Origin of the sequence: Streptomyces sp. SID13031 (assembly GCF_010548305.1) — a bacterium.
In the GTDB taxonomy this organism is placed as follows: domain Bacteria; phylum Actinomycetota; class Actinomycetes; order Propionibacteriales; family Kribbellaceae; genus Kribbella.
The window spans coordinates 230,686-346,028 of record NZ_JAAGLV010000008.1 but is presented as its reverse complement, the minus strand read 5'-3'; the positions used below and the strand labels follow the sequence as shown (position 1 = coordinate 346,028).

General features: G+C 68.0%; 99 protein-coding genes (1 of these 99 running past the window's edge). 42 read left to right on the top strand and 57 right to left on the bottom strand.

All coding sequences use genetic code 11. From position 1 onward, the window contains the following. From G3I17_RS18625 to G3I17_RS18600, 6 genes are all read right to left on the bottom strand, one after another. On the bottom strand, nt 1–334 hold the 5' end (the start) of the coding sequence (locus tag G3I17_RS18625; protein ID WP_164597894.1) for a WecB/TagA/CpsF family glycosyltransferase. Its footprint begins 437 nt before the window's first position; 334 of the gene's 771 nt are visible here — the first part of the coding sequence; it begins with the start codon at nt 332–334; its stop codon lies beyond the left edge, outside the window. Between the two features lie 3 nt (nt 335–337). Next, nucleotides 338–1,366, bottom strand: coding sequence for a GDP-mannose 4,6-dehydratase (gene gmd, locus G3I17_RS18620; protein WP_164597892.1), 1,029 nt, complete (start codon nt 1,364–1,366; stop codon nt 338–340). Beyond that, nucleotides 1,363–2,340 (bottom strand): GDP-L-fucose synthase, encoded by a 978-nt coding sequence (locus G3I17_RS18615; protein WP_164597889.1) that lies wholly within the window; start codon nt 2,338–2,340, stop codon nt 1,363–1,365. Before G3I17_RS18615 ends, gmd begins: the two co-directional genes overlap by 4 nt. Continuing rightward, the gene (locus G3I17_RS18610) at nt 2,340–3,848 is read right to left on the bottom strand and encodes a sugar transferase (RefSeq protein ID WP_203590397.1); all 1,509 of its coding nucleotides are present in this window, start codon (nt 3,846–3,848) and stop codon (nt 2,340–2,342) included. The genes G3I17_RS18615 and G3I17_RS18610 overlap by 1 nt, the downstream gene beginning before the upstream one ends. A gap of 343 nt (nt 3,849–4,191) precedes the next feature. Further along, a complete protein-coding gene (locus G3I17_RS18605) occupies nt 4,192–4,467 on the bottom strand; it encodes a hypothetical protein (RefSeq protein WP_164597885.1) in 276 nt (91 codons plus the stop codon). After that, entirely contained in the window at nt 4,468–5,277 is an 810-nt protein-coding gene (locus G3I17_RS18600) for a PspA/IM30 family protein (protein ID WP_164597883.1), read from the bottom strand. It abuts the gene before it with no gap. A gap of 166 nt (nt 5,278–5,443) precedes the next feature. Between G3I17_RS18600 and G3I17_RS18595 the strand changes: the two genes are divergently transcribed. The 14 genes from G3I17_RS18595 to G3I17_RS18530 all read left to right on the top strand — a co-directional run bounded on the left by G3I17_RS18595 (nt 5,444) and on the right by G3I17_RS18530 (nt 18,893). Further along, on the top strand, nt 5,444–6,034 hold the full coding sequence (locus tag G3I17_RS18595) for a DUF3043 domain-containing protein (RefSeq protein WP_164597880.1): 591 nt from the start codon (nt 5,444–5,446) through the stop codon (nt 6,032–6,034). An 82-nt stretch (nt 6,035–6,116) separates the two neighbouring features. After that, nucleotides 6,117–7,073 (top strand): hypothetical protein, encoded by a 957-nt coding sequence (locus tag G3I17_RS18590; protein ID WP_203590396.1) that lies wholly within the window; start codon nt 6,117–6,119, stop codon nt 7,071–7,073. A gap of 42 nt (nt 7,074–7,115) precedes the next feature. Continuing rightward, nucleotides 7,116–8,129, top strand: a complete 1,014-nt coding sequence (locus G3I17_RS18585) for an aldo/keto reductase family protein (RefSeq protein WP_164597878.1) — start codon at nt 7,116–7,118, stop codon at nt 8,127–8,129. Further along, nucleotides 8,126–8,341: a hypothetical protein gene (locus tag G3I17_RS18580; RefSeq protein WP_164597875.1), complete on the top strand. Its 216-nt coding sequence runs from the start codon at nt 8,126–8,128 to the stop codon at nt 8,339–8,341. Before G3I17_RS18585 ends, G3I17_RS18580 begins: the two co-directional genes overlap by 4 nt. Nucleotides 8,342–8,432: 91 nt before the next feature. Next, nucleotides 8,433–9,152, top strand: coding sequence for an SCO2322 family protein (locus G3I17_RS18575; RefSeq protein WP_164597873.1), 720 nt, complete (start codon nt 8,433–8,435; stop codon nt 9,150–9,152). After that, a complete protein-coding gene (locus G3I17_RS18570; protein WP_164597871.1) occupies nt 9,153–10,250 on the top strand; it encodes a CbiQ family ECF transporter T component in 1,098 nt (365 codons plus the stop codon). Further along, on the top strand, nt 10,247–11,857 hold the full coding sequence (locus tag G3I17_RS18565) for an ABC transporter ATP-binding protein (RefSeq protein WP_164597869.1): 1,611 nt from the start codon (nt 10,247–10,249) through the stop codon (nt 11,855–11,857). The genes G3I17_RS18570 and G3I17_RS18565 overlap by 4 nt, the downstream gene beginning before the upstream one ends. Continuing rightward, entirely contained in the window at nt 11,854–12,660 is an 807-nt protein-coding gene (locus G3I17_RS18560) for an ECF transporter S component (protein ID WP_164597867.1), read from the top strand. Before G3I17_RS18565 ends, G3I17_RS18560 begins: the two co-directional genes overlap by 4 nt. Then, complete coding sequence (locus G3I17_RS18555) at nt 12,653–13,354, top strand: bifunctional adenosylcobinamide kinase/adenosylcobinamide-phosphate guanylyltransferase (protein ID WP_164597866.1); 702 nt, start codon at nt 12,653–12,655, stop codon at nt 13,352–13,354. Before G3I17_RS18560 ends, G3I17_RS18555 begins: the two co-directional genes overlap by 8 nt. A gap of 19 nt (nt 13,355–13,373) precedes the next feature. Continuing rightward, entirely contained in the window at nt 13,374–14,153 is a 780-nt protein-coding gene (cobS, locus tag G3I17_RS18550; protein WP_164597864.1) for an adenosylcobinamide-GDP ribazoletransferase, read from the top strand. A 139-nt stretch (nt 14,154–14,292) separates the two neighbouring features. Beyond that, the gene (locus G3I17_RS18545; protein WP_164597862.1) at nt 14,293–15,483 is read left to right on the top strand and encodes an ROK family transcriptional regulator; all 1,191 of its coding nucleotides are present in this window, start codon (nt 14,293–14,295) and stop codon (nt 15,481–15,483) included. Between the two features lie 103 nt (nt 15,484–15,586). Beyond that, nucleotides 15,587–16,663, top strand: coding sequence for a sugar ABC transporter substrate-binding protein (locus G3I17_RS18540; RefSeq protein ID WP_164597860.1), 1,077 nt, complete (start codon nt 15,587–15,589; stop codon nt 16,661–16,663). 122 nt (nt 16,664–16,785) lie between these two features. Beyond that, a complete protein-coding gene (locus tag G3I17_RS18535; protein ID WP_203590395.1) occupies nt 16,786–17,601 on the top strand; it encodes an ATP-binding cassette domain-containing protein in 816 nt (271 codons plus the stop codon). Then, nucleotides 17,598–18,893: a sugar ABC transporter permease gene (locus G3I17_RS18530; RefSeq protein ID WP_164597858.1), complete on the top strand. Its 1,296-nt coding sequence runs from the start codon at nt 17,598–17,600 to the stop codon at nt 18,891–18,893. The genes G3I17_RS18535 and G3I17_RS18530 overlap by 4 nt, the downstream gene beginning before the upstream one ends. A gap of 161 nt (nt 18,894–19,054) precedes the next feature. Here the strand turns inward: G3I17_RS18530 and G3I17_RS18525 are convergent, their stop codons facing one another. From G3I17_RS18525 to G3I17_RS18510, 4 genes are all read right to left on the bottom strand, one after another. Then, nucleotides 19,055–19,879 carry an IclR family transcriptional regulator gene (locus G3I17_RS18525; RefSeq protein ID WP_203590394.1) on the bottom strand — a complete coding sequence of 275 codons (825 nt, stop codon included), beginning with the start codon at nt 19,877–19,879 and terminating at the stop codon, nt 19,055–19,057. 119 nt (nt 19,880–19,998) lie between these two features. Further along, nucleotides 19,999–20,769, bottom strand: coding sequence for an iron-sulfur cluster assembly protein (locus tag G3I17_RS18520; protein ID WP_164597855.1), 771 nt, complete (start codon nt 20,767–20,769; stop codon nt 19,999–20,001). After that, nucleotides 20,769–21,797 (bottom strand): amidohydrolase family protein, encoded by a 1,029-nt coding sequence (locus tag G3I17_RS18515; protein ID WP_164597853.1) that lies wholly within the window; start codon nt 21,795–21,797, stop codon nt 20,769–20,771. Before G3I17_RS18515 ends, G3I17_RS18520 begins: the two co-directional genes overlap by 1 nt. Before the next feature lie 12 nt (nt 21,798–21,809). Next, nucleotides 21,810–22,838 (bottom strand): NAD(P)-dependent alcohol dehydrogenase, encoded by a 1,029-nt coding sequence (locus G3I17_RS18510; RefSeq protein ID WP_164597851.1) that lies wholly within the window; start codon nt 22,836–22,838, stop codon nt 21,810–21,812. Nucleotides 22,839–22,964: 126 nt separating this feature from the next. Here G3I17_RS18510 and G3I17_RS18505 point away from each other — a divergent pair, with 126 nt between their 5' ends. After that, nucleotides 22,965–24,179 (top strand): low temperature requirement protein A, encoded by a 1,215-nt coding sequence (locus tag G3I17_RS18505; protein WP_164597850.1) that lies wholly within the window; start codon nt 22,965–22,967, stop codon nt 24,177–24,179. Between the two features lie 3 nt (nt 24,180–24,182). On the opposite strand, the gene G3I17_RS18500 is transcribed toward G3I17_RS18505, so the two are convergent. The 6 genes from G3I17_RS18500 to gcvT form a co-directional block, all read right to left on the bottom strand. Beyond that, nucleotides 24,183–25,199, bottom strand: coding sequence for a dipeptide ABC transporter ATP-binding protein (locus G3I17_RS18500; RefSeq protein ID WP_164597848.1), 1,017 nt, complete (start codon nt 25,197–25,199; stop codon nt 24,183–24,185). Between the two features lie 8 nt (nt 25,200–25,207). Next, nucleotides 25,208–26,275 (bottom strand): ABC transporter ATP-binding protein, encoded by a 1,068-nt coding sequence (locus G3I17_RS18495; RefSeq protein WP_164597949.1) that lies wholly within the window; start codon nt 26,273–26,275, stop codon nt 25,208–25,210. A 29-nt stretch (nt 26,276–26,304) separates the two neighbouring features. Then, nucleotides 26,305–27,297, bottom strand: coding sequence for an ABC transporter permease (locus tag G3I17_RS18490; RefSeq protein WP_164597846.1), 993 nt, complete (start codon nt 27,295–27,297; stop codon nt 26,305–26,307). A gap of 95 nt (nt 27,298–27,392) precedes the next feature. Then, nucleotides 27,393–29,150 (bottom strand): ABC transporter substrate-binding protein, encoded by a 1,758-nt coding sequence (locus tag G3I17_RS18485; RefSeq protein ID WP_164597844.1) that lies wholly within the window; start codon nt 29,148–29,150, stop codon nt 27,393–27,395. A gap of 40 nt (nt 29,151–29,190) precedes the next feature. Next, nucleotides 29,191–30,198 carry an ABC transporter permease gene (locus G3I17_RS18480; protein ID WP_164597842.1) on the bottom strand — a complete coding sequence of 336 codons (1,008 nt, stop codon included), beginning with the start codon at nt 30,196–30,198 and terminating at the stop codon, nt 29,191–29,193. A gap of 362 nt (nt 30,199–30,560) precedes the next feature. After that, the gene (gene gcvT / locus G3I17_RS18475) at nt 30,561–31,667 is read right to left on the bottom strand and encodes a glycine cleavage system aminomethyltransferase GcvT (RefSeq protein WP_164597840.1); all 1,107 of its coding nucleotides are present in this window, start codon (nt 31,665–31,667) and stop codon (nt 30,561–30,563) included. 169 nt (nt 31,668–31,836) lie between these two features. On the opposite strand from gcvT, the gene G3I17_RS18470 reads away from it, so the two are divergent. Continuing rightward, a complete protein-coding gene (locus G3I17_RS18470; RefSeq protein ID WP_164597838.1) occupies nt 31,837–33,330 on the top strand; it encodes a leucyl aminopeptidase in 1,494 nt (497 codons plus the stop codon). On the opposite strand, the gene G3I17_RS18465 is transcribed toward G3I17_RS18470, so the two are convergent. Both G3I17_RS18465 and G3I17_RS18460 read right to left on the bottom strand, forming a co-directional pair. Then, the gene (locus G3I17_RS18465) at nt 33,331–33,654 is read right to left on the bottom strand and encodes a cupin domain-containing protein (protein ID WP_164597836.1); all 324 of its coding nucleotides are present in this window, start codon (nt 33,652–33,654) and stop codon (nt 33,331–33,333) included. After that, complete coding sequence (locus G3I17_RS18460; protein WP_164597834.1) at nt 33,651–34,334, bottom strand: DUF2848 family protein; 684 nt, start codon at nt 34,332–34,334, stop codon at nt 33,651–33,653. Before G3I17_RS18460 ends, G3I17_RS18465 begins: the two co-directional genes overlap by 4 nt. 88 nt (nt 34,335–34,422) lie before the next feature. On the opposite strand from G3I17_RS18460, the gene G3I17_RS18455 reads away from it, so the two are divergent. After that, entirely contained in the window at nt 34,423–35,751 is a 1,329-nt protein-coding gene (locus G3I17_RS18455; protein ID WP_164597832.1) for an MFS transporter, read from the top strand. Here the strand turns inward: G3I17_RS18455 and G3I17_RS18450 are convergent. Continuing rightward, nucleotides 35,738–36,379 (bottom strand): GntR family transcriptional regulator, encoded by a 642-nt coding sequence (locus tag G3I17_RS18450; RefSeq protein WP_164597830.1) that lies wholly within the window; start codon nt 36,377–36,379, stop codon nt 35,738–35,740. The genes G3I17_RS18455 and G3I17_RS18450 overlap by 14 nt on opposite strands. 28 nt (nt 36,380–36,407) lie before the next feature. Here G3I17_RS18450 and G3I17_RS18445 point away from each other — a divergent pair, with 28 nt between their 5' ends. After that, complete coding sequence (locus G3I17_RS18445) at nt 36,408–37,178, top strand: nitrilase-related carbon-nitrogen hydrolase (protein ID WP_164597828.1); 771 nt, start codon at nt 36,408–36,410, stop codon at nt 37,176–37,178. A gap of 13 nt (nt 37,179–37,191) precedes the next feature. Here G3I17_RS18445 and G3I17_RS18440 read toward each other — a convergent pair whose 3' ends face one another. Next, entirely contained in the window at nt 37,192–37,509 is a 318-nt protein-coding gene (locus tag G3I17_RS18440; RefSeq protein ID WP_164597826.1) for a hypothetical protein, read from the bottom strand. Nucleotides 37,510–37,645: 136 nt separating this feature from the next. On the opposite strand from G3I17_RS18440, the gene lpdA reads away from it, so the two are divergent. The 3 genes from lpdA to G3I17_RS18425 all read left to right on the top strand — a co-directional run bounded on the left by lpdA (nt 37,646) and on the right by G3I17_RS18425 (nt 42,128). Beyond that, nucleotides 37,646–39,034: a dihydrolipoyl dehydrogenase gene (lpdA, locus tag G3I17_RS18435; protein WP_164597824.1), complete on the top strand. Its 1,389-nt coding sequence runs from the start codon at nt 37,646–37,648 to the stop codon at nt 39,032–39,034. A 103-nt stretch (nt 39,035–39,137) separates the two neighbouring features. Further along, nucleotides 39,138–41,102, top strand: a complete 1,965-nt coding sequence (gene sucB, locus G3I17_RS18430) for a 2-oxoglutarate dehydrogenase, E2 component, dihydrolipoamide succinyltransferase (RefSeq protein WP_164597822.1) — start codon at nt 39,138–39,140, stop codon at nt 41,100–41,102. Nucleotides 41,103–41,240: 138 nt separating this feature from the next. After that, complete coding sequence (locus tag G3I17_RS18425; RefSeq protein WP_164597820.1) at nt 41,241–42,128, top strand: TIGR01777 family oxidoreductase; 888 nt, start codon at nt 41,241–41,243, stop codon at nt 42,126–42,128. Nucleotides 42,129–42,762: 634 nt separating this feature from the next. Here G3I17_RS18425 and G3I17_RS41670 read toward each other — a convergent pair. Then, entirely contained in the window at nt 42,763–44,400 is a 1,638-nt protein-coding gene (locus G3I17_RS41670; protein WP_164597818.1) for a protein kinase, read from the bottom strand. Nucleotides 44,401–44,520: 120 nt separating this feature from the next. On the opposite strand from G3I17_RS41670, the gene lipB reads away from it, so the two are divergent. Together lipB and G3I17_RS18410 are read left to right on the top strand one after the other, a co-directional pair. Further along, complete coding sequence (gene lipB / locus G3I17_RS18415) at nt 44,521–45,240, top strand: lipoyl(octanoyl) transferase LipB (RefSeq protein ID WP_164597816.1); 720 nt, start codon at nt 44,521–44,523, stop codon at nt 45,238–45,240. 73 nt (nt 45,241–45,313) lie between these two features. Next, complete coding sequence (locus G3I17_RS18410; protein WP_164597814.1) at nt 45,314–46,762, top strand: hypothetical protein; 1,449 nt, start codon at nt 45,314–45,316, stop codon at nt 46,760–46,762. Between the two features lie 54 nt (nt 46,763–46,816). Here G3I17_RS18410 and G3I17_RS18405 read toward each other — a convergent pair whose 3' ends face one another. The 3 genes from G3I17_RS18405 to G3I17_RS18395 all read right to left on the bottom strand — a co-directional run bounded on the left by G3I17_RS18405 (nt 46,817) and on the right by G3I17_RS18395 (nt 49,950). Beyond that, nucleotides 46,817–47,782, bottom strand: a complete 966-nt coding sequence (locus G3I17_RS18405; protein ID WP_164597812.1) for a LysR family transcriptional regulator — start codon at nt 47,780–47,782, stop codon at nt 46,817–46,819. Between the two features lie 108 nt (nt 47,783–47,890). Further along, the gene (locus G3I17_RS18400; protein WP_164597810.1) at nt 47,891–49,063 is read right to left on the bottom strand and encodes an ABC transporter permease; all 1,173 of its coding nucleotides are present in this window, start codon (nt 49,061–49,063) and stop codon (nt 47,891–47,893) included. Further along, the gene (locus G3I17_RS18395) at nt 49,060–49,950 is read right to left on the bottom strand and encodes an ATP-binding cassette domain-containing protein (RefSeq protein WP_164597947.1); all 891 of its coding nucleotides are present in this window, start codon (nt 49,948–49,950) and stop codon (nt 49,060–49,062) included. Before G3I17_RS18395 ends, G3I17_RS18400 begins: the two co-directional genes overlap by 4 nt. Before the next feature lie 289 nt (nt 49,951–50,239). Between G3I17_RS18395 and G3I17_RS18390 the strand changes: the two genes are divergently transcribed. The 4 genes from G3I17_RS18390 to G3I17_RS18375 all read left to right on the top strand — a co-directional run bounded on the left by G3I17_RS18390 (nt 50,240) and on the right by G3I17_RS18375 (nt 53,398). Continuing rightward, complete coding sequence (locus G3I17_RS18390; RefSeq protein ID WP_164597808.1) at nt 50,240–50,848, top strand: response regulator transcription factor; 609 nt, start codon at nt 50,240–50,242, stop codon at nt 50,846–50,848. Between the two features lie 116 nt (nt 50,849–50,964). Next, a complete protein-coding gene (locus G3I17_RS18385) occupies nt 50,965–51,438 on the top strand; it encodes an acyl-CoA thioesterase (protein WP_164597806.1) in 474 nt (157 codons plus the stop codon). After that, nucleotides 51,435–52,004: a flavin reductase family protein gene (locus G3I17_RS18380; RefSeq protein ID WP_164597804.1), complete on the top strand. Its 570-nt coding sequence runs from the start codon at nt 51,435–51,437 to the stop codon at nt 52,002–52,004. Before G3I17_RS18385 ends, G3I17_RS18380 begins: the two co-directional genes overlap by 4 nt. Then, on the top strand, nt 52,001–53,398 hold the full coding sequence (locus G3I17_RS18375) for a cytochrome P450 (RefSeq protein WP_164597802.1): 1,398 nt from the start codon (nt 52,001–52,003) through the stop codon (nt 53,396–53,398). The genes G3I17_RS18380 and G3I17_RS18375 overlap by 4 nt, the downstream gene beginning before the upstream one ends. Nucleotides 53,399–53,424: 26 nt before the next feature. Here G3I17_RS18375 and G3I17_RS18370 read toward each other — a convergent pair whose 3' ends face one another. After that, nucleotides 53,425–54,267 carry an AfsR/SARP family transcriptional regulator gene (locus tag G3I17_RS18370; RefSeq protein WP_164597800.1) on the bottom strand — a complete coding sequence of 281 codons (843 nt, stop codon included), beginning with the start codon at nt 54,265–54,267 and terminating at the stop codon, nt 53,425–53,427. A gap of 220 nt (nt 54,268–54,487) precedes the next feature. On the opposite strand from G3I17_RS18370, the gene G3I17_RS18365 reads away from it, so the two are divergent. The 4 genes from G3I17_RS18365 (at nt 54,488) to G3I17_RS18350 (ending at nt 59,547) form a co-directional block, all read left to right on the top strand. Next, nucleotides 54,488–55,453 (top strand): DUF1702 family protein, encoded by a 966-nt coding sequence (locus G3I17_RS18365; protein WP_164597798.1) that lies wholly within the window; start codon nt 54,488–54,490, stop codon nt 55,451–55,453. Between the two features lie 114 nt (nt 55,454–55,567). Further along, nucleotides 55,568–57,148, top strand: a complete 1,581-nt coding sequence (locus G3I17_RS18360; RefSeq protein WP_164597796.1) for a GMC family oxidoreductase N-terminal domain-containing protein — start codon at nt 55,568–55,570, stop codon at nt 57,146–57,148. A 66-nt stretch (nt 57,149–57,214) separates the two neighbouring features. Further along, on the top strand, nt 57,215–58,591 hold the full coding sequence (locus tag G3I17_RS18355) for an aspartate aminotransferase family protein (RefSeq protein WP_203590390.1): 1,377 nt from the start codon (nt 57,215–57,217) through the stop codon (nt 58,589–58,591). Nucleotides 58,592–58,668: 77 nt separating this feature from the next. Further along, nucleotides 58,669–59,547, top strand: coding sequence for an alpha/beta hydrolase (locus G3I17_RS18350; RefSeq protein ID WP_164597794.1), 879 nt, complete (start codon nt 58,669–58,671; stop codon nt 59,545–59,547). On the opposite strand, the gene G3I17_RS18345 is transcribed toward G3I17_RS18350, so the two are convergent. From G3I17_RS18345 to G3I17_RS18310, 8 genes are read right to left on the bottom strand one after another with little or no spacing between them, the layout of a single operon-like run. Beyond that, a complete protein-coding gene (locus tag G3I17_RS18345; protein WP_164597792.1) occupies nt 59,533–60,687 on the bottom strand; it encodes a pyridoxal-phosphate dependent enzyme in 1,155 nt (384 codons plus the stop codon). The genes G3I17_RS18350 and G3I17_RS18345 overlap by 15 nt on opposite strands. 11 nt (nt 60,688–60,698) lie before the next feature. Then, nucleotides 60,699–61,682, bottom strand: coding sequence for a 2,3-diaminopropionate biosynthesis protein SbnB (sbnB, locus tag G3I17_RS18340; RefSeq protein WP_164597790.1), 984 nt, complete (start codon nt 61,680–61,682; stop codon nt 60,699–60,701). Nucleotides 61,683–61,691: 9 nt separating this feature from the next. Further along, nucleotides 61,692–62,657, bottom strand: coding sequence for a 2,3-diaminopropionate biosynthesis protein SbnA (gene sbnA, locus G3I17_RS18335; protein ID WP_164597788.1), 966 nt, complete (start codon nt 62,655–62,657; stop codon nt 61,692–61,694). A 6-nt stretch (nt 62,658–62,663) separates the two neighbouring features. Then, the gene (locus tag G3I17_RS18330) at nt 62,664–62,873 is read right to left on the bottom strand and encodes an MbtH family protein (protein WP_164597786.1); all 210 of its coding nucleotides are present in this window, start codon (nt 62,871–62,873) and stop codon (nt 62,664–62,666) included. 26 nt (nt 62,874–62,899) lie between these two features. Further along, entirely contained in the window at nt 62,900–63,190 is a 291-nt protein-coding gene (locus G3I17_RS18325) for a phosphopantetheine-binding protein (RefSeq protein WP_164597784.1), read from the bottom strand. 3 nt (nt 63,191–63,193) lie between these two features. After that, nucleotides 63,194–63,970 (bottom strand): hypothetical protein, encoded by a 777-nt coding sequence (locus tag G3I17_RS18320; protein ID WP_164597782.1) that lies wholly within the window; start codon nt 63,968–63,970, stop codon nt 63,194–63,196. Beyond that, nucleotides 63,967–65,532 carry an AMP-binding protein gene (locus G3I17_RS18315; RefSeq protein WP_164597780.1) on the bottom strand — a complete coding sequence of 522 codons (1,566 nt, stop codon included), beginning with the start codon at nt 65,530–65,532 and terminating at the stop codon, nt 63,967–63,969. The genes G3I17_RS18320 and G3I17_RS18315 overlap by 4 nt, the downstream gene beginning before the upstream one ends. Beyond that, nucleotides 65,529–67,421 (bottom strand): FAD/NAD(P)-binding protein, encoded by a 1,893-nt coding sequence (locus tag G3I17_RS18310; protein WP_164597778.1) that lies wholly within the window; start codon nt 67,419–67,421, stop codon nt 65,529–65,531. Before G3I17_RS18310 ends, G3I17_RS18315 begins: the two co-directional genes overlap by 4 nt. A gap of 301 nt (nt 67,422–67,722) precedes the next feature. Here G3I17_RS18310 and G3I17_RS18305 point away from each other — a divergent pair, with 301 nt between their 5' ends. From G3I17_RS18305 to G3I17_RS18295, 3 genes are read left to right on the top strand one after another with little or no spacing between them, the layout of a single operon-like run. Further along, on the top strand, nt 67,723–73,539 hold the full coding sequence (locus tag G3I17_RS18305; protein WP_164597776.1) for a type I polyketide synthase: 5,817 nt from the start codon (nt 67,723–67,725) through the stop codon (nt 73,537–73,539). Further along, nucleotides 73,536–73,964 (top strand): acyl-CoA thioesterase, encoded by a 429-nt coding sequence (locus tag G3I17_RS18300; RefSeq protein ID WP_164597774.1) that lies wholly within the window; start codon nt 73,536–73,538, stop codon nt 73,962–73,964. The genes G3I17_RS18305 and G3I17_RS18300 overlap by 4 nt, the downstream gene beginning before the upstream one ends. Beyond that, nucleotides 73,961–75,394, top strand: coding sequence for a carboxyl transferase domain-containing protein (locus tag G3I17_RS18295; protein ID WP_164597772.1), 1,434 nt, complete (start codon nt 73,961–73,963; stop codon nt 75,392–75,394). Before G3I17_RS18300 ends, G3I17_RS18295 begins: the two co-directional genes overlap by 4 nt. Nucleotides 75,395–75,412: 18 nt before the next feature. Here the strand turns inward: G3I17_RS18295 and G3I17_RS18290 are convergent, their stop codons facing one another. The 3 genes from G3I17_RS18290 to G3I17_RS18280 are packed head-to-tail and all read right to left on the bottom strand — an operon-like array spanning nt 75,413 to nt 78,604. Continuing rightward, nucleotides 75,413–76,738 (bottom strand): condensation domain-containing protein, encoded by a 1,326-nt coding sequence (locus tag G3I17_RS18290; protein ID WP_164597770.1) that lies wholly within the window; start codon nt 76,736–76,738, stop codon nt 75,413–75,415. Next, a complete protein-coding gene (locus tag G3I17_RS18285; RefSeq protein WP_164597768.1) occupies nt 76,735–78,315 on the bottom strand; it encodes an amino acid adenylation domain-containing protein in 1,581 nt (526 codons plus the stop codon). The genes G3I17_RS18290 and G3I17_RS18285 overlap by 4 nt, the downstream gene beginning before the upstream one ends. Next, on the bottom strand, nt 78,308–78,604 hold the full coding sequence (locus G3I17_RS18280; protein WP_164597767.1) for a phosphopantetheine-binding protein: 297 nt from the start codon (nt 78,602–78,604) through the stop codon (nt 78,308–78,310). Before G3I17_RS18280 ends, G3I17_RS18285 begins: the two co-directional genes overlap by 8 nt. Nucleotides 78,605–78,862: 258 nt before the next feature. Between G3I17_RS18280 and G3I17_RS18275 the strand changes: the two genes are divergently transcribed. Next, nucleotides 78,863–80,044 carry an acyl-CoA dehydrogenase family protein gene (locus G3I17_RS18275; protein WP_164597765.1) on the top strand — a complete coding sequence of 394 codons (1,182 nt, stop codon included), beginning with the start codon at nt 78,863–78,865 and terminating at the stop codon, nt 80,042–80,044. 36 nt (nt 80,045–80,080) lie between these two features. On the opposite strand, the gene G3I17_RS18270 is transcribed toward G3I17_RS18275, so the two are convergent. The 5 genes from G3I17_RS18270 to G3I17_RS18250 form a co-directional block, all read right to left on the bottom strand. After that, nucleotides 80,081–81,271: a serine hydrolase domain-containing protein gene (locus G3I17_RS18270; protein WP_164597763.1), complete on the bottom strand. Its 1,191-nt coding sequence runs from the start codon at nt 81,269–81,271 to the stop codon at nt 80,081–80,083. Between the two features lie 72 nt (nt 81,272–81,343). After that, on the bottom strand, nt 81,344–85,210 hold the full coding sequence (locus tag G3I17_RS18265; protein WP_164597761.1) for a non-ribosomal peptide synthetase: 3,867 nt from the start codon (nt 85,208–85,210) through the stop codon (nt 81,344–81,346). A gap of 17 nt (nt 85,211–85,227) precedes the next feature. Next, nucleotides 85,228–86,184 carry a TauD/TfdA family dioxygenase gene (locus G3I17_RS18260; RefSeq protein ID WP_164597759.1) on the bottom strand — a complete coding sequence of 319 codons (957 nt, stop codon included), beginning with the start codon at nt 86,182–86,184 and terminating at the stop codon, nt 85,228–85,230. A 59-nt stretch (nt 86,185–86,243) separates the two neighbouring features. Further along, nucleotides 86,244–87,485, bottom strand: coding sequence for a condensation domain-containing protein (locus G3I17_RS18255; RefSeq protein ID WP_239062679.1), 1,242 nt, complete (start codon nt 87,483–87,485; stop codon nt 86,244–86,246). Between the two features lie 136 nt (nt 87,486–87,621). Next, nucleotides 87,622–88,815, bottom strand: a complete 1,194-nt coding sequence (locus G3I17_RS18250; protein ID WP_164597755.1) for a cytochrome P450 — start codon at nt 88,813–88,815, stop codon at nt 87,622–87,624. A gap of 189 nt (nt 88,816–89,004) precedes the next feature. Here G3I17_RS18250 and G3I17_RS18245 point away from each other — a divergent pair, with 189 nt between their 5' ends. The 4 genes from G3I17_RS18245 (at nt 89,005) to G3I17_RS18230 (ending at nt 95,366) form a co-directional block, all read left to right on the top strand. Beyond that, nucleotides 89,005–90,360, top strand: a complete 1,356-nt coding sequence (locus tag G3I17_RS18245; RefSeq protein WP_164597753.1) for an extracellular solute-binding protein — start codon at nt 89,005–89,007, stop codon at nt 90,358–90,360. 150 nt (nt 90,361–90,510) lie between these two features. Continuing rightward, on the top strand, nt 90,511–92,202 hold the full coding sequence (locus tag G3I17_RS18240) for a condensation domain-containing protein (protein ID WP_164597751.1): 1,692 nt from the start codon (nt 90,511–90,513) through the stop codon (nt 92,200–92,202). After that, on the top strand, nt 92,114–93,970 hold the full coding sequence (locus G3I17_RS18235; protein ID WP_343238344.1) for a non-ribosomal peptide synthetase: 1,857 nt from the start codon (nt 92,114–92,116) through the stop codon (nt 93,968–93,970). Before G3I17_RS18240 ends, G3I17_RS18235 begins: the two co-directional genes overlap by 89 nt. A gap of 130 nt (nt 93,971–94,100) precedes the next feature. Next, nucleotides 94,101–95,366, top strand: coding sequence for an MFS transporter (locus G3I17_RS18230; RefSeq protein WP_164597738.1), 1,266 nt, complete (start codon nt 94,101–94,103; stop codon nt 95,364–95,366). 366 nt (nt 95,367–95,732) lie between these two features. On the opposite strand, the gene G3I17_RS18225 is transcribed toward G3I17_RS18230, so the two are convergent. From G3I17_RS18225 to G3I17_RS18210, 4 genes are all read right to left on the bottom strand, one after another. Beyond that, complete coding sequence (locus G3I17_RS18225) at nt 95,733–96,158, bottom strand: SgcJ/EcaC family oxidoreductase (protein WP_164597736.1); 426 nt, start codon at nt 96,156–96,158, stop codon at nt 95,733–95,735. A 42-nt stretch (nt 96,159–96,200) separates the two neighbouring features. Further along, complete coding sequence (locus G3I17_RS18220) at nt 96,201–97,181, bottom strand: cytochrome P450 (protein ID WP_239062648.1); 981 nt, start codon at nt 97,179–97,181, stop codon at nt 96,201–96,203. 291 nt (nt 97,182–97,472) lie between these two features. Continuing rightward, nucleotides 97,473–98,633 (bottom strand): epoxide hydrolase family protein, encoded by a 1,161-nt coding sequence (locus G3I17_RS18215; RefSeq protein ID WP_164597724.1) that lies wholly within the window; start codon nt 98,631–98,633, stop codon nt 97,473–97,475. Nucleotides 98,634–98,646: 13 nt separating this feature from the next. After that, complete coding sequence (locus G3I17_RS18210; RefSeq protein ID WP_164597722.1) at nt 98,647–100,020, bottom strand: FAD-dependent monooxygenase; 1,374 nt, start codon at nt 100,018–100,020, stop codon at nt 98,647–98,649. Between the two features lie 190 nt (nt 100,021–100,210). Between G3I17_RS18210 and G3I17_RS18205 the strand changes: the two genes are divergently transcribed. Next, nucleotides 100,211–101,002: an alpha/beta fold hydrolase gene (locus G3I17_RS18205; RefSeq protein ID WP_164597720.1), complete on the top strand. Its 792-nt coding sequence runs from the start codon at nt 100,211–100,213 to the stop codon at nt 101,000–101,002. Nucleotides 101,003–101,151: 149 nt separating this feature from the next. Further along, nucleotides 101,152–101,967, top strand: a complete 816-nt coding sequence (locus G3I17_RS18200; RefSeq protein WP_164597718.1) for a helix-turn-helix transcriptional regulator — start codon at nt 101,152–101,154, stop codon at nt 101,965–101,967. Nucleotides 101,968–102,040: 73 nt separating this feature from the next. Here G3I17_RS18200 and G3I17_RS18195 read toward each other — a convergent pair whose 3' ends face one another. The 5 genes from G3I17_RS18195 to G3I17_RS18175 are packed head-to-tail and all read right to left on the bottom strand — an operon-like array spanning nt 102,041 to nt 106,089. Beyond that, on the bottom strand, nt 102,041–102,838 hold the full coding sequence (locus G3I17_RS18195) for a TIGR03084 family metal-binding protein (protein WP_164597715.1): 798 nt from the start codon (nt 102,836–102,838) through the stop codon (nt 102,041–102,043). Between the two features lie 20 nt (nt 102,839–102,858). Next, the gene (locus G3I17_RS18190; RefSeq protein ID WP_164597713.1) at nt 102,859–104,487 is read right to left on the bottom strand and encodes a GMC family oxidoreductase N-terminal domain-containing protein; all 1,629 of its coding nucleotides are present in this window, start codon (nt 104,485–104,487) and stop codon (nt 102,859–102,861) included. Further along, nucleotides 104,484–105,014, bottom strand: a complete 531-nt coding sequence (locus G3I17_RS18185; RefSeq protein WP_164597943.1) for a DUF5987 family protein — start codon at nt 105,012–105,014, stop codon at nt 104,484–104,486. Before G3I17_RS18185 ends, G3I17_RS18190 begins: the two co-directional genes overlap by 4 nt. Nucleotides 105,015–105,060: 46 nt before the next feature. Further along, nucleotides 105,061–105,507, bottom strand: a complete 447-nt coding sequence (locus G3I17_RS18180) for an SCP2 sterol-binding domain-containing protein (protein ID WP_164597711.1) — start codon at nt 105,505–105,507, stop codon at nt 105,061–105,063. A gap of 15 nt (nt 105,508–105,522) precedes the next feature. Then, entirely contained in the window at nt 105,523–106,089 is a 567-nt protein-coding gene (locus G3I17_RS18175) for a peroxidase-related enzyme (protein ID WP_164597709.1), read from the bottom strand. Between the two features lie 350 nt (nt 106,090–106,439). On the opposite strand from G3I17_RS18175, the gene G3I17_RS18170 reads away from it, so the two are divergent. Continuing rightward, nucleotides 106,440–107,654 (top strand): ATP-grasp domain-containing protein, encoded by a 1,215-nt coding sequence (locus tag G3I17_RS18170; RefSeq protein ID WP_164597707.1) that lies wholly within the window; start codon nt 106,440–106,442, stop codon nt 107,652–107,654. 257 nt (nt 107,655–107,911) lie between these two features. On the opposite strand, the gene G3I17_RS18165 is transcribed toward G3I17_RS18170, so the two are convergent. The 7 genes from G3I17_RS18165 to G3I17_RS18135 all read right to left on the bottom strand — a co-directional run bounded on the left by G3I17_RS18165 (nt 107,912) and on the right by G3I17_RS18135 (nt 115,317). Further along, entirely contained in the window at nt 107,912–108,940 is a 1,029-nt protein-coding gene (locus G3I17_RS18165; protein WP_203590386.1) for an enediyne biosynthesis protein, read from the bottom strand. Further along, complete coding sequence (locus tag G3I17_RS18160) at nt 108,937–110,877, bottom strand: CRTAC1 family protein (RefSeq protein ID WP_203590385.1); 1,941 nt, start codon at nt 110,875–110,877, stop codon at nt 108,937–108,939. Before G3I17_RS18160 ends, G3I17_RS18165 begins: the two co-directional genes overlap by 4 nt. 131 nt (nt 110,878–111,008) lie before the next feature. Next, on the bottom strand, nt 111,009–111,992 hold the full coding sequence (locus tag G3I17_RS18155) for a DUF1702 family protein (RefSeq protein ID WP_164597703.1): 984 nt from the start codon (nt 111,990–111,992) through the stop codon (nt 111,009–111,011). Nucleotides 111,993–112,015: 23 nt separating this feature from the next. Next, complete coding sequence (locus G3I17_RS18150; RefSeq protein WP_164597702.1) at nt 112,016–112,570, bottom strand: copper resistance CopC family protein; 555 nt, start codon at nt 112,568–112,570, stop codon at nt 112,016–112,018. Nucleotides 112,571–112,575: 5 nt separating this feature from the next. Then, complete coding sequence (locus G3I17_RS18145; protein WP_203590384.1) at nt 112,576–113,136, bottom strand: hypothetical protein; 561 nt, start codon at nt 113,134–113,136, stop codon at nt 112,576–112,578. 121 nt (nt 113,137–113,257) lie between these two features. Further along, nucleotides 113,258–113,932 (bottom strand): response regulator transcription factor, encoded by a 675-nt coding sequence (locus tag G3I17_RS18140; RefSeq protein ID WP_164597700.1) that lies wholly within the window; start codon nt 113,930–113,932, stop codon nt 113,258–113,260. Continuing rightward, the gene (locus tag G3I17_RS18135; RefSeq protein WP_164597697.1) at nt 113,929–115,317 is read right to left on the bottom strand and encodes a sensor histidine kinase; all 1,389 of its coding nucleotides are present in this window, start codon (nt 115,315–115,317) and stop codon (nt 113,929–113,931) included. Before G3I17_RS18135 ends, G3I17_RS18140 begins: the two co-directional genes overlap by 4 nt. Between the last annotated feature and the right edge of the window lie 26 nt (nt 115,318–115,343).

Here is a 115,343-nt window from a genome sequence, read left to right as displayed (position 1 = left end):
AGTACTGCGACCAGCCGCGGTGCTCGGCCTCCGCCATCACGCGCTCGATCAGGTCGGGCCCGCAGACCCGGGCCATCCGGTCGAACCCGGCCTTCTTACCCGCCCAGACGAGCGGCATACCGTCGGGCAGTGTCATCCCGGACGTGTTGTAGACCTTCGTGAGCTGGTCGTCCGCGCGGGCGTGCAGCAGCGCGTTCATGTCCGAGACGCAGACCAGGTGCCGCTCGCCATCATCAATCCAGCGAGCGAACGTGCCGACCGTGTGCTCCATGTCGGTGACGCTGACATGGATGCCCAGTACGTCGACGCGGTCCTGTGTCGTCTCAGCGGTCATCGGTCATTCCTCGCGGGTCAGGGCGGCGAGATCGGCGTCCACCATGATGCGGACGAGCTCCGGCACGTGCACCTGGGCCTTCCAGCCCAGCTCGGCGTGCGCCTTCGACGCGTCGCCGATCAACGAGTCGACCTCGGTCGGCCGCTCGTAGCGCTGGTCGTAGTCGACGAAGTCGTTCCAGTCCATCCCCGCGTGCTCGAAGGCCAGCTGGACGAAGTCACGGACCGAGTACGACGTACCGGTGGCGACCACGTAGTCGTTCGGCTGGTCGTGCTGCAGCATCCGCCACATGCCCTCGACGTACTCCGGTGCGTAGCCCCAGTCGCGGCAGGCGTCCAGGTTGCCCAGGTACAGCCGCTTCTCCTGGCCGAGCTTGATCCGCGCGACCGCCCGGGTGATCTTGCGCGTCACGAACGTCTCGCCCCGGCGCGGGCTCTCGTGGTTGAACAGGATCCCGTTCACCGCGAACAGGTCGTACGCCTCGCGGTAGTTGCGGGTCATCCAGTAGCTGTAAAGCTTCGCCGCGCCGTACGGCGAGCGCGGGTAGAACGGGGTCTCCTCGTTCTGCGGCGGCGGCGTCGCGCCGAACATCTCCGAGCTGCTCGCCTGGTAGAAGCGGCAGTTCAGCCCGATCATCCGGATCGCCTCGAGCAACCGGGTGGTGCCCATCCCGGTGGTGTCACCGGTGTACTCCGGCTCGTCGAAACTGACCCGGACGTGGCTCTGCGCGGCCAGGTGGTAGACCTCGTCGGGCTGGATCGAGGCGAGCAGCGTGACGAGGCGCGAGCCGTCGGTCAGGTCGCCGTAGTGCAGGAACAGGCGCTTGTCCTGCTCGTGCGGATCCGTGTAGAGGTGGTCGATCCGGTGTGTGTTGAACGTGCTCGCACGACGGATCAGGCCGTGCACCTCGTAGCCCTTGCTGAGCAGCAACTCGGCCAGGTACGAACCGTCCTGACCGGTGATTCCGGTGATCAGAGCCTTCTTCGCAGTACCTTCGGCTGCGTGCTCCGGCTGATGGCCCCCAGTGGTCATCGGTCTTCCCTCCCGTTGGCGAGGTACCAGGCGTAGACACTGGCCACGCCCTCCTCGAGGTCGATACCGGGCTTCCAGCCCAGGGCGCCCAGCTTGCTCACGTCGAGCAGCTTGCGCGGTGTGCCGTCCGGTTTCGACGGATCGGTGCCGATCGCACCTTCATAACCGACCACCTTGGCGATGATCCCGGCGAGCTCGCGGATCGTCACGTCGGTGCCGACGCCGACGTTGATCGGGCCCGGCTCGTCGTAGTGCTCCAGCAGGTGCAGGCTAGCGTCGGCCAGGTCGTCCACATGCAGGAACTCCCGCTTGGGCGTCCCCGTCCCCCACAGGACGACCTCTTCGGCGTTGCCCTGCTGCGCGTCATGGAACCGGCGGATGAGCGCCGGCATCACGTGTGAGCTGGTCAGGTCGAAGTTGTCGTTCGGCCCGTACAGGTTGGTGGGCATCGCCGAGATCCAGCGCAGCCCGTGCTGGCGGCGGACCGCCTGGACCTGCATGATGCCGGCGATCTTGGCGATCGCGTACGCGTCGTTGGTCGGCTCCAGCTCACCGGTGAGCAGGCTCGACTCCTTGATCGGCTGCTCGGCGAACTTCGGGTAGATGCAGGACGACCCGAGGAACAGCAACCGCGGCACCCGTACTTCGAGGGCCGCGTCCATCAGGTTGACCTGGATCCGCAGGTTGTCGCTGAGGAACTCGGTCGGGTGGTCGCGGTTGGCCAGGATCCCGCCGACCTTGGCCGCCGCGTCGATCACCACCTGCGGGCGGTGCTCGGCGAAGTACGCGAAGGTCTGGTCGCGGTCGCGCAGGTCAACCTCCGAGGAGGTCGCACCGATCAGATCGGTGAAGCCCTCGGACTCGAGCTTGCGCCAGATGGCCGAGCCGACCAGGCCGCGATGTCCCGCGACGTACACGCGGGCGTTCCGGTCGAGCCGGCCTCCTTGGTCGGCACCCGTCACTCTGTCCCCCATCAGTAGGCACCAGACCCGCGGATCACCGCGCGGGCCGTCTTCCACAGGATCAGCAGGTCCAGCGTCATCGACCAGTTGTCCACGTAGCGCAGGTCGAGCACGACCGACTCTTCCCAGGACAGGTCGCTGCGGCCGCTCACCTGCCAGAGCCCGGTCAGTCCGGGCTTCACCAGCATCCGGCGGGTGTCGTCGGCGGCGTACAGGGCGACTTCCTGCGGCAGCGGCGGGCGCGGGCCGACCAGGGACATCTCACCCCGCAGCACGTTGAACAGCTGCGGCAGCTCGTCCAGCGAGAACCTGCGCAGCACCCGGCCGAGGCTGGTGACGCGCGGATCGTCGCGCATCTTGAACAGCATCCCGTTGCCGTCGCTGAGCGCGTGCAGGTCACCCAGCCGCTGCTCGGCGTCGACGAACATGCTGCGGAACTTCAGCATCGAGAAGTCTTCACCCGAGCGGCCGACCCGGCGCTGCTTGAACAGCACCGGTCCCTTGCTGCTCAACCGGACCGCGACGGCCAGGCCGAGCAGCAGCGGCGACAGCACCGTCACCAGGATCAGCGCGACGACCCGGTCGAAGACACCCTTCAGCAGGTGCGGGCCGCCGCTGACCGACGGGCGCTCCAGGTGCAGCAGGGACAGGCCGGCGACCGGACGGACCGAGATCCGCGGACCCGCGACCTCGATGATGCCCGGCGACACGATCAGCTCGACGCCGCGCTGCTCCAGCGCCCAGGACAGCCGCCGCAGCGACTGACCGGCGAGATCCGGGTCGGACGCGACGGCCACGACGTCCACGGCGTGCCGGTCGACGGCGGCCATGATGTCCGCCTCGTCCAGCTCGTCCGGGCCGAGCAGCAAGGCGTCGTGCTCGCGGTGCGGCCGGCCGTCGCCACGGGGGCGACAGGTCGCGACCACGCGGAAGCCGTCCGAGGGACGCTTCTCGAGGTGTTCGCTCAAGGTCGATGCCTGGCCGTTGCGGCCGACGACCAGCACGCGACGCATGCAGCGGCCGCGGTACCGGTGGCGGCTCAGGTCACGGCGCAGGCCGTACCTGAGCAGTAGCGCGAGCAGCACCGTGGCCGGGATCGCCAGCACGACGAAACCGCGCGCGATCTCGCTCTTGGTCGCGTACGACACGATCGCGACGACGGCGGTCAGCCCGGCGCCCGAGCGCAGGATCGAGCGGAACTCGTCCGGTCCGGCGCCGAAGAAGCGTGGCTCGTAGCCCTTCGACATCGCCACCGCGGCGACCCAGGCCAGTGGCAGCAGGCTGCCGAAGACCAGATAGGCACCGCCGACCTGGTAACCGAACCTGGTCAGCAGGGCGATCGAGACGCCGATCACGGCCGCGAGCAGGTCGCCCCCGAGCGCTGCCCAGCGATAGACCGCGACCCATTGCGGCTCGGTCAGCCGCGCCGACCGCGGCACGATCGCGGGCACCGAATCCGGTACCACCCAGACCGGCCGGCGGCGATCGAAGTACTCGGCCGGCGCGACCGTCGTCTGCAATGTCGCTGATGGCAGGCCTGTCGACGACAGGCCTGTAGCTATGATCGCGCCTGTTTCAGACGCGGATTCCCCCATGACGGCATGATCCGTCACCCTAGTCACCCCCCGGTGAACCGGCCGCGGTTTGAGTCACACTCTTCACAATCTCCAGTGGACCCAGTCGCGTTACGCCGTGAAGTACACCGTCCCGTCGACGGCAGTTCACCGAGGGTACTACGCGCAAAGCAGGTCCGACAGTAGTAACTACGGAGTGTTGGGAAGCGTTACGCAGAGGGTATTCACAGCAGTTCCGCGGGACCGCCGAAGCGGCCCCGCGGAACCTGAAGGGGTGAGCAAGCAGAGGTCAGCCGGCGATCAGGCCGTCTCCGCTGATCAGTTCGCGCATCTCGGCGAAGGTGCTGTCGCTCGGCGGCAGGATCGCGTCCGAGTCGTGTAGCTCGTCGTTCGGCACCTGGTCGCCGGCCCGGACGAAGTCCAGCAGCGCGGCGAAGGCGGCCTTGAAACCGTCCTCGTCGTTGGCCGAGACGGCCTTCTCCAGGTCGGTGTCGACCGCATTCAGCTCGTCGAGCTTCTCGTCGGCCAGCTTGTACTGACCTTCGCCCATGATCCGGACGATCATCTACGCGTCTCCGTCCTGCGGTCGGACCGGCTGCTGCACGGGTTGCTGCGCCGGCTGCTGGGGCTGGGCCGCGCCGGGCGCGTCCTGAGCGATCTGCTTGGGTGCCTCGGTCGGCGCGATCTGCGCCTTCAGCGCGGCGAGCTCGGACTCCACGTCCGACCCCGTCGACATCCGCTCGAGCTCGAGCGTGATGCTGTCCTTGGACGACCCGGAGGCGTCGTCGAGCGCGCCGGAGGCGAGCAGCTCGTCGATCGCACCGGCTCGGGCCTGCATCTGCAGGGTCTTGTCCTCGGCGCGCTGGACCGCGAGGCCGACGTCGCTCATCTCCTCGGAGATACCGGAGAAGGCCTCGTTGATCCTGGTCTGCGCCTCGGCCGCCGTGTAGGTGGCCTTGATCGTCTCCTTCTTGGTGCGGAAGGACTCGACCTTCGCCTGCAGCCGCTGCGACGCGAGGGTGAGCTTCTCCTCCTCGCCCTGCAGCTGGGCGTGCTGGGTGGTCAGGTCGTCGATCTGGCCCTGCAGCCCGGACTTGCGGGTCAGCGCCTCGCGAGCGAGGTCCTCCCGACCCATCGAGAGCGCCTTCTGTGCCTGGTCCTGCAGCTTCTGCGACTGCGACTGCAGCTGCGAGGCCTGCAGCTCGACCCGCTTCCGGCTGGTGGCCACGTCAGCCACGCCACGGCGTACCTTCTGCAGCAGTTCGAGCTGCTTTTGATACGAGTAGTCAAGGGTTTCGCGAGGATCTTCGGCCTTGTCCAAGGCCGTGTTGGCCTTGGCCTTGAAGATCGTCGACATCCGCCTGAAGATGCTCATCGATATCCGTACCCCTTCTGTGCCGGAGGTGACCCGGCGTGCGTGTCATCCACCCTATGTCCCTGCGGGTCACCACACCATCAGGACCGGCCCGGATAAAGTAGTGCAAAGGTCCGGGGACCACCCCGAGACCGGCGTCGCCAGTCCCGAATGAGGTTCAGTCCCCGTGTTCCGTCGTACCAAGTCTGAGACATCGTCCCAAACGCAGGCCGCCGCCCCCCAGCCGAAGGTCGGTGGCAAGGGGCGTCCGACCCCGACCCGCCGCGAGGCGGAGGCCACCCGCAAGGCCGCGCTGAAGAAGCCGCGCAACCGCAAGGAGGCGGCGGCGTACCGGCGGGAGAAGGTCCGGACCGAGCGCGGCAAGATGCAGGACGCGATGAAGACCGGCGACGACCGGTACCTGCCGGCGGCCGACAAGGGCCCGGTCCGCCGGTTCGCCCGCGACTATGTCGACTCCCGCTGGTCGGTGATGGAGTTCGCGCTGCCGGTGCTACTGGTGATCTCCCTGGTCGGCGTCGTCTTCTCCCAGGCCTTCCCCTGGTTGCCGGGCCTGGTCAACATCCTCTTCCTGGTGATGATCGTTGCGATCGCCGGCGACTGGTTCATCGTGACCGGCGGGCTGAAGCGCGCGGTCAAGGCCAAGTTCCCGGACGACTCCGCCAAGGGCATCGGCTTCTACGCCGTCCGCCGGACGATGCAGATGCGCCGCTGGCGCCTGCCCAAGCCGATGGTCGCCCGCGGCGAACGGCCCTCCTAGCTAGGCGGCATAACTTTCCAGCCCCCAGCGGTATCGAAGTAATCAGAAGCATTACTTCGTACTACGGATCCAGGGGCTGCTCATGTCCGGTCGACCGATCGCAGCGGCTGTCGCCGCGTTGCTGGTACTGACGATTACGCCCGGGGCCGCGCGGGCCTCGGGTACGGAGGCGTCGGGGCAGGCAGCGGCCACCGCCGCCTGCATGATGGTGCTCGGGTCGGTGACCGCCGGTGGCGATCACACGGCCAGGGTGATCACTGCCGGCTCGCCGGCAACGGTGCGGGAGAGCAGGGGCTTCACCGACATCTACCCCGACGGCCAGGTCCGGCTGAGCTCGATGATCGCGAACGATCCGGACATCACCAGCACCGGTGGGCTGTTCTGGGGCTACGTGGTCATGGGCTCTGTCATGTACGACTCCAGCTACTACCTCACGGAGGACGGCCAGGTCGACCGGTCGAGGCAGGCAGTTTCCCGGGTCGGTGGCGGCTGGGGTGACATGACCTTCTTCGAGACCAGCAGGTTCTGGGACTATCCCCAGCTACCGAACCTCACCACCCAGTACGCCCTGCGCGCCGACGGGACGCTGACGCGCTGGGAGATGCACTACTACAACAACAAGCCCGCCGTGCTCTGGGCCGACAGGCAGTCCGCGACCGGGTTCGCGGCGGTCAAGACGATGGCGTTGATCAGCCAGACCGCGACGTACGAGACCTTCCTGGCGAACACCCGGGGAGGTGCGCTCTACACGATCAGGCTGCCCCGGACGTCGCCGCTGAAGCCAGTGGTGAAGAAGGTGCGCGCCGCCACCTGGCAGGGCTTCGAGACGATAGTGATCGAGAAGTGCGGCCAGTACGGCACGATGCTGCTCGGCATCGACAAGGACACCCACTCCGGCTACTTGTACGCCGTCGGCCACGCGAACGGCGCCGCCACCGTGATCAAGGGCCTCGGCAAGGTGCCGGCGACCTTTGCCGACCCCGTCTACTTCCGCCACGCCCTCCGGCCTGGTGACGCCCCGATGCTGTTCGGCGAGTGACCTCGATCGGCGGGCGCCGGTTTCTCGCAGTAGGGTCGGGGCATGGACTTTCGGTATCTCGGAAACAGTGGGTTGAAGGTCAGCGAGATCTCGTACGGGAACTGGCTCACGCACGGCTCGCAGGTGGAGAACGAGCAGGCCAAGGCCTGTGTGAAGGCGGCCCTGGAGGCCGGGATCACCACGTTCGACACCGCGGACGTCTATGCGAACACCAAGGCGGAGACCGTCCTGGGTGAGGCGCTGGACGGGGTCCGGCGGGAGTCCCTGGAGATCCTCACCAAGGTGTACTGGCCGACCGGGCCGGGCGGACCGAACGACGCCGGGTTGTCGCGCAAGCACATCCACGAGTCGATCAACGCCTCGCTCAAGCGGCTGAGGACGGACTACGTGGACGTCTACCAGGCGCATCGGTACGACACCGAGACGCCGCTCGAGGAGACGATGGAGGCCTTCGCCGACGTCGTCCGGGCCGGCAAGGCGCTCTACATCGGGACGTCGGAGTGGACGTCCGAGCAGCTCCAGGAGGGCCACCGGCTGGCCCGTGAGCTGCACGTCCCGCTGGTCTCCAACCAGCCGCAGTACAGCATGCTCTGGCGCACGATCGAGGCCGAGGTGGTGCCGACGTCGGAGGAGCTCGGTATCGGCCAGGTGGTCTTCTCGCCGATCGCGCAGGGCGTGCTGACCGGCAAGTACAAGCCGGGCGCCGAGCTGCCGGCAGGGTCGCGGGCGACCGACGACAAGGGCGGCTCGAACATGATCAGCCGGTTCCTGAACGACGACGTGCTGACCCGGGTGCAGGAGCTCAAGCCGATCGCGGACGAGGTCGGCCTGTCGCTGTCCCAGCTCGCGATCGCGTGGGTGCTGCAGAACCCGAACGTCTCCTCGGCGATCACCGGCGCCTCCCGGCCCGAGCAGGTCACCGAGAACGTGAAGGCGGCCGGCGTGAAGCTCGAGGACAGCCTGCTGAAGCGGATCGACGAGACGCTCGGCGGCATCGTCGAGCGCGATCCGGCCAAGACCGCGCAGAACTCCCCGCAGACCCGGCCGGGCCGATGAGCTGGACGTGGCGGTTCGAGACCGCCGCCGGCGAAGCGGCCGACCCGGGTGATCTGACGGGTGCGGAGTTCTCGGCCCAGGGCGACGCGGAGAGCTGGCTTGGCGAGATCTGGCGCGAGCTGGCCGAGAAGGGCGTCGCTCAGGTCTATCTGCTCGAGGACACCCGCGAGGTCTACGGCCCGATGAGCCTGGCGGCCCAGGAAGAAAAGTAGTCAGCGACGCCCGTACGCCGGAATGTGCCCTGCCGCACGTCCCCCGTACGGGCTCCCGCAGTGTCCGCATACTGGGCGATAGGCTCCGGCCATGACTGCAAAGCGACTGGTCCTCACGCTGCTGACCGGCTTCTTGCTTGCGGGGACGGTCACCACCACGGCGCAGGCCGAGGACGGCTACCGCTTCTGGGGCTACTTCCAGTACTCCGGTGGGCAGTGGGCCTTCGCGCAGAAGGGCTCTGAGGGCGTAGTCCCCGCCGACGGCTCCGTGGAAGGCTGGCGGTACGCCGTCGGCGGCGCCAAGCCCCGGGTGCCGCGGGCGGCCGGCGACTTCGCCACGATCTGTGGAGCGACTCCTACCGAGACCGGCAAGAAGCGGGTCGCACTGGTGATCGACCCCGGTACTCCGGCCGACTCGGCCTCGGGTGAGGCTCCTCCCCCGGCCACCGGGACCTGCGTCGTCACCGACCTCAAGGCGACCGGCGCGAAGATCCTGGCCGCAGTGAAGCCGGTCCGGATCGAGAAGGGCCTCACCTGTGGCATCGGCGGCTACCCGGCGACGGGCTGCGGCGACCCGGTCAAGAACATCACCGTGCCGGCCACGGACGAGCCGGTGAAGCTGGAGATCGGCCCTGCGGTCGGCTCGACCGCCACGCCGACTGCGGCTGCCGTACCGACGAACTCCAACCAGGCCCCGACTTCCTCAGACAGCGGCACGCCTTGGACCGGGATCATCATCGCCGCGTTCGTAGTGCTCTTGCTGGCCGGTGGCGGCCTCGCGCTCAGCCGCCGGCGTTCTGGCCAGCACTAGGTGCGCGCTGTCAATCAATTGACGCTGCCCCGGGCGCTGCATCCCGGGGCGTGGTGGCTTTGGTCGCTGGGGCTCGCGGTGGCGGCCAGTAGGACTCGTAATCCCGTTCTGCTGGTCCTCATCCTGGCCGTGGCCGGCTTCGTGGTGGCAGCGCGCCGTAGTGACGCTCCCTGGGCCAACAGCTACGTGGCCTTCCTCAAGCTCGGCCTGGTCGTGATCGGCATCCGTGTGGTCTTGCAAGCGCTGCTGTCGACCCGGTCGCAGGGCAACACCATCCTGTTCACGCTGCCGCAGCTCCCGGTGCCCGAGTGGGCCAACGGCGTCAAGCTCGGCGGCGAGGTCAGCGCCGAGGCGGTGCTGACCGCCCTGTACGACGGCGGCCAGCTCGCCGTGATGCTGTGTTGCATCGGCGCCGCCAATGCGCTGGCGAGCCCGCGCAGGCTGCTCAAGTCGCTACCGGGCGCTCTCTACGAGATGGGCGTGGCCTGTGTGGTCGCACTGACGTTCGCGCCGCAACTGGTCACCGACGCTCGCCGCATCCGCGCTGCGCGACGCCTGCGCGGCCGCACCCGCGGTTCCTTCCGTACTACGGCCATGCCCGTCCTCGAAGGTGCTCTGGACAGGTCGGTCGAGTTGGCGGCCGCAATGGACTCCCGCGGCTACGGCCGGACTGCGCAGGTCCCCCGACGCCAGCGGCGAATCACCGGCGGCGCAGTGCTCCTCGGGCTGCTCGGGATCGCCCTAGGCATCTACGCCCTACTGACTGACGCCATGGCGTTCCCTGTCGCCGCTGGTGCGCTAGCGATCGGTTTGCTGCTCGCAGTCGGCGCCATGGCCGTCGGGCGCCAGCGGGTCACTCGCACTCGCTACCGGCCGGATCCGTGGGCCTTGCCCGAGTGGCTGGTGACCTTGTCCGGTGCCTTGGCGGCTGCGGTGATGATCGTCGCTGCGGCTCGCGGAGCCTCCGGTTTGGTGCTGGCGGGTCCCTTGGTGGTTCCGCCGGTGCCGGTGGTGCCAGTGATCGGCTTGCTGCTCGGGCTCGCGCCGGCTGTGGCCGCACCGCCGCTGACCCGGCGACGCGAGCTGGTGGCGGCATGATCGAGTTCGACCGCGTGACGGTCACCTACGACGGCGCCACCGAACCAGCCATCCGCGAGGTGAGCTTCACCATCCCGGAGGGTGAGCTCGCGCTCGTGATCGGCCGGACCGGCTCCGGCAAGTCCACGCTGCTGCGGACCATCAACGGGCTCGTGCCGCATTTCACCGGCGGGACGCTGGCCGGCCGGGTGATCGTCAACGGCCGGGACACCCGCGAGTACCGGCCGCGCGATCTGGCCGACGTGGTCGGCATCGTCGGGCAGGACCCGATGGCCGGGTTCGTCACCGACACGGTCGAGGACGAACTCGCTTACAGCATGGAGTCGCTCGGGATCGCACCGGACGTGATGCGGCGGCGAGTAGAGGAAACACTCGATCTGCTGGGGCTTGCCGACGTACGGGACCGGGCGCTGACCTCTCTGTCGGGAGGGCAGCGGCAGCGGACGGCGATCGGGGCTGCGCTCACCTCCCACCCGGCAGTACTCGTCCTGGACGAGCCGACGTCGGCGTTGGACCCACAGGCTGCCGAGGAGGTCCTGGCAGCGCTACAGCGGCTCGTGCATGACCTGGGCGTCACTGTGGTGATGGCCGAGCACCGGCTGGAGCGGGTCATCCAGTACGCCGACCGGGTGATCGAGGTGCCCGGCGGCTCTGCAGCAGTCACTACCGGGCTACCGGTCGACCAGATGGTCACTGCACCCGTAGCGCCGCCAGTGGTCGAGCTAGGCCGCCTTGCCGGCTGGTCACCGCTGCCACTGTCAGTGCGGGACGCGCGTAGAGCTGCAGTGGCTCTGCGCAGCCGCCTGACCAACTTGGCTCCGCTGAGGCCAGTCGCTGTCGAGGGGCGCGAGTTGGCTCAGTGCAAGGACCTAGTGGTGGCCTATGGCAACACGCCTGCGCTGCGTGGGGTCTCGCTGAGCATCAGGTCTGGCGAGGTAGTCGCACTGATGGGCCGCAACGGCGCGGGCAAGTCCACTCTGCTCAATGCGCTCGTCGGGCTCGTCCAGCCCCGCTCTGGCAGCGCCACCGCGGCCGGCGCCGACCCACGGCGTACGAAGCCGTCGCGGTTGGTCAAAGTCGTCGGTTTGGTGCCGCAGGAGCCGGCAGACCTCCTGTACGCCGCGACGGTGGCTGACGAGTGCGCCGGAGCCGACAGCGACTTCCGGGTGGCACCCGGGAGTTGCCGGGCAGTGCTGGACCGGCTTGCACCCGGGATCGATGACCAACTACACCCGCGCGACCTGTCCGAGGGACAGCGGCTCTGCCTGGCGCTGGCCGTCGTACTGTGCAGTGCTCCTCCCCTGTTGCTGCTCGACGAGCCCACTCGCGGGTTGGACTACGGCGCGAAGCATCGGTTGGTCGAGATCCTGCGAGAGCTGGCACTGGCCGGGCATGCGGTCGTGCTGTCGACCCATGACGTGGAGATGGTGGCCGAGGTCGCCACCCGGGTCCTGGTACTGGCTGACGGTGAGCTGGTGAGCGACGGCGAGACTGCGACCGTCATCGCGGGCTCCCCGGCCTTCGCCCCGCAGGTGGCGAAGATCCTGGCGCCACTGCCCTTCCTGACCGTCGGCGAGGTCGCGAGCGCGTTGGAACGGGCCTCATGAGACTCGTCCAGCTCAAGCCCCGCAGTACGGCGACGCTGGTACTCACCTCTGTCGTCGGCATCCTCGCCTTCGGCTGGCCGCTGTTCTGGTCCACCTCGCAAGCGGGCGAGTCGGCCATCGGGCACACCACTGACGCGCCGTGGCTCTTCGTCTTGCTGCTGCCGCTGCTGGTGGCCGTAGTACTGGCTGAGCTGTCCGAGGACGGCATTGACGCCAAGGTGATCTCCCTGCTCGGCATGCTCGCCGCAGTGGGTGCTGCGCTGCGCGCACTCGGGCCTGGTACTGCCGGACTCGAGCCTGGGTTCTTCCTGCTGATCCTGGCCGGGCGAGCCTTCGGGGCCGGGTTCGGGTTCGTGCTGGGGGCGGTGTCGCTGCTGGCCGGTGCGCTGGTCAGTGGCGGGGTCGGGCCGTGGATGCCGTTCCAGATGTTCGCCTGCGCCTGGGTGGGCTGCCTTGCCGGGCTGCTGCCCAAAGTGGGCGGCCGGCTGGAGCTGCTGTTGCTGGCGGCGTACTCGCTGGTCGCCGGGGTGCTCTACGGCCTGGTGATGAACCTGTGGTTCTGGCCCTACGCTACCTTCGGCAGCGACTTCTCGTTCATCCCCGGCGACTCGCTGGTGGACAACCTGCATCGGTACGGGCTATTCGTCGTGGCCACCTCGCTCGGCTGGGACATCCCGCGCGGCGTGCTCTGCGCAGTCCTGGTGCTGGCGCTCGGCCGACCGATCCTCAACGCCTTCCGACGGACCGCCAGGAAAGCTGCATTCGACGTACCGGTGGTGTTCGATAGGGGGCCTAATGGCTGAGTTGATCACCGGTCCTGACGGTGCTGTGGTCGACGGCGTGCTGCGGCTCGGAGCCGACGGCATCGTCACCGCCGCCGGGTACGAGGTGACGACAACCAGGACCAACCGCGGACTCCGGTACGACGTACTGACGCCCACCGGCGAGCAGTTGTCGTGGACAGCCCCACTGGCGGCGCAGCGGACCCTGGTGCTCGGTGGCGCCCGCTCCGGCAAGTCCACCGAGGCCGAGCGGCTGCTGGCCGACTACCCCGACACGCTGTACGTCGCCACGGGAGGTGACGGGTCCGCTGACCCCGAGTGGGCCGAGCGGATCGCCCTCCACCGCGCCCGCAGACCCGCTTCCTGGGGACTCGCCGAGACCGTCGACCTCGTACCGCTGCTGGAGACGCCAGGCCCGCCGCTGCTGATCGACTGCCTCACCCTGTGGCTCTCGCGCACGATGGACGCCTGCGAGGTCTGGGCTGACCACAGCCGCGCGGTCGAGGTGGAGAAACGGATCGAGCTGCTCGCGGAGGCGTGGTCCCGGACAACCAGACTAGTGGTTGCCGTGAGCAATGAAGTCGGCTCCGGAGTGGTCCCCGCCGACGCCGGCACCCGGCTCTACCGCGACCTGATGGGCCGGGTGAACGCTACCGTCGCCAGGCGATCGGAGACGGTGCTGTGGTGCGTCGCGGGGCGGACTGTCGCGCTCTGAGCACCGGGGAGGGTTAGAGATGGTTGATGCGCTGAAGCTGGCGTTCGGGACGTTGTCGGTACTGCCCGTGGGAGCCCCCGGGACGGTCGACCGGCGGGTGGCCGGGCGGGCGATGGTGCTGGCCCCGCTGGTCGGGCTGGTCATCGGTGGGATCGCCGCGGCGGTGGCCTACGGTGCCGACCGCCTCAAACCCGACGCCCCGCTGCTGTCCGCGGCGCTCGGGGTCGTCACCTTGATGGCCTTGTCGGGAGGCTTGCATCTCGACGGACTCGCGGACACCGCCGACGGTTTCGGCAGCCGGCGGGACCGCGAGACCAAGCTGCGGATCATGAAGCAGAGCGACATCGGCCCGTTCGGGGTGGTCTCGATCACCGCCGTCCTGCTGATCGACGTCGCCGCACTCGAGGCCTGCATCCAGAACGCGTTCGGCTGGCAGGCGCTGCTGATCGCCGGCGTCGCGAGCCGCCTCACCCTCCCCTGGTCCTGCCGCACCTCGGTCCCGTCCGCCCGCCCCAACGGCCTCGGCGCCATGGTCGCCGGCACCGTCCGCCCATACGCCGCCGCCCTGGTCACCCTGGTCACCGTCACCGGCGCCGCACTACTCGGCTGGCTCGGAGCGCCCACACTCTGGGGCACAGTGCTCGGCACGGCCGCCGCCGTCCTGGTCGCCGTACTCCTCGCGTTCGCCGCCACCCGGCATACCAAGAAATCGCTCGGCGGCGTCACCGGCGACACCCTCGGCGCCACCGTAGAACTCGCGCTTCCGTTGACGCTCCTGGTGCTCGCCTTCACCACCTGAAGTGCAGGCGTGCATTAGTGTCCTTTCGGGCTCGCCACGGACAGCACTACGCGTAACTGTGAGGACACATGACCGTCACCTGCACAATCGATATCTTCGCGTCGGGAGCGAAAGCCCCGCGATCCGTTATCTTTATGTAATGAACGCAAGCCGCCCGGCGCCTGGTTCGCAGGCTTCGCTCCGCGAAGCCAACCGCGAACGCGTCCTGGGGGTTGTCCGGCAGCACGGTCCGCTCACGCAGGTCGAGATCGCCGCGGCCTCCGGACTGTCCGCCGCGACCGTGTCGAACATGGTCAAGGAGCTCGACCAGGCCGGCATGGTCGGGCTGTCCCGCAGCATCCGCAACGGGCGCCGCGCAGTACTGGTCTCGCTGGCCTCCGGCGGCGGCCTGCTGGCGGGGGTCGCGTTCGGCGAACGCGACGTCCGGGTCGCGATCGCGACCGAGAGCCGCGAGATCCTCGCCCAGCAGTCGATGCCCCTGCAGGCCGACCACGTCGCCGACGACGGGATGGAACGCGCCGCGCGGCTGCTCGCCGACCTGTGCGAGTCGGTCGGCGCGAGCGTCGAGGACATCGGCGCGATCGGCTTCGGCCTGCCCGCGCCGGTCGACTCGGTCAGCGGCGAGGCGGGCTCCGACGCCGTCCTGCCCGGCTGGCGCGGCGTCAACGTCGCCGAAGCGATGGCCGGCCACCTGCGCAGCCCCGTCGCCCTCGACAACACCGCCAACCTGGCCGCGCTCGGCGAGCTGCGCGAAGGCGCCCTGCGCGGCGTCCAGCACGGTTGCTACATCAAGTTCTCGTACGGCGTCGGCGCGGGCATCGTGCTCGGCGGCGAGGTCTTCCGTGGTTCCGCCGGTACTGCGGGCGAGATCGGCCACTTGACCATCGACGAGAACGGCCCCATCTGCCGTTGCGGCAACCGTGGCTGCCTGGACACCTTCGTCGGCTCTCGCGCGCTGCTCAGCTCGCTGCAGGCGTCCCACGGAGCACTGAGGCTCAGGGACGTCGTCACCCGGGCGCTGGCCGGTGACCTCGGTTGCCGACGAGTGATCGAGGACGCGGGCCGCCGGGTCGGAGTCGCCGTGGCCGGTCTGGTGAACCTCTTCAACCCCGAGGTGATCGTCGTCGGCGGCAAGATGGCCGAGGCCGGCGACCTGATCATGGTGCCCCTTCGGGAGGCCCTGGACCGGTGCGCGATCCCGAGTGCCGCGGCGACGGTTGAGTTACGGCCGGCTGAACTCGGTGACGAAGCGGATGTGCTCGGTGCCATTCAGTTGGCATCCATTCTGAGCCACGCACGGACGGCGGCACCTGTGAAGACAACCGTGTAACAACGATATGTCTATTTCTTGAATTCAAGCCTTGACGTCAACCGGGTTCTGGGTTTTGACTCTGCTCAGGCCTACTCGGGCCCTCACGTCAAGGAGTCGCTCTATGTCCGTCTCACCAACCCGTCTTGTCGGCCTCGGCATCGCCGTCTCGGCCCTTGCCCTCTCCCTCGTGGCTTGTGGGTCGGACGATTCCGACACCCCGGCCGGCGGTGACGCCAAGGGCGGCAAGGTCGCCCTGCTGCTCCCCGAGTCGAAGACGACCCGCTACGAGGCGCTCGACCGTCCGCTGTTCACCGAGGCGCTCAAGACCGCCTGTGCGAGCTGTGAGCTCATCTACAGCAACGCCGACCAGGACGCCGCGAAGCAGCAGACCCAGGCCGAGGCCGCGCTGACCCAGGGCGCCAAGGTGCTCGTCCTCGACCCGGTCGACGGCAAGGCCGCCGCCGCGGTCGTCGCCGCCGCCAAGGCGCAGAACGTACCCGTCATCGCCTACGACCGCTTCATCGAGGGCGCGAACTACTACGTCTCCTTCGAGAACGAGGCCGTCGGCAAGCTCCAGGCCCAGACCCTGGTCGACACCCTGAAGGCGGCCGGCAAGACCTCCGGCAACCTCGCCGTGATCAACGGCTCGCCGACCGACCCGAACGCGGCCGACTTCAAGAAGGGCGCGCACAGCGTGCTCGACAGCTCCGGCTTCAAGATCGCGGCCGAGTTCGACACCCCGGACTGGAGCCCGGACAAGGCCCAGGCGTGGATGGAAGGCCAGCTGAGCGCGATCAAGTCCGGCCTGGTCGGCGTGTACGCCGCCAACGACGGCACCGCCGGTGGCGCCATCGCAGCCCTCAAGGGTGGTGGCGTGAAGCCGCTCCCGCCGGTCACCGGTCAGGACTCCGAGCTCGCCGCGATCCAGCGGATCGTCGCCGGCGACCAGACGATGACCATCTACAAGGCCGTCAAGCCGCAGGCCGAGGCCGCCGCCAAGGCCGCCGTCGCGCTGGCCAACGGTGGCAAGGCCGAGTCGACCGGTGACTTCAAGAGCGTGCCGTCGACAATTCTGGACCCGATCGCCGTCACCAAGGCCAACATCAACGACACTGTGGTCAAGGACGGCATCTACAAGGTGACCGACATCTGCACCGCGTCTTTCGCGGCCGCCTGCGCAGCCGCCGGCCTCAAGTAACTCCCGGCCGCACGGATACCGGCCCGTCCCTGGGCCGGTATCAAGCACCGCCGAGGTCCGGGTGGACACCACAGGGTCCGCCCGGACCGAGGCCGGATAGCAAGCCCTCAGGAGGCTGATCGATGACTGTCACTCCCACCCCCGCGCCGGCCACGACCGGCACGGTGCTCGCGCTTCGAGGCGTCTCGAAGCGCTTCGGCGCTGTCCAGGCGCTGAAGAACATCGAACTGGACGTGCGCGCTGGTGAAGTGCTCGCGCTGGTCGGTGACAACGGCGCCGGCAAGTCGACGCTGGTCAAGACCATCGCCGGCGTCTACACCGCCGACGACGGCGTGATGATGTTCGACGGACGGGAGGTCCGGGTCGGCAGCCCGGCCGAGGCACAGCAGCTCGGCATCGCGACCGTGTTCCAGGACCTCGCCCTGTGCGACAACCTCGACGTCGTCGCGAACCTGTACCTGGGCCGCGAACTGCGCAAGGGCAAGGTGCTCGACGAGGTCGAGATGGAACGCTCCTCCTGGGAGCTGCTCCGGCAGCTGTCCGCCAAGATCCCCAGCGTCCGGATCCCGGTCGCCAGCCTGTCCGGCGGTCAGCGCCAGACGGTGGCGATCGCGCGCAGCCTGCTCGGCCAGCCGAAGGTCGTGATGCTGGACGAGCCGACCGCCGCCCTGGGCGTGGCCCAGACGGCCGAAGTGCTGAACCTGGTCGAGCGACTCCGCGAGCGTGGTCTCGCGGTGATCCTGATCAGCCACAACATGGCCGACGTGATGGCGGTCGCCGACCGGGTCGCGGTACTGCGGCTGGGCCGCAACAACGGGGTCTTCAACGTCAACGAGACGAAGTCCCAGGACATCATCGCCGCGATCACCGGTGCCACGGACAACGCAGTCTCCGAGCGCGCGGCGCGCCGGACCCAGCAGGAAGGTTCCGCATCATGACCACCCCGGTCGACGGATCGACGGCCCCCGTACAGGACGCCGTGCCGGAGGCGCATGACCCGGCCGCGCTGCCCGCCGACCTGCAGGACGAGCGCCTGATCGCCAGTCACGGTGTCAGCGGCGCGCTCTCCGCGTTCACCTCCCGGCTGCGCTCGGGCGACCTCGGCTCGGTCCCGGTGGTGGTCGGTCTGGTGATCATCTGGGCGGTCTTCCAGGTCGCCAACAACTCGTTCCTGACCAGCCGGAACCTGGTCAACCTGACCCAGCAGACGACCTCGATCGGCGTCATCGCCCTGGGCATCGTGCTGGTCCTGCTGCTCGGCGAGATCGACCTGTCGGTCGGCTCGGTCAGCGGCCTGGCGGCCGCGGTGATGGGCGTGACGTTCGTCAACAAGGGCTGGCCGCTGGTCATCTCGCTGCTCGCCGCCGCCGCGCTCGGCCTGCTGATCGGCTTGTTCTACGGCGCGCTCTACACCCGCTTCGGCGTCCCCAGCTTCGTCATCACGCTGGCCGGCCTGCTCGGCTTCCTCGGACTGCAACTGCTGGTCCTGGGCAAGGAAGGCACCCTGAACATCCCGTTCGACTCGGGCATCGTCAAGTTCGCCACCGCGAGCTTCCTGCCGCCCGCCCTGGCCTACGGGCTGATCGTCGTGGTGGTCGCGGCGTACGTGCTCAGCCGGCTGCGCAACCGAGGCGCCCGCGCCAAGGCCGGCCTGTCCGCCGCACCCACCACGATCATCGCGATCAAGGCCGCCGCACTCGCCGTGGTCCTGCTCATCCCGGTCGTCGTGCTGAACGGCGACCGCGGCGTCTCGTCGATGTTCCTGCTGCTCGTCGTGCTGGTGGTGGCGACCGAGTTCATGATCACCAAGACCCGCTGGGGCCGCTCGGTGATGGCGGTCGGCGGCAACGTCGAGGCGGCTCGCCGCGCCGGTATCAACGTCCGGATGATCTATCTGTCGATCTTCGCGGCCTGCGCCACCTTCGCCGCCGTCGGTGGCATCCTGGCCGCGGCCCGGCTGGTGGCAGTGGGTCAGAGCAGCGGTGGTACCGACACCAACCTGAACGCGATCGCCGCCGCCGTCATCGGTGGTACCAGCCTCTTCGGCGGTCGTGGTTCGGCGTACTCCGCACTGCTCGGCGCGCTGGTGATCATGTCGATCGCCAACGGCCTGGCGCTGCTCAGCCTCGACTCCAGCATTCGCTACATGGTGACTGCCGGCGTCCTGCTGATCGCCGTCACGATCGACTCCCTCAGCCGCCGCAGCCGTCAGGCGCACGGCCGCGCATGAGTGCCCTGGACCGGGAGTTGTTCGAGTGCTTGCGGTGTCCAGGGCACTAGAGCCCGGTGGGCTGCTACCTGACCCCTGCCTCGGTAGCAGCCCGCCGTTCCAACGAACGGATCGCCACTCCCCGCCCGGGGTGGCGATCCGTTTCTTTTCGGCCGACGCGCTTAGCGCGAGTTGACCGCGCGGGTGGCGACCAGGGCGCCTCGGCGTACTGCGCGTTCCAGGTCCCAGCGGCGGGTGGCGAAGTCGGCTGACGGCAGGGAGATGGCGACCGAGGCCAGTACTGCGCCCGCGCTCGACCTGACCGGGGCTGCCAGGCAGGACAGGCCGTCCTGGAACTCGCCGATCTCCAGCGCGACGCCGGAGCGACGGACCTGCTCCAGATGGGTTTCCAGCTGGCGGCGGTCCGTCATCGTGTTGGTGGTGCACTGCCGCAGGCCGACCCGGTCGAGGTAGGCGTTGCGGTCCTCGCCCGTCATCGCCGCGAGCATCACCTTGCCGAAGGCGGTCGCGTGGGTCGCCTCGTGGAAGCCGATGTCGAGCAACTGCACGCGCGGCCGGCGTTCCGAGTCGACGACGTGCGCGATCACCACATCCACCTCGCGGTAGACCGCGTAGTACGCCGCTGCGTCAGCCTCCAGATGCAACCGCCGGACGGCAGCCGCGATCAACGGCGGCACCTCCAGCTGCCGCTCCAGCCCTTGCTCGAGCAGCCGGACCCGGTAGCCCAGCCCGTACCGGTGGTCCTGCGCGAGGTGCACCAGATACCCGGACTCGGTCAGGGTCGCCAGCAGGTGGTACGCCGACGGCAGCGCCAACTCCAGATGAGCCGCGATCTCCTTCGCCGTGACCCCGTCCTTGCTGGCCGCCACGAACTCCATCGCCCGCAATGCCCGCGACACCGACTGCACAGTCCCCGAGACAGGCTGCACAGCCGACACAGGCTGCACGAAGGCAGCTGGGTCGAGGTTGGGCGCCGAGGTGCTCACAGTCACAGCCTGCCCCGAAACCAACCCCACTGCACGCCTTCGGCGACGCAGACTCGTCTCAACTTGAGACGGTGGTGAGTGCGCCGGCGCCTCTGCTCGCGGAGCGTCTGGCTGCCGGGTCACCCGGTGATCACCTGATCCACGTCGGCCGGGCGAGGCAGGTTGTAGCGGACGCTCAGCAGACCGCGACACAGCCCCGAGTTGCCTTCGATGCTGATCCGGGTGGTTTTGGCCATCCTCAGTTGGAGTGGGAGGTCCAGCCGGCTGATCGGGGTGCCGTCGTCCTGGAGTAGCAGCGGGGCGTCGGGGCCGGCCGGCAGGTTCAGCTCGTTGCGGCGGCGGGTCAGGCGGTCGAGGTCCTGGCCGGCGCAGGCATCTGCGAGAGTCGCACCAGCTAGATCCGCAACGGACCAACCCGTCTTGACCAGGTGCGATGCGACCTGTTCCTGGCAGGCGCGGTGCGCCTTGCGCTGGAAGGTGACGCGCAGTTCCTCCAGCTCGTCGTCCGCCAGCCCCGGGAAGGACCCGGCGAAACCGCGTCCACCTGCGACGCCCGCGTTGATCTCGTCCGAGGCGAAGTGCTCCAGCAGGCGGACCACCACCGCCCGCTCCCCCGCCTGGGCCGCCGCCGCGTCGTACGCGTCGGCGACCATCAGATAGGCGAAGTTCGGGGCGCAGAAATACGTCGGCAACCGCAGCTCGACGGTCAGGACGTCCACGCTGGTTTCCACGCCCACGACGAAGCCGAGCTCCGTGATCGGCGAATCCAGCTCGGGGTCCCGTACCGTCCCGAGCGCGGCCCAGATCGAGTCGTCGATGCCATCCGGGCGCGGGTTGAACTCACCGCCCGGTCCCGCGGCGAGCGCCGCCGCGGAGGTACCGGCACTCATCACGCCACCGGGACCGGCTCGGAACCGACCGCGCCGTCGGCCGACTCGGGGAGCCGCAGGTGCGCCGGTACTTCGATGTCGTACAGCTTGGCCGCGTTGAGTCCGAGGATCTTCTTCTTCACCTCGACGGTGAGCTCGGGGTACTCGGTGAGCTCGGCCGGATACGAGAAGTCCACGAAGCGCTCGATCAGCCAGGCCGGCGTCCAGATCGCGTAGTCGCTGGCGAAGGTGATCCGGTCCGGGCCGATCCAGTAGAGCAGCTCGCCGATGATCTGCGCGAAGTACTTGGGCCGGCTGTGGATGAACGGCATCGCGACCGCCAGGCCGCCGTACACGTTGGGCTCCTGGGTCGCGATCCAGCAGAAGTCCTCCAGCCGGGGCAGGCCGACGTGTTCGACGATGAAGTTGAGCCCCGGGAAGGCGGAGGCGACGTCGTCCACGTCGGCCACGTCGAAGGCGTCCCGGTTCAGCGGGTAGATCGTCGGGCCCTTGTGGATGTGGATGTTGCGGATCCCCAGCTCCTCGCACTTCTCCAGGTACCGGTACGACCACGGGTCGGTCAGCTTCCAGCCCTTCGAGTTGCCCTTCCACTCGGCCGTGTAGAGCTTCACGCCCTGCAGGTTCCAGCGCTCGGACAGCTCGGCCAGCTTATCCAGGCCCGCCTCGCCGTCGCGCGGGTCCCAGGCGCCGTTCACGATGAACTTGTCCGGGTGCTTCTCCGCGATCTGGCCGTCCTGCTCGGTGGTGTTGAAGCCGTTCACGTAGAAGTCGGTCAGGTACGTCGGCTGGAAGATCGCCTTGTCCACATAGCCATCGGTGAAAAGGTCCTTGATGATGCGTTCCTCGGACTGCTTGTGGAACTCGTCCAGCGTCCACACCTTGTCGGCCGGCGACAGGTTGCGGTGGTAGTCGTAGAAGCAGTTGATGAAACCCTCGCCGTACCGGTTGGCCTGGTTGGCCGGGGTCGCGTCCCACGCGTGTACGTGGCTGTCGACGATGAAGTAGTCGTTGCCGTCCTTGCTGTACATGAGTGCGGCCCTTCAGCTCGTGAGGATGGCGCGGCCACCAGGCACCCGGCCGCCGTCGAGGTCGTCGAGCGCGGTCAGCGCCTCGTCGAGGGAGTACTGCTTGGTCGCCAGGGTGACCCGGCCCTGCGCGGCCAGCGTCATCAGGTCGGCGAGGTCGTTGTACGAGCCGACCAGGTTGCCGATCACGTTGATCTCGCGGGAGATGATGTCGATCGTCGGTACGTCGACCTTGCCGCCGTACCCGATCACGAAGTACGAGCCCGAGTTGCGCGTCATCGCGATCCCGTCGGCCTCGGTGCCGTGCTCGCCGACGAAGTCGAGCACCACCTGGGCGCCCTCGCCGCCGGTCTGGTCGAGCACCGCGGCCACCTGGTCGCCGTCGCTCAGGATGGTGTCGTGGGCGCCGAGCTTCGAGGCCTTCTCCAGTACTTCGGCCGCGCGATCGACCACGGTGATCCGCGCGGGCGTCAGGGCGAGCAGGCACTGCAACCCGATGTGCCCCAGTCCCCCGGCGCCGATCATCACGACGCGATCGCCCGGATGCAGCAGCGGTACCGCCTTGCGCACCGCGTGGTACGCCGTCAGCCCCGCGTCAGCCAGGGCCGCGACGTCAGCCGGGGCGAGACCGTCGTCGAGCCTCACCACCGAGCGGATCGAAGTACGGAGGTACTCCGCCATGCCACCGTCCCGGTTGATTCCGGGGAACTCGGAGTTCGTGCAATGCACGTCGTCACCGGCCCGGCAGGCGCGGCACAGTCCACACGTCACCAGCGGGTGGAGGATCACCTTGTCGCCCGCGCTCACCCCGGTCACCGCCTGGCCGACCTCGACGATCGTGCCGGCGTTCTCGTGGCCGATCACGTACGGCAGCTCGACGCCGGACTTCTCCTCCCACTGCCCCTCGATGATGTGCAGATCGGTCCGGCAGACCCCGGCGGCGTCCACCTTCACGATCACGTCGAGCGGTCCCTGCAGACTCGGGTCGGGGATCTCGTCGAGGGTCGGAGGCTTCCCGTACTCATGAACTCTGACAGCTTTCACCGTGGCCACTCCCTTTCAGTTGGGGGGAAAGTCCTTGGTCGTCGGGGATCGGTGGTCCGATGCTGTCGATCCGCCGCGAGCAGCGATAGAGGCGTTATCGCCTTCCGATAACGCAGAATGTGCGGCATGACGACACGCAAGACGCCGATCCGGGCCCAGGCCACCTCGGAGGACCAGTCGGTCACCACGCTGGAGCTGTTCTTCGACCTGGTCTTCGTGTTCGCGCTGACCCAGATCACCGCCTTGATGGCGCACGAGCTGAGCTGGTCCGGGGTGATCCGCGGGGTGCTGCTGATCGGGCTGCTCTGGTGGAGCTGGATCGGGTTCTCCTGGGTTTGCAACCTGGTCAAGGCCGACGAAGGCTCGGTCCGCGGCGTGATGCTGGCCGCGATGGGGGCGATGTTCGTGATCGCGCTGGCCATCCCGGAGGCGTTCCACGACCTGCCCGGCGGGCTGCCCGGGCCGGTGGTGATCGCGATCGCGTACTTCGTCTTCCGCGCCATGCACCTGTGGCTGTTCTGGCTGATCGCCGACGGCGACAAGGTCCTGCGCCGGACGCTCGCCCGGTTCGCCCCGTCGATGGTGGCCGGTACTGCGCTGCTGCTGGTCGCTTCGCAGTTCCACGGCACCACCCAGACGCTGATCTGGGGCGCCGCGCTGGCCGCGGACTACGGCGGCACCTACCTGGTCGACGCGCGCGGCTGGCGGTTGCGCTCGGCCGCCCACTTCGCCGAGCGGCACGGGCTGATCGTCATCATCGCGCTGGGCGAGTCGATCGTCGCGATCGGCGTCGGCGTGACCGACCTGCCGATCTCCTGGCCGATCCTGGTCGCCTCGGTGCTCGGTCTGGCCGTCGCGGCGGTGCTGTGGTGGATCTACTTCGACGCGACCGTCCACTATGGCGAGCAGGCGCTGGCCTCCGAACCGGCCGAGACCCGGCCGAAGCTCGCCCGCGACGCCTACACCTTCCTGCACTTCCCGATGGTGGCCGGCATCGTCCTGCTCGCACTGGGCCTCAAGAAGGTCCTCGAGTACGTCGGCGACACCAAGCACCACCACCTCGAGGACCCGCTGAAGGGCATCGGCCTGTACGCCCTGTTCTTCGGCATCGTGCTCTACCTACTGGGCCACGTCGGCTTCAAATGGCGTACCACCCACCGCCTCGGCATCAGCCGGCTGATCACCGCCGCGCTCTGCGTGATCGCCGTGCCGCTGCTCGGGCACGCGCCCGCGCTGGCGCAGCTCGCAGTACTGGCTGCCCTGCTGACCGGACTGGTCGCCTTCGAATCAGTCCGGTTCTCCAAGGAACGCGAGGCGCTCAGGCACAGCGATCACGCTTGAGGTTCAGGCCGTGGCGGCCGTGAGGTCGAGCTTGGGTTCGGCGAAGTGGCAGGCGGCCGCGTGGCCGGGAGCGGAGCTGGTCTTCGGGATGAGCATGGGCTCGTGGCTGGCGCAGATGTCCTCGGCCTTCCAGCAGCGGGTGCGGAACCGGCAGCCGCTGGGTGGGTCGATCGGCGACGGGACATCCCCGACCAGGCGGATGCGCTCCTTCGGCGGGATACCGCGGATAGTGCCCAGGTCGGGCGCGGCCGAGAGCAACGCCTGCGTGTAGGGGTGCTGCGGGGCGGTGTAGATCTGCTCCCGCGGGCCCTGCTCGACGATCTTGCCCAGGTACATCACCGCGACCTCGTCACAGAAGTGCCGGACCACGCCGAGGTCGTGCGCGATGAAGACGAAGGCGATGCCCAGGTCGCGGCGCAGATCCTCCAGCAGGTTCATCACCTGGGCCTGGATGGACACGTCCAGCGCGGACACCGGCTCGTCGGCGATGATCACCTCGGGCTCGACCGCGAGCGCCCGGGCGATCCCGATCCGCTGGCGCTGACCGCCGGAGAACTCGTTCGGGTAGCGGTTGTGGTGCTCGGGGTTCAGCCCGACGCGCTCCAGCAACTCCTGGACCCGGGCCAGCTCCCTGCCCTTGCGGACCAGATTGTGCACCCGCAACGGGGTGGTGAGGATGTTGCTGACCGTCTGGCGCGGGTTCAGCGAGCTGTACGGATCCTGGAAGACGATCTGCAACTGCCGCCGGAACGGGCGCAGCTCCTTCTCCTTCAGCTGGGCGATATCGGTGCCCTTGAACAGGATCTGGCCCGCCGTCGGGTTCAGCAGCCGGGTGATCGCCCGGCCCGTCGTCGACTTGCCACAACCGGACTCACCGACCAGACCGAGGGTCCCGCCCGCCTTCAGGTCGAAACTGACGCCGTCGACGGCCTGGACGAGCTTCCGCGTCCGGACGAAACCGGCGGCTTCCTTGATCGGGAAGTGCATCTTGAGGTCGCGGACCTGCAGCAACTCAGTCATCTCTCTCCTCAGCCCAGTCTCGGCGCGACCTCGGCCTCGTAGATCGAGGCCTTGTCGTGCAGGTGGCAACGGGACGTGTGCGCTCCGGCACCGTCGACCGGAAGCAGGTCGGGCAGGTCGGTGGTACAGCGTTCGCCCTTCACTCGTTCCTGGTAAGGGCACCGCGGGTTGAACGAACAGCCGTCCGGCAACGCCAGCAGCGACGGCGGCAGACCCTTGATCGGGCGCAGCCGCTCGTTGGCCGCCGACACCGTCGGGATCGACTCCAGCAGACCCCACGTGTACGGCATCCGCGGCCGGGCCAGTACGTCCTCGGCGGTGCCGTACTCGACGCAGCGGCCGGCGTACATCACCAAGACGTCGTCGGCCATCTCGGCCACCACACCCAGGTCATGGGTGATCAGCACGATCGCCGACCCGAACTCCTTCTGCAGGGTGTTCAGCAGATCCAGGATCTGCGCCTGCACGGTGACATCGAGCGCGGTGGTCGGCTCGTCGGCGATCACCAGCTTCGGGTCGTTGACCAGACCCATCGCGATCATCGCGCGCTGCCGCATCCCGCCGGAGAACTCGTGCGGGTACTGCTTGTACCGGCGGAGCGGGTTCGGGATGCCGACCAGGTCGAGCATCTCCAGGGCGCGCTTCTTCGCCACGTCCTTGGACACCTTGTGGTGCACCCGGTACGCCTCGGAGATCTGCGCGCCGACCGTGTAGAGCGGGTGCAGCGACGACTGCGGGTCCTGGAAGACCATCGCCATGGCGTCACCGCGGACCTTCATCAGCTCGGCCTCCGGAAGTCCGACGAGCTCGTCGCCGCCCAGCCGGATCGACCCGGTGATCCTGGTCCGCTTCGGGTCGTGCAGTCCCATCACGGCCATACTCGACACCGACTTGCCCGACCCGGACTCGCCCACGATCGCGAGCGTCCGGCGCAGCGGTACGGCGTAACTGAGCCCGTTCACCGCGCTGACCACACCGTCGGAGGTGGGGAACTGCACGGACAGGTCCTCGACCACCAGGTATGGCGTCTCGCCGCTGGGGGTCAGCGCCGTCGAGCGCCGTTCGCGGGTCGCGATCGACGGACTGCGGGGTGCGTCCTGGGTGGTCACGCGATCCTCACTCTCGGGTCGATCACGCTGTACGCCACGTCGACCAGGAAGTTCATCGTGACCAGGATGGCGGAGGCGACCAGTACCGTGCCCATGATGACGGGCAGGTCGTAGGTGGACAGGCTCTGCAGCACCAGGTTGCCCAGCCCCGGCAGGTCGAAGATCCGCTCGGTGAAGATGGCGCCGGTCATGCTGGTCGCGATGTCCAGCCCGAAGATCGTGACGACCGGGATCAGGCCCGATCGCAACGCATGCTTGTACGTGACCACGCGATCCGAGAGCCCCTTGGCGCGCGCGGTGCGGATGTAGTCCTCGCTGAGCGACTCCACCATCGAGCCCCGCGAGTACCGGGCGTACTGCGTACAGCCGTAGACCCCGAGCACGAGCCACGGAGTCAGCAGCCCGGTGAACCACTGCAACGGGTTCTCCGTGAACGGCGTGTAGCCGCCTCTGGGCAGGATCTGGTACTGGATCGTCAGGTAGAGCGAGATCATCAGCGCGACGATGTAGTACGGGATCGAGCTGAGGATCAGCGTGCTGCTCATCAGCACCCGGTCCCCCGTCGTCCCGCGGCGCTTCGCCGCCATCGACCCGATCGCGACGCCCAGGGCCAGCACGATGACGGCGTACCCGAGCACCAGCGAGAGGGTGACCGGGAGCCGGGTCTTCAGCATCTCGGTGACCGGCTGGTTGTTCTTGAAGGAGAAACCCAGGCAGGGCACGTTGCACCGCTGCTCGAGGCCGGAGGTGGTGAAGGTCCGGCCGACGAAGATGCCGCCGGTGTACTCGGCGAACTGCTGCACCACGGGCCGATCGAGGTGCAGGTTCTCCTTGATGTCGTTGTAGCGCTGCGGTGTGCAGTTGCGGTCACCACAGATCGCCGCGGCCGGATCGGTCGGGGCGATGAAGAACAGCGCGAAGGTCGCGATCAAGGTGACCAGCACGACGCTGAGCGCGCTCACCAGCCGGCGCGCCAGGAAGTACAACACGAGATTTCTCCTCACCGATGGCGGTGGCGCCCGGAACTGTGGGTCCGGGTCACCACCGCCTACTTCGGATCAGTGACTGCTTTGGGCAGTACCGATCAGGGCTGCTTCAGGTACAACGAGGTGAACTCGGGGATGCCCTGGGTCATGTCGTTGATGGCGTGCCCGATGTTCTTGCCGACCGGGACCGCGCTGGCCGCGTAGTACAGCGGGATCGACGGCAGGAAGTCCTGCATGATCTTCTTGTCGAGCGGGCCCCACGCCTTCAGCTGCTGCTCTGGCGGGAGCGCGGAGACCTTGTCGATCTCGGCGTCCAGTCCCTTGTCCTCCAGCTGCCCCTGGCTGTTGCCGGAGGCGATCGCGTCGGACTTGTAGAGCACCGGGAGCCAGCTGGTCCCCGACGGCCAGTCGGCGCACCAGTTGTTCGGGCTCTTGCCGATGTTGACCGGCCCGCTCTGCTTACCGATCAGGCCGCGGTACTTGGCCTTCACGACACCGATCGTACGGACCTTGAAGCCCGCCTTCTCGAACGCCTGCGCGCGCAACTGGCTGACCTGGGTCTGCACCGTGTCGTCGGTGGGGTAGTACCAGCTGAGCTGGAAGTTCTCCTGGCCGAGCTCCTTCAGCTTGTCCTTGACCTCCGCGGCGATGGCCGGGTCCGACGCGCCCTTGCCGGTTCCGGTCAGGCCGGGCAGCTCGTACTTCTGGTAGCCCGGCGTCGCCGGCGGGATGTAGGTCGAGGCCGGGATGGCGGTCTGCGGGGTCAGCCCGGCGACCTTGCGGTACTCGTCGAACGGGTAGGCCTTCGCGATCAGCCGGCGCACCTCGAGCGGGATCTTCCGGCTGTCCATCGGGAAGGTGTACACACACGGCGCCTGGCCCTTGATGATCTGGCTCGGGTCCTTGACCTCGGCCAGCAGGCTGGCGTCCAGGTTGGTGTAGTTCAGCGCGCTCGCGTCCGGGCCGTTGCTGGCCAGCACCTGACGCTGCGACTTGATCAGGTCCTGGGAGAACTTGAAGTCCCAGGAGTCGACGTACTGGTGCCGCACCGGGTCGGTGGCCGGGTCCCAGTTCGGGTTCTTGACCAGCGTCAGCTCCGCACCCGGGGTCAGCGAGTCGATCTTGTACGGACCGGTGGCCTTCGCGTGCAGCTCGTAGGTCGACTGGGTGTCGGCCTGCTCCGGGATCGGCGTGAACATCGGGAACGACGCGTAGAACGGCAGGTCGTCGAACTTCTTCCGCAGGTGGATGATCAGCGTCTTCTCGTCCGGCGTCTCGACCCCGGCGTACGGCGCGCCCTTCTTCTCGAACGGGCCCTTGTAGGTGTCGCCGTCCTTGAAGAAGTCCAGCTGGTAGGCCGGTCCGGCATCGAACAGCTCGTGCGCGAAGGACCGCTTGATCGAGTAGGCGTAGTCGGCGGCCTTGACGATCGTGCCGTCGTCGTACTTGATGCCCTGCTTCAGCTTGAAGGTCCAGGTCAGACCGTCGGCCGACTTGGTCCCCAGGTCGGCGGCGAGGTCCGGGACCAGGATCGGCTTACCGGTGGCCGGGTCCAGCTTGTACTGCGTCAGCGCGCGCATGTACAGCTTGGCGATCTGCATCCCGTCGACGTAGTAGATGTTCGACGGATCCATGGTGTCCACGCTCACGTCGGACAGAACCGTGATGGTTCCACCCTTCTTCGCGCCCTCGACCTCGGGAGCCGGTCCCTTCGCGGTCGGGTCCAGCGCCTTCGCCTGGGCGGTCCCCGCGCCGTCGGTGTTGCCCTTGACGCCACCGTTCGACGACGGGCTGCCACAGGCCGCGACGGCCAGCATGACCGTCGCCGCCACCGCGGTGATCCGTTTCCACTGCATGGTCGTGTTTCTCCTTTTCTGCCGCTGGGGCAACACCGGGCTACCGGCGAGTCTTGGGGTCGAAGGCGTCGCGGACCGCGTCACCGAGCAGGGCCAGGGCCAGCACCAGTGCGGTGATCCCGAGGACCGGCAGCCACAGGTAGAGCGGGTCCGCCTTGAACCAGTTGGTCGCGCTGGCGATCGTCTGCCCCCACGACGGGACCGGCTCGATCAGCCCGACGCCGAGGAAGGACAGCCCGGCCTCCGCCGTGACGTAGGCGGGCAGCGCGAGCGTGGCCGTGATCACGATCGGGGCGACCAGGTTCGGCAGCAGCTCCTTGAACAGGATCTGCCGGGTCGGTACGCCGATCGCCTTGGCCGCCAGCACGAACTCGCGCTCGCGCAGCGACAGCACCTCGCCGCGGATGACCCGGGCCAATGGGGCCCAGCCGAAGAACGAGAGCACGAAGATCAGCACGATGAACCGGGTCGAGGCCTGCTCGTCGGGGCTGAGGTTGAACGACCCGCCGCGCAGCGACTCCACGATCGGCACCATCGCGATCGCGAACAGCAGGTACGGCAGGCTCAGCACGAAGTCGACCAGCCAGGAGATGATCCGGTCGACCCAGCCGCCGAGGAAGCCGGCCAGCAGGCCCATCACGATGCCGACCACGGTGCCGAACGCGGTGGCGACGAACGCGACGATCAGCGACGGGCGGGCGCCGTACACCCAGCGGGCGAAGTTGTCCCGGCCGGTCTTCGGCTCGACCCCGAACCAGTGCTGGGCGTTCGCGAACAGCGTCGGGTAGCCGTACTCGTCGACCAGGTCGGCGTTGAAGCTGCTGATGTCGGCACCCTCGAGCTTGGTCAGCACCGGGGCGAAGATCGCGATCAGGATGAAGAACAGCACGACCGCGGCGCAGACCACCGCGACCTTGTCCTGGCGGAGCCGGTCCAGCGCGATCCGGGTCGGCGACTTGCCGTGCGCGACCGAGGCCGCACGAACCGGCTCGGCCGACGTCGGGTGGTCCTCGACGCCGGCCGTCGAGTCGGGCAACCCAATACTCATGCACACTCCGTCAGCTGATCAGCACAGTTCCTTGCTCCGGAGGGCCAACAGGGTCAAATTCCCTTGACAATGGCCGGATCTCGCAGAGCCGCGCGCTAGCCTGCCTGACAGCTCAGACGACTGACCAGCCGTGTCCGATAGCAGTACGCAAATCGTTACCGGAGTTTGTGACGCGCCGGAACATTCACCGCAAATGGTCACGTTGCGCAGTCACTGTCTCGCAAACCGCGCTGGCAGCAGCCCGACATTGACGATTCTGTGCCAAATCTTTACGCAGCGTGGTCAGGTCAGGACCTGTTGGCACTGCTGTGACATCGGTCACCGGCTGACGGCTCGGTGACCGATGTCCACCGCTTTCGGCGTCAGCTCTCGCGAACGTGGACGGTGACGAACGGGGGCTTGACCACCTCGAACGCTTCCTGCCGGCCACGGATGTCCACCGCGACCTGGTCGCCTTCCTTGACCGCGGCGTCGAGCAGCGCCAGGGCGATGCCCTTCTTCAGCGTCGGGGAGAACGTTCCGGACGTCACCTCGCCCAGCGCCGTACCGGCCGGGTCGACGACGGCCATGTGCGGCCGCGGGATGCCACGGCCGACGGCGCGCAGGCCGCGCAGGATCCGGGCCGGGCCGGCCGCCTTCTCCGCACGCAACGCCTCGTCACCCCAGAAGTGCTCTTTCTTCCAGCCCACGGCCCAGCCGGAGCGCGCCTGGACCGGCGTGATCTCCGGCGAGATGTCCTGACCGTGCAACGGGTAGCCCATCTCGGTCCGGAGCGTGTCCCGGGCACCGAGGCCCGCCGGGACGATGTTGTACTGCTCGCCCGCCTTCAGCAGCGCATCGAAGACGGCCACGGCTCCTTCATTGGGTACTACGAGTTCGTAGCCACGCTCGCCCGTGTAGCCGGTGCGGCAGACGACCACCGGCGTACCGCCGAAGTCAGCGACGGCGAAGGACATGTAGTCGTGGCCGGTCGGCAGGCCGATCGCCGCGACCACGGCGTCGCTGTCGGTGCCCTGGACGGCGAGGATCGCGTAGTCGTCGTGGGTGTTGGTCACCACCACGCCCTCCGGCGCCCGCTCGGCGAGCCGGCGGACGACCTCGGCGGTGTTGGCCGCGTTCGGGATCAGGAACACGTCGTCATCGGCGTGCAGGTAGGCGATCAGGTCGTCGACCACGCCGCCGTCCTCGGCGCAGCACAGCGTGTACTGCGCCTGGCCGGGCGTGATCTTGCCCAGGTCGTTGGTGAGGCAGGAGTTCACGTACGCCGCGGCGCCCGGGCCTTTGACGGTCGCCTTGCCGAGGTGGCTCACGTCGAAGACACCGACGGAGGTACGGACCGCGGTGTGCTCGGCGACGACCCCGCTGTACTCCAGCGGCATCTCCCAGCCGCCGAATTCGGCGAACTTGGCGCCGAGGGCGACGTGCCGCTCGTGCAACGGTGACTTCTTCAACGCGGGAGACTCGGTCATGCAGCGGAACTTACCGGAAGCGGCCGCACCGCGATGCGGCCGACATCACGGCCCGGGAGTCGGATTCCGTGTCACTGCTCCGGCTGTCTGACGCGTAGCATGCGGAGGCAGCATTCACGTACCGTCACGACCGGCACCTGCCACCCGGTCAAGGAGGACTGAGGATTTCGTGAGCACCATCACCCTGAGCAAGTCCGATCCGGCCGGCGTCAAGACCGACGTCCTGGTGATCGGCGTGGTCAAGCTCGACGGCGGCGTCACCCTGCCCGCCGGCACCGAGTCGCTGAACGCCGCCTACGGCGGGAAGCTGGTGGAGGTGCTGGCCGGCCTCGGCGCCACCGGCAAGGCCGGTGAGGTGACCAAGGTCCCCGGACCGAAGCCCGGCAGGTCCGCCGTGCTGATCGCCGTCGGCCTCGGCGCCGCCAAGGACGGCGCGCTGAAGACCGAGGACCTGCGCGTCGCCGCGGGTATCGGCGTCCGCGCGGCCAAGACCGGCCAGTCGATCGCGTTCGCGCTGCCGACCCCCGACGCCGAGTGCGTCCGCGCGGTCGCCGAGGGCGCCCTGCTCGGCCGCTACACCTTCAACGCCTACAAGTCCGAGGCGAGCACTGACGCGCCGGGCAACGTGGTCGTCCTGACCGACCTGGCCCGCAACCGGGACGCCAAGGCGGCCCTCGAGCGGGCCGAGGTGACCGCGGACGCGGTCCAGCAGACCCGCGACTGGGTGAACACTCCCCCGTCCGACCTGCACCCGGCCGAGTTCGCCGCGCACGCGGTCAAGCTGGGCAAGGAGTACGGCGTCAAGGTCGAGGTACTGGACGAGAAGGCGCTGGCCAAGGGTGGCTACGGCGGCATCCTCGGCGTCGGCCAGGGTTCCACCAACCCGCCGCGGCTGGTCAAGCTGACCTACACGCCGAAGAAGCCGGTCACCCACCTGGCCTTCGTCGGCAAGGGCATCACCTTCGACTCGGGCGGCCTGTCGCTGAAGACCGCCAGCGGCATGATCAGCATGAAGTCCGATATGGCCGGCGCCGCCGCGGTGATCGCCGCCACCGTCGCGATCGCACGACTCGGCCTGCCGGTCCAGATCACCACCTACGCCGCGATGGCGGAGAACATGCCGTCCGGCTCGGCGGCCCGCCCGTCCGACGTACTGACCATGTACGGCGGCAAGACGGTCGAGGTGCTCAACACCGACGCCGAGGGCCGGCTCGTCCTGGGTGACGCCCTGGTCCGGGCCTCGGAGGACGAGCCCGACCTGATCGTCGACGTGGCCACCCTGACCGGTGCCTGTGTCGTTGCCCTCGGCACCAAGGTGGCCGGTGCGTTCGCCAACACCGACACCGCCCGCGACCGGGTGGTCGACGCCGCCGTCGCGGCCGGCGAGGCGATGTGGCCGCTGCCGATCCCGAGCGAGATGCTCGACAAGCTGCGCTCGCACTCGAAGATCGCCGACCTGGCCAACATCACCGGCGAGGCCTGGGGCGGCGCCCTCGCGGCGGCCGCGTTCCTCGGCGATTTCGTTGCTGAGGGCATCGACTGGGTGCACCTCGACGTCGCCGGGCCGGCCTTCAACGACGGCGGCCCGTCCGGCTACACGACCAGCGGCGGCACCGGCTACTCGGTCCGCACCCTGGTCGAGCTCGCCGCCGCTGCCAGCTAGCTAGTAGCGGGTCTCCAGCATTGTGCAGCCCTCGTCGGTCCGGTACGGCCCATGTGGCATACCGGGCCGGCGAGCTGCGTAGTCGCCCTTGGTGAAGGTCTTGCCGAGGGTGAGATCGGTCAGCGAGCCTTCGAGCAGGTAGACCTCCTCGAAGTACTCGTGCCTGATCACCTCGTCGCCCGAGGTGGTGCCCGGCGCCCAGCGGGCGATCCGGGTGAGCGTGCCTGTGTTTGCGTCTGTGCTCAGCACTCGTTGGGTGATGCCTGGGGCGTCTTCGGTCCAGGGGAGGTCGGCTGCCGCGAAGAACTCGTGCTGTTCCTTCATTCCCAGGCCTCCGCGAGTTGCTCGACGGCGTAGCCGATCCGGCTGGTCAGCCCGCGCGGATCGGTCAGCTCCACCCGCCACGCGTCGGCGAACTGGTCGACGCCGGCGATCATCGGAATCGTCCCACTGAGCAGCACCGTGCCAGGTACGAGCCGGTCGCCCAGTTCCTTCACCCAGTACGACGGTGGCAGCAGCTGCGCGAGCGTGCCGTCCTGGATGAGTTGCTCGGTCTCCCCGTGCCGCACCCAGGCCTTGAGGGTGAACTCGTCGAGCTCGCCCTCGATCGCGGCCAACGGCCAGGCCACATCGCCGAGTACGTCGGGCGCGGACTGCTTGCTCCACGCGACGCCGTGCACCTCGAGCGCCCGGTCGGTGTGATCGCAGGCGACCGTCAGCAACAGGTCGTCCGGCCCGTCCCCCACGATCAGCGCCCACTCCGCCTCGCCCGAGGTCTTGCCGTGCGCGACCTGGACGTTCTCCGGCCGGCTCACCAGGCTGGCCGACAACGGATACAGCGTCGGGATCCGCGTCGGCGCCGGCACGCCCAGCTCGGCGAGCTCGTCGACGTGGTGCTGCACCTGCCGGGTGTCCCGGCCGGCGTACCCGGCATTGAGCGCATAGCGGACGTCGATCTGCCGCTCACTGCCGTCCGGCAGCGTGAATCGCAGGGTCTCGGGCACTTGAACCTCCACTGAATCTGAATCAGGGCTTGCGTGAACACGTTGTATACAGCAAGTATGGAGCAACGACGCGAGGAGGTCCACCCCGATGTCCACCCCCACCGCCCCAGCTCCAGCCCCAGCCGGCGACCGCCGGAGTCTCTACAAGGCGTTCGCGGCGAGCCTGTCCGGCACTTCTCTGGAGTGGTACGACTTCGCCGTCTACAGCTCCGCCGCGGCACTCGTCTTCGGCGACCTGTTCTTCCCGGGCAGCGATCCGCTGACCGGCACGCTGCAGGCCTTCGGCACCTACGCCGTCGGCTACATCGCCCGCCCGCTCGGCGGCATCGTCTTCGGCCGGCTCGGTGACGTGATCGGCCGCAAGAAGGTGCTGGTCGCGACCTTGCTGATCATCGGTGTCGCCACCTTCTTCATCGGGCTGCTGCCGACCCATGCGCAGGCCGGGGCTCTTGCACCGACCCTGCTGGTGTTCCTGCGGTTCGTCCAGGGCGTCGGCGTGGGTGGCGAGTGGGGTGGGGCCGTCCTGCTGAGCAGTGAGTTCAGCCAGGCCGGGCAGCGCGGCTTCTGGGCCTCGGCTGCTCAGGTGGGCCCGCCCCTCGGCACCCTGATGGCCAACGGAGTACTGGCGGTGCTGGCCGGGCTGCTGTCCGAGGACCAGTTCATGAGCTGGGGTTGGCGGGTGGCGTTCCTGCTGTCCGCGGTGCTGGTTGCCTTCGGGCTGCTGATCCGGACACGCCTGGAGGAGACTCCGGTGTTCCGGGAGTTGGAGGCGCGCGGCGACCGGCCTACGGCGCCGGTGACCGAGGTACTGCGTACGCAGACGCGCGGGCTCGTCGCGGCGATCCTGGCCCGAGTGGGGCCCGACGTGCTCTATGCGCTGTTCGCCGTGTTCGTGCTGACCTATGCGACCAAGAACCTGGGGATGAGTCGTGGGCAGGCTGTCACTGCGGTACTGGTCGGGTCGGCGTTCCAGGTCGGGCTGATCCCGCTGTCTGGCTGGCTTTCCGATCGCTACGGGCGACGGCTCATCTATGGCATCGGGGCCGTGGGTGGAGCCATCTGGAGCGTGGTGTTCTTCGCGATGGCGTCCTCGCTGGCCACTGTGCTGCCAGGCGTGGTGATCGGGCTGGTGTTCCACTCGCTGATGTACGGACCGCAGGCGGCGTTTGTGTCGGAGCAGTTCACCGCACGACTGCGGTACACGGGTAGCTCGCTCGCCTACACCTTCGCCGGCATCATCGGCGGGGCACTGGCGCCGCTGGCCTTCACCTACTTCTTGGCGAAGACAGGCACGGGCTATGTGATCGCGCTCTACATCGTGGTGGCGTGTGGGGTCACCATGATCGGCCTGCGGCTGGGGCGAGCCGTGCAGGACGAGGAGTCCCCGGTGCCCGCGGCTGCGGTCACCCCTGCATGAGGATGGAGCCCGTGGTGTCTAGGTGGCGGAGGATTGCCGCCTCGGCCTCGGCCGGGTCTCCCGAGGCCAGGCCGTCCACGATCGCCTGGTGCTCGGCCAGTACTTCCTGGCGCCTAGTGGCGCTCCGCTGCAGCGCCACTACTCCCAGGAGCACGTGCCGAGCACGCAGGCTCTCGTACAGCCGGCCAAGCACGGTGTTGCCCGCCGCCTCCACCAGTAGCGCGTGGAACTGGCTGTCCAGCTCGATGAACACCTTGGCGTCGCCCACCTCGACGATGGCCCGCTGCTGGTCGAGCACTGCGGACATGGGCGCCACCGGAGCGCCGTCGGGAGCGGCCAGGCAAGTAGTGGCGGCCCAGCACTCAATGACTCCCCGCGCCTGCATCATCTCGGCGATCTCCCGGCCAGGCAGGGGTGCCACGAAGGCGCCCCGGTGCGGGACGAGTTGCACCAGGTCCTCCGCCGCCAGCATGAGCAGGGCCTCACGGACCGGAGTACGGGAGATTCCCACCTCGGTGGCGACGGCTTGCTCGTTGATGAACGTGCCGGAGACCGCGGGATCGCTCAGCACGGTCCCCCGCAGGTACTGGTAGGCACGGTCGCGGCCGGAGTCCCCACTCAATTGCATACTCAATGTATACAGCCTTGGAGGGTTTATGACATCCCTGCGCGTCGCGGCGGCACAGGTCAGTACCGGCGCGGATCCGGTGGCCAACCTAGCCACCGCCACCGAAGCGGTACGCCGGGCAGCCGCGGCTGGGGCCTCGCTGGTCGCCCTGCCGGAAGCGACTCTGGCGGCCTTCGGTACCGATCTGCGGGCGATCGCTGAGCCATTGGACGGGCCGTTCGCGACCGGGCTGCGCAAGGTGGCGGCCGAGCTGGGCGTGGTGATCGTCGCCGGCCTCTTCGAGCCTGCTGACGACGGACGGGTGCACAACACGCTGCTCGCCACTGGCCCGGGCGTCGAGGCGTCGTACCGGAAGATCCACCTGTACGACGCCTTCGGATCGCGCGAGTCGGACTTGGTTGCTCCGGGCAAAGACCTGGTGACGATCGAGGTGGCCGGCGTCCGGGTCGGCCTGGCGACTTGCTACGACCTCCGCTTCGCCGCCCAGTTCACCGACCTGGGCCGAGCGGGCGCCGAACTGATCGTCGTACCGGCATCCTGGGGCGCAGGCCCGGCCAAGGAGGACCAGTGGGACCTACTGACCCGCGCACGAGCCTCAGACGCTCAATCCTGGCTACTGGCTTGCGACCAGGCCTGGACCCCACCAGTCGGCACCGACCCCCTAGGCATCGGCCGCAGCGCCCTGATCGACCCCCTCGGCCACGCCCGAGCGCGGCTAGGCGCCGAGGCCGACCTCCTGGTGGGCACGGTGGACACCGGGTTGTGCGCCGCTGTCCGGGCGCGCGTCCCGATCCTCTGACCCTGGTGAAGGGCTAGGCGAGGCCGTCCTTCTTCATGCGGGCGTTGTACTCGCGCATGCGGGGTGGGTAGCCGACTACGGCGGCGTCGTACGAGGGGATGCCCATGCTGTTGGCGAACTTGTGCGCCCACTGGACCGTGGGCACCCGGCGGCGGGTCCACTCGCCGTCGATGGCGACCAGCAGCATCGTGTAGTCGGTCACCGCCGTCCGCGGCTCGACGAATCCCTCGACACCTTGCCGTGTCTGGGCGAACTCCCGCAGGTGCGCTTGGTCAGGTGTGTCCGACTTACGCATCGTGCCCGGCTTCTGCCGGCGACCGAACCACTTCATGGAGGTAAGTGTCCACCATTCCCGCAAATCCGGCCCGGAAGCGACGCGGGCGGGCAACGGTGACAAGATGACGCCCGGGCCGGAACTCCGCGATCCGGGGCCGCCCGCCGACCTTGACGCCCCACGGAGGAACCTCGTGACGAACACGGCAGACAGCAGCAAGACGTACGACCTGGTGATCCTCGGCGGAGGCAGCGGTGGTTATGCCGCCGCGCTGCGCGCCGCAGTACTGGGGATGTCGGTCGCACTGGTGGAGAAGGACAAGCTCGGCGGTACCTGCCTGCACCGCGGCTGCATCCCGACCAAGGCCCTGCTGCACGCCGCCGAGGTGGCCGACTCGGCCCGCGAGAGCGAGCAGTTCGGTGTCCGGACGACGCTCGAGGGCGTCGACATGGGTGGCGTGAACAAGTACAAGGACGGCGTCGTCGACCGGCTGTTCAAGGGCCTGCAGGGACAGATCAAGTCCCGCGGCATCACCGTGATCGAGGGTGAGGGACGGCTGACCTCCCCGACCACGGTCGCCGTCGACGGTACGACGTACCAGGGTAAGAACGTCATCATCGCGTCGGGCTCGTACTCGCGCTCGCTGCCCGGGCTGGAGATCGACGGCAACCGGGTGATCGCCAGCGAGCACGCGCTGACGCTGGACCGGGTGCCCGAGTCCGCGGTGATCCTCGGCGGCGGCGTGATCGGCGTCGAGTTCGCCAGCGCGTGGACCTCGTTCGGTACCAAGGTGACGATCGTCGAGGCGCTCCCCCGGCTGGTGCCGGCCGAGGACGCCGACTGCGGCAAGGCGCTCGAGCGGGCCTTCCGCAAGCGCAAGATCGGCTTCAAGACCGGTACGTCGTTCGAGTCGGTCGACACCCACGACAACGGGGTGCGCGTGACCGTCGCCGGCGGCGAGGTGATCGAGGCCGAGGTACTGCTGGTCGCCGTCGGCCGCGGGCCGAACACGGCCGGCATCGGCTACGAGGAGGTCGGGATCGCGCTCGACCGTGGCTTCGTCACCGTCGACGAGCACCTGCAGACCAGCGTGCCGGGCGTCTACGCGGTCGGCGACATCGTGCCGGGCCTGCAGCTCGCGCACCGCGGCTTCCAGCAGGGCATCTACGTCGTCGAGCACCTGGCAGGGCTGAACCCGGCCCCCATCGACGAGACCGGCATCCCGCGCGTCACCTACTCCGAGCCCGAGGTCGCCTCCGTCGGCCTGACCGAGGAGCAGGCCAAGGCGAAGTACGGCGAGGTGGAGATCCTCAACTACAACCTCGGCGGCAACGGCAAGAGCCAGATCCTCAAGACCCAGGGCTTCGTGAAGCTCGTCCGCGCCAAGGACGGCGCCGTGGTCGGCCTGCACATGGTCGGCTCCCGGGTCGGCGAACTGATCGGCGAGGCGCAGCTGATCTACAACTGGGAGGCCTTCCCCGCCGACGTCGCGCCGCTGGTGCACGCCCACCCGACCCAGAACGAGGCTCTCGGCGAGGCGCACATGGCGCTGGCCGGGAAGCCCTTGCACTTCCATGAATAGTTTTTGACGCTCCTACCGGCGGGTCCTGCTGACCCAGATCCCGCCGGTTCGGGCGGCACCGTAGGCTGAACTCGACCGATCAGACGAAGGAGCAACGACCGTCATGCCGACCTCTGTATCCCTGCCGGCCCTCGGGGAGAGCGTCACCGAAGGAACCGTCACCCGCTGGCTCAAGCAGGTCGGTGACACGGTTGCCGTCGACGAGCCCCTGCTGGAGGTCTCGACCGACAAGGTCGACACCGAGATCCCGTCCCCCGTGGCCGGCACCCTGCTGGAGATCAAGGCCGCCGAAGACGAAACCGTAGAGGTAGGCGCTGAGCTAGCCATCATCGGCGACGCCGGCGAATCCACCGGCTCCGACTCCGGCGCCTCCGCCAACGGCCAGGCGGCTCCCGCTGAGGCCGCCCCGGCTGAAGCCGCGCCACAGGCGCAGGCTGCTCCCGCCGAGGCTGCTCCGGCCGCCGAGGCTCAGGCTGCGCCGCAGGCGCAAGCTGCCCCCGCTGCCGACGTCGCACCACAGGCTGACGCTTCGTCTTCTGCTGCCGAGGCCGCTCCGGCCGCTGGCCAGGCGTCCTCTGGCTCCGCCTCCGGTACGTCCGTCACGCTCCCCGCCCTGGGCGAGAGCGTCACCGAGGGCACCGTCACCCGCTGGCTGAAGCAGGTCGGCGACGACGTAGCCGTCGACGAGCCGCTGCTCGAGGTCTCCACCGACAAGGTCGACACCGAGATCCCCTCGCCGGTCGCCGGCAAGCTCCTGGAGATCAAGGTCGCCGAAGACGAAACCGTCGAGGTAGGCGCCGAACTGGCCATCGTCGGCTCCGGCGACGCCGCCCCTGCCGCAGCTGCTCCGGCAGCCCCCGCTCCCGCTGAGTCCGCCCCGGCCCCCGCAGCTCCGGCTCCCGCAGCTGCTCCGGCTCCGGCAGCGCAGGCTCCAGTAGCGCAGGCTCCGGCCGCCGCAGCCCCGGCCCCGCAGGCAGCACCCGCCCAGGCTCCGGCCCCGCAGGCAGCTCCGCCCGCACAGCCCGCCGCTCAGGCTCCTGCCCCGCAGGCCGCCCCCGCACCGCAGGCTCCGGCCGCCGCCCCGGCACCGCAGTCCGTGCCGGCACCGGCTCCGGCCGCGTCCTCGAACGGCTCCTCCTCCGAGGGCCCGAACTACGTCACCCCGCTCGTCCGCAAGCTCGCGGCCGAGCACCAGGTCGACCTCAGCGCAGTACAGGGCACTGGCGTCGGTGGCCGGATCCGCAAGCAGGACGTGATCGCCGCCGCCGAGGCCCAGAAGGCCGCGGCTGCCGCAGCTCCGGCCCCGGCCGCCGCTACCTCCGCCCCTGCCGCGAAGGCTGCCGCACCGGTCAGCCCGCTGCGTGGCACCACCGAGAAGATGAGCCGGATCCGCAAGGCCATCGCCAGCCACATGGTCAACTCGCTGCACGTCTCGGCGCAGCTGACCACCGTGGTCGAGGTCGACGTCACCGAGATCTCCAAGCTCCGGAACGCGAAGAAGGCCGAGTTCGAGGCCCGCGAGGGCGTCAAGCTGTCCTTCCTGCCGTTCTTCGCGCTCGCCGCGGTGGACGCGCTGAAGCAGTACCCGAAGCTGAACGCCTCGATCAACGACGAGGCCGGCGAGGTCACGTACCACGCGGCCGAGCACCTGGGGATCGCCGTCGACGCCGACAAGGGCCTGATGGTCCCGGTCGTGCACAACGCCGGCGACCTGAACATCGCCGGCCTGGCGAAGAAGATCGCCGACCTGGCCGCGCGCGTCCGCACCAACAAGGTGCTGCCGGACGAGATGGCGGGCGGCACGTTCACGATCACCAACACCGGTAGCCGGGGCGCGCTGTTCGACACCCCGATCCTGAACCAGCCGCAGGTCGGCATGCTCGGCACCGGCGCGGTCGTCAAGCGCCCGGTCGTGATCACTCACCCGGCGCTCGGCGAGACGATCGCCATCCGGCAGATGGTCTACCTGGCGCTGACCTATGACCACCGCCTGGTCGACGGCGCCGACGCCGCGCGCTACCTGACCGCGGTCAAGCAGCGTCTGGAAGAAGCCCAGTTCGACGTCTGATCCCACGGACCCGAACAGAACGCAGGCCACCGTCCGGCCTGACCGATTCGACGAAGCGCAGGCCGCTACCGGCCTCGCCGACTCGATGAAGGTCAGGCCGGCGTCTGGTCTCACGGAGAAGTCGGAGCTGTGTGACTGATGAAGTACGTGCTCGCCGGTTCATCCGGCTTCCTCGGCAAGGCACTCGCGCGTGACCTGCTGGCCGACGGCCACCAGGTCACCCGGCTGGTCCGGCGCGAGCCGTCCCAGCCGAGCGAGGTCCGCTGGGACCCCGCCCGTGGGCAGCTCGATCCCGCCGCACTCGCGAACGCCGACGTCCTGATCAACCTGGCCGGCGCCAACATCGGCCGCCCGTGGACCCCGACGTACCGCAAGACGATCCGCGAAAGCCGGGTCAGCACAACAGCCACCCTCGCCTCCGCCGCCGCCCAGCTGGACCGCCCGCCGGTCTTCATCACCCAGAGCGGTATCGGCGGCTACGGCAAGGACTGCGGCGACGAGATCCTCACCGAGCAGTCCGAACTCGGCGAGGGATTCCTCGCCGACGTAGTACGAGTCTGGGAAGGCGCCGCAGACCCGGCCCGCGAAGCCGGCTGCCGAGTAATCGCCCTACGCACCGGCGTCGTACTAGACCGCTCGGCCCCCGCCTTCCAACTGCTCTCACTCCCGTTCCGCGTAGGCGTAGGCGGCCGCCTAGGCCCCGGCACCCAGTACTTCCCCGTAGTCTCCCTGACCGACTGGCTACGCGCCGTCCGCCACTGCGCCGAGAACAACGAAGTCGCCGGCCCGGTAAACGTCACCCTGCCGACCCCCATCACAAACCAGGACTTCACCAAAGCCCTGGGCGCGGCGATGCACCGCCCCACCCTGATCCCGGTCCCATCCTTCGTACTCACCACCCTCCTAGGCGAATTCGCCTGGGAACTAATCGGCAGCAAACGCGCCCTCCCCAACACCCTCCTCTCCACCACCTTCACCTTCACCCACCCCACCGCCCAACCCGCCCTAACCTCAGCCCTCGCTTAACCCATCTGGCGCGGACACCCCACGGCACAACCCACTCGGGCCAAACCCGAAGCGTCAACCAGCGGCGAACCCGTCCAGTCACAAGAGCGCTCAGCTTGCGCAGTCCCCTCAGCAAGCGCCGTATTCGAGTCACCGTCGCCGGAGGCAACCACCTCACCGCACGACCAGCCTCGAGTCTGCCCTCACCTGACGCGGCCTCCTCCTCCGGCCTGTACGCCGCTGCCATTCAACTTCGCTGGCCGGCCGCACGCCGGCCTTGGACACCAACGGCGACCGGACACGCAATGCTTGGCCGAGGCGATCATTGGGCATTCGAGGTCACCACGAGTCGCATCATCAGCGCACCGCCACGGCGGCCGGGACAGGGCGCTACCCGGCTACGCGGGAAACTATTTGTCGCCAGGTGCAAGTTAGTTACCACTTAGGCATCTCAGCTCGACTATCCAGCCCGACGCGGCAGATGCCCGCGAGGTTGATTGGCGCGATTCGACCACTGCGCTGGCGGGTGGTCGGCGCAGTGCTGGCGGTGGTCGGCGCAGTGCCGGCGGCTGGTTGTCGCACGGGGCGGATCGTTCGGCGGATCGCTCTCGGTCTGGTCGTCCGCGTCGCGTGATAATTGGCCTTGGCTGGCTGGTCAGGCTTTGGTGATTGCCGAGATGCGCCAGGTGGTGGTGTCGGTGGTGAGGGTTATGCGGCGGGCGGTCGGTTTGCCTGGTGGGAATTCGGTTCGCTGGCCTGAGGTGGAGATTGCCACGCCTGAGACGAGGCGGTCGACGATTCGTAGGACGACGGTTTTCGGGCCTGGGGTTTCTATTGTCACGGTCTCGATCTGCAGGCGGAGGCCTTCTATCCGGAGGTGTTGGTCGCGGTAGGAGGCGAGCAGGGCGCGGTCGGCGGACCACGGCGAGCTGCCCGGGACGTAGATGGCGTTCAGGTCGGCGGGGTCGAGGGTGGCGAACGCGTGGGAGCGGCGTACATCCAAAGCCTGCAAGGTCTGTAGCCAATTGATGCCTTCCGCTGACTGCGTCGGCTGAGCCGATGGCGGTGGAGTGCGTTGTGGGGTTGTCGAGGTGGCTTGTGAGGTTGGTTGGGTGGATTGGTCTGCAGTGGCGGTGGAGCCGGTGGCGGGGTGGCCGAGGACTCCGACGGTTACCAGGCCGATGAGGAGTGTTGTCACTGCGCCGGCTCCGCAGGCGGCGAGGATCCCGTAGGCGGCGCGTCTGGTACGTAGGACCTGGAGTACGGCCTGGCTCGCGGTTTGCCGGGGAGACAAGGTCTTTGCCTGGCGGCCTGCCCTCCTGCGGTGCGTCGGACGCGCCAGCCGGCCTCGCCCTCGACGACGGGTCAGCGACTGCCGCATGGCGGCTGGTGTGTGGGATGTGGTGGCGCTCGCCGCAGCAGGTGTTCCCGCGTACGCCGGCCAGGGGTTGTGAGAGGAGATGGGAGGAGAGGGTGAATCCGCTGATGTGGGCCGGACAGCGGCGAAGGCGGAGGGAGCAGTAGCGGTCGCTGCATGGAACGTGGCCGGTGAGGCGTGCGGCGTGGGCCCCGTTGTACCGGGTGTGGTTTCGGCCGCGCCGGGCGTGGGTTCGGCAACACCGGGCATGGGGTCGGCGGTGCTGGGTGTGGGGGTGGGGTCTTTGGTGAAGCCGAGGTCTATGGGGAGGGGGTGGGCTTGGTGGAGGGCCTGGTGGGCTAGGACGTCGGGGGATGTGGTGAAGAGGGATGGCGGGAAGGTCTTGGGGGTGCCGCCGGACTGATGGGCGATGGTGGACAGGGCGGCCAAGTCGGCTTCGGGGGGTGTTGGTGGGGAGAGCGTGCGGAGGCCGGTGTCGGTGATGACGGGGCGGCCGTCGGCGTCGAACATGATGTTGTGGAGGTCGAGGTTTCCGTGGGTGATACCGGCTCGGTGCAGGGTGGAAAGGGCTTGGGCCAGCGGGCTGATCAGGGTCACCAGTTCGCCTGGTGACAGCGCGCCTCGGCGCTCCAGTAGCGACGTCAGAGTGCCGGCGGCGACGTACTGGCTGAAGAGGAGCCACTCGCGGTCTGACTCCCTGACCTCGAGCAAGCGGGCGACGTGTGGGTGGTCGATGGTGCAGGTCAGTTCGAGGTCGCTGAGGAAGGCGGACTTCACCGCTACGGCGGACTTGGGGATGCGTTTGAGCACAGTGTGCCGACCGGTGGCCAGGTTCCGGAGCAGCCAGACGGTGCCGGCTGATCCAGACCCAAGCCCACGGCGCAGGCTGTAGCCGGAGATGTCTTCGAGTGCCATACCCAAGAGAGTGCCCGGATCGGCGCCGGCGCTCCGGAAGTTATCCACAGCCACCGCCCCGAACGGGGTCCTGTGGATGGCGGCGAACGGCCGTCGAACGGGACGCCTACACTCGAAGACGTGAGGGCTATCAAGTATGTGGAGGCCGGCTTCGGCACCGACGCGGTGGACTACGAGACGGCCTGGGCCGAGCAGCGACGACTGCACGCGCAGGTTGCCGAGGGCACCGGGTCCGACACGGTCATCCTGCTCGAGCACCCGCCGGTCTACACGGCCGGCAAGCGCACCGAGCCACACGAGCGACCACTGGACGGTACGCCGGTGGTCGACGTCGACCGCGGCGGCAAGATCACCTGGCACGGCCCGGGGCAACTGGTCGGCTACCCGATCGTGAAACTGGCATCACACGTGTACGTCGTGGATTACGTCCGCCGGCTGGAAGAGGCGCTGATCGCCGTCTGCGCCGACCTCGGTGTCCGGACCGGGCGGGTCAAGGGCCGCAGCGGCGTGTGGGTGCCCGCGGACGAGCGCGGCCGGGAGCGGAAGATCGCCGCGATCGGGATCCGGGTCTCCCAGGGCGTCACGATGCACGGGTTCGCGCTGAACTGCGCCAACGACCTGGCCTGGTACGACCGGATCGTGCCGTGCGGGATCTCCGATGCCGACGTCACCACGTTGTCCAAGGAACTCGGCCGGGAGGTGGCGATCGCCGAGGTTCTCGCGCCGGTACGACGTCACCTGGATGTGCTGCTGAGCTGGCAGGACTACGTGCGGAGCCCCGATCTCGAGCACGCGGACGAGGCTGCCCCGGCGGGAATCACGTACGGCCTGACAGTCTGACCGTCCGGGAGGACGTAAAGATTGAGCGAAGTGTCTGCGCTGTGCTGAGCGTAAACGTCGCTACGGTGGGGATGTGTCCAAATTTCTCGGCTTCCTCCTTGGCATCGCGGTAGCGCTCGTCGGGCCGGCCATCTTCGGCGTCCTCGCGGCGGACGGCGGTATCAAGCTGAACGCGAAGGAGATGGCGCTTGCCTACGGCATCGGTGCGCTGATCTTCTGGGCCGTGGTGTCGTACTTCTCGGGGGCCGCGGCCCTCGGGGCGGCACTGACCTTCGGCGCCATGATCTACACCGTGCACTGGATCCCCAACCGGCTGACGAACTTCCTCAACGACGTCCCCGGTGTGACGACGGGGATGATCGACGGGATCAAGCAGTACACGCTGAACGGCGTGGTGCCGATTCTCGCGGTGATCTCGCTCGTCTTCGGCATCCAGTCGATCGTGCGGACCGTACAGCGGCGCCGGCGCGAGCGGGCCGAGGCGGACCGCCTGCAGCGTGAGCAGGAGGCCGCGGTCCGGGCGCAGCAGATGCCGGAGCCGGCCGCCGCGGCGGCGTATCCGGTTGCCGGGGGCGACTATCAGCCGGACAACCGGTTCGCTGGGAACTTCGGGAACAACAACTACGACGACCTGTTCGAAGAGGAGCCGACGCCGTTCACGCCGCGGAGCCAGGCGGATGAGCAGACGGCGCAGTTCGCTCCGGCCACGGCGCCGATGCAGTACTCCGACGAGCAGCGAGACGACACGTACGACGAGCAGGCCGATGCCGCCGACGAGACGATGCTCGTCCCCACGGACTCGGACGAGACCGCACTGGTCCCGACCAGCGACAAGACCGTTGCCCACGGCTCCGACGCCGACGCCGACGCCGACGCCGACGAGACGGTAGTAGCCACTCCCCCGCAGGCGGCGGCCCCTGCCCTGCACCCGCAGAGCGAGGTCGCGCAGAGCGCTGCTCCGCAAGAGGACGAGGGCGAAGCCACCCAGCCGGTCCCGGTCCCAGACCCAGAAACAGCCAAGCCCCTTGCGCCGCGAGTAGCCGGCGGTCAACCAGGCCCTGCCGCACCAGAAGCAGCCAGCGGAGTGCCGCAGAGCGCCGCACCGCAAGCCGCGGCTGAGGCTGCTAGGGAGCAGATGCCGGTGGCTGAGCCTGAGGCTCCCAAGCCGAGTGCGGCTTTTGAGGTTGACGGCGGCGAGGCTACCCAGCCGATGCCGGTTGCGCGGCCGGAGGCTCCCAAGCTTGCAACGCCGCCGGAGGCTCCCAAGGCTGCTGCGCCGTACGTCGGGGTGGAGGACGCGGGCGAGGCTACGCAGCCCGTGCCCGTAGCTCAGCCGGAGGCTCCCAGGCCCTCAGCGCCGCAGGCGGGTTTGCTGCGGAAGGAAGAGGTCGGGCAGCAGTACCGGGAGCGGATGGATCCGCCGGACGTCGACGACACCGGCGAGTTCTTCGTGGGAGCGTTCGAGAACCCCCCGGAGCACGCGACGCAGAAGATGGAGCTTCCCGGCCAGTTCAGGACCTGATCCCCTTAAAGCACAAAGCAAAGAGCCCTCGCCACAGCGAGGGCTCTTTCGTTGTCAGGCTACGTGCATCCGCTGGTACTGCCCCCAGCGCGCATGCTCGGCGAACGCCTCGTCGTACGCGTTGCTGGCCATCTTGCAGACCTCCGCCGCCATCTGCGCCCGCGGCGATTCGGTGCTCCAGGCAATCATCAGCCGGCGATGGATCGGGTCGCCGAGCAGCGGCCGGGTGGTGACATCGCTGGAAAGCATCCGGTACGACGTAGGCGAGATCAACGCGACGCCCTGCCCACTCGTCACGAACCCCATCAGCACCGACGTGTCCACCGAGTGATGCTCGACCTTCGGCTGGAACCCGGCCCGCTCACAAGCCCCCCGGAACAACACGTGGAACCCACTGTCGTCCGGCGGCTCGCCGATCCACTCCTCACCCGCCAGATCGGCCAGGTCGATCTCACCGCGATGCCGGCTCGCCACCGCCTTCGGGTGATCCGCAGCCAGTACTACGTAAGCCGACTCCGACTCGACGATCGTGCGAGCCTCGACCCCGGTCGGCATCCGCAGCTCGAAGCCGGGGAACTCCCGAAGCAGGGCGAAATCGAGCCGCCCGCTCTCGAGCTGCTGCAAGAGCACGCTGGTGGCCCACTCGACCTCGATGCTCACCTGCTCGATCTCGCCGTGGTCGCGCAGCCGGCTGGCGATCCCCGACATCGGTGCCGTCGGGAACCCACCCAGCCGTACCGCGCTCGACTCGACCGCGGTCATCGCCGACACCGTCGCGGACAAGTGGTCCACGTCGACAAGGATCGCGCGCGCCCGATCCACGGCGTACCGGCCCAGGGCGGTCGGCGTGACGCCCGTGCGGGAGCGCTCGAACAGCTCACCGCCGAACGCCGACTCGATCCGTTTGAGCTGAGCGGTCAGGCTCGGCTGGCTCACCTTCAGCCAGCGGGCAGCCCGACCGACGGAACCCGCTTCTGCCACCAGGACCACCACCCGCAGGTGACGCAGCTCGACGTTCATGCATTGAGACCGTAGTCCACCCGTCGCGCAGGTACACACTCGTCGCGTGTTGCGATTCCGTTACAGGCACCAAAAAACCTGTAACACTCGCGCCGCGATCACGATAGGTCATGATGCCTTGATCGAAATCGCCTCTCGGTAACCGAGTTTGCGCCCGGTCTGCAGCAGCGTCCGCTCGTACAGACGTGCCCCGAGCCGGATGATCAAAACGGTGGTCACCACCAAGATCGCGATAGCCGCCAGCGGCTGCCACAGCGGCACGTTCTCGGTCAGCATCCGCCCGGGCATCGACATCGACGACGCGATCGGGATGAACGACGCCACCGTCTTGGCCTCAGCCCCGGCGAAGGCGGCGAAGAAGAACGGGATCATCAAGATCATCTGCCCCGGCAGCGTCGTCGACCCGAGGTCCTCCTGCCGGGTGGCCAGCGACCCGGCCACTGCCCACAGCCCTGCCAGGGCGACGAAGCCGAGGACGAAGAAGACCACGAACCAGCCCGCGACCGGCGCGACCACCTTCAGGATGTCGGCCTGGTCCGTGACCAGCAACCCGATCAGCGACGCGACCGCGATCACCACGATCTGGCCCAGCGCGAGCACCGTGTTGCCGATCACCTTGCCCCACAGCAGCGCCCGGATCGGGATCGCGGCGGCGAGGATCTCGACCACCCGGCTCTCCTTCTCCTGGACGACGCTCTGCGCGATCATCATCCCGAAGCTGAGCGCGGTGATGTAGAAGATCAGCGCCAGCCCGATGTTGACGAACCCGGCGACGACCTCGGGCAACGGGCCCGGATCGAGCAACCGTTCCTGCAACTGGGTCCCGGCCCGCAGTTGCCCGGGTGTGAGGCCGGCCCGCTCGGCGTTCTGCTCCATCCCGAGGTTGACGGCCGCTTCCCGCAGGTTGCTCTGCAGGTCCGTGTCGATCCGCTGCTTGCCCAGCACCTCGAACCCGTCCTTGCCCGGCAGCAACGCAGCCTCCACGTCACCGTCCTTGACCAGTTGCTCGGCCGCCGCGACATCCGTAGTGCGGGTGGCTTCGTAGCTGTCGCCGCCCTTGATCGCGTCGGCGACGGCGACGATCCTGGCGCCGGAGTCGTCCAGCACCGCGATCTTGTCCTTGCCGCCCACCCCCGAGAGCAGTGCGGGGACGATGGTCGCGGCCAGTACGACGATCAGCATGAACGCCGTCGAGCCGAGGAAGGTCTTGTCGCGGAGCTTCGTACTGATCTCGCGCTGGGCCACCAGTTGCCACGGGTGCCGCAGAGTCTCGTTGTTCATCGGGTCGCCTCCCGGAAGACGTCGCTCAGCGCCTGGCGCTCGGGGGCGAACTCGAGCACCTGCCCGCGGCTCATCGCCTGCTGCAGAATCTGTTGCACAAGGCCCCCATCATCATCGGACGCGACCTCGAAGAGCGCCGTCCCGCCGGCCACGTCGCGCACCTTGATCCCCGGTACGTCGCGCAGCCAGCCCGCGTCGCCACCGACCACCAGCCGGTACGACGTGGTCGGCCCGGCGGCGAGCTCGGAAACGGGGCCTGCGGCAACCACTTTACCGCGGGACAACACGATCAGGTCGTCGCACAGCCGCTCGACCAGTTCCAGCTGGTGGCTGGAGAACAGCACCGGTACCTCCGGGGTTACCTCATCGCGAAGCAGGTCGACCATCGCGTCGACGGCGAGCGGGTCGAGGCCGCTGAACGGCTCGTCCATGACGAGGGCGATCGGCTCGTGCACCAGGGCCGCGGCGATCTGCACACGCTGCTGGTTGCCCAGCGACAGCGTCTCCAGGGTGTCCCCCGCGCGCTCGGTCAGCCCGAGCTGGTTGAGGATCTTGTCGGTCCGCTCGCCGGCCCGCGCCGTTGTCATCCCGTGCAGCCGGCCGAAGAACACCAGTTGCTCGCGGATCTTCATCTTCGGGTAGAGCCCGCGCTCCTCCGGCATGTAGCCGAAGTCCTGGCGCACCTCGGCCGACAGCGGCTCACCATTCCAGGTCACCGCGCCACCGCTGGGCGCGAGCACCCCCAGGATGATCCGCATCGTCGTCGTCTTGCCGGCCCCGTTCGCTCCGACGAACCCGGTCATCCGACCCGGCCGTACGTCGAAGCTGACGTCGTCCAGCGCAAGGTGATCACCGAACCGCCGGGTCAACCCAGCCACGCTCAGCATCCAGCTCACCGTTCCTCTACTACTCCGGCCCCCTGAACCGAACGAACGCTCGATTCACTCCCATCACCAGGAGAGCCACCACGCTAGCGATCCGGCACCCCGAACTACGTCGCCCCGCAGTGTGATCACCGGTCTCATCCGCAGGGGGGACCGGCAACGCCATAGACCGCGCGACCGCCGATAGCGAGGTTCTGTAACCAACCTGCAACAAGCTGCAACCAGGCCCCCACCGGATGCACCTCGTCGTAGGCTCGGCGCTTGGCAGACGAGTCCACGGAGGGGGTTGCGGATGTTGCGAATCCTGCTCGCCGAAGATGTCGCCATGGTTCGCGGGGCGATGGTCGCCCTGATCGAACTGGAGCCGGACCTGAAGGTGGTCGCGGCCGTCAAGAGTGGTGCGGACGTCGTGTCCACGGCCCGGTCCTGCCGGCCCGACGTCGCGGTTCTCAATGTCGACCTTCCGGTCATGGACGGCCTGTCGGCGGCGGCAGAGCTCAGGACCGAGATGCCCTACTGCCGGACCCTCATCCTCACGAACCTGGGCCGGTCCGGAACGGTCAGCCGGGCGTACGCCGCCCGAGTGTCCGGCTTCATGCTCAAAGACTCCCCGCCGGAAGACCTGGCCACGACCATCCGCAACATCGCCAGGGGCCGCCGGGTGATCGACCCGCAGCTGGCCGTCTCCGCGTGGGATTCCGGCCAGTACCCGCTGTCCACCCGGGAGCACGAGGTGCTGCGGCTGACCGCCGGCGGCGCCGACCCGGTGGAGATCGCCTCCGACCTGCACCTGTCGGTGGGGACCGTCCGCAACTACCTCACGAAGATCGTGACGAAGCTCCAGGCCCGCAACCGCGTCGACGCGGTCAAGATGGCCTACGACTCGGGCTGGCTGCCCTAGTCGGACCGCTCGGTCCTATCGCTGGATTGCTGTTCTGGTGAGCAAGCAAGGTCCGAGATGGAGCAGGGCGAAGCGCGCCGCACTCTTGGTCCTATCGACTCTGACGGAGGCGGCCAGTGAGGAACCAGTACTACGAATACCGGCATGTCGTCGGCTTCGAGGAAACCAACGTCGTCGGCAACGTCCACCACGTCAACTACGTGCGCTGGCAGGGCCGGTGCCGCGAGCTGTTCCTGCTCGAGCACGCTCCGGGGGTGCTCGACGAACTGCAGGACGACCTGAAGATGGTGACGGTCAGGTCCGAGTGCGAGAGCCTCGCCGAGGTCGCCGCCTTCGACGAGGTGTCGATCAGGATGCGGCTGGACGAGCTGACCCAGACCCAGATCGGCTTCACCTTCGACTTCGTCCGGGTGCGCGAGGGCGTGGAGGAGCTGATCGCCCGAGGCCGTCAGCGGGTGGCGTGCACGCGTGGCGTCAACGGGGCCGGCACTCCCGCCCAGGTGCCGCCGCAACTCTGGGCGGCGCTGGAGGCGTACGTGGTCGTCCCCGCCACCTACCCCGCGGTCGCTGGTACCGGGGGCAGGGCGTGAGCCTAGCCGGGCGACTCGGCGCCCCGCCCCCGCCTGCCCGGGACACCCGCGGGCTGCGGTCGGTTCTCGGGCGGTTCGCGACCGGCGTCACGGTGGTGGCGGTGGGCGGGGAAGCCCCCAGCGGGATGACCGCGAACGCGTTCACGTCCGTGTCGCTGGAGCCACCGTTGATCCTGATCTGCGTCAGCCGGAAGAGCGCGCTCTGCCCGGCGCTGCAGGAGTCCGGAGAGTTCGCGGTGTCCATGCTGTCCGCTGATCAGGAGGACGTGGCGCGGTACTTCGCCGATCACTCCCGGCCCCGCGGCGAAGCAGAGTTCGGCCCCATCCGCTGGTCGCCCGGACCGGCCACCGGGGCACCGGTACTGGCCGGGGCGCTCGCCTGGCTCGACTGCGCCGTCACCGCCTCGTACGACGGCGGGGACCACACGATCTTCCTCAGCTCGGTACTGGCCAGTGGCGCCGGTTCGGTCGAGGACGCCTTGGTCTTCTTCGGCGGCGATTTCCACCGGCCGCGGCTGTCCGCGCCGGAACAGCTGACGATCCGACCACCCCGGGAGCTGACATGACGGTCGGGAACCGCGCCGATCAGGCACCGCACCACCCGTCGCCGCCCCCCGCGCGCCGGCAGCCCTACCCCGGGCCACCGCCGTGGGCGGTCCCCGGACTGCTGCGCAAGCTCTGGACCGACCGGTTGAGCTTGCTGTCCGATGCGGCGGACGAGTACGGCGATGTGGTCCGGTTCGCCATGGGACCCAAGACCATCTACTTCTTCAACCATCCGGATCACGCCAAGCACGTGCTCTCGGACAACCCCGCCAACTACCACAAAGGGATGGGTCTGGCTGAGGCCAGACGGCGGATTCTCGGCGACGGACTGCTCACCAGCGAGGGCGAGACGTGGCGCCACCAGCGCCGGGTCATCTCCCCGGCCTTCCGCCGGGAGCGCATCGCAGGATTTGCCGGCGTGGTAGCCGACGCAGGTGCCCACCTGACCCAGCGCCTGGAGGCGCAGACCGGAAACGTCGTCGATCTGGCCGCAGAGATGACATCGCTCACGATGGATGTGCTCGGTAAGACTCTGCTCGACGCCGACCTGAGCCCGCTGACCGACCTGGGGCCCGCGTTCGAGGCCGCACAGGAGCAGGCCATGTTCGAGATGGTCACGCTGGGCGCGCTGCCGCTGTGGTTGCCGCTGCCGCGCCACCGCCGGTTCCGTACCGCCCGGCGGCAGATCGAAGACGCGGTGCAGACGCTCGTCAGCACCCGCGAAGACAGCGCGGATACGGCCGGATCCGACATGCTTTCGGTGCTGCTACGTACCGGGCGCGACGAGCAGAACGCCGGCGCCCACCGGCGCGAACTGCGCGACCAGATCGTGACGATGCTCCTGGCCGGGCACGAGACCACGGCCAGCACGCTGTCCTGGGCCTGGTACCTGCTCAGCAGCCATCCGGAAGCGGCCGAGCGGGTACATGCCGAGGCGGTCGCGGTGCTCGGCGACCGCGCCCCCGGCTACGCCGACCTGGCCAGCCTGCCGTACACCACGATGGTCATCCAGGAAACGATGCGCCTCTATCCCCCGGTCTGGGGACTGCCGAGACGGGCCTTGGCCGCCGACGAGATCGGCGGGTACCCGGTCCCCGCCGGCGCCGACGTCATGATCAGCCCCTACACGTTGCACCGGCACCCCGGCTTCTGGCCCGAGCCGGACCAGTTCCGGCCGGAGCGGTTCGCGGCAGACGCCCCGGCCCTCGCACACCGCTACGCCTACATCCCCTTCGGAGCGGGTCCGCGGGTCTGCGTCGGAAGCCACCTCGGAATGCTCGAGGCCACCCTGGTCGCGGCCATGGTCGCGCGCCGCTTTCGGTTCGAGCTTGCCGGGCCGGCCGATCCACAACCCGAGGCCATGCTGTCGCTCCGAGTCCGGGGCGGCCTCCCGCTGCGGGTGCTGCCGGCATGACCACCCACCCCGGAACAACGCAGTACTCAGCCCAGCTCATACCGACGGTGGTCGGGGTCAGCCTGCGGTGCGAGCCAGGGCGGCTCGGAGTCCGGGTTCCCGGCCAGGATCGCTTGCTGGAGCCGCCGCAGCCGTGGACCCGGTTCCATCCCCAGCTCGTCCCGCAGCACGGTCCGCATTCGCCGGTACGTCTCCAGCGCGCGCCCGGCCCGGCCCGAGCGGTACAAGGCAGTCATGTGCAGGGCACAGAAGTTCTCGTTCATCGGGTGCCTGGCCACCAGCATCGTCAGTTCTCCCAGCAGGTCCGCATGACGGCGGAGCGCGAGGTCGGCCTCGATCCGGCGTTCCAGCACGCCCAGTCTGGTTTCCTCCAGCGAGGCCACTTCCGCCCCGAGGATCCGGCCGGCCGGCACGTCCACCAAGGCCGGCCCGCGCCACAGCGCCAGCGCGCTACCCAGCAGTTCGGAGGTGGCCGCCGGGTCCACCGCTTCGGCTGCTCTGCGGCCCGCTCGCGCGAGGCGGTCGAACTCCGTCACGTCGGTCTGACACAGCTGCGCGTCGAGCTGGTAGCCGGAGTGCTTGGTACCGAGTAGGTGTCTGGCCCACTTCTCGTCCCCGGCAGCCTTCGCCAGCTTGCCTCTCAGCTGGAGGATGTAGGTCTGCACGGTGGTGGCGAAACTGCGCGGTGGCTGGTCCCCCCAGAGTTCCTCGACGAGGGTCTGTACCGTGACCACCCGGCCGGCGTTGAGTGCGAGCAACACGAGGATCTGGCGCTGTTTGGGCGCGGTCGGCACCACCGACTGGTGATTCAGGTGCGCGGACAGCGGGCCCAGCAACTGAAGGACTACTTTTCCGCGTTCATCGTCCATCTCGCAGCTCCCAGGGCAGAGGATGATGTGCCGTCCCTCCAGCTTGCGGTGAGCAGGTCCGGCATTCCAGCGACCAGATCACGACCCGGAGGTGAAAAACTCATCTCCGGGCGTGCCGTCGCGAGGTCGCCCGGCGAACAGCAAGTGGGAGGAAGCGGGGCCCGGGCTCTCGCGGCACGGTGGCGGGGTGACCATCGATACCATCCGCGGAGGTGGATGAATGCCAACCCTTTTCGGATCGGTGCGCAGGCTCGCGCTGACCCCCCGACTCGCCGATGTGACCTTCGCCAGAAGGGGCTTCCCAGCTGAGCCGTCCCCTGGCACCCAGCACTTGGAGGCTGTTCCCCAGGCGGTCATCTGCGGATTCGAGTGGGGAATCGACGCCCGGGACCAGTGGGAGGTCGAGCGCCGGCTCGAGCTCGTGGATGTCGAGCTGCGCGGATTCGCCTACGAGGGCGTGACGATGGCCTTCACCGTCCTCGACGCGATGGGACGCGGTCACCGGACCCGCGACCTGCTGCTCGGACCAGGCCGCCCACACATCTTCCTCGCGTACATCGGCATGGGCTTCGCCATGGCCAGACTGCCCAGACCGCTGTGGAAGAAGGCGGTTCCCGTCCTTGACGGCGATCCGTACTACCCCACGATGAGCTGGTTGGCGGTCGACGGCTACGGCTTCGATCGCGCCTACTTCGACACCCCGCGCTGGGTCGACGCGCAGAAGATCCCCGAGCCGTACCCCTGGGAAGGCTCGCCGGACTACTTCCTCCGCGCGGTCGACCAGGGCATCGGGCGGGCCCTGTGGTTCATCTGCGGTGGCCACGCGCCCGATGTCGCCGCCGCGGTGAGGCGTTTCGCCAGCCACCGCCAACCCGATCTGTGGAGCGGCGTAGGCCTCGCAGCAACCTTCGCCGGTGGAAGCGACCAGGACGGCCTGGCCGCCCTACGGCGTGCCGCCGGTGACGATTGGTCACAACTGGCACTGGGTGTGGTTTTCGCCGTGAAGGCACGTTCCTACTCCGGTCTGGTCCCGGACTACACCACCACCGCCTGCCAGACCCTGGCCGACCTCTCCATCGACAAGGCAGTCACCCTCGCCGACGCCACCGCCGTCCATACCCCTGGCTCCGAACCCGCCTACGAACTCTGGCGCCAACGCATCCGGGCCCACTTCGACAACGCCTGACCGGCAGGAATTCGGTTTTCGGCGAACAGGCAAGTGCGAAGGTGCCGCGCCGCGAACCACCGCAGAGCATTGAATTCGGCTAATCCCGCAATGGATGTCAGAGGGCAGGCGGAAATGTACGATTACGTGATTGTCGGCGGCGGCTCGGCCGGGTGTGTGCTGGCGGCGCGGCTCAGTGAGGATCCCGACGTGGAGGTCTGCCTGGTCGAGGCCGGGCCGGCCGACACGTCGCCGAACATCCATGTACCGGCCGGTGCCGCCAAGCTCTTCCGCACACAGCTCGACTGGGACTACGACAGTCACCAGGAGCCGGGTTGCGAGAATCGCCGGATCTATCTTCCGCGGGGCCGCGTGCTCGGTGGTACGAGCTCGATCAACGGCATGATCTACGTCCGTGGTAATCGGCTGGATTATGATTCCTGGCGCCAGCCCGGCTGGAGTTATGACGAGCTGCTTCCCTATTTCCTGCGCGCCGAGGACAACGAGCGCGGCGGCTCCGAATTCCACGGCACCGGTGGACCGCTGGCGGTCAGCGAGAACCGGTCCAGGAATCCCATGTCGGATGCATTCATCGCGGCCGCGATCGCTGCCGGCCATGCGGCCAACGACGACTTCAACGGCCCGGATCAGGACGGCTTCGGGTACTACCAGCTGACGCAGCGGGACGGCATGCGATGTAGCAGCGCCGCCGCCTACCTGGCTCCGGTGATCGGGCGCCCGAACCTCACGATCGAGACCGGCGTCCAGGTGCACCGGGTCGTCATCGAAGGCGGCCGGGCGACCGGGGTCACCGGATGGCGGGCAGACGGCGAGGTCATGATCAGGGCCGCGCGCGAGGTCGTTCTCGCCGCCGGCGCCTACAACTCACCGCAGCTGCTGATGCTGTCCGGTATCGGTCCGGCCGACCTGCTCACCGCGCTGGGCATTCCGGTAGTGGTCGACCAGCCGCTCGTCGGCCAGAACCTGCAGGACCACCCGCAGTTCTGGCTCGTCTACGCGCATTCCCGGCCGGTGAGCCTGCTCGTCGCCGGGGAGCAGCGGTACCAGCAGCAGTTCGCGGAGCAGCACTCGGGCCCGCTGTCGTCCAATGGTCCCGAAGCCGGCGGGTTCGTCCGGTCCCGCCCGGAGCTGCCGGCGCCGGACCTTCAGTTCGTTTCCTTGCCGGTGATGTTCGCTGACGGTGGCCTCGGCTTCCCCAGCAGCCACGCGATCTCGTTCGGGGCGTACGTGCTGCAGCCGCGCAGCCGGGGCAGCGTGACACTGGCGGGTGACGACCCGACGGCCAAGCCGCGGATCACCCACAACTACTACGCCGACGAGGCCGACCTGCGGGCCGCTACCGACGGCGTGCGGGCCGCGCTGGACATCGCCCGGCAGAGCGCGCTCGCTCCTTACACCGAACGGCCGATGAGTGTGCCGGCCTCCGAGTCCGACACCGACATCCGCGACTGGCTCAGGCGTACTACGCAGACGTCGTACCACGCCGCCGGCTCGTGCGCGATGGGTCTGGTCACGGACTCGGAGCTGCGGGTACTCGGAGCCGACGGCCTGCGCGTCGTCGACTCGTCGGTGATGCCGCGCCTGATCAGCGGCAACACGAACGCGCCGACGATCGCGATCGCCGAGAAGGCTGCCGATCTGATCCGGGGCGTGGCACCGCTACCCCCAGCGGTGGCCGCGGCGATGAGCAACTGACGGGGGGGCGCACCGCGCCCCACGGAGCCGCGACATCGAAACCACCACTTGTTAGGGAGGCAGTTCGTGGCGATCTCTCAGGCCGCAGCAGATCTGTCCATTTCGCCAGGCGAACTGGAAGATCTGGACCGGCGGCATCTCATCCACCCGCTCCTGCCGGGCGACCAGACCGACCGGTGCGTCATCGTTCGCGGCAAGGGCTCGACAGTCTGGGACGCCCGCGGCAACGAGCTGCTGGACATGACCGGGGCCGGCAACTGGCTGGCGCAGGTCGGCCACGGGCGTACCGAACTGGGCGAGGTGATGGCGGAGCAGACCTCCCGCCTGGCGTACTTCACCAGCTTCAACGAATTCTCCAACGACCAGTCGATCCAGCTCGCCAAGCGCATCACAGGCCTTGCTCCGGACGGCTTCAACCGGGTGTTCTTCACCTCCGGTGGCTCGGAGGGTGTGGACATCGCGATCAAGGCGGCGCGGCTCTACCACAACCGTCGCGGTGCTCCGGACCGTACCTGGATCGTCTCCCGGCAGATGGGTTACCACGGTTCGACGTACGGCGGCGGCAGCGCCACCGGGTTCGACTTCGTCCATCACGGGATCGGGCCGACCTTGCCGCACGTACGCAAGGTGTCGCCGCCCTTCCCGTTCCATCCGGAGATGTACGGCGGCGAGCAGATCACCGACTTCCTGGTCCGCGAGCTGGAGCAGACCATCGAGGACATCGGCCCGGGCAACGTCGCCGCCATGATCGGCGAGCCGGTGATGGGCGGTGCCGGCGTCGTCGAGCCACCGGCGGACTACTGGCCGCGGGTGCGCGAGGTCCTGAGCCGGCACGGCATCCTGCTGATCGCCGACGAGGTGGTCACCGGGTACGGCCGGACAGGAACCTGGTTCGCCTCGGCCGAGCGCGGCATGGCGGCCGATGTGATCGTCACCGCCAAGGGCATCACCAGCGGGTACGCGCCGCTCGGCGCGGTCCTGATGACCGATGAGATCGGGGCCGCCATCGCCGGCGGCGACGGCTTTCTGCACGGCTTCACCTACTTCGGTCATCCGGTCGGATGCGCGGTGGCGCTCGCCAACCTGGACATCATCGAGAAGGAGAACCTGGTATCCCGGTCGTCGCTCATCGGCCAATGGCTCAGCAAGGGCCTGGCGCCCGCGGCCGAACTGCCGGTCGTCGGCGAGGTACGGGTGACGGGGGCAACGGTCGGCATCGAACTGGTGGCCGACCGGCGCACACGCCAGCCGATGCCGCCGCCGGTCGCCGCCGGCGTGGTCAAGGAACTGCACCACAAGCACAGTGTGATCGCCCGGCCCTATGGTCCGGTGATCGTCATGGCTCCACCGCTTGTCCTGGAGAAGGCCGAAGCGACCCGGGCCACCCAGGCCACCGTCGAGGTGCTGTCTCGGCTCGGCGGGGATGGACAACTGAATTCCTGAGCCGTGGGTACGGCCGGCGCCGGATGGTCGGTGCCGGCCGGCTGCGGCCACCTCAGCGCACTGCGGAAGGAGGCAGAGTGCAGTGCACCGTGCATACCCCGGACGGCCGGTTGCTGGCAGTCGAAGATCGGGGGGATCCGGCCGGCTGGCCGGTCCTCGTCCACCATGGAACGCCGAGCTCCAGAAGGGCGGCCTTCTACGGCCCGTGGGTGCGGGATGCCGCCGACCATGGGCTGCGGCTGATCAGCTACGACAGACCAGGCTACGGAGATTCCTCGCCTGCCCCCGGCCGCACTGTCGCCGGCACCGTCGCCGATGTCCGCGCGATCTGCGCTGAGCTGGGCATCGAGCGCCTGGTGACCTGGGGCTACTCGGGCGGCGGCCCGCACGCGCTGGCGTGCGCCGCCCTGCTCCCGGACCTGGTGACAGCTGCCGCATCGCTGGCCGGGCTGGCGCCGTTCGACGCGAGCGGCTTTGACTGGTTCGCCGGCAAGCACCCCGACGACGTCGAAGACACCCGCTTGTACCTCACCGACGAGGTCTCGGCCTGGAAGCAGATGAACCAGTACCGCAAGGAGTTCCTCATCGCGTCGGCAGGCCAGGCGGCCCCGGCGCATGAGTCGGTGCACCCGCAGGACGACGCGGCAGTCATGCGGGGCGGGTATCACGGGTTCATGTATTCCTGCACGAAGGCCGGGCTGGCGCCGGGCAGCCTGGGATGGTGGGATGACAACAGCGCCCACCTGAGGCCGTGGAGCTTCGACCTCGCAGACATCGCTGTCCCTGTCCTGCTGATGCACGGCCGGCAGGACATCCTCGTGCCGCCCGGCCACAGCGAATGGCTGGCCAAGCACATACCCGGCGTCGAGATGCGGTTGTTCGACGCCGACGGGCACGCGACGCTGGCGCAGAATCACGTACCCGAGGTCCATGCGTGGCTCTCAGAGAAGAGATAGCGCGGCAGCTACAGCGTCCAGGTCGGCCTTGATCGTGAATGCCGCGCCAGGCCGCTCCACAGTGACCGGGGCGGTCGGCAAGTTCGCCCCGGTCACCCAGGCAACTACCGTCTCGCCAGGAGTGACCAGACCTGCTGCGGACGCTCGACGGAGACCAGCGACAGCGGCAGCTCCGGCAGGTTCGCTCGCGAGCTGCGCCGCGTCAGACAGCAGATTGACCGCGTCCAGGATCTCGGCGTCGGTGACAGTGATGAAGTTGCCGTCGGCAAGGCGTACCTCCTCGATGGCCCAGTCACCGACGACCGGCTGCGGCACCTCAATGCCGTCGGCCACCGTGCCTGGCCACTGAGCCGGCGCCCGCGCTCCGTGCCACTGCCAAGCCAGCGGTGCACAGCCCTGCGCCTGCACCGCGATGATTCTGGGAACCTTGGCCAGTACTCCGCAAGCGACGAGCTCGCGGAATCCTTTGGCTGCGCCGATCAGTGTCGTGCCGTCACCAACCGGCAGGACCACCACGTCTGGCATCCGGGCGCCAAGCTGCTCCCAGACCTCGAACGAGACCGTCTTCTTCGCCTCGACGGTGAGCGGACTGACCCCGGTGCAGCGGTCCAGCCAGCTGAAGTGGGCGGCCGCGCGCCGGGAGAGATCGAACGCGGCGCGGTAGCCTTCGCGCACCCTGAACACAGACGCCCCCATCGCCGTCATCAGCTCGACCTTGGCCGGTGCGCAGTCGGCGGGGACGAAGATGATGACGGCCATCCCCGCGGCCGCACCACCAATAGCCGTTGAGACAGCGGCGTTGCCGGTCGACGCGGTCGACACGGCCTTGACGCCAAGCCGCAGTCCTTGGTCGATCACGAGCGCCGTCGCGCGGTCCTTGTTGGAGGCGCTTGGCCCGGTCGTCTCATCCTTGAGCCACAGCCCCGGCAGCCCGAGCCGCTCCCGAAGTTCCCCGGGAGCGCGCAATGGCGTGCCGCCCACCGGCAGCGGGTAGCTCGTCGGCTCGTCAGGCCGTGGCAGCAGACCTTGGTACCGCCACATGCCGGCCCCGGAGTCTGGGCCTGGCAGGAGCGAACGGCCGTAGTCATATGCGTAGGTCTCGTGTCCGTGTGCGCCGGACTCCAGCCATGCCTCACCCATCGGTGCCTCCTTCAGTCCCCGAGAAAGTCCGCTACCGCAACGGTGCGCGGGTCGCCCTTCGCACCGTTCAGCACGATGGCGCCGACCGCGAGGTCGAGAACACCGAGGCCGAACGGCGAGAACACGACAGGTTCCTGCGGCCGCGGTTCACACTTGCCGAGCAGGACGCCGGCGAGAGTTCCCGTGACGAATTCGCGCCCGCCGGACAGCTGCTCGGCCAGATGTGGTGAGGTCAGTGCGCGCAGGCAGTGGTCCACGTCGTCAACGATGTTCTGCGCGGCCAGCAGGGTCTGCGGGTGGATGTCGCGCAAGGAGATGTTGAGGACGGTCTGTCCTGGCCGGAACCGCAGGGTCTCCGGTAGGTAGGGCTCACCCGCGGTCGTTGCGAAGACGACCACGTCGCAGTCGAGCGCGGCCTCCAGCTCGACAGCTTCACCAGACTCCGGCCAGTGCCTGCCCGCGTAACCGACGAACTCCTGAGCTCGTACGGCGACGAGATCGTGGCACACGAATCGAGTGACCGGCAGCCGCGTGTGCTGGAGGAAGTCCGCGATGGTGCGAGCGATCACGCCGGTACCGACGAAGCCGAGACTGACCGGGCCACCCTGGGGTCGGAGGGCGCGTACGGCCAGCGCGGCTGACGCAGCGGTCCGCGCAGCGCTGATGTGAGACGCCTCGAGGCACGCCACCGGTCGGCCGGTGCGGTAGTCGTTGAGCAGCAGAACGGCTGACGCCCGCGGCAACCCGAGTTCGTGATTGCCTGGAAAGCTACTGATCCATTTGAGCCCGGGCATCCCGACGCCGCCACCCAGGTAGGCCGGCAGAGCGATGATCCGGCTTGACGGCTTGTCCGGGAACCGCAGGAAATGGCTGGGTGGGTTGACGGAGTCCCCTCGGTGATGGGCCAGATAGGCCTCCTCGACCGCCGCCAGGACGGCATCGCGGGAACTGCCGAGCGCATCGACGACGACCGCCTGCGGTACGACCTGGAACATTCGGACTCCTCACCACTGAGCCGGCACGAGGCCGACGCCCGGAAAGTGATCAGCTACCCAGTCCTCCGAGTAGATGGTGTCGAGATACCGCTCTCCGGTATCCGGTGAGATGGCCACCACCGGCTCCCCGTTGCGGAGCGTGGGCGCCAGCCGGCGTACTGCGGCGAGCACCGTGCCGGTGGAACCGCCGACCAGCAGTCCGTAGCGGCGCGCCACCGTATGGCACGCCGAAACCGCTTCTACTTCAGGCACGACGACCCGCTCGTAGTCGCCGTCGTCGACCAGCAGTTCGGGATGCAGGCTTGCGCCCAGCCCGGGGATGAGGCGCGGGGCACCTTGACCGGTGAACAGGATCGAGCCCTCGGAGTCGACGGCGATGATCCGGGTGGCCGGGCGGTGCTCGCGGAAGAACTCCAGGCAACCCATGAGCGTGCCGGAGGTACTGACCCCGATGAGCACGGCGCCGACCTCGGGAAGCTCTTTGAGGATGCTCTGGGCGGTATGCCGGTAGTGGGCGGAACTGTTGGCCTTGTTTGCGTACTGGTTCGGCCAGAACAGCTTCCGGTCCCGCAACAGCGCGGCCCGGATGTAGTCGAGCCGGGTCTGCAGGAAACCGCCGTTGGCATCCCGCTCGGTGACCACTACGACCGTGGTGCCTTGCGCCTGCATCGTGCGCAGGGCGGCGGTGTTGGTGTTGGGATCGGCCACGATCGTGAGGCCGATTCCCCTGCTGGCACACAAGGTGCCGAGCGCGATGCCGAGGTTGCCGGACGACGATTCGATCAGCCGGTCGCCGGGACCGATCCCGAACCTGCTGACCAGGTCTTCGATCAGTGAGACGGCGGTCTTCAACTTGATCGACCCGGCCGGGTTCAAACCCTCCAGCTTCAGGTTCAGCTCGACGCCGGGGACGAACCCGGCCAGGTCCAGAAAGATGTCGTCGGTGACGATGTCGGACGCGGCGCCGAAGATCATCGAACCTCAGCCGTGCTCTGCGCGGACCAGGCTGGCCGGACGCATGTCCGTCCAGTGCTCCTCGACGTACTCGAGGCAGGCGGCGCGGGTGTCGTCGTCGTGGACGACGGTCCAGCCGTCCGGTACCGCGACAGCAGTGGGCCACAAGGAGTACTGGGCTTCGTCATTCACCAGAACTCGATAACGAGCGTCGGCGTCTTCGAACGGATTGGACACGAGAACTCCTCGTTTCGTCGTTGGCCTCAATCGTGCGTGGCACCGGCGGACCGGGCATCTTGCCCGTTGCCGGGGCCGGCGACCAGCGTGTCGATCCGGACCGCCAGGTCTTTGAGAACCGGCGACTCGACGAGCACCCGGACGGGGAACTCCACGTTCCAGGCGCGGCGGGCCGACAGCACCAACCTGACGGCGAGCATCGAGTCGCCACCGCGGTCGAAGAAGTCGTCACCACGGCCGACGCTGTCGACGCCCAGCAGCTCGGTCCACAGGCCGGCCAACCTGAGTTCGGTTTCGGTGACGAGGTCGGGCTCCATGTCCTATCCCCCTTGTCCCAGGCCGGCCGACGCCGGCAGCGCGAACCGGTGAAGGAAGTCGAGTACTGCGGCCCGCGCGTCGGCGTTGATGGCCAGCTCCGGCCGATCGCAGGAGATCCGTACGGTCTGCAGATCGGCGGCACCCAACCAGCCGGCGTCGGCCGGATGCACTCGCGAAAGCACCTGCAGGACCGGGCCCAGCGGAGACGGCTGCTCGCCGTAATGAGCCGCCACCAGGAAGGTGAGCCATTCGACGTACACGCCGACCACACCCTCCACCGGACCGCTGGCGTCGGCTCCACCCAACCCGTAGGCCTCCAGAGCCAGCCTGGCCCGTAGGCGCAGGTCCTCTGCTATCCGCTCGACCAGGACCTCGGGAGTGGCGAGCAGACCCTCGATGTCGAGCAGTGGCGGCCGCTGTGTCAACGGCGCCTTGCCTTCGACCTGTCGTACGACCTCGTGGTACTCGAGCACGATCTCGGACGGCGGAGTCTGCTGAGGGTCGAGCAACACGAGAGGCAGCGGATCGCCCAGGCCCGCGTGAAGTCTTGCCATCGCGACAGCCAGTGGCGCGGTGGCGCAGTAGGCGATCACTGCGACTGGGCGATCCAGCGGTTGCTGTGCGTAGAGCTGCTCGGCGTACGCCGAGGTCGTCAGCGCGGTCGGCAGCAGCGACGTAAGTCCTTCCGTGCAGTCGAATCCGCACTGGTCGAGCCGCATCTCACTGACGTGGGCCTCTGGCCGGCGGCCGGGATAGTCGAGGACGAGGAGCATGGTCACCCCACTACTGCCGGTCGGTGGCCTGGGGCAAGCAATCGCGCGACCGCGGCTCGATCGGCCTTGCCGCTGGCTGTCCGTGGCATCGCCGGTAGCACGGCGACGGATGGCGGGACGGAGTACGACGGAAGCTCTTCGCGCAGCGCGGCGAGCGCTGCGGCCGGATCGAACTCCACGCCGGCCGGGATCGTCACCGCAGCTCGCAGCTGACGGGAGCCGGGGCCGAGGTCGACCGGGACGCAGATGGCCTCCACCACTCCTGGCTGCTTACCCAGGCAGGCCTCGACCTCCAGTGGATTCACCCGGAACCCGCGGATCTTGACCTCGTGGTCGGTGCGGCCGAGAAAGTACATCAGTCCGTTCTCGACCTTCACCAAGTCACCGGTCCGAAAGGCCCTGGTATGCCCGTGCGCTGTCGGCTCGACCTGCACGTAGCGCTGCGCGTTCAGTTCCGGCTGGTTCAGGTATCCCAGCGACAAGGGCGACCCTGCCACGAGCAGCTCACCGACCTCCGGGTCACCGGGCTCGGCTACGTCCAACAGGATCTCGCAGCCCGGCAGCGGGACGCCGATCGGCGCCAGGGCGGGCCATGAACTGCTTCGCCCGGTCAGCGTGTGCACCGACACCGTATGCGATTCGCTCTGGCCGTAATGGTTGTTGAGACTGCACTGCGGCAAGCGGTCGAAGAAGTCCTTGATCGCCGGCGTGCAGACGAGTTGCTCTCCCGCGGTGTTGATCTCGCGCAGGACGAGGTTCCCCAGCGAGTCGAACGCCGTCGCCGCCGTGGCCAGCATGTGCAGCGCGACACAGGGCACGAACAGCCGCTCGATCCGCTCGCGTGCGAGCCAGTCCAGCAACTCGATCGGGTCCTGGCGCAGTTCCTCGGGCATGATGACGAGCGTCCCGCCGCCGCCCAGCGTACTGAGCATTTCCTGGAACCAGATATCGAAGTTCAGCGGTGCGAACTGCGCCGTCCGCAGGTTCTGGCGCAGCGAGTGATGCTGCTGCCACGACGCCATGTTGTCGATGCAGCTGTGCGGGACGGCCACCCCTTTAGGCATCCCGGTCGACCCCGACGTGTAGACGACGTAAACCGGGTCATCAGATGCGCAGGTGCAGAAGGTCAGGCCGGTCCCGGCCAGCAGGTCCGATCCGGTCCACTCCGGGATCCTGGCCCGGCGCGGGGCGGGCGTCTCCGGGTCCGGTCCTGCGTGCAGGAGAAGCTTGGCTCCGCTCTCGGCCAGCATGTAGGCCAGACGCTTGCGCGGGAGATTGCCATCGAGCGGCAGGTACGTGGCGCCCGCGCCGACGACCGCCCAGGCCGCGGCTACCAGCGCCGCGCAGCGCGGCCCGGTGACCGCGACTGTGTCACCCGCGGTGATGCCGTTCTCCCGCAGGAGATCGGTGATCTGGGCGATCCAGCCGGCGAGCTCGTAGTAGGTCAACCGGTACTCCGAGTCGGTGACGGCCAGCGCCGCCGGCCGGAGCTTGACCGAGCGCTCGAACGACTTGAGCACGCAGGGCGGCTGGGCCGTCCCTCCCCACAGTCCGGTCTCGATGATCATCGCCGGGCACCCCCCTCGAGCGCGCTGATGATCTGCCGGTCGGGCCGGACCTCTTCGATCAGCTCGTGGACCGCGCGATCGGCGTCGGACTGGGAGCGTTCGAACCGCTCGGGTGAGGTGAGATAGCCGTTGTAGAACGTCACTCCCTCGCAGAGCAACCCGAAGATCCAGATCCGGGCGGCGGACTCGCCGTTCTCCGCGATCGGATGACCACAGCCATCCACCTCGACGGACGACACCACGGTGCTGGCCGGCTTGAACCGTCGCGCTATGCCTCGCCTGGCGATCGCGCCGACGACGGCCGGATCGTCTTCCACCGAGGTGATCCGATCGGTGTAACCCCGGTAGAGCCAGTCCGCGCTGACCGTCTGGGGGACCGACAGCGCGGTGGAGGACAGCGTCCAGGTGCCGGTGTCATCGTCCCAGTCCACCAGGGGATTCGGCCCGACGGGCATCGATACCAGACCTGATCGGAGCAAGGTCAGAAGGTTGCCGGATCGCTCTTTCTCCGGCCCGATGACGAGCCGGTTGATCGCTTCCCGGTGATGGCGGTAGAACCGGTCGAGCGAGGCGTCGGTGAGGCCGCCGAACTCGATCGCGTATCTGATGATGTCGCGGAACTCGCGACAGATCTCGGTCGCCGCCTTGACCGGGCTCCCTTCGAATCCGCGCATCGCATCCGCGAGGTCGGCGGTCAGCCACGACTCGAGCGATCGCTGATAGGCCCGTCCGTCAACCTCCGCGCTCGTCGCCACGGTCCCCCGATAGACCGTCTCGGCGTCGAACTCGGCTGGCCCCGGCAGCTCGGCGAAGGTGTCCAGAACCCCTTCGGCAGCAGCGCCGCGGGCACTGAGAAGGAAAGCCTCGGCAGCTTGCTCGCCCGCTTCCTGCAGCAGCTTCGCCCGCTGATACGCCACTCGCAGTTCGAGCAGGAGCAGCGGAAGGACATCTCGGTCGAAGTCCAGTCGCGGCGTTCGGGTCCGCAACCGGTCGATCGCCGTCCGGGTCAGGGCGACGGCGTCGTACGAGACGCAGGGCGAGGGGGTGGGCCGTGCGCGGTACGGCAGACCGGATCGGGAGAACACGATGATCCGCGGCTCGCGGCCGCTCGGCAGATAGCGCTCCGGCGAGACCGTCTGGTCGAAGCTGCCGCCTCGGCCGACCGTCAGAGCGAAGATCGCGTCGGCGGCCGTCAGCCCCAGGCCCGCGACCGCGACGGTCTCGGACGGTTGGATGGACGCGAACTGCCCAGGCAACGGGTACGCCGTTGCGATCAGCCGGCTCGATGACCGGTCGCGGTCGCGGGGTGCCGGCTGCGGTCGCTGGCCGACCGTCACGAAGAGATAGTCCGCTTCGACATGGTCGCCGTTGCCGAGAGACAAGATCGCCGTATCGCCGTCCTGCTTCAGATCCACGGCGTCGGACGCGTGGTCGATCAGGCGTACGTTGTCCGGAGCGTTGGTCCGTAGGTGCTCCAGAAACCACCGCAGGTAGTCGCCGAAGACCCGTCGCGGCAGGTTGTCGGTGGGCCTGACCTGACGCCCGTCGTTTCCGACCGTGAAGCCATCGCTTGCGACTCGCAGCCCGCGCTCTCGTACCCAGTCGTAAAGGCTCGGCCCGCTCATGGCGGGCGCATGAGTCACGGACTGGGCAGCAGGAAACATCGATACCTGTGCGCAAGCGTGGTTGAGCAGCAGATAGTCCGGCTGATGACTGTCGTACTGCCGCGGCTGGGCTGGGTTGCCGTCCACCAGGTGCAGGTCGATCCTCAGCAACGGATCGACGAGGGCAGCCTGACTGATGATGCGCTCCAGGACGCTCAGCCCCCGAACGCCCATCCCGACGATCGCGACAGTGACCGAACTTCCCGGCGCGTAGTGCCCACCCATCACAGGCCTCCAAGTGAGTTACACCGCTGGCTGAAATGGGCCACAGGACCTAAATCGGCGGCCCCACAGAGAGGTTTCCAGGGCCGCTCGGCCGGGCGCACCTTCGCGATTGCGCCCCGGCCTTCCAGTCACCGGATCGGGGCTGTGGCCAGGGCAATTTCGAGGATGTAGTGACTCCGCCGCCCGCTCTAGCCTCCGGTGAGACACCACCGGTGCACGTGGTGACTAGACGGAAGTGGTGGTTCCCGATGGATGCGGAGTTCGAAACCCACGCGCACGATCCATGGACCGGCGGTGAGCTGTGACGACCGCGACAGACACGGTTGCCCTGGTGGGCATCGCCGTTACCTATCCCGAAGCACTGACCGCGGACCAGCTCTGGGACATGGTGCTCCATCAGCGGACGGCGTTCCGGGCGATCCCGGATATCCGGCTGCCGCGCTCGGAGTACTTCGATCGCGGTACGGGCGCACCTGACCTGACCTACGTCGAATCCGCGGCGCTGATCGAGGGCTGGGCCTTCGACCCGGCCGCGTTCCGGGTGCCGCAGGGCCTGTACGAGGCTGCCGACATGAGCCATTGGCTGGCCCTGGACACCGCATCGCGGCTACTGGACGGCCTGGGCACCGCCTCGGCGCCCTGGTTCCGGCCCGAGCGCACCGGAGTCGTCCTCGGCAACTCGCTGACCGGCGAGACCAGCCGGGCGAACGGCCTGCGGCTCCGCTGGCCGTTCATCGAACGTACGATGCGTTCCTCCGCCCAGGCGCTGGGCCGGCCGGTCGACGAGGAACTCCTCGCCGCAACGGCAGCGCAGTTCCGCTCGTACTTCCCGGCCCCTGGCGACGAGTCGCTGGCCGGCGCCATGGCGAACACGATCGCCGGCCGGATCTGCAACCACTTCGACCTGCACGGCACCGGCTACACCGTGGACGCGGCCTGCTCGTCGTCCCTGCTGGCCGTGATGAACGCTCGGGACGCGTTGCTCCGCGGCGATCTCGATCTGGCGATCAGCGGTGGCGTCGACATGAGTATCGATCCCTTCGAGCTGGTCGGATTCGCGCGCCTGGGTGCCCTCAGCCGTGGCGAGATGCGGGTCTACGACGCGGATCCGACCGGCTTCCTACCGGGTGAGGGCTGCGGCCTGGTCGCCTTGATGCGGACCGCCGACGCGCTCCGGCACGACCTGCCCGTGTACGCCGTCATCGCGGGCGCCGGGATGTCCAGCGACGGGGCCGGCGGACTGACCCGGCCCGCGCAGCATGGTCATGTCATGGCCGCGACCCGCGCCTACACCGAAGCCGGGCTGAGCCCGGAGACGGTCGGCATGTTCGAAGGACACGGCACCGGCACCGGCGTCGGCGATCCGATCGAGCTCGCCACCTTCCGGGAACTGCGCAAGTCGGCGACCCGTCCCGTGGCGGTGGGCAGTATCAAGGCCAACATCGGCCACACCAAGGCGGCGGCCGGCGTCGCGGGACTGATCAAGGCGGCGTTGGCCGTGCATCACCGAACGTTGCCCCCAGCAACCGGTTTCCGGCATCCGCACGCACTGATCGCCGACAGTCCGGCCCTGGAACTGCTCAAGGAGCCGGTCGCCTGGACCCAGGACCGGCTGGTGGCAGGCGTGTCCGCGATGGGCTTCGGCGGGATCAACACCCATGTCGTCCTCACCGATCACCAGCAGCGGACCCGGCGGCGCACCGCCATCCCGCTGAGCGCCCGGACCGGGCCGGACGAGATCGTCGCACTCGCGGCCACGACCTCGGCCGGGCTGCGGCAGGCGATGCGGGAGCTCGCCGACGATCTCGAAGTGTTGTCCGACGCCGAGACCCGGGACCTCGCGGTGACGCTGGCCAGGACCACCGACTTCCGCCTGCCCTATCGGTTCACCTGCACGTTCCGCAACAGGCGCGAAGCGATCGCTGCCCTGGCCGAGGGCACGACTCTGCTCGACCGGGCCGAAGAGCAGCATTCCGGCGCTGATCCCAAGCTGCTCGCCGGCCGGCAGTGCTTCGTGGGCCGCGGTACGCCGGCCCGGGTCGGACTGCTGTTCCCGGGCCAGGCAGCGCCGATGATCCAGCCAGGCACTGTCCTCGAGCAACTGGTGGATGGCGGCGATCTACTGACCGCGGCCCGGGCCGGAGCCGCACTGGCTGCGGGCCGCCCGGCCGGCAGCGAGGACACCCGGTTCGCGCAACCGTCCATCGTCGCAGCCTCGCTGCTCGGCCTGGCCTGGCTGGACACGCTCGGCATCGAGGCGCATCGCGCGGTCGGCCACAGCCTGGGCGAGATCACCGCGTTGATCTGGTCCGGCGCACTCGAACCAGCAGCCGGACTGTCCCTGGCCGAAGCCCGCGGCCGGATCATGAGTGAGTTCGGGATCGCCGGGACCTCGATGCTCTCAGTGGCCGCGGACGAGGAGACCACCGCCGAGCTGATCACGGCACTCACCGGCGAGCCCGCCTGGTCCACGATCCCGGCGACCGGCGAGCCGGCGAGCAAAGGCCCGGAGCTGGTCGTGGCCGGTACCAACTCGACGAGCCAGACGACCGTCGCCGGTCCGGTGCCGCTCCTCGCCGAGCTCGCCCAGCTCGCCCGGCGCCGCGGCGTCGGGACCCGGCGACTGCCCGTATCGCACGGTTTCCACTCCGCCGCGATGACACCGGCCGTCGCCCCGTTCCGGGAGGAACTCGCCCGGACCGAGCTGACCTCCGCGACCCATGGCGTGATCTCGACCATCACCGGCGGGCCTGTTCAGCTCGACCCTGAGGAGTTGCGCACCCAACTCGTCCGGCAACTGGTCGCTCCGGTGAGGTTCCGGGAGGCGGTGCAACAGCTCGCCGAGAACTGCCAACTGGTAGTCGAGTGCGGACCCGGGCGGATGCTCGGGCAGTTGGCCGTGGCCGACATCGGCACGCCGGTAGTGAGTATGGACGTCGGCGGCGACCCCACCGGCCTGGCTCGGGTCACCGCCGCATTGGCAGCCGGCGGACAATTGGCACACCTCGAAAGCTGGCACCGGTTTCGTAGCACCCGGCCGATCACCCGCGGCCGCGCACCGGTGCTGTTGTCGAACCCCTGCGGTCTGCTACCCGGCACCGAGCCGATCCCCCTGGTGGTGCCGCCCGCCGAGGTGGTGCCGACCGTCCAGGTAGTCCCCATCGCAGTAGCGCAGGTGGTACCGGCCTCACTACCGGACGACCTGCAGAGTCAACCAGCCGAGCCCGCGACGCTGCCGGTATCAGCTGAGCTGGACGACACTCCGGACGACGCGGTGGTGCTCGAGGTCCTGACTGAGCTCACCGGGCTGCCGGCTGACGGCCTCGCACCCGAGTTGTCACTGTCCAAGGACCTGCACCTCAACTCCCTCCAGGTCGGGCAACTGCTCGCCCGAGCTGCCGGCCGCCTCGGCCGTGCGATGCCCATGACACCGCTTGCACTGGCAGACGCGACGATCGCCGAACTGTCCGCGACACTGTCCGGCCTTCCCCAGGCCGGGGCAGGCGACGGTGACCGACTGGCCGGCGCGCTCGGCTGGACGGAGCCGTTCGAGCACCGGTGGCAGCCTGTGCCGTCTGGTACCGACGGCCGGCAACTGCGCTGGCACACCGTCGGGGCTCCCGAGATCGAGCTCGGCGGCGGCGACGAGCTGGGTCTGCTGGTCGTCCTGGATTCAGACCAGCGGCGGCAGAACGAGCTCATCGTCGAAACGCTTCGGCGAGTGGTCGCCGACGGACCGTACGAGGAAGTGGTGATCGCTCACCACGGCGACGGCGCCGGTCTGGGGCGAAGCCTGGTGGTCGAGCTGGATCAGCCACCGCGGATCGTCTGCGTCGAGACCGATCGACCGGTGACGGAATGGCTCGCCGAGGTTCCGTCGTACGGCACCTTCGCCGACCTGCGCCTGGACCGCGACGGATGGTCGGCGCGGACCACTCATCACCTGCGGACACCGGACCCGTTGCCGGTCCTGCCGCTGCTGCCGGGGGACGTCTGCCTGGTTACGGGTGGCGTCACCGGTATCACCGCGGAGTGCGCCGCCGAACTCGCCGAACGCACCGGCGCCCGGCTGCTGTTCGTCGGCCGCCGCCCGGGCGACGACGAGCAGGTCGCCCGCGCACTGGCCGGTCTCACGGCCACTGGGCTCGATGCTTGCTACCTGTCCTGCGACCTGACCGACCCGGACGCACTACCGGGGCTCTGGGCGGCCGCGGCCGAGCTCGGCCCGGTGCGCGGACTCGTTCACGGAGCAGGTCTGAACGCGCCGCAACCGCTCTCGGCGGTAACCACCGAGTCGCTGGCGGGAGCGGCATCGGTCAAGCACGTCGCCTTCGAGGCGTTGCTGTCGAGCTGTCCGGATCTGGGCGAGTTGCGACTCGTGGCCACGTTCGGCTCGATCATCGGGCGCGCCGGCCTCGCCGGGCAGACCGACTACTGCCTCGCGAACGACCGCCTCCGGGCCAGTACCGAGCGCTACGCCGAGAAGGCTGGCGACACCGTCGTCCGGCACCTGGAGTGGAGCGTCTGGTCAGCGGTCGGGATGGGCGTCGACCTCGGCGCTCTCGACTCGCTCGCCAGGTCGGGTGTTGCCGCGATCGGACCGGAGGACGGACGCCGGCTGTTCATCGCGGCACTCAGCGGAGACGGCCCGGTCACTCAGTTGCTGACCGGCCGGCTGCCCGCCGGACCGACGGTGGTGATGCCCGCCGCCGAGACACCGCCGTTGCGGTACGCGGAGACGATCCGCAGCCGGACGCCAGGTGTCGAGGTCGTGGCCGAGTCCGAGCTGAGCTGGGACACCGATCGCGCGGTGGCCGATCACCGGATCGACGAACTCGCCGTCCTGCCCACGGTGGCAAGCCTCGAAGCTGTTGCCCAGGCCGCCGGCATCGTCGCACCGGACAGCGACTGGCGACGTTTCACCGATCTGCGGCTGCACCGGCCGATCACCGTGGACGACCAGACCCACCGAACGCTGCGAGTTGCCGTCCGGGCTTCCCGATCGGCCGACGACACCGTCGACGCCGTCATCCGAGCTGACGATGACGGGTTCGGCACCGACTGCGTGACGATGACCGTCCACGCCGGAGTCAGCCCGCACTCGTCAGGAGATCCGGAGCCTCCCAGCGAGTCACCGGCCGGCGTACCGCTGCGACACCTCTACGGCCCGCTCTACTTCCATGACGGCGCCTTCCAGTGCGTGACGGCACTGCACCGGGTCGGCGCGGGACAACTCGAAGCAGAACTGGTCGGCCGGGGCGAGAAGTGGTTCTCCCGGTTCCTGCCCGGTCGACTGATGCTCGGCGATCCCGGTCTGCTCGATGCCAGCATCCACGCGCTGCAAGCGTGCTATCCAGGGCGGCGACTGCTACCAGTGAGTGCCGCGGCATTCGCGGTCCACCGGCCGCCCGGGCGAGGGCCACTACAGGTGACAGCCAAGGAGCGTAGCGATTCGGACCTGCCGGAGACCGATCTCTGCTTCGACATCGTGGCAACCGGACCCGACGGCCCTGCACTGGAGTGGACCGGGCTGGTACTGCGCAGTACCGGCCTGCTCCAGGGGCAGCACGCTGATCGGAGGCTGGCAGGCGCCCACCTGGCCCGGCGGATCCGCGAGCTCGGGTGGAGCAGCGAGCTGGACGCTGTCGTGACCTCCGCCGATGTGCCCGCAAGCGACGTACTGGCGGGATGGACAGGCGGTGACTGGGGGCACAGCCCGGCCGGCCGGTTGCAGTCCGCCGACGGCTTCGCGGCCACCAGCAGCTGCGACGGCTTGCGACTGACGATCTGGGCGCCGGACCGCCGGGTCGGCGTCGACTGGCTCGAGGTCGCTCAGGTTGATCCGCCGGCGCTCAGTCCTGGAGACCTCGACCTCGCGGGCCGGCTGTCCGGGGAGCTTGAGGAGCAGGTCGCACGGTTCGCGGTCTGGGCCGCGCGGGAGGCAATGGTGAAGGCCGGGCATCCGGTTGACGCCGAGCTGACCGCCCAGCTGGTGCAGCCGACCGAGCTGGTCCTCAGTACGCCGGACACTCGCGTGCTGGTGAGCCTGCTGCATCCTCAAGGCGGACTGCTGGTGGCCGCCGCCGCGGTCGACATCATCGCGGCGGTACGCCGATGAGTTCCCCGTATCGCTTTCTGCACAAGGTCGCCTTCGAGGAGACGAACCTGGTCGGCAACGTCTACTTCGCGCACTACGTGCGCTGGCAGGGGCATTGCCGCGAGCAGTTTCTCTACGATCACGCACCGGACGTCGTCCGGCTGCTGCAGACCGGTGAGCTGGCGATGGTGACGGTCAACGTCCAGGTCGAGTTCCTGGACGAATGCTTCGCCGGTGACGACGTCGAAATACTGATGCGGCAGGCCGAGCCGTCCCGCGGTGGACATCGGCTGACGATGGAGTTCACCTACCGCCGGCAGAACGCGGTGGTGGCCCTTGGCAAGCAAACGGTCGCCTGCATGCGCCGCGGGTCGGCAGGTGAGCCGCTGATCCCCGACGTGCCGCCGAAGGAACTACTCGAAGCGCTGGGCAGGTTCAGCTCGTGACGGTCACCACCGCCGCCGCCAGGGATCCGGCCAAGCTCCCGCGCGCGAACGACCCCCGCAACCCGGTCAGCCGGCTGACCGGGTTGCTGGACGCGGGCAGTCTCGAGCTGATCGCTCCGGACGACCTGTCCGGCATGCTCGCCGCCCGCGGAACCATCGCGGGCGTCGCCGTCATCGCGTTCTCCTCCGATGCCACCGTGATGGGTGGTGCGATGGGTGACCAGGGGTGCGAGGTCGTACTCAAGGCCTATGAGCTGGCTCGGCGAGAGCAGGTGCCGATCATCGGGTTGTGGCATTCCGGTGGCGCGCGACTGGCCGAGGGGGTGCTGAGCCTGCACGCGGTCGGCAAGGTCTTCTACGCGATGACGCAGGCATCGGGGAAGATCCCGCAGATCTCCGTGGTGCTCGGCCCGGCCGCGGGTGGTGCCGCGTACGGTCCGGCGCTGACCGACATCGTGATCCTCGCCCCGGAGGGACGGATCTTCGTCACCGGTCCGGAGGTGGTCCGCTCGGTCACCGGTGAGGACGTCGACATGCTGCGCCTCGGCGGTCCAGAGCCGCACGGGAGACGGTCCGGCGTCGTCCACATCACCACCGACACCGAAGCAGCCGCGATCGAGAAGGCCCGCCGGCTCGCGGAGCTGCTGGCGAACCAGGGGTCGGTGTCGGCCGAGGTACCGGATCTGGAGCTGTCCGGGTTCCTGCCGGAGTCGGCCAAGCGTGCGTACGACGTCCACCCACTGGTCGCCGGAGTACTCGACCAGGGCAGCCTGGCGGAGCTGCATCAGCGGTGGGCGCCGAACATCGTCACCACGCTCGGCCGCCTCGGCGGTCGCACCGTCGGCGTGATCGCCAACAACCCGCTCCGGCTCGGCGGTTGCCTGGACGCCCTGGCCGCGGACAAGGCGTCCCGGTTCGTCCGGATGTGCGACGCGTTCGGCGTACCGCTCGTCGTGCTGGTCGACGTCCCCGGATACCTGCCCGGTGTCGGGCAGGAGTGGGACGGTGTCGTACGACGCGGCGCCAAGCTGCTGCACGCGTTCGCGGAGGCCGTCGTACCGCGGGTCACGCTGGTGACCCGGAAGACGTACGGCGGGGCGTACATCGCGATGAACGCGCGCTCGCTGGGCGCGACCCGGGTGTTCGCCTGGCCGCGCGCCGAGGTGGCCGTGATGGGCTCGGTCGCGGCGGTCCGGGTCCTGCACCGGCGCAAGCTCGCGCAGATCGATCCCGAGCTCCGTCCGCAGGTCGAGGCCGAGCTCGCCGCCGAACACGAGAAGATTGCCGGCGGCATCGACCGGGCCCGCGAGATCGGCGTCGTCGACCAGATCGTCGACCCCGGCAAAACCCGCTCCGCCCTCGCCACCGCCATCGCCGCAGCCGAGGCCAACGGCCCGATGCGCGGCCGGCACGGCAACATCCCGCTCTGATCGACCGACGGCCGCTGCTCAGGCAGCGGAGCCGGCAATTTCGCCGAGCGGCTTGTCCGGCGCCGCGACGCAATGGGCCAGCAACTGGGCGAACTGGCCGGCCGCACGCGCCATCGTGGCGGCACTGTAGACCTCGGCGTCGTAGTTCCACGCGCCGGTGTAACCACCATCGCTGCTCGGCGTCAGGATCAGGTGCAGGGCGTACTTGGCGTACTGTTCAGGCACGCGGATCGTCTCCGCGGTGAGCTCGGGGAGCGAGAACGGCTCCCAGCGCATGTCATCGAGAACCAGGGACACATCGCACAGGGGCGCGCCCGGATCCAGCCCACGTCGTGACATCGCGACGATCGTGGAGTAGGGAACGGCGCGATGCTCGAGGGCGGAGAGGACCTCTGCCTTGGCCGCGTTCACGAGCATCCGGAACGTCATGTCTCGAGAGACCGCCAGCCGGATCGGATGCAGGTTGGTCAGGAAGCCGATCATGCCGTCGTCGGCGGCTGTCCCGCGCAGCGACACCGGCGTACCGAAGATCACTTCCTGCTGCTCGCCGTACTGCCACAAAAGCGCGGCCATGGCTCCCGCGAACAAGGTGAACGGAGTAGCCCGCAGTGCCCGGCCGGCGGCGCGCACCGCCTGACCGAGCTCGGGACTCACTTCAAGGAGATGGAATTCCGCGCGGTGCGGTAGCTCCTCCGACCCCGGCCGGTCCGGCGGAATCGTGCATGACCTGGGCGCAGCCTTCACTCGCTCCCGCCAGTACTCGAGGTCCTGCGGATCCAGCCCCGCGGCTCGCTGGGCGACAGCGAACTCGCCGGCCTGCATCCGCAACGGCTCCAGCTCGGCCGGCCGATCCTGTACCCGGGCCGAGTAGAAGTGCATTAGCTCCCGCTGCAGGATGTTCAGCGACCAATCGTCGAATGCGGCGTGATGGAACTGCACCACCAAGACGAACTCATCCGGAGTCAAACTGAGCAGCCAGGGTCGAATGGGCGCCTCGTTGAGGTCGAGCGGCTCGGCAACGATCCGGCTCAACTCGGCTGGAAGTGCAGCCGGGGAGCACGACAGCTGCGCCAGCTGAACGCGGCCGGCAGCGGTCACGATTTGCACCGGTTCGCCGTCGCTCTCGGTCAGCCGGCTGCGGAGCACCTCGTGCCGCGCAATGACCTGACTGATGGCCCACTCGAGTGCGCCGATGTCGAGGCGCCCGGTGAGCCGGCTGGCCCAGGCTTCCAGGTAGCGGGACGCCCCATCGAAGATGAGATCGTCAAGCCAGACCGTCTCCTGCTCGCGGCTCATTGGATAGATCCGCGGGCGGGCCGTCATCCCCTCCAGTTCGCCGCTCACGGCCGCGCCGTCGACCGGACTCGAGCGGCCGGCCGCGCACGCTGCCCGAGCTCGTGGAGTGCCGCGCGGTCGACCTTCCCATTGACTGTCAGCGGGTACTGCGCCAGGCCGCGGACGATGGAGGGGAGCATGTAGCCAGGCAGCAGCTGACGCAGTTGGGCGTGAACGCTCAGTGGATCGCCATCCGGGGGCCCTGACGGGTCCGCGTCCGCGCTGGGTACGAGATACACCAGCGCCAGCCGCTCCGGCGTGCCGTCGGGACCATTCACCGGGAAGGCGATGCAATTCCGGACGCCCGCCAGCGACCCGGCCACCGACTCGATCTCGGCGAGCTCGATCCGGTAGCCGCTCAGCTTGATCTGGCGATCACGCCGACCGCGATAGTGGAGGACACCCCCGGCATTCCACACCCCGACGTCGCCCGTCCGATAAATCCGGACCGCGACCCCGTCGAGGTCGACGGTTGGGAACTTCTCGAGGGTCAACTCCGGCTGCCCCAGGTAACCGGTCGCCAGGCCTTCACCGGCGATGCAGATCTCGCCCTCCTGCCCGGGCTCGCAGCGCTCATCACGTGCGTTGAGCAATACCACGTTCCTGCCGTGCACCGGAGTGCCGATCGGAACTCCCGCCGGCAGGTCACAGTCCGCGAGTGCCACCCGCGCGGTGGTCGTGAGCATTCCACTTTCGGCTGGTCCGTAGACGTTCCAGAGCGCGATGCCGCGATGGCGGAGCAGGAAGCCGCGCATGTGCGCCGGCGACGCCGTTTCGCCACCGGTGAACACCCGGCTCAGGCCACTGAAGCACTCCGGATCCTCGTCGACGAACAGATTGAACACCGAACCGGTCAGCCAGACCGTATCGACGCCGTACGTCATGACGATCTGGCGCAGTGTGCTCGGCAACAGGTATTTCGCCGCGATCAGCACCGCCGTGCCGCCGGTCACGAGCTGCCCCCACAGCTCAAATGCGTACATGTCCCAGGGGAGCGCCGCGGCCTGTGGCATCGCATGGCCAGGGCCGAAACCGCTGAGGTGATGGGAACCGAAGAGCCGCGCCACTGCCTGATGAGGCGTCACCACACCTTTCGGGACGCCCGTCGTGCCGGAGGTGAAGACGACCATCGCAGGCGCGTTCGGTGATACCGGCGCCGGATGAAACGATCGCGCGCGCCGGGCCGCACCGGCAATGCCGTCATCCGACGGCCGGTAACTGCCGAATCGGCCGTTCCATCCGGTGTCCGTGGTGATGACCACGGCGGGCGCGATCAGGTCGAGGATCGCTCGCCGGCGCTCGGCCGGCCAGCTCGGGTCGAGATTCGCGTACGCGGCTCCTGTCTTGAGCACGGCCAGCTGAAGCGCCACCAATTCCGGCGAGCGATCCATCAGCAACGGGACGATCTGCCCCGGCCCGACACCGCGATCCGACAGGTCGGCAGCGTAGGCACTCGCGGCCGCTTCGAGCGTTCCATAGCTGATCTTGCGGTCGCGCCAGATGAGTGCGGTCGCCTCAGGGGCGCGCGCCGCCTGCTGGGCGACAGCTGCGTGAATCAGCGACTGGACGCCGGCCAGGCTACTCATGCGCTTCGGCTGCCAGTGCGGACTCGGATTGCACCTTGCGAGCGAAGTCCGCGGCGGTGTCGTTGATGAACAGCCAGGTCGGCCGGGCCCGCCAGCCGTGCACGTGCTCGAGTCGCGCGCAGATCTTGATGGCCGCGAGGGAGGTACCGCCGAAATCGTAGAAGCTGTCGCTCCGGCCGACCCGGTCGATCCCCAGCACCTCAGCCATGATCCGGGCGACTGATTGCTCTACTTCACCGTCTGGTTCTGCAAAGTCACTGTCAACGAACTGTTCCCTGGATTCGCTCATCGAGATCCTTTGTCCCTGAGTTCGGAGCGTGCGGCTCTGACCTTCGCTGTCAGCATTGTCGAATGACGCCGGAGCCGGTGCTTCTCTCCCCTTGCGGCCCGCTGCGCGCAGCGTTCAGGTATTCGTCGACGCCACGGACGAAGGGGATGGCGAAGCAATCGCGAAGGTGCGGCAGCCGGCCCGGCTTGCGAACCTCTTGGTGGTCGCCGATGCCAAGGCAACGGGCGCGAACAGGGACGCCAACCGAGGAGAACCACGATGGAGATCACCCAAGCGCCACCCAGAGACGAACTTGTTCGTCGCGCCTGCGACCTCGTCCCGCTGTTGCGGGAGAAGGCCGTGTGGATGGACGAGAACCGGCGCATTCACGACGACGTCCTCGTGGCGCTCACCGATGCGGGAATTCTCAAGATGCGAGTCCCGGTCCGCTATGGCGGCTACGAGTCCGACATGGGAACGGTCGTGGATGTACTGGCAGAGCTCGGGCGAGGCGACGGCTCGACCGCCTGGACCGCCTCCGTGTGGTCGATCAGCACCTGGATGATGGGGTTGTTCCCCGACGAGGTGCAGGACGAGGTCTTCGCGACACCGGACGTGCGGATCAGCGGGATCCTCAGCCCCGGCGCGATGGCCGTGCCAACCGACGGCGGCTACGTCGTCAATGGCAAGTGGTCTTTCAACAGCGGCGCCCAGCAGAGCACGTGGAACACGAATGCTGCGGTGACACCGACCGGGGACGGCGGTTTCGCGCCGATCATGATCGCCGTACCGATCGCGGACCTGGAAATCGTCGATGACTGGTACACGTCGGGGCTGCGCGGCTCTGGCAGCATCACCACGATCGCCAAGGATGTCTTCGTCCCGAAGGAGCGGGTGCTGCAGATGGGACCGGTGCTGCAGGGGCAGCACCAGTCCAAGCAGAACGCGGACGCACCGATCTTCAAGGCGCCCTTCATGCCCACCGCCTGCGCCACTGTCAGCGCGCCGGCGGTCGGCCTGGCCATGGCGGCCAAGGATGCCTTCCTCGAACGGCTACCAGGCCGGAAGATCAGCTACACCGACTACGAGAGTCAGGCCGAGGCGCCGATCACCCATCTGGAGGTCGCCGAGGCGATCACCAAGATCGACGAGGTCGGGTTCCACGCCCGCCGCGCGGCGGACATGATCGACAGCAAGGGCCGGACGGACGAGACCTGGACGCTCGAGGAACGAGCTCGCGTCCGGCTCGACCTGGGCGCCGCTTGCCAGCGGGCCAAGGAAGCGGTCGACATCCTGGACGGTGCGAGCGGCGGCTCCTCCATCTACCGCGACGTCCCGATCCAGCGTATCCAGCGCGACGTTCAGGCTCTCAACCTGCACGCGATCCTGCATCCGACCACCAACCTCGAGCTCTACGGCCGGATCGTCTGCGGGCTTGACCCAAATACGCCGTACATCTAGTCAGCACGTCTGCCGAATCCTGGGACCCGTCGTCGATCATTCGTCGATCGTCTGATAGACGGCGGGCCAGAGATCGGACCACATCGGCAACGCCGGGTTGCCCGCGTGCGACCGCTGCATGAGGAAAATCGTCGTCAGGTTCTCAGCGGGATCGTTGTACCAGGCGGTGCCGTAGAGGCCTGTCCATCCGTAGCTTCCGGCGGAGAGACCGTGGTCCGTCCGGCGGGTGCGAACCGACATTCCGAAACCCCAGCCCATGGCATCGAAGTACCCTGGGAAGAAGCCTGAGACTGCCCTCTGCTCCGGGGTGAGCTGGTCGCTGGTCATCAGGGCTACCGACGGCTGCGACAGTACCCGCACCCCTTGGTGAGAACCGCCCCCGAGCATGGCCGAGGCGAAGGCGAGGTAGTCGTCTGCGGTCGACACGAGCCCGCCACTGCCTTCTTCGAACGTTGGCGGCCGGCTCCAACGCCCGTCGGGGCCGTCTTTGACGACCCGCTCACCGGTGTCGGCGTCGGCGCGATCGTAAGCCGTCGCGAACCGGCCGAGGCTGTCGCCGTCGACACTGAAGGCGGTGTCCTTCATCCCCAGCGGATCGCAGATTCGCTCGCGCAAGGCATCGCCGAAAGAGATGCCGGTGGCCCGGGCGATGAGTATGCCCGTCACATCGCCGGCCGTGTTGTACAACCAGCGCTCGCCTGGCTGGTAGACGAGTGGAAGCGCGCCCAGCCGCCGCAGCCACTCATCCGGCGGCGGCTCACCCACTGCGTCCAGCGCATCGGCGATCGGGACCGTTCCCGGCTCGGCGGGGACCATGCCGGTGCCGAGGGTGTAGGTGAGTAGATCGCGCAACGTGATCGGGCGTTTCGCGGGAGCGGTGTCGTCCAGTGGCCCGCTGGGATCGGTGAGCACGGTCATGTCCGCGAGTTCCGGAAGGAGGTCGTCGACCGGGTCATCCAGGCGCAGGACGCCGTCGTCGACGAGCGTCATCGCACACGCGGCAACGATCGGCTTCGTCATCGAGGTCAACCGGCAGATCGTGTCTGCTGCCATCGGCGTCTTCGACCCTGGCCCCTCGAACGCCAGACTGCCCACTGCTTCGACGTGCACCTGGCCGTCGCGGGCCAGTACGGCTGTCACACCTGGGACAAAGGCGGAATCAACAAGGCGCTCGAGCGATTCGCGCAGGCGAACCAACCCTTTCTGCGAGAAGCCAGTAGTACTCACGCGTCTCCTCCCGAACGGATTTGTCGCAGAGAGTATATGCCGCGTCACGCAGAAGGCCAGCCCGGTAGCCCGTCAGACGTTCAGGTATTCGTCAACGGTGCTGACAGACGGGTTGCTGAAGAACAGCTTGAGGGGAATCTCGACGCCGAACTGTGCGGTGACCTTTGCGATCAGTACCGCCGCCAGCAACGAGTGGCCGCCCAGGTCGAAGAAGTTGTCGTCGACCCCGACCCGGTCGACGTCGAGCATCTCCGCGAACAACTCGCACAGAATCTCTTCTCGCGGCGACGCGGGTTCCCGGCCACCCGGAGCGCCGAGGTCCGGGACAGGCATCCGCTGGTCATTGACGCCACCGACGACTTCCAAGCTACCGTCCGCGCGCCACCGCACCAGCTCGCCCGTGCGATACATCCGCTCCCCTACACCGAACGGGCATGCCACAAACCGGTCCGCGGTCAACCCCGGCCGATTCAGGTGCGACCGCGCCACGCCCGCACCCGCCACATACAACTCCCCCGCCACCCCCACCGGAACCGGCCGCAAGCCCTTGTCCAGCACGAATATCCGCAGCATCCGGGTGGCCCGGTCGCCCTCGGAGACGGCGGTCCCCGGCACGCCGGCCAGGGTATCGAGGATGTGCGCGGGGACAATCCGGCTGTCGTTGTTCCACTCGTGCAGAACCTGCTGCCGCTCGGCATCGGTCAGCACCTCATGGTCGCTGATCGGAAGGGACGGGTTCGCAACGGCCTGGCGCAGCATTTGGATGAGGCGTTCGGCGAGGGCTTCGACGGTCGACTCGTCGAACAGGTCGCGGGCATACTCCAGGGTGCAGTGGATACCGGCGGGCGAGCCGTCCGCGGCGTACTGCGGGTGGACGAAGAGGGTCAGGTCGAACCTGGCAGTCTCGTGGCCGAACGGCTCGGCCTCGACCTGCAGACCTGGCAGCTGCAACTGCCCGGTACCGGCGATGTCGGCTACGAGCATCACCTGGAACAACGAGTGCCGGGCCACCGAGCGCGCCGGGTTGAGGATCTCGACCAAGCGCTCGAAGGGCACATCGTGGTTGGAGTATGCGGCCAGGTCGGTCTCGCGGATGCGAGCCAGCAGCTCAGTGAAACTCGGTTCGCCGGTCAGGTCCGCGCGAAGCACGAGAGTGTTGAGGAAGAACCCGACCAGGTCGTGAACCGCCTCGTCGGAGCGGCCGGCCACCGGCGTGCCGATGGGGATGTCGGTGCCGGCTCCGCAGCGAGAAAGCAGGGCCGCCAGTCCGGCATGTAGCACCATGAACAGGGTTGAGTTGTGCTCGCGCGCCAGTGCCTGCAAGTCGCCATGGAGCGCACCGTCCAAATCCCACTCGACGTTGCCGCCGCGGTCAGTGGGATCGGCCGGCCGCTGCCGGTCATAAGGCAACGCCAGCTCCTCGGGCAGGCTGTCCAGGGCCGATGTCCAGTAGTCCACCTGGCTGGACAGGATGGTGCTCGCCTCACCGCTGTCGCCGAGCAGGCCACGCTCCCACAAGGAGTAGTCCGCGTACTGCACCGGAAGGTCGGCCCATCCCGGCCCCTGGCCACTTGCCCGAGCCTGATAGGCCTCGGCCAGATCGCGCATCAGGATTCCCATCGACCAGCCGTCGCAGGCGATGTGATAGGTCACCAGCAGCAGCACGTGCTCACGGGGGCTCAGCCGGAACAACCAGGCCCTGATCGGCAGGTCAGCAGATAGGTCGAAGACCTGTCGCTTCGCCTGGTCGAGCTGGCCGGGCAAGGACCCCGGATCCGTCTCCACCACCGTCATCGCTGGCGCCGCCTCAGTGGCGTCCACTATGTGCTGGCACGGCTGGCCGCCGACGACCGGAAAGATCGTGCGCAGCGACTCATGCCGCCCGACCACGTCGGACAGGGCCGAACGCAACGCGCTCGCATCCAGCCGGCCACGCAGCCGCCAGGCGAACGGCATGTTGTAGGCCGGACTCGGGCCGTTGAGCTGGGCCAGAAACCACAGCCGCCGCTGGGCGAACGACAACGGCAAGCTCGCCGGCCGCGACCTGGCCACCAGTGGTGGCCGCGACTTTCCAGCCTGGTCCAAGGCCTTGGCCAGCAGCGCCACGGTCGGATTCTGGAACAGTGCACGGACCGCGAGCTCCACGCCGAGCACCGACCGGATCCGGCTGATGAGCCGGATGGCCAGCAGCGAGTGGCCGCCCAAGTCGAAGAAGCTGTCGTCGACTCCCACCAGGTCGACGCCCAGCGCCTGCGCGAACAGCTCGCACAGAATCTCTTCTCGCGGCGACGCCGGCATCCGGCCGCCGACCTGGAAGCTGAAGACTGGAGCCGGCAGTGCCTGCCGGTCCAGTTTTCCGTGCGCCGTCAACGGCAACTCGGTCAGCACCACCACACCTGCCGGCACCATGTACTCGGGCAACTGCCGCGCCACCGCGTCGCGCAACGCGGCCGGGTCGGCCACCGCTCCTGCCGCCGGCACGACGTACGCCACCAGCTGACGGTCACCCGGCCGGTCCTCCCGCACGACGGCGGCCGCCTGCGCCACCGCTTCCCCGCCGGCCAGCACCGCCTCGATCTCACCGAGCTCGACCCGGAACCCGCGGATCTTCACCTGATCGTCCACCCGGCCGAGGAACTCGAGGTTCCCGTCCGCGCGCCACCGCACCAGATCGCCCGTGCGATACATCCGCTCCCCCACACCGAACGGGCACGCCACAAACCGCTCCGCGGTCAACCCCGGCCGATTCAGGTACCCCCGCGCCAGGCCCGCACCCGCCACGTACAACTCCCCCGCCGCCCCAACCGGAACCGGCCGCAGGCCCCCGTCCAGCACGAACACCCGCGTGTTCCACATCGGACGGCCGATCGGTACCGCGGCATCCGGAATCGGATCCCCCGGCTCGATGACGAAGTCGGTGCAGCCGACGGTGGCCTCGGTCGGCCCGTAGTGATTGACCAGGCCGACTGCGGGGTGATGTTGCCGTATTTCCCGCAGCTGATGGCAGGCTACGGCCTCACCACCGACCATCAGCTGTCCAGAGGGAGTACGGTTCCCCGCGGCCAGCAGCGGCAGGTGGCTGGGCGTGACCTTGAGGAACGTGAATCCGCCCTCCGCGTCGACTGCGGTGAGCTCCTCGTCGAGCGCGGCCAGGCACACTCGGCCGCCACTGGCAAGGGTGCCATAGAGTCCGGTCACGCTGAGGTCGAACGAGATCAGCGTCGGCAACAAGGTGCTGCCGGACAGATGCGGGTACTGGTGTACGCAGCGCGCGACATAGTTCACCACGCTCCCGTGCGTGATGGTCACGCCCTTGGGGTTGCCCGTGGACCCAGAGGTGTAAATGACATAGGCAGGATGAGCCGGCAGCAACGGGGCAACCCGGTCGGTGTCGGTGACCGGCCTGCCGGACAACGCCGCAATCGCGGCATCGGTGGCAGGGTCGTCAGCGACGACAACGGACACATCGGCGGCGGCCGGCAACCCGGCTTCGGTAGCCGAATCGGTGATCAGCAACACCGGACAGGCATCAGCGAGCATGAATTCGATCCGCCCAGCAGGGTAAGCCAGATCGACCGGCAGGTAGGCCGCACCGGCTTTCAGCACCCCTAGCAACGCTATGACCATCAACTCGCTGCGTGGCAACGCGATCGCAACCAGCCGTTCCGGACCGGCGCCAAGCCTCACCAGGTATCGGGCCAGCTGGTTGGCCCGCTCATCCAGCTCGCGGTACGACAGGCTGCGGCCCTCGCAGGTCACCGCCGCCGCATCGGGAGTCCGTGTCGCCTGCCTTTCCAGCAACTGGGGCAGCGTCTGCGCCGGTACCGGCCTACTGGTGTCGTTCCAGGCATACACAACCTGCTGCCACTGCGCAGCGGTCAGTGCCTCCTGCGCGCCGATCGGCTGCGACGGATTCTGTCCGTCCAAGCTCTTGGTCACGTTGATCCCGTCCCCACTCACGCCATTGCCACAAGAACGCGCCTCGGGCCCTCGAAAGGCATCCGGCCGTGGGCCACCAGCATGTTGTCGATGACGAGGAAGTCGCCTACCTGCCAGTCGAACGCGGTGGCCTCGGACCAACTGGTCTCCCGGACGACATCGAGCATCTCTCCCGGGATCGGCGCACCATCGCCGAAGGTCGCGTTCAGGGGCAGGGCGTCGGGGCCGAGTAGCTCCAGGAGATCGGCGGCCACGTCGTCACCAAGGTTCGACGGGTGGAACTGGTCGGCTTGATTGAACCAGACCTTTTCACCGGTCTCCGGGTGCGTCGCGGTGGCAGGACGGACCTGACTGGTCCACAGCGAGTCGTCATCGCGCCACTCGAAGCTGATCTGTTCGCGCGCACAATATGCTTCGACCACCTCGCGGCTGTCGCCCTCCCACACCGCCTGCCAGCTCAGGCCGAGTCCGGGCACGTCCTCTGATCGCAGATTGCGTACGTAGCAGATCTGCCGCTCCTCGAACTCGGCCACCAGGTCCGGCGGCAAGCTCGTCAGGATGCGACGGCCGTTCGCCAGTGGCGTTTGGCCACCGGACGCCGGCGCTTCGGGACAGCAGAAACACAGCCGGCGCGGCCAGCGCAACGTATAGGACAGTTCGTTGTGCAGAGAGATGGTCTGCTGCGCTGGGAACTCGGTCGATGTGTAGACGGCGTCGCCGAGCTGCCGGCGCTCCGACGACCCTTCGGTATAGCGCGATGGCTCACCGCACAGCTCCCTGACGATCTCCCGGAACTTCGCGGAGTCGGAAACGGCGAACCCGCGGAAAAGTACCGCGCCCTTACTCAGAAGGTGTGCGTTGATCTGCGCACGGCGCTCCGAAATGTAGGTCGTAAGGCTCGCGTCCGCGGTTGGCGGTGCGGTAATGATCTCGGCGAGCGTGTTCTGCCTGATGGCATGGGCGTCCTGGGCCATGTCGACCGTCCTCAGTCTGGAGTTCAGCGCCTGGCTGGGGTGCCACCCAGGCTGTCAGTTCAGAGCAGGCCCGCTGACGCATCTGGAGAAGCGCTGAAATCGCGTGCTATCTGCCCGAAATCCGCGGCCATGGAAGCGACCGTGTCATCGCTGAAAAGGTTTCGCTTGTACGCGACAGTCCCGATGCCATCGCCTGACGGATCCTTGTTCACGTCCCACAGGGCGCCGTCAGGCACCGCCGAACACAGCGACTGCGAACGTAACAAGCGGGTGATCCGGGTGAAAGTCAGTCCATCCGGCGCCAGGGTGATCGGGTTCTGGTCGGGAACGCTTTCGAACACAGCCGCGGTACCGTTGTCGGCCATCGCCGGCTCCATGAGTTGCGGTGCCTCGGCGAAGATCTGAACGGTGGGAATGTCGTACGAGTACGCGTCGAGGCAGGCTCGCCTTGTTCGCGTGAGCACGTCCTCGTAGGTCGCGCATCCGGCAAGGTTCGTTCGCAGTGGAACGAAGTTGAAGAATGACCCGACAGACTCCTCGAACCGCCTGTCGCCACGGCCGGGAGTGAAGATCGCAGTCACCAGGTCCGTGGTGCCTGTCAGTCGGTGCACGAGCAACTGGTAGGCCGCGGCGAAGACCATGAAACGAGTGGCCCGGCTTTTGCGGGCCAACCCGTCGATGGCCGAGACGACGTCGCCCGGCAGCAGGAAGTGATGCTTGGCGGTCGATTCGGGGAGGCCGGCCGAGCGCGGGAAATCTGTCGGGATGGCCGTGAATCGGGCGCCGTCCAGTTGACGGCGCCAGTATTCGCGCGCCACCCGCGAGGCTGGACCAGCATGCTCGCGTTCCCAGTCGCAGTAGTCGCGATACTGCGGTGCCACTGGCAGAGTCGGGGTACCGCGGCCAATCCTGATGGCATAGCAATTGGCCAGGTCGCGGATCATCACCCCCAGGGAAATCCCATCGGTGGCGAGGTGATGTGCCATCAGGACGAGAACCGCATCGCTGTCGTCGAACCTGGCCAGCACGGCTCGCAGGAACGGGGACACAGTCGGGCTCATCGTCTCGGTCTCGATCTCGGCCACCAGCGCCTCGGCCCGATCTGCCCGCGAGGAGCCGGGTTCCGAGGCGAAATCGCGGAGGTCGAGTCGCACCGGACCAGCCGCCAGGATCTCCTGGTACCGGCTCCCGTCCACTTCCGCGATGCGGGTGCGGAGCGCCTCATGTCGCTCCACGATGTCGAACAGCGCAGCGTGCAGCGCAGCGAGGTCTATCGAGGCACCGGTGAGGCGCCAGGCCATGACCAGGTGATTACGCGAACCGAACGGTCCGTCGTCGCCACCGGAATCGAAGAGGCTGACAAACTCCTGGTTCAGCGAGAGTGGAAAGCTTTCGGCGCTCGCGGCCGCAGCATCGACGTTTGTCGTACTCACCTTGCTACCAGCTCACTGGAAGTTCGGATACGCCGTACAGTGCCGTTTCCTGGCTGAAGCGCACCTCGTCCAACTCAACAGCAAGCCGCAAGTTCGGGATCCTGCGGATCAAGGTGTCGATCGCCACCTCCATCTCGAGCTTTGCGAGATGTTGCCCGAGGCATCGGTGTATCCCATAGCCCAACGACACGTTGCCGCTGCTTCCTCTCCGCAGATCGAGCGTCTCGGGAGATTCGAACCACTCGGGATCGAAGTTCGCAGCCGGCAGGTAGCAGAGAACCGCCTCGCCTGCCTTGATCGACTGTCCGCCGATCTCGGTGTCCTCCACCGCGACTCGCGGTAACCCCGTGTGGTGGATGGTCATGTAGCGGAGCAACTCGTCGAGCCCGTTCGAAATCAGCGAGGGATCGTGCCGCAATGCCGCCAGCTGCTCAGGGTGAAAGAAGAGGGCGGCGATGCCCATCGCAATCGCCGTCGCGGCTGGGTCGTAGTTGCCGACCAGCAGCAGACGCGCCATGGCGATGATCTCGTCGCGAGTGAGCTCGCCGCTTCGCTCGGCGACGAGCCTACTGAGCAGGTCGTCGCCTGGCTGGCCGGCCTTGTGTTCGACCAGGTCAGTAAGGAACTGGGTCAGCTCATCGTTCGCTGCGTCGAGCTTGTCCTGACCGGCGTAGTGATTGGGAATCGTGGAGGAGACTCTGCGGAAGAAGTCTTGACCCGGAAACGGAATTCCAAGACTCATGCACGTCACCTCCGCCGCGAGCGGCTGGGCGAATTCCACCACCAGGTCGGCCGGTGGATGCTTCGCCACCATGCTGTCCACCAGACGGTCGACAACCTGCTGGATCTGCGGCCGGATCCGGCTCACAGCCTTGTGGGTGTAGTCACCGGTCACCATCGCACGCTGTCTGGAATGCTCGGGAGGATCCATCCGGACGATCGTCGGATTGTGCGCGGTGAGCTCCTCCGATCCGGGACTCACGAGAGGAAAGCCTGGCCGGCTGTTGTCGGCACTGATCCGCTCGTCGGCAAGCGCGGCGCGGACGTCCTGCTGCCGGGTCAGGAACCAGGCTTTGCTGCCGTCCCACAGGGTGATTTGGCTGATCGGCTGTTCGTCGCGTAGCTGTGCGTACCGAAGCGGCGGACCGAACGGCGTCGCGCCACCACGAGCCGCGCGATAGTCAAAGACCGCTGTCATGTGAGCCTCCTGTCTCGTATCGACCAGCATTGCGGTCGCTCCAGCCCGCTGCATCTCTGGAATTGCGACAGTCCGACCGGTCGCGGATGCCGGCGCCGGCGCCGAGCAACCGTAGAGGTGCCCGATCCCGGATGGCCGACCAGTCTCAGGCCCTTGGTATCCAGTGCTTCGCGAACGATGGAGATTCACATGGGAGACGAAGCGAAGATCAGAATCACTGCGTGGCTGACGGATCCCCGCCTGCTGAGCGAGGCGCCCGACGCGGACGTGGCTGAATCCGCAGCCGCGGAGTTCAATACCGCACACCCCGGCTACCAGGTCGAGATCAGTACTCACGATTTTCGTACGCTGCCGGAAGAGGTAGCCCGGGCAGCAGAGCGCGGCGAAGCGCCCGACATCGCGGAATACCACTTCGACTCCACCCGGGCCGCCATGGACACGCTGGGACCCGATGGGAAGCCTCTGTACACGCCCTTCGACCAGGCTGTCGCAGGGCGAACGGAGATCCTCGGTGAGCCAGTGGTGCTCGACGACATGGTGCCGGTGGTCCGCGACTACTTTCGTCATGCGGGCGAGCTGATGGCGATGCCCCGAAGCGCCTCCGCACCGGTGCTCTTCGCCAACATGGATATCCTCGCCCACGCGGGCGTGGCCGAACCGCCGCGCACCTGGCGCGAGGTGACGGCGGCCTGCCAGGCAGTCGCGAAGCTGCCCGGTGGCCCGAATCACGGCATCACCTGGCCGAACTTTCCCTGGTTCTTCCAGCAGGCGGTTGCGCAGCAGGGCGGGCTGATCGCGGATCACGACAACGGACGCTCCGGCCGGGCTGAGAAGGTGGAGCTGGCCTCGAGTGAGATGTTGGCCTTCGTCAGGTGGTGGCAGCGCCTCCACCAGGACGGTCATTTCCTGTACACGGGAAAGATCGGTGACTTCGAGGGTTGCTTCAACGCCTTTGAGAACGGGGAGGTAGCTCTTGTCCTCAGCTCCTCTGTCGACGCTTCGCACTTGCCGGACCGAGGTGAGAGAAACGGGTTCGCCGTCAGAGTGGGCCCAACGCCGTACAACGACGAGGTGCAGTTCGCCGGCTGCATGATGGGCGGAAACACCTGCTGGCTGGCCGGGGGTCTCAGCCCGGCCAAGCAGGACGGGGCACTCGCCTTCCTGCAGTATCTGAGTAGCCCTCGCCATGCCGCAGAGTTGGCCAAGCGTCACTTCCGCGTACCGGTCACCAGGTCGGCGATCGCTGTTCTCGAAGGGGAAGGCTGGTACCGCGAACATCCGGATCATCGGGTAGCCGCCACTCTGCTCGACACGACGGTCGGCTCACCTGCGGTGCTCGGACCTCTCCTGGGCGGCGACGCCGACATCATGGCCGAGGTCACCGGCGCGATGCACGAAGTCCTGACCGGTGAAGCTGAGCCGGCGGCCAGATTCGAGCTGGCGACCGTGCGCGCCCAGCAAATACTGAACGCCTACAACTCGTACTGCGCGGGGCCTCCCCGCCGCACCCCCCGCCCCCGCGACCTTGCTGTCCCCGGCATCTGACCGAACGCGTCGTCGAACACGATCACGACCTTCAAACTCGGCCAGGACCTGCCGTCACCCTGGCAACCGTAGAGGTGCGCCTCGTCAGAGACCTGGCCACCCTGACGGCTACAAGTACCAGGGCCTCCCATCACAAAGAGGAGCGGACTGATGCAGCATGAAAACCTGGAGTTCGGAAACATGAGCGTGGAGAACGGCACTGCAGACTGGCAGGCCGACCACAACCAAGCGCTGGCTCCGCAGGAGCGACCACAAGGCGAGATGGAGATCACCATTGCGGCCGTGGTCGCGGAGGTGATCGGTGTTCGCGCCGTGCCACGCACGGCTTCGTTGTTCGATCTCGGGCTTGATTCGCTGTCAGTGACGGTCGCCTGTGCGCGCCTGGAGCAGGCGACGGGGGTGCTGGTTCGGTTCTCTCAACTCTTCCGGACGCCAACCATCGAGCTGCTGGCAGCCTGGGTCGACACGGCTCGCGAGAAGTTGAACATCAACCACAGCAGCCCTGCCAAGACGGCCAGGCGCTCGACGGCCGAACTCGTGGCGATCACGCCCGTGCAGGCGGCAAACGTCCCGGCGGGCACCGTTGTCAAGGTCGCTTGGTGGTTCGACGGGGCTCTTGACGAGGTGGCCCTCGAAAGCGCGGCCAACGACATTCACATCCGTCATCAGGCACTGCATGCCAAGTACCTCGACGGGGTGGACCTTGGCCTGGCTGAGGTGCCGGCTGACCCGGAGGATGTGCAGTTCCACCTGCTAGGGCAGGAAGCGGACGACGCGGCCGCGAGTGACGTGTTCTGGCCAACTCTACGGAACCCGCTCCGACTCGGCGAGGGCGAGGTCTGGCGGTGTGCGCTCGTACGCAGCGGACAGACAGGGCGTACTTTGTTCGGGCTGACGGTGGACCACACAGCGTTCGACGGTCGCTCATGGGACATCTTGACGGCAGAGCTGTCTTTGGCTTACGCCGCGCGAGTGGCCGGGACGGCGCCGCACTGGCCGGACAGGACCGCCTCGCTTGCGGAGATGGCGGCCGACTTCAGGCACCAACTCGCTTCGGCCGACGCCGAAGCGCAGCGGAGATACTGGCAAAACGAGCTCGGCGAGCTGCCGGCGTGCCGGCTGCCACGGCGCCCCGACGCGCCGGAGATCCAGGCCACCGGCGCGACTGTCTGGTCGCCGCCGGGACCAGCCACGAGGCGGGAGTTCTCCATTCCGGAATCTCAGCTGCGGAGCTGGGAGGCCTACGCCCGCGCCAACGGTATGGCGACTTCGGTCGGCATCGCGGCCGCGTACGTTGCAGCGATAGTCCGGGCGGGCGCGCCGCGAGACTTCGGGCTGGAGGTTTCGATCGCGAACCTGGCGGGCGAGACGATCGACCGAACCATTACCAACCGGGTGGCCGACGTCGTGCTCCGCCCGAACGCCCCGTCGCGGTCGGGGCACAGCATCGCCCGAATGCGAGACGTGTACCACAATGCAATGGCGGAACGCGACATTCTTGTCGACCCGAAAGAACTAGGAAAGCTTCATACCGGACGCGAAGGCGGCGGAATTCCGCTCCACAAGATGGCATCCATGTTCTACAACTCCGTGCCTGACCTCAGCCTCGGGGGCATGCCAGGGACGCTCACCGCCGAGGAGGGCGGCGAACGGCGAATTCCGTTCGCTGTCATGCTTCAGGTAGTGCCGGTGCCGGAAGGTCTCGACATCGCTCTGAGCCTGCGAATTGATATGCACGACGGCGCTCTCGCCGATGACATCCGACAGCACTTCCTGGACATCATCGGCGACGGGCCGGAACGGCTCGAACTGGAGGACCTGGATGCCTCCATTGGCAGGTAGCGCCCAAGGGTTCGCGCATCAACGGATCCTCCAGGTCGGTGCGGCGAACCCCCAGGCGACGGCATTGTCGACCACGAGTGGCTCGTGGACATATCGCGAGGTGATAGACGCCGTCAGAAGGACGGCCCGGGAGCTGACCTGCCGCGGGGTCGGGCCGGAGCGGGTGGTGGCAGTCCGGGCGGAAAGGTCGCCATCGACAATCGTCGCAATGCTGGCCACCCTTCAGGCGGGCGGCGCGTATGTACCGATCGATGAAAGTATGCCACCGGACATGTTCGATGAACTAGCTGACCGGCTCGGGGTGATGGCAAGCATCAGCGGTACCGGCGGAATTGGTCTCGCTGTCCACGGCACCAGCTCGGAAGAGCCGGATATCCGTGGAGCTCAGCAGCTTGCGCCGGCCAACCTTGCCTACATCATACTGACGTCGGGTTCCACTGGCTCACCGAAAGCCGTTGGCGTTGAGCATCGCAACCTGTGGCACTCCACCATCGCCCGGGACCGGTACCAGAAGCCGCCCGAAAAGTTCCGGATCCTGATGACAATGTCACCGTCGTTCGACGGGGCTGTGTATTCCATCTACTGGACATTGATGCACGGCGGCGAATTGGTTATTCCGTCCACGGAAGAACTCCTGGACCCCATTGCGTTGGGTCAGCTGATGGCCGATCGGCCAGTCGACTATTTGAGTTGTGTGCCGTCCTTCTACAGCCTCCTCATCGACACCGTACCGCCGGAGGCGATGCAATCAGTTGTCCAGGTGGCCCTCGGCGGTGACGTGCTGACGGCCGAGCTGGTGGCACGGCATCGGCAAGCAGTACCGCGAGCGCGACTGGTCAACGAATATGGTCCGAGTGAATGTACGTTGTGGTGCACCCGGTACGAGGTACCCGATACCGATACGACCGGCGATCCGGTGCCCATCGGCCGGCCGATACCGGGTGCGACTGCTCAGGTGAGTAGCGGGCACAGTCTCGTGGCGCCGGGCAGGATCGGCGAACTGTATATCGGCGGAAATGGCGTTGGCCGAGGATACATCGGTAATCCGCGCGAGACCGCCCTGCGATTCCTTCCGGACAGGTATGGTGATCCCGGCGCCAGAGTTTATCGATCCGGAGACCTTGTGTCGCAATCAGATCAGGGTCAACTGGTGTTTCATGGACGAATCGACGACGAAGTAAAGGTCCGTGATCACCGAATCAATTTGGGCATGATCGAGGCGGCATTCCGCCGCTTGGACAATGTTCAAGATGCCGCGGTCGTGAAGGAGCGGGAGGGAGAATCCGCCTACTTGCTGGCATTTATCGTCTACTCGGACGACGAAACGGCGCGTGATGACAAAGCCGTCTTGGAGCGCGTATCCGAGATGATACCGGGCTATATGCTGCCACAACGAGTGATCAGTGTTCATCAGATACCGCGGAATGACCGAGGCAAGGTAGAAAGGCAGCGCGTACGGAGCCTGGCGGGCGAGCTAGGAGTGCGGGTCCGGACCGACCGCGAGTCTGTTGCGCAGGTCGTCATGGACATAGTCCGGAAGGCTCTCGGTCGAGAGCCATTCGGCCCGGACAGCGACCTGTTCCAGGAAGGATTGACCTCACTACACATAGCGCGGGTTGTGGCGGCGCTTGGGCATCGTTATGACCTCAGACTCAAGGGGTCTGAAATATTCGAGGTGCCAACCGTCAACGGAATGGCCGCCGTCATAGTCCAAGCAGCGGACTCGAGCAGCAGCAACCCAGGGCCGGCTGACCCGCCGGAAGGATGATCGTGAGCGACGACAGCTTTGACCGGGAGCTGACCGAGGACGCCGGGACGCAGGCCGCAATCCGGGAGATGTGTCAGCAGTCCGGACCTGGGATTGTGCTACAAAAATCGACGCAAAGATTGGAGGCGCCGTGCCGCGATTGAATCCAGTTCACGCGATCAGCTCCCTTATCCCCGAGCCCGGCCCGAGGCGCCCGTATTCGCTGGCGATTCTCATCAACACCTTCGGAAACGGGCTGCTGCTCGTGAGCATGCCGCTGTATTTCACCCGTGTCGTGGAGCTCTCGGCTGTACAGGTAGGACTTGGTCTTACCATCGCGGCGACGGTCACCCTGATGACGAGCCTCCCGCTTGGTCAGCTGGCAGACAGACGCGGCCCGCTCAAGGTGGCCAAGGCCATGCTGCTGCTCCAGTGCGCCGCGACGATCGCTTTCCTCTTCATCAACAACTTCGCCACCTTCGTAGCCGCGGCCATCGTGAATACGCTGGCCGCGAGAGCGATCGGAGCGGCCGAGGGAGCGCTGCTGCGGCGGCTGGCTGGTCAAGAAGCCGCCGGCTACCGCTCGTCGCTTCACGCGCTCACCAACGTGGGCTTGTCGCTTGGCGTCGCTTCCTGTGGTATCGCGATCCAGCTCGACACTGCGACCGCATACCGTGCGCTGATCGTTGTCGACGCGCTGACTTTCCTGGGCGCCTGGATCGTTCTGCGTCGCCTGCCACGGTACGAGCCGCTGCCGACGCCGGCCGCCGAGCCGCGCTGGGGTGTGCTGCGGGACAAGCCGTTCGCAGTGTTCGCCGTATTGATGGCCGCTTCGAGCCTGCAGTTCAGCGTGATCACACTGCTGCTACCACTGTGGGTCATCGAATACACCGATGCCCCACGCTGGTGCATCCCACTGGCTCTTGTGTTCAACACCGTCCTGGTGGTCTTGTTCCAGGTCCGCGTTGGTAGCGGTGTACAGACGATCCTCCAGGGCGGTGACGCGTGGCGGCGAGCCCATGTGGCCTTTCTCTTCAGCTGCGTCGTGATCAGCCTGGCAACCGGAGTGCCCGCCTGGGTCGCGCTGTTGATCCTGGTAGCCGGCGTCTGCCTGCACACCCTCGGCGAAATGTGGCATATGTCTTCCATTTTCGCCCTCCACCTAGGCTTCCCCCCACCCCATGCCCAAGGACAGTACGACGGCTTCCTCGGAACCATCGCTGGTCTCGGCGCCGCCGCGGCTCCGGCGGTGCTCCTCGGACCGGTCCTGGGCTTCGGCCGGCCCGGCCTGATCGGACTCGGCGTGTTCTTCGTCTTGACCGGCCTGCTGATGCCGCCCGTGGCACGGTGGGGTAAGCGGACCAGGCCGGCTCCCTCGGACAGCCCCGACGTTGAGCCCACCGCCGTGCCGGAGTGATCTGCCGGACCTTGGCCAGCTGTACTGACCAGGCCCGTCGGTCGAGATCGTGTGACGACACGAAGTAACTGTGGTTGAAAGGTGAAGACCTCCCGGCGTGGAGCGGAGCTGTAGGAACCGCTCCGACGACCGGGAGGTCTTCGGGTCCCACGCCAACGGAGCGGCCGGACCGTGTTCTGGATCAGGAAGTGTGCGCCAACCAGAAGACGATGGACACCCTGGTGCGCTCCACCTCCGCGGCAGGGTTACTGGACAAGATCGGGATCGGGCCCGACTTCAGCCTGCAACAGAAGATCGAGGTCGCCACCTGGTGTCAGGCAACGACCTCGAGCTGGTCTTCCCACCGAGCAACCTCAGTCAGCCGGCTCAGTCACGCGGACAGTTCTGATAGACCGCCAACTGCCACCGGCCTTCGCGCTTGACGAGAGTCCAGGATGCCCTGATGGCGTCCTCGTCGGACAATTCGGTCGCGCCGGCGGCCAGGACACCCCCCATCGTCAGCAACGCCACAGCGCCGTCGGCCAGCGGCTTGAGGTCGATGGGCGATCCGGTGACGGTCGTCCCCTGATAAGGCCCGGCGTAGGCGGTCGACATGAACTCCCGGATGTCGTCGCGGCCCTTCTTGTACACGCCGGGAAGGATCAGGGTCCCATCCTGCGTGAACAGATCTGCGAAGGCATCGGCGTCGTGGGCGGCCCAGGCTGCGACCATCCGAGCGGGTACGGCAGCGATCTCTGCCTGCTCGGCACCGGGAAGAGCCGGTGCGGCGGCTGCGGGGGTTTTCGTCGACATGTTTGTCTCGCTTTCGTCGAAACCGGATGGACCGCGTCAGCATCACTGCTGGGTAGCGGAAAGGAGGACGGGCAACTCGCTGCGGCCATTCATGATGAAGGTGTTCTGTGGCTTGACCTCCTCCACCCCGACGGCGAGGGCAAGGTCGGGAAAGCGCTCGAACAGCGCGGGAACCGCCGTCCCCGTTTCCAGCAGGCCGAGGCGCATCCCGAGGCAGACATACATGCCGTGCCCGAAGGCCAGATGCTTCTTGTCCGGCCGGGCGATATCGAAGGAGCCGGCGGTCGCTCCATGAATGGCGGGATCGCGGCCCATCGCGGCGAAATTCACCAGGACCGGATCCCCGGCCGGTATCGTCACGTCGCCGAGCTGAACGTCTTCGACGGCAAAACGAAAGGGCATATGCGCCACCGGTGCATCCATCCGGAGGGTTTCCTCGATGGCGTCCTGCCACGATGCCTGGCCGGCATCGATCAGTTGCCGTTGGCCCGGATTGGCGAGCAGCGCGAGGATCGAGTTGGTCACCAGATTCGTCACCGGCTCCGTACCGGTGCCCAGCAGGAACAACAGCGTGCCGATCAACTCGCCGTCTTCCAGCCCCGAACCGTCTTCTCCGTCCTGCGCACCGATCAGGTCGGAGGTAAGGTCGTCTGCCGGCGTACGGCGCTTGGCCGCCACCAGTGCGGCCATCTCCTGCAGTACCAGACCGATACTCGCCGCTTCCTCCTCCTCGGTCATGGTCGTGTCGACCTGCGCCTCACCTCCCCGCAGAATGGTCTGCCGGGCCTCGGCGGGTACGCCGATCAGCTCGAAGATCACCTCGGCGGCGAGCGGATGCGCGTACCTGGACTTCAGATCCACGATCGCACCGGGCGGGCTGCCGGCCAGGTCCTCCAGCAGACTCGCAACAGACTTCTTGATGGTCGCCCGCATCGCCTCGACCCGTCGCGGGGTGAACGCCCTGGCCACCAGTCGGCGCAGACGAGTATGAGCGCTCCCGTAGGTTGTGCCCATGTTCTCCATCAGCGCCCAGCTGATGAGTGGGAACTGCGGATCGATCTGGCCGTTGACGAAGGCAGTCCAGTGCCGGCGCCCGTCCTTGGAGAACCGGCGATCGCCCAGTACCTGCCGACCGGCTTCGTAGCCGGTGATCGACCATGCTCGGACCCCCTGAGGGAGCTCGACCCGACCGACTGGCCCGTGCTCTCGAATTCGCTCGCCCTCGGCGTGGATATCCGCACCAGTCATGTCGATGACGACTGGAGACCTGTCCTCCATGGCAACTTCCTTAGCGTCTCAGTTGGGCAGACCGGGTCAGCGCGACAGCGAGCGGGCGAAGGTGCGGATATCGCCGACCAGAAGTTCGGGCTGTTCCAGCGCCGCGAAGTGACCGCCGCGGTCGAACTCTGTCCAGTGGGTGAGGGTCGGCATGATCTGTTCGGCGAAGCGGCGTACCGGCCGTACTGCGTCCTTGGGGAAGGACGCGACTCCCACCGGCATCGCCAGCGGCCACGGCCCGGCCCAGGTCTGGACGAAGTCGGCGTCCAGGTGACTGGATTCGTAGTACAGCTGGGCGCTGGATCCTGCCGTCGCCGTGAGCCAGTAGATCGTGACCGCGGTCAGGATGTGGTCGCGGCTGATGGCGTCTTCAGGCACCTTCGCCGAGTCGGTCCATTCCTTGTACTTCTCGACGATCCAGGCAAGTTGCCCGACCGGCGAGTCCGTCAGCGCGTAGGACAGCGTCTGCGGACGGGTCGACTGAATCCGCTGCCAGCCCGTTCCGTCCTGCATGAAGTGACCGGTGAACTCCAGCCGGGCCAGGTCGGCTTCACCCAGGCCGGCCATGGCCGCCGGATCCGGCGGCGGGAAGGCCACACACATGTTGAGGTGAACGCCGGCGACATGCTCAGGGTCGGCCAGGCCGAGTCGCAGGGAGATCGGCATTCCCCAGTCGCCGCCTTGAACGGCGTACCGGTCGTAGCCGAGGCGGTGCATGAGTTCCTTCCAGGCCTTGGCGACCCGGCCGGTGTCCCAGCCCACCTGGCCGGTCGGACCGGAGAAGGCGTACCCGGGAATCGACGGGATGACCAGGTGGAAGGCGTCGGCAGCATCGCCGCCATGCGCGACGGGATCGGTCAGCGGCCCGATGACATCGAGGAACTCGGCCACGGTGCCCGGCCAGCCGTGCGTCAGGATGAGCGGCATCGCCCCGGCCTCGGCCGACCGGACATGCAGGAAATGCACGTTCGTGCCGTCGATGTCGCTGACGAACTGCGAGTGCTGGTTCAGCCGCGCCTCGGCAGCCCGCCAGTCGAAGCTGGTACGCCAGTACTCGGTCAGCTCTTTGAGGTACTCCAACGGCACCCCACGATTCCAGCCCACGCCGGGAATCTCGTCCGGCCAGCGAACACCCACCAGCCTGCGCTTCAGATCATCGAGCTCGGACTGCGGAACACCGATGCGGTATGGACGCATCTGACACCTCCGGCTAATCGCGGACCGCCTGCAGCGGCGTAGGGGTGGCTACCCGGCGGCCGGATCGCCGCAACGTGCGGAGGATCTTGCCGGGACGAAGGAGAGCCGTCGGCTCGTCGATCAGCCCGGCAACCCTCATGAAGGCATTGGTGAGGCTCGCGTCGTGGACGGCTGCCCGCTGGAGCCTTGCGATGTAGGCGTTGATCATCCGGACCTTGGCGGTCCGGTTGCCCTCCACGCCCGCATAGCCGAGGTCCGCGGTCGCCGCGAAGTCCCACGGCGAATCGACCTGGCGGGAGATCTCGGCGAAGAACTCGCGGGGCGGCGGCACCGGCGTTCTGGCGAGTTGCTCGGCAAGGATGCGGGACTCGATGGCGGCGACGGCCATGCCCTGTGCGTACACGGGGTTGAAGCTGCAGACCGCGTCTCCGATCACCAGAAGGGCTTCGGGGAACCTGGTCAGCAGTTCGTAGCGACGGCGGACGCTGGCCGGGAACCGGTACGTCACCGCGTCGTCGATCGGCTCCGCCTCGCACACGGACTCGTAGATCTCCGGCACCGGCAGCGATCGGACGAACTCGAGGAACGCGTCCGGGTCAGTCGGCGGATAGTCGCCGAGTACGCCGGTGAGCGACAACTCGACCCGGCCGTCCTCGCCGGGAAGCCGGTAATAGAAGGCGCCCCTCGGATGCGAGGGGGTAGCCGCCGCGATGATGGCGATATCGCTGCCGAACGGATCGCGAGGTACCCGGTAGTGGCGCGTGGTGTAGGCGAGGTCGACCTTCACCAGGTCCTCGGCCGGCCGGGCATAGCCGAGTTCCTCGAGCCAGACCGGCGTCCGTGATCCCCTGCCGGTGGCGTCGATCACCAGGTCGGCACGCAGTACCTCGGGGTCCGAACCGATGTCGCGGGACTGCACGCGCACACCGGTGACTCGAGCCGCGTCGGGCGTTGTCTCCAACCCGACGATGTCGTACCGCTCGAGGAACCGCACGTTGCGGACCTTCGCCACGCGGCCGCGCACGATCCGCTCGATGACAGGTCGGGTGCAGGGCACCGAGAGCAGACCCGTCCGGGCCGGTCGCAACCGCAGTCCGTTGAAGTACCAGCGAATGTCCCCGCTGAAGTCACCCGGCCGGACGCCGGCGGCTTCCATCTCGGTCAGCAGACCGGGGAACTGTTTCTCCAGGATTTGCTGGCCTCGGGCAACCAGGCCGTGGGCATGCCGGCCGTGCGGCACGCCGCGCCGCGGGCCCATCACTCCGGTCAGCTCGTCGCGATCCACCACGAGCACTTCGGAGTACACCTCGCTGAGCACATTGGCGGCCAGCAGGCCGGCCAGGCTGCCGCCAAGGACAACCGCGCGGCGAACGGTCTCTTCAGGCATCGCGACCTCTTCCTACTCTGCGGGCCAGACCCAGAATCAGCATGGACGAGGCCGGCGGAGCGAACTTCTTTCGCTGTGCTGCGGAATAGGCCCCGCCCGCCCACTTAGCGGAAGGCACGATCCGAGAAGGAACTCGCTCGTGGGCCACCAAGGATGGTCGTAGGTGCAGATCGAGCGGTTGAGGAGCGGCATGACGCATTCCGACGACGAGCAGATACTCCGGCGGCTCAGCCCCGGCGACGCCGATCCGATTCTGGTGGCCGACTTCCAGGCGATGTCGATGGCGCCGCGCTTGAGCGAGATGCTCAGCGAGCGCGTTCGAGGCAGGGCCGTGTTTCAGATCGACCCGATCGGAGCGCTCTCCGCGGACCATCTGTATGCGCCGCTGCCGGAGCTGGCTGGGGCCTGCGCAGGCGAGTTCTCGAGCTCCGGCGCGGATCGCGGCCGAGTGCTCGTCGTAGGGCACTGCAGCGCTGCGCCGCTGGCCCTCCACGTCGCGGACCTGCTGGCGCCGGCCCGCTCGGTGACCGCTGTACTGGTGAACCCGACGTGGCCCGACGACGATCACCTGACGGCGAAGTTCTTTGAGTTCCTTACCAGGTTCGGCCCGGCCACCCGCCCGGCCCCGGACCTGGATGCCGACCCCTGCCTGGTCGTCTCGGCGATGGAGCAGGTCTTCCGTGACGAGATCGCTGCCCTGGCCGCCAGCAAGGGCCTCAGCAGCTCAGCAGGCGTCTTCTCGGACCTGATTGTCTGGTACCGCGCCTGGCTGGCTTTCCTGCTGGCCGGCCGGAACGACACGACGACAGAGCGGACCGCCGCGCAGGCGGCCGTGACGGTGCTGTCCGACTCCCCCTCGACAGTCACTGTGCCCGGCCTGAGCAAGAGTGCCTTTCCGCTGCGGGAGCTACCGCCACAACCAGTCGGCACCGTCACACCCGAGTTGGCTGAGCTCGTCGCCGCGCACATCGCGCGGTGTTAGGCAGCAGGCCAGGCAGGACTACCCGCGTGATGGCTCGAGCAGGCCTCGACCTCGCTTACAGCTGACCCCATCACCTCTCGAGTTCACCAGTGCACAGTTTTAGCTGATCGCGTCCGTCCACGTGATCTGTCCGCCTACGGGAGGCTCCAGTGAACAGTGCTATCAAAAGTGCCATAGCGCGAATCTGGGAAGACTACAGCGAGCCGTTGTCGCTCAATGAGATCGCGAAAAGCGCGATTCTCAGCCGATTTCATTTCTCCAGGGTATTTCGCGAGGCTACCTGGGTCTCGCCGGGAAGGTACCTCTCGGCGGTCCGCATCTACCAAGCCAAGCGTCTGCTTGCCACCACGAAGCTGAGCGTCACAGATATATCGCTGGCGGTCGGCTACAACAGTCTGGGCTCGTTCACCAATCACTTCACCGACTCCGTGGGCGCGTCGCCCAGCCGATTCCGGCGCATGTGGCTGGAAGGTATGCGCGAAACACCGCGGGCTGAGACCCCGGCGCCGTCCGAGTCCGGCACCGTCACCGGCACCGTCACCCTGCCGCCCGAGTACGCGGCGGCCAGGGTCTACGTCGGTGCCTTCCAGACGCCGATCATCCAGCGCCGACCGGTGTCGTGGACCGTTGTCGAGGCGGCAGCCGGCGAAACGACACGGTACTGCCTGCCTGATGTCACCCCCGGGCTGTGGTACATCAGGGCCGTCGCAACGGCGGACAGCGCCGACCCGGAACCATGGACCCGGCGCTCTCTCCTACTGGGCGGCGTCGATCCGGTCACTGTGATCGACAAGTCCACCAATATCGTCGGCATCGCCTTGCGGCCCAGGCGCGAGACCGACCTGCCTGTCCTTTACGCAGTGCCCGATCTGGAACCCCGAGGCCGGCGCGATCCGGCACAGTACGAGCCGGGCTACCAGACCAGGCCAAGCCTCGCTGCAGGACAGGTGCCCTGGCGCAGGTAGTGCGAGGCGAGCAACCGGCCGGGTCCGTCTCCGCGACGCCTTGCGAGCGTCGACGGAGGCGGACCCGGCGGGTCTATCGCCTGGCGAACTGGCCGGGTCGGCGTCCCGGCCCGGCCGGCCCGCGGTAAGCCTGAGCGATGTCGAGCCAGCCGTCAGCTTCCTCGCCCTGCGCGGTCAGTGCCAGATCGTCGCGGTGCCGGCGGCGGCTGACCAGCAACGCGAAGTCGGCGGCCGATCCGGTCACCCGCTGGGTCGCGTCGGCCGGCCCGAACTCCCAGACCACGCCCGAAGGGCCGGTCAACTCGACGTGGAACTCCTCGGTCGGCGCCGTCAACCCGTGCGCGTGATAGCCGAAATCGCGAGTACGGAAACCGAACCAGGCCAGGTGGCCGATCCGGTCGGTCAGCTCGCGAGTGCGCCCGACCGCGTCGGCGATGTCCTGACCATGGCCGAACAGTTCCATCATGCCGGCCGCGGCCAGGACCGACGGGGGCAACGGGTTGACCAGCCAGGGAACGGTGGCAGTCGGCTTTACGGCGGCGAGGGCCTTGGCTGCGGCGTTGCGCTCATCTCGCCACTTGTCGACCAGCACCCCGGTGGTCAGCTCCAGGTAGGCGGCCAGGGCGGCCTCTATCGCGCCCTGGAAGTCACGCTTGGCGTCGGCCGTGTGAGCGGCGAAGGCCTCCGGATCGCTGGCCGACAGGAGGGCCAGGTTGGCCACGAAGGCCAGGTGGGCGATCTGGTGCTTGACCGTCCAGCCAGGCGCCGGGGTGGCCGTGTCCCACTGGGCCTGGCTCAGGCCGGCCACCAACGTCTCGATATCGTTGCCGTCAGCAATCAGATCGTCGTACACGCTCGTCGGGTTGGTCATCGTTCCTCCAGATGATTGGCCTAAACGGACAGGGACCGGCCGGCCGGCGCGGCCGGCGGCAGCGACCCGAGGTAGCGCACGTCGACACCGCGGGCCCGGGCTGCCTCGACGATGTTCGGTACGGCGCGCTCGGCGATCGCCGCGATGGTGAACGCCGGGTTGACCGTCAGCGCCCCGGGCACGGCCGAACCGTCGGTGACGAAGATTCCCCGGTGGCCGCGCAACTCGTTCGTGTCGTCCAGCGCCGAGGTCAGCGGGTCGTCGCCCATCCGGCACGAGGCCAGCGGATGCACGGTGTACGCGCCGATGACCTCGTTGGTCCACGGCATCACCCGGGACAGGCCGTCGCGCTCCATGATGTCGCGGACGTCCGCGTCGGCCAGGTCCCATCCATGCCGGGTATTGGCCGACGGGACATAGCGCAGGTTGCCGCGGCTGAGCATCTGCATCGAAATGCGATCGGCGTTGCCGGTCTGCGGTGGTGGACCGAAGACGCCTTCGTTGTCGTCCTCGGACATGATGAAGATGGTCAGCCAGGACTGCCAGCGGCGCAGGATCTCCTTCTTCTCGGCCCCGAACCAGCTCGGGCCCTTGGCGTCGGGTACCTGGGCGAGAATCGTGCCGAACCCCGGCGGGAAGTAGAGCTGCTCCAGCGAGTAGCGGCTGAACTCGGGCAGCGAACCGTCCAGGCGGTCCCAGCTCGCGGCGGACGGTCCCCGGCCGATCTGGTTGGCCGCGTAGGCCAGGCCGTCTCCCCGGTCCAGGCCCAGGACATCGCGGACCTTGTCCTCGTTGAGGATGGCCGTGTTGAGCCGTTCGCCGTTGCCGGAGAAGTAGCGCCCGACCGCGGGCGGCATCGCCCCGAGGCCCGCCTCGGACCGCTGCAGGATGACCGGCGTCGCGGCCGCACCAGCAGCAACCACGACGACTTTCGCCTCGATCACCCCGGCATCGACCTGCACCCGGTAGTCGACCGGGTCGACCACTGTGTAGTGCACCCGGTAGTTGCCCTCATCAGACCGCTCGATGCGCTGTACTTCGTGCAGTGGCCGCACCTGAGCCCCATGGTCGACCGCAGCCGGCAGGTAGTTGAGCAGCAGCGACCGCTTCGCGTCGAACTTGCAGCCGGACATCATCCAGTTGCAGTTGGTGCACAGCTCGGTGTCGATCGCGGCCGAGACCGGATTGGCCGTCCGGCCGGCGTGATTGCAGGCCGCCGCGAACACACCCCCGGCGTACGTGACGTCGTCCCACCCGCCCTGGGTGATGGGCATGGCCTCGGCCACCCGGTCGTACCAGGGGTCCAGCACCTCGCGGGTGATCGACTTGGGCCACATCCGCCGGCCGACGCTGCCCTGCCGCTCGAAGACGAACCCCGGGGCCCGGGGCATCGCCGCGAAGTAGACGACGCTGCCGCCGCCGACGCAGTTGCCGCCCAGCACGTTCATCCCGTCGCCCATGGTGAACTCGAACACCCGGGTCGACGACGAACCGAACTTGAAGTCGTGCTCGAACTCGTCCGCGGTCAGCCATGGACCCCGTTCCAGGACGACGACCGAGGCGCCGCCGGCCGCCAGGTGATAAGCGGGAATCGCGCCGCCGAAGCCGCTGCCGATGACCAGCACATCGGTCCGTTCGTTGGCTGTCACTGCGGATCTCCTGTCGGGGTGGTCCGCGGGTGGAGCGCGGCGAGGGCACGGCCATAGGAAAACCTGGGAAAGCGCCACAGTCCGTCGGGCTCCGGCGGCATGAACCCCATCGTGGTCAGGCCCGGATGGCCCGCGGCGATGGCATCGGCTGTGTTCAGATGGGCGCCGGTGTCCCAGGCCATCGTGCTGAACATGGCCAGCGCGACCCACAGCTCCCGCTCCGGGTGCCCCGGCGCCAGCAACTCCTGAGCCAGGGCGATCCGGTCGTCGAATTCCAGCGCCACAAAGGGCGGTACGGCCGGATCGGGGTCGAGGCCGATCCGGGCCGTGTAGTCGGAGGCGTGCCCGTTGAGCCCCTCCGCCAGGCTGTCCAGGGCGCCGGCCAGGCCGCCCTCCGGTGAGATCATCAACTCGATGGCTCCGGAGGCGACCGCGCCGCCGCCGTTTACCGCACCGGCCACCGCGCGATCGGTCGGACCGCGCCGTTCGCCGGGGATGACGGTGTCGGCGTACGCCTCCAGTGTCATCACCTGGTCGGCCGAGAGCCCTTCGAAATCGTCCACAGACCTTTCCTTACGGCCGCGGTGTGTCGAACAGGGTGGGGAATCGCGTGGTGAGGCCCAGGTCGCCGCGGGCCTTCATCCGGCCCCGCAGGAACAGCAACTTGGCATTCGCGTTGCCGGTGACCATTCGCAAGAAGTCGACCGGGCCAAGGGTCAGAGTCAGCCGGGGCGTGCGGGCCGGCTCCGGCGACACGACCAGCGTTCCCTGCGTGATGACCAGCTCCAGCGTGTCGGTACCGCCGTCAGGGCGTCCGGTCACCTTCCAGTGCACGACCGCCTCGAGGTCGCCCGCCCGGTCTGCCAGGAAGACCGCCGGCAGGTCCTCGACGATGTCGGCCACGATCGACGCACGGCGCGGCGACTGCATCAGGTCCAGCAGCTCACCACCGGAGGCAGCCTTGACCTGTCGGGCGAAGGCGAGTCGGTCGTCAAGGGGGCTCATGTCGACTGGGCTCATGGGGCGAAACTCCTGTCAGCTAACGGGTTCTGGCGGCCGGAGCGCGCCGTAGCCGGCCGCGACGACCATCTGCGCCACGGCGGCGTACTGGCTGCTGTCCCGGCCGGCCAGGGTTCCCAGCCCATCGACGTACCGGTTGAACATGCAGAACGCCGCAGCGATCAGCACCGTGTCGTGGATCTCGACATCGGTCGCTCCAGCTTCCTTGGCCTGATTCACCAACGCCTCGGTCACCCGCCGTCCGTCCTGCTGTACGGCGGCGGCGATGCGCAGCAGGGCCTTCAGCTGCTCGGAGATCGGGGCCGACTCGGGATCGCGGAGAACCTGGGCCACCAGGTCCGAACCGCCCGGTAACTGCGCCGCCGCGAAGGCCGAGTGCGAGCCGCGACAGAAGGTGCACTGGTTGAGGCCGGACACGTACGCCGCGATCAGCTCACGATCGCCGCGGGACAAGGAGTTCGGCTCGAACAGCAGCGCATTGGCCAGATCGTTCAGCGGTCCCGCGGTCTCCGGCCGGAAGGCCAGCAGTCCGGTGATTCCCGGCAGTCGGGTCTCGTCGATTCCCAAATCGATGTGCGCCACGGGTTGCACCATCCTTCAGCGGGCGTCGCCGACCGACGCGTTGCCCACGACAGTGGCACGCCGCTGGTGGGCGGGCCTCTTCCAGCATGCCGTCCGCCTAGGCCTCATCGCCGGAGCCTGCAGGTGGTTCCTCGAGCACCTGGGAAACACGTGTTGGTGGAAGTACCAGACGTCCTAGCGGTCGCCGCGATCTACAGCACGCAGGGATCTGTCGTGGACACCTCCCGGATGCCATTCTCGTCTGGTGTGCGCGAGCACGGGACGGCTTCGTGGAGTCGGGGCTTCTGCTCCCCTGATATCCCACCTGAATCCGCTGTCGACTCACGTTTACGCGCGATTGGAACCCGCTGATGTCCAAGCCTCCCGAGGATCTGCAACTCGTCGTACTCGGAGCGAGTAAGCAGCTCGCAGCTGTCGCGCGGCAACTCGGTTGCCGCCTCATTCACGTCCAGAAGCCGGGAAGCCGCCTAGCGGCATTCATCGAGCCGAACCCGGTGCGGTCGACCCTCTACACGGTCGACTACACCGCGGCCGCACTGCTGGGTTTCGTGGAGCAGGTACTTCGGCCGTTGCAGCCCGATGCCGTTGTCAGCATTCGGGAGGACGGCCTCATCCCCGCGGCCCTCGCCAACGAACACCTGGGACTCGTCGGTACTCCACTCGAAGTGGTGGAGACCCTACGGGACAAGGCGAGCATGCGAGCGTTGCTCGAACTCAAGGCGCCGCACCTGACGCTGCGGGCGTCGGTCCCCGCGAGCACCGCAGAGGCTGTCGCCATCTTTCTCGGCTGGGGTGGCGGACCAGCCATTCTCAAGCCCCGTTCGGGTGCCGGTAGCCAAGGCGTTGTGCTGATCGAGAGCGTCGACGATCTGCGGGCGCAAGGCGATCCGTCCGGCCGGTTGCTCGAGGAGTATCTCCCGGGCCAGGAATACAGCGCCGAGAGCTTCAGCGTCGGCGGCGTCCACCGGATCTTCGCGATCGTCGAGAAGCACATCGGTCCCTCGTTCGTCGAGTTGGCTCATGTGGTACCGGCGCCCTCGCTGGACATCGCGTCGGCACCGGCCGTACAGGGTCAGCTGGTCGAGTTCCTCGACGTCGTGGGTCTCGTCGACGGGCCGGCTCATACCGAGTTCAAACTGACCGGTGACGGTCTCAAGATCATCGAGTCGCACAGTCGGGTCGGCGGTGACGGGATTCCCCACCTGGTCCACCTTGTCACCGGGACAGACCTACTGCGCTGGAGTCTGGGCTGGCCACTTGGTCTGGGCGCGCCTGCTCCCGGGGCTTCCCCCGCCGCAGGTGCCGCCGCAATCGCGTTTGCCACCGCGCCGGAGGGTGTAGTGGAGTCGGTTGTCCTGCCGAGCCTGACATTTCCGGACGCGACGGCAGAGGAGGTGAGGTCGTTCGTCAAGCCGGGAGACAGCGTCGCCGCCTTGACCAGCTCATCGGCGCGAGTCGGCAGTGGGAGTGCTTCCGGGGCTGATGCCTCGTGCGTCCTCGCCGCCGCGCGAGCGCTGGCCGAGGGCATCCGCATCGTCACCCGGCCGGCCGGTGAGTCGATATAAGGCAACCGCTTCTCGTCATCAGCCGCGTCGCGCTGCACGAGAAGATGGTCATCATAGCCGCGCGGCGGGCTCGGCTCGCAACTGGCACACGTCGTCGATACCCTGGCGGCCGCATGCGAGGGGTGGCACGCCATCGGCGCGCCGATGGCGTGCGGTGACTGGACGGGCGAGCTGGTGATCGCGGCCTCCTAGCCCACCGCACCGACGCGGAAGCGCCGGCGATCATCGGGTCGCCGGCGCTTCGGATGTCTTGTCAGTCAGCTGGCGGGGACCTCCTGGCGGCGTTCGCGCATCCACTTCAGCCACCACATCAGGCCTCGGCCGAGGCAGACGAGGGTTGTCGCGAAGAACAGCGTGTAGACGACGTCGAAGACCATCAGTACGCCGTACACGACGCCCACGCTCATACCGAACATGAACTGGTCCCGCGGTTTGGTCGGGGTGGTACCGGGGTCGGTCACCATGTAGTTGGTGAAGAGGAGGAACGCCACCCCGGTCATCGGCAGCAGTGCGGCCCAGAGGGCGACGTCCCAGATCCAGTGCCGCAGCAGGGCCTGGATGACGAACGAACCCAGCCAGCCCAGGATCAGCGGCACCTTCTTGGTCAGGACGGAGTTCAGCACCGTACCGGCGGTCAGCAAGATGATCGGGATCATCAGCCGGAACACGTCGGGGACGTGTTCGGTGAAGTGGTACGGCGGGGAGATGTTGACCCAGGAGAACAGAATCAGCGTCATCGTGATGCCGAAGTTGGACGGATTCATGAAGTGCCGCCAGCGCCCCTTGATCGGCGCGACCAGGACGGCCTTCTGACCGACCGCGATCACCACCGCGAAGGCGATCGGCCAGAACCGGTCGTTCGCGTACAACAGCATGTTGACCGCGAGGGTGGTGATGTAAGCCGGTAGCAGGAAGGTGAACACTCCCCAGGCGCCGTAGCCGGCGAAGGCCGGCCTGGTCCGGCTGGCCCAGCCCGCGATCACCGCGACCACCATCTCCAGGCCCAGACCGATGGCCAGGGCGAACAGCGGCCAGGCCCACGGCTGCTCGAAACCGAGGACGGTGTAGCCCAGGATGTTGAAGACGCTCATCGAGATGGCGAAGTTGCGCAGCGCCAGGTAGCGCGGGTCACGCCCGTCGACTCTCGGCGGAAGGCTGGCTCGCTTGGCCGCGGCAACCTGCAGCGCCGGTGGTACCGGCACCTTCTTGGCAGGTGGCGGGAGGACCGTGGTGGTGGAGAGGAGGTCGCGCCCCTCGCTGGTCGAGACGCTGTCCGTCGTCGTCATTTCGCTGCTACCTCCTTGACCTGGTCGGTCAGCATCAGGTTGTGCCAGCCGGCGCTCAGGTCGACCGTCTGCACGTGGGTGGTCCCGCGGACGTCTCGCCAGCTGATCTCGGCCGAGACCGGTTGTGAGCCCGAGTCCCCCAGACCGAAGAACACATCGAAGCTCCGCTTGCCGGAGTGGCCGCCGCCGCCGTCGAGCTGGGCGATCTGCCGTTGACCGTCGGCGCTGGTCACTACGACTTTGGCGCCGTAGGCCGGCGTACCGACCGGTCCGCCCGCCGCGCCGTCCGTGGCCGGCCGGTACAGACGCAGGCCCAGGAAGTCGCCGCGATCGGTACTGGTGTTGCGGTAGTAGGCCGGTGGGCCCCACTGGCGGGCGATGGCGAACTCCTGCCCGCCGTCGCCATCGGTGTCGGCGACCGCGACACCCCGGGTCGGAGTCTGGTTGTCGAGGCCGAGCTTGGCGCTGAGGTTCACGTACCGGCCGTTGCCGTCGCGGACCCAGAACGCCATCGGCTCGTGCCCGGACAGGTCGTCACCCGGCTCGGCCTTGGGCCACATGTCCGGGTTCTCCAGCAGCAGGTCGTTGCCCATAGCAAGCTCTTGCAGCCAGTTGAACCGGTTGGTGGTGCCCTGGACGAACCCGCAGGCCTGGACGACGGCCAGCTGGCCGCTGTTGTCGAAGTCGGCCATCTTGGCGTCCCAGCCCCAGCCGGTCCAGGCCATGTCGAGCTTGCCGGCCTCGTTGCGGAACGGTGCGATGCCCTTCTCGAGCTCGGCCTTGGCCCCGGCCGTGCTGGTCTGGGTGTTCATCCACACCAGGTTGCTCTCCTCCAGACCCCAGGAGGTGGTGATGTCGCTGACGAACGCATCGAACTGCCCGTTGCCGTTCAGGTCGCCGAACTCGACGCCCATCCCCTTGAACGAGTCGTGCCCGACGACCAGGGACTTGGGCGTGAGCGCGTTCCGCTCCCCCTCCACCAGCGCGAACTTGATGCGGCCCGGGGTCGACCGGTTGTGGAACATCCGGTCCTGCCCGAAGTCGTTGGCCAGGTAGAGCTCCGGCAACAGGTCGCCGTCGAGGTCGGCCGAACTGGAACCCAGCGTCCAGCCGGTGGCGTAGCGGGGATCGATGGCCGGCTGTTCCTGGTAGGAGACCGAGGACGCGGTCGCCCCCGTCCAGCGCAGAACGTGCGCCCCGCCGGCATTGGTGGCCCGGGACATCGAGTGGTTCATCTGGACGTTGGGCTGCCCGTTGGGATCCAGCACGCCGCTTTCCGGGAAGTAGTTGAACACCCCGATATCGGGGTGACCATCACCGTCGAAGTCTGCGACCGCCACGGCGTTGGTGTTCCACTGCCTGCCCTGGTACGTGCCGCCGGGCAGGGTGGGCGGTGCGATCAGCTCGGTGGGCTGGTAGCTGGCCAGGCTCAGCAGGCCCGGCTGGCCGCGGTGCAGGAACACCACGGGGGTACGACCCCAGTAGTAGACCAGCAGGTCGGTCCAGCCGTCGCCGTTGTAGTCACCTGGGACACAGCCCATCGGCGCGATGATGTCCGACATCGGCAGCGGGGCCGGGTTCAGCACGAACGGCTTGTAGTTCTCGCCACCTGACGGGGCCGGCGTGACGATCGCCGCGTCGGACCGCGTGTCGACCAGGCACAGGTCGTTGGCGACACCGTGACCGTCCAGGTCGTTGACGGAGATGGCGGCGCCGACCGACGAGATCCACGACCTGATGTGCTCGTACCGCGGGTTGACCACCCGAACCGACTTGTCCGGAAGGTTGTCCGGCAACGCGATCGGCATTTCGGTGAACCGGAACTGCGAGGCCAGCGCGGTCTGGCTGGCCTCGGAGACCGTCGGTCGCTGAGCCACCACGAACAGCGTGCCGGTCAGGACGATGACGAATAGGGCTGGCGCGAGTCGGCGCACCACGGCTGTTGGGCTAGAACGCATCGGATCCTCGAATCTCGACGGGGTGGCGCCGCTCGACGCCGAAAGGGGGGCGGCCTGTCCTGCGCAGAAATCATGGATGGCTCGCCAGGGCTGGTCTTCTCGCGCGATGCTCAGCTGGTCGCTGCGACGTGGCCGGACTGGACGAAGGCCGCCGAGATCCGTTGCCGCCAGACCTCGTACGCCGGGAGCACACCGTCGGCGGGAAGGTCGGCCATCGTCTCGTCGGTGATCTTCTCCGCCAGCGCCACCGGCTGGCCGCAGAAGATCTGGGTGGCCAGCTCGTTGTGTGGGCAGACCAGGTCGGCCTTGGCCCGAGCGGCGGCCGCAAAGGCGGCGCCCTGGGCCAATTCCGGCCGATACTCCTCGGCGTGATCCCACAGTGCCGTCAGCTCGGCCTCGGTGGCGCCCCCGGCGTAGGTGGCGGCGAGCCCGATCCCGCCGTACAGGTCGGCCCGCCGGCCGCTCGGATAGCGCTCGACCAGGCTGGTCACGACCTCGACATCGGTACCACCGATGAACCACAGAGCCCGGCCGATGCCCTGGTCGGTGGCGCGTGACCCGTAGTCCCGCGCGGTCGCGCCACGCCACGGCACCGATGCGTCCTCGTACAGGTCGTAGACATAGCGCTCGGTGCGGAAGTAGGCCTGGTGGAACCCGTAGCCGTCGAGCACCAGCCAGCGCAGCAACGGATCGGGCGCATGCAAGGTCGACCACCGGATCCGGGGCAGCCGCGCCATCGCCCAGCCGACGCCGACGTAGGCCATGTAGACGTGGTTGGCACCGGCGCCGGCCAGGAATCGTTCGACGTTGCGTCCACCACCGGGGCGCAGGCCGTCGCGGATCGCGAAGGCCATCGCGGCACCCTCATGGGCGAAGCCGCGGAACCGGGTGGGCACGGCCGCCAGCGACGGCTCGGCCGCGGCTGGTACCCGGGCCTCGGCAGCGAATCCGAACCCGTCGAGGAACGTACCGCCGACGCTCTCCAGCAGCTTGCGCGCCTCGGGGTTCTTGACGTGGAATCCGCGGACCTCGAGGCTCGTGGCGGATCGGTTGGGGGTCATGATCTTGCGCCGAAGCGCTCGAAGAGCGTTCATGGGTTCGCTACTCCTCTTGGCCACTAGGCCCGACGGGGTTGGGGACGGTGGATGAGCATGACCAGCAAGGCGATGACGAACGCTGCGGCGACGACAGTGAGCCCGATGCTGAGCGGATCGTCGCCGAAGTGGTCGTGGCCGGCCGCGGCCGGCGGTACCGGCTTGGCGGGGACCGGCGCCGTGGCCGCGAACGACGAGGAAACCTGGAAGCGGTTGGTACCGAAGAAGCTGCGGCCGTCGGCCAGAACCACGTGATAGTCCAGCACGTAGTCGCCGTCCGCTCCGATGGTCACGGGCTCGGTGATGGCCGCACCGGTCGTTACCGGCGCACCCGAACTCACCGGCCGGCCGCGACCGTCGGAGACCTCGATGTGGATCTGCTCGGGGCGCACCGCCGCATCGAAGCTGAGCGACACCTGGCGGGGCGGCTCGCGCAGGGCGGCGCCGTCGGCCGGGTAGACCGACCCCAGGCGGGCGCCGCCGTTCGAGCGCCCGGCGAACATCAGCGCGCCGATCGCGACGACGACGATCGCCCCGGCGACCACCAGGAATCGTGCCCACCAGGTGGATCGGGTCATGGCCGTCAGACCGTGACTCGCTCGCGCGCACACGTGCACGCGGTCAAGTCCCGCTCAGCTTCCTTGGGCCGCAGGTGGTAGTACATGGCGAAGACCATCGGAACGAAGACGATGGTGTTGTAGAACAGGTGCAGCTCCACCCGCGGGTAGAACTGCTGCAGGATGCTGGTCGGCACCGCGCCGCCGAACAGGAAGTGGTGCGTCTGCGCCTGGATCAGCAGCAGCAGGTGCTCGATGTGGTGCCAGAACTGGATCACCAGAGCCACCGTCCACCACGTCTTGGCACGCCCGGCGAACCCGTTGCGCAGCAGGAACAGGCCGATCAGCATCACGATCGCGTAGCCGTAGTGCAGAGCCTCTGACGAGACCAGCCACGGGAAGTACTGGCCGAGAACTCCGCGCGCCTGCGGCCGCGGCCGATCGAGAATCCAGATCTGCGCGGCCTGCACCAGGTGCTCGGCCCAGTGGGCCAGCACGATGAACATGAACACCCCAAGGGCAAGGCGATGCCCGGCCCCGTTGACCCAGCTGACCGCTCGTCGGTCGTTTAACGCGATCGTGGCCACAAGCCCCTCCGTAACCATCGTGGAATACGCCTGACGGCGTCGTTCCACGATGGGACGTGACCGGCTCCAGCTCACCTCGCAAAGTGCCCTACCTCAGGACGAGCCCGGATGGACGCCGAGGTCAGTGCTCGTCGCCTGGTACTACGAGGCCGCACTCGTAGGCGAAGACGACGGCCTGGACGCGGTCGCGGAGGCCCAGCTTGAGGAGGACGCGGGAGACGTGGGTCTTGACCGTCGCCTCGCCGACGAACAACGACGTGGCGATCTCGGTGTTCGTCAGGCCACGGGCGATCAGGCCCAGTACTTCGCGTTCGCGTTCGGTCAGGGCGGCGACCAGGTCGGGGCGGTAGATGCGGTCGCCGCCGCCGGCGAATCGCTTGATGACGCGGCGGGTGACCTCCGGGGCCAGCAGCGCGTGGCCGGAGTGGACGACCTGGATGGCCTCGACCAGGTCCTCCGGAGCCGTGTTCTTCAGCAGGAACCCGCTGGCGCCCGCGCCGAGCGACTCGAACAGGTAGTCGTCGCGGTCGAACGTGGTCAGGATGATCACCTTGCCCGCGTCGGCCGAGACGATCCGCTGGGTCGCCGCGATGCCGTCGAGGCCGGGCATCTGGACGTCCATCAAGACGACGTCCGGCCGCAGCTCGAGCGCGAGCTCGACCGCCTGCTCGCCGTCGGACGCCTCGCCGACCACCTGGATGTCCGGCTCGACCGACAGGATCATCCGGAATCCCGCCCGGACCAGGTCCTGGTCGTCGACGAGCAGGACGCGCATCGGCGTACTGGCCTCAGTCATGCTTGCGGTTCTCCTTCGGGCAGTGCTGGCTTTGAGGGGGCGGGCGCGGGCTGCAACGGGATCCGGACCCGGACCCGGAAGCCACCCACCGGGCGGGGACCGATCTCGCTCTCGCCACCGAGCAGGCCGACCCTCTCACGGATGCCGACATGGCCCAGCCGGCTGCCGACCATCGCGTGTTTGGGGCGTCCGTCGTCGATCACCTCGAGCTCGACCGCGGTGTCAGCCAGATAGCGCAGGGTGACGTGCGCATTCCGGGCGGTCGAGTGCTTGCGCACGTTCGTCAGCGCCTCCTGCGCGATCCGGTAGACCGAGACCGAGATCGTCTCCGGCAACTTCACCGGCTGGCCGATCTGGTGGAACCCGACCGACAGCCCCTCGACGTTCGCCGTCGAGACCAGCGCCGGCAACCGGTCCGCACCCGCCTGCGGAGCCTTCCCGGCCGGTACGCCGAGGTCGTCGTCCAGGTCCGGATCGGCGGCGCGCAGCATGCCGAGCAGCTGCCGCATCTCGTTGACCGCGGTCCGGCTGGAGTTCTCGATCACGCTGAGCGCGTTCTTGGCCGCCTCCGGATCGGAGTCCATCACCCGGCGGGCGCCCCCGGCCTGGATGCCGATGCTGCTGATGTGGTGCGCGACCACATCGTGCAGCTCGCGGGAGATCCGCAGCCGCTCGTCGATCACGGCCCGGCGCGCGTTCGCCTGCTGCTGGGTGGCCAGCTCGACGGCCTGTTGCTCGAGCACATCGCGCTGCCGGGCGACGCCCCACGCGGTCCGGCCCCAGAAGTAGGCGCCGAAGAAGTAGAGGACGTTGAGCGCGAAGTTCAGCAGGACGAAGGACACGTACGGCGAGAACATGCCCCCGCCCGGCCCCTTGATCGTGTCGTCGGCCAGCGCCTTGACGAAGCCGTACGCCAGCCAGGCGAACATGCCCACGAATACGACGACCATCGCGAGCTTCATCCGGCGCCGGTCCCGCGCCCACGCGGTGGCCGCGTAGATGGCCATGAACTGCGTGGCCTGGGTGACCAGGTTGCCCGCGAAGGCGAAGGTGTTCCACTCGCCGTTGACGAAGAACAGCACCGAGACGGCGAAGAGCACGGTCAGTGGGTAACGCCGCCGCAAACACAGGGGCAGCGCCGCGGCCGCACTCAGCACGTAGGCCCCGACCCCGCCGAACCCCAGATCGACCGGGAAGCCCGAGGTGCTGCGGGCCAGGTCGGTCCCGACCAACCCCGCCACGGCCATTCCGAGGCCGAGCACCACGTCCTGGCGGATCTGCCGACGGGTCGGCCCGGGGCGGCGCCAGTCGGTGGCGTTCGTCACAGGCTGCGACGCCTCCGCCGGGGCGGAGCGCAGTACAGGTGGGGGTGACGGGGTGGACATGGTTGCCCAGCCTACGGGTGGGCCCG

Bases quoted from the DNA above. Each gene is read 5' to 3' on its own strand.
- G3I17_RS18165 (WP_203590386.1), bottom strand. From the start codon at position 108,940: ATGACGACGACGGACAGCGTCTCGACCAGCGAGGGGCGCGACCTCCTC.
- G3I17_RS18150 (WP_164597702.1), bottom strand. From the start codon at position 112,570: ATGACCCGATCCACCTGGTGGGCACGATTCCTGGTGGTCGCCGGGGCG.
- sbnA (WP_164597788.1), bottom strand. From the start codon at position 62,657: ATGATCTTCGGCGCCGCGTCCGACATCGTCACCGACGACATCTTTCTG.
- G3I17_RS18250 (WP_164597755.1), bottom strand. From the start codon at position 88,815: ATGACAGCGGTCTTTGACTATCGCGCGGCTCGTGGTGGCGCGACGCCG.
- G3I17_RS18580 (WP_164597875.1), top strand. From the start codon at position 8,126: ATGAGCTGGACGTGGCGGTTCGAGACCGCCGCCGGCGAAGCGGCCGAC.
- G3I17_RS18205 (WP_164597720.1), top strand. From the start codon at position 100,211: ATGACGCATTCCGACGACGAGCAGATACTCCGGCGGCTCAGCCCCGGC.
- G3I17_RS18605 (WP_164597885.1), bottom strand. From the start codon at position 4,467: ATGATCGTCCGGATCATGGGCGAAGGTCAGTACAAGCTGGCCGACGAG.
- G3I17_RS18505 (WP_164597850.1), top strand. From the start codon at position 22,965: ATGACGACACGCAAGACGCCGATCCGGGCCCAGGCCACCTCGGAGGAC.
- G3I17_RS18240 (WP_164597751.1), top strand. From the start codon at position 90,511: ATGCAGCATGAAAACCTGGAGTTCGGAAACATGAGCGTGGAGAACGGC.
- G3I17_RS18375 (WP_164597802.1), top strand. From the start codon at position 52,001: ATGACGGTCGGGAACCGCGCCGATCAGGCACCGCACCACCCGTCGCCG.
- G3I17_RS18345 (WP_164597792.1), bottom strand. From the start codon at position 60,687: ATGGGTGAGGCATGGCTGGAGTCCGGCGCACACGGACACGAGACCTAC.
- G3I17_RS18540 (WP_164597860.1), top strand. From the start codon at position 15,587: ATGTCCGTCTCACCAACCCGTCTTGTCGGCCTCGGCATCGCCGTCTCG.
- G3I17_RS18455 (WP_164597832.1), top strand. From the start codon at position 34,423: ATGTCCACCCCCACCGCCCCAGCTCCAGCCCCAGCCGGCGACCGCCGG.
- G3I17_RS18235 (WP_343238344.1), top strand. From the start codon at position 92,114: ATGACATCCGACAGCACTTCCTGGACATCATCGGCGACGGGCCGGAAC.
- G3I17_RS18300 (WP_164597774.1), top strand. From the start codon at position 73,536: ATGAGTTCCCCGTATCGCTTTCTGCACAAGGTCGCCTTCGAGGAGACG.
- sbnB (WP_164597790.1), bottom strand. From the start codon at position 61,682: ATGTTCCAGGTCGTACCGCAGGCGGTCGTCGTCGATGCGCTCGGCAGT.
- cobS (WP_164597864.1), top strand. From the start codon at position 13,374: ATGGTTGATGCGCTGAAGCTGGCGTTCGGGACGTTGTCGGTACTGCCC.
- G3I17_RS18245 (WP_164597753.1), top strand. From the start codon at position 89,005: ATGGGAGACGAAGCGAAGATCAGAATCACTGCGTGGCTGACGGATCCC.
- gcvT (WP_164597840.1), bottom strand. From the start codon at position 31,667: ATGACCGAGTCTCCCGCGTTGAAGAAGTCACCGTTGCACGAGCGGCAC.
- G3I17_RS41670 (WP_164597818.1), bottom strand. From the start codon at position 44,400: ATGGCACTCGAAGACATCTCCGGCTACAGCCTGCGCCGTGGGCTTGGG.
- G3I17_RS18485 (WP_164597844.1), bottom strand. From the start codon at position 29,150: ATGCAGTGGAAACGGATCACCGCGGTGGCGGCGACGGTCATGCTGGCC.
- G3I17_RS18360 (WP_164597796.1), top strand. From the start codon at position 55,568: ATGTACGATTACGTGATTGTCGGCGGCGGCTCGGCCGGGTGTGTGCTG.
- G3I17_RS18210 (WP_164597722.1), bottom strand. From the start codon at position 100,020: ATGCCTGAAGAGACCGTTCGCCGCGCGGTTGTCCTTGGCGGCAGCCTG.
- G3I17_RS18590 (WP_203590396.1), top strand. From the start codon at position 6,117: ATGTCCGGTCGACCGATCGCAGCGGCTGTCGCCGCGTTGCTGGTACTG.
- G3I17_RS18405 (WP_164597812.1), bottom strand. From the start codon at position 47,782: ATGAACGTCGAGCTGCGTCACCTGCGGGTGGTGGTCCTGGTGGCAGAA.
- gmd (WP_164597892.1), bottom strand. From the start codon at position 1,366: ATGACCACTGGGGGCCATCAGCCGGAGCACGCAGCCGAAGGTACTGCG.
- G3I17_RS18575 (WP_164597873.1), top strand. From the start codon at position 8,433: ATGACTGCAAAGCGACTGGTCCTCACGCTGCTGACCGGCTTCTTGCTT.
- G3I17_RS18315 (WP_164597780.1), bottom strand. From the start codon at position 65,532: ATGATCATCGAGACCGGACTGTGGGGAGGGACGGCCCAGCCGCCCTGC.
- G3I17_RS18535 (WP_203590395.1), top strand. From the start codon at position 16,786: ATGACTGTCACTCCCACCCCCGCGCCGGCCACGACCGGCACGGTGCTC.
- G3I17_RS18195 (WP_164597715.1), bottom strand. From the start codon at position 102,838: ATGACCAACCCGACGAGCGTGTACGACGATCTGATTGCTGACGGCAAC.
- G3I17_RS18365 (WP_164597798.1), top strand. From the start codon at position 54,488: ATGCCAACCCTTTTCGGATCGGTGCGCAGGCTCGCGCTGACCCCCCGA.
- G3I17_RS18400 (WP_164597810.1), bottom strand. From the start codon at position 49,063: ATGAACAACGAGACTCTGCGGCACCCGTGGCAACTGGTGGCCCAGCGC.
- G3I17_RS18225 (WP_164597736.1), bottom strand. From the start codon at position 96,158: ATGTCGACGAAAACCCCCGCAGCCGCCGCACCGGCTCTTCCCGGTGCC.
- G3I17_RS18600 (WP_164597883.1), bottom strand. From the start codon at position 5,277: ATGAGCATCTTCAGGCGGATGTCGACGATCTTCAAGGCCAAGGCCAAC.
- G3I17_RS18545 (WP_164597862.1), top strand. From the start codon at position 14,293: ATGAACGCAAGCCGCCCGGCGCCTGGTTCGCAGGCTTCGCTCCGCGAA.
- G3I17_RS18310 (WP_164597778.1), bottom strand. From the start codon at position 67,421: ATGGGTGGGCACTACGCGCCGGGAAGTTCGGTCACTGTCGCGATCGTC.
- G3I17_RS18140 (WP_164597700.1), bottom strand. From the start codon at position 113,932: ATGACTGAGGCCAGTACGCCGATGCGCGTCCTGCTCGTCGACGACCAG.
- G3I17_RS18255 (WP_239062679.1), bottom strand. From the start codon at position 87,485: ATGGCCTGGCGCCTCACCGGTGCCTCGATAGACCTCGCTGCGCTGCAC.
- G3I17_RS18135 (WP_164597697.1), bottom strand. From the start codon at position 115,317: ATGTCCACCCCGTCACCCCCACCTGTACTGCGCTCCGCCCCGGCGGAG.
- G3I17_RS18520 (WP_164597855.1), bottom strand. From the start codon at position 20,769: ATGAGTGCCGGTACCTCCGCGGCGGCGCTCGCCGCGGGACCGGGCGGT.
- G3I17_RS18395 (WP_164597947.1), bottom strand. From the start codon at position 49,950: ATGCTGAGCGTGGCTGGGTTGACCCGGCGGTTCGGTGATCACCTTGCG.
- G3I17_RS18450 (WP_164597830.1), bottom strand. From the start codon at position 36,379: ATGCAATTGAGTGGGGACTCCGGCCGCGACCGTGCCTACCAGTACCTG.
- G3I17_RS18565 (WP_164597869.1), top strand. From the start codon at position 10,247: ATGATCGAGTTCGACCGCGTGACGGTCACCTACGACGGCGCCACCGAA.
- G3I17_RS18515 (WP_164597853.1), bottom strand. From the start codon at position 21,797: ATGTACAGCAAGGACGGCAACGACTACTTCATCGTCGACAGCCACGTA.
- G3I17_RS18215 (WP_164597724.1), bottom strand. From the start codon at position 98,633: ATGCGTCCATACCGCATCGGTGTTCCGCAGTCCGAGCTCGATGATCTG.
- G3I17_RS18180 (WP_164597711.1), bottom strand. From the start codon at position 105,507: ATGAGCCCAGTCGACATGAGCCCCCTTGACGACCGACTCGCCTTCGCC.
- G3I17_RS18285 (WP_164597768.1), bottom strand. From the start codon at position 78,315: ATGAGTAGCCTGGCCGGCGTCCAGTCGCTGATTCACGCAGCTGTCGCC.
- G3I17_RS18280 (WP_164597767.1), bottom strand. From the start codon at position 78,604: ATGAGCGAATCCAGGGAACAGTTCGTTGACAGTGACTTTGCAGAACCA.
- G3I17_RS18275 (WP_164597765.1), top strand. From the start codon at position 78,863: ATGGAGATCACCCAAGCGCCACCCAGAGACGAACTTGTTCGTCGCGCC.
- G3I17_RS18480 (WP_164597842.1), bottom strand. From the start codon at position 30,198: ATGAGTATTGGGTTGCCCGACTCGACGGCCGGCGTCGAGGACCACCCG.
- G3I17_RS18530 (WP_164597858.1), top strand. From the start codon at position 17,598: ATGACCACCCCGGTCGACGGATCGACGGCCCCCGTACAGGACGCCGTG.
- G3I17_RS18560 (WP_164597867.1), top strand. From the start codon at position 11,854: ATGAGACTCGTCCAGCTCAAGCCCCGCAGTACGGCGACGCTGGTACTC.
- G3I17_RS18325 (WP_164597784.1), bottom strand. From the start codon at position 63,190: ATGGAGCCCGACCTCGTCACCGAAACCGAACTCAGGTTGGCCGGCCTG.
- G3I17_RS18585 (WP_164597878.1), top strand. From the start codon at position 7,116: ATGGACTTTCGGTATCTCGGAAACAGTGGGTTGAAGGTCAGCGAGATC.
- G3I17_RS18170 (WP_164597707.1), top strand. From the start codon at position 106,440: ATGTCCAAGCCTCCCGAGGATCTGCAACTCGTCGTACTCGGAGCGAGT.
- G3I17_RS18185 (WP_164597943.1), bottom strand. From the start codon at position 105,014: ATGACACTGGAGGCGTACGCCGACACCGTCATCCCCGGCGAACGGCGC.
- G3I17_RS18370 (WP_164597800.1), bottom strand. From the start codon at position 54,267: ATGGACGATGAACGCGGAAAAGTAGTCCTTCAGTTGCTGGGCCCGCTG.
- G3I17_RS18425 (WP_164597820.1), top strand. From the start codon at position 41,241: ATGAAGTACGTGCTCGCCGGTTCATCCGGCTTCCTCGGCAAGGCACTC.
- G3I17_RS18500 (WP_164597848.1), bottom strand. From the start codon at position 25,199: ATGACTGAGTTGCTGCAGGTCCGCGACCTCAAGATGCACTTCCCGATC.
- G3I17_RS18555 (WP_164597866.1), top strand. From the start codon at position 12,653: ATGGCTGAGTTGATCACCGGTCCTGACGGTGCTGTGGTCGACGGCGTG.
- G3I17_RS18155 (WP_164597703.1), bottom strand. From the start codon at position 111,992: ATGAACGCTCTTCGAGCGCTTCGGCGCAAGATCATGACCCCCAACCGA.
- G3I17_RS18220 (WP_239062648.1), bottom strand. From the start codon at position 97,181: ATGGAGAACATGGGCACAACCTACGGGAGCGCTCATACTCGTCTGCGC.
- sucB (WP_164597822.1), top strand. From the start codon at position 39,138: ATGCCGACCTCTGTATCCCTGCCGGCCCTCGGGGAGAGCGTCACCGAA.
- G3I17_RS18440 (WP_164597826.1), bottom strand. From the start codon at position 37,509: ATGAAGTGGTTCGGTCGCCGGCAGAAGCCGGGCACGATGCGTAAGTCG.
- G3I17_RS18260 (WP_164597759.1), bottom strand. From the start codon at position 86,184: ATGGCCCAGGACGCCCATGCCATCAGGCAGAACACGCTCGCCGAGATC.
- G3I17_RS18445 (WP_164597828.1), top strand. From the start codon at position 36,408: ATGACATCCCTGCGCGTCGCGGCGGCACAGGTCAGTACCGGCGCGGAT.
- G3I17_RS18465 (WP_164597836.1), bottom strand. From the start codon at position 33,654: ATGAAGGAACAGCACGAGTTCTTCGCGGCAGCCGACCTCCCCTGGACC.
- G3I17_RS18615 (WP_164597889.1), bottom strand. From the start codon at position 2,340: ATGGGGGACAGAGTGACGGGTGCCGACCAAGGAGGCCGGCTCGACCGG.
- G3I17_RS18390 (WP_164597808.1), top strand. From the start codon at position 50,240: ATGTTGCGAATCCTGCTCGCCGAAGATGTCGCCATGGTTCGCGGGGCG.